Annotated in this window: 98 protein-coding genes and 4 tRNA genes (1 of these 102 running past the window's edge); 63 read left to right on the top strand and 39 right to left on the bottom strand. The window is 38.2% G+C overall.

The features are described from left to right. Both WBF63_RS02700 and WBF63_RS02695 read left to right on the top strand, forming a co-directional pair. Positions 1-124, top strand: partial view of an MBL fold metallo-hydrolase gene (locus WBF63_RS02700; RefSeq protein ID WP_424368156.1) — the end only. 647 nt of this gene lie to the left of the window's left edge; only the last 124 of its 771 coding nucleotides appear in the window; the start codon falls outside the window, past its left edge; the stop codon is at positions 122-124. A gap of 47 nt (positions 125-171) precedes the next feature. Beyond that, positions 172-255: transfer RNA gene (locus tag WBF63_RS02695), tRNA-Leu, on the top strand. Between the two features lie 38 nt (positions 256-293). On the opposite strand, the gene rimK is transcribed toward WBF63_RS02695, so the two are convergent. Next, positions 294-1,691: a 30S ribosomal protein S6--L-glutamate ligase gene (gene rimK / locus WBF63_RS02690; protein ID WP_424368155.1), complete on the bottom strand. Its 1,398-nt coding sequence runs from the start codon at positions 1,689-1,691 to the stop codon at positions 294-296. Positions 1,692-1,816: 125 nt separating this feature from the next. On the opposite strand from rimK, the gene WBF63_RS02685 reads away from it, so the two are divergent. The 4 genes from WBF63_RS02685 to WBF63_RS02670 are packed head-to-tail and all read left to right on the top strand — an operon-like array spanning position 1,817 to position 5,905. Further along, the gene (locus WBF63_RS02685) at positions 1,817-3,136 is read left to right on the top strand and encodes a TolC family protein (protein ID WP_424368154.1); all 1,320 of its coding nucleotides are present in this window, start codon (positions 1,817-1,819) and stop codon (positions 3,134-3,136) included. A gap of 43 nt (positions 3,137-3,179) precedes the next feature. Continuing rightward, positions 3,180-3,809 (top strand): hypothetical protein, encoded by a 630-nt coding sequence (locus WBF63_RS02680; RefSeq protein WP_424368153.1) that lies wholly within the window; start codon positions 3,180-3,182, stop codon positions 3,807-3,809. A gap of 5 nt (positions 3,810-3,814) precedes the next feature. Continuing rightward, positions 3,815-4,486, top strand: coding sequence for a tRNA (adenosine(37)-N6)-threonylcarbamoyltransferase complex dimerization subunit type 1 TsaB (gene tsaB / locus WBF63_RS02675; protein ID WP_424368152.1), 672 nt, complete (start codon positions 3,815-3,817; stop codon positions 4,484-4,486). Between the two features lie 42 nt (positions 4,487-4,528). Beyond that, positions 4,529-5,905: a tryptophanase gene (locus tag WBF63_RS02670; protein WP_424368151.1), complete on the top strand. Its 1,377-nt coding sequence runs from the start codon at positions 4,529-4,531 to the stop codon at positions 5,903-5,905. Between the two features lie 14 nt (positions 5,906-5,919). On the opposite strand, the gene ruvB is transcribed toward WBF63_RS02670, so the two are convergent. After that, positions 5,920-6,945, bottom strand: coding sequence for a Holliday junction branch migration DNA helicase RuvB (ruvB, locus tag WBF63_RS02665; RefSeq protein ID WP_424368150.1), 1,026 nt, complete (start codon positions 6,943-6,945; stop codon positions 5,920-5,922). An 84-nt stretch (positions 6,946-7,029) separates the two neighbouring features. Here ruvB and hemH point away from each other — a divergent pair, with 84 nt between their 5' ends. Together hemH and WBF63_RS02655 are read left to right on the top strand one after the other, a co-directional pair. Beyond that, a complete protein-coding gene (hemH, locus tag WBF63_RS02660) occupies positions 7,030-8,022 on the top strand; it encodes a ferrochelatase (RefSeq protein WP_424368149.1) in 993 nt (330 codons plus the stop codon). 3 nt (positions 8,023-8,025) lie between these two features. Then, a complete protein-coding gene (locus WBF63_RS02655) occupies positions 8,026-9,039 on the top strand; it encodes a glutaminyl-peptide cyclotransferase (RefSeq protein WP_424368148.1) in 1,014 nt (337 codons plus the stop codon). Between the two features lie 97 nt (positions 9,040-9,136). On the opposite strand, the gene WBF63_RS02650 is transcribed toward WBF63_RS02655, so the two are convergent. The 4 genes from WBF63_RS02650 to pgi form a co-directional block, all read right to left on the bottom strand. After that, positions 9,137-9,901 carry a hypothetical protein gene (locus WBF63_RS02650; RefSeq protein ID WP_424368147.1) on the bottom strand — a complete coding sequence of 255 codons (765 nt, stop codon included), beginning with the start codon at positions 9,899-9,901 and terminating at the stop codon, positions 9,137-9,139. 89 nt (positions 9,902-9,990) lie between these two features. Then, positions 9,991-10,932, bottom strand: coding sequence for a hypothetical protein (locus WBF63_RS02645; RefSeq protein ID WP_424368146.1), 942 nt, complete (start codon positions 10,930-10,932; stop codon positions 9,991-9,993). 12 nt (positions 10,933-10,944) lie between these two features. Beyond that, positions 10,945-11,871 carry a hypothetical protein gene (locus tag WBF63_RS02640; RefSeq protein WP_424368145.1) on the bottom strand — a complete coding sequence of 309 codons (927 nt, stop codon included), beginning with the start codon at positions 11,869-11,871 and terminating at the stop codon, positions 10,945-10,947. Beyond that, positions 11,840-13,498, bottom strand: coding sequence for a glucose-6-phosphate isomerase (gene pgi, locus WBF63_RS02635; protein WP_424368144.1), 1,659 nt, complete (start codon positions 13,496-13,498; stop codon positions 11,840-11,842). The genes WBF63_RS02640 and pgi overlap by 32 nt, the downstream gene beginning before the upstream one ends. A gap of 96 nt (positions 13,499-13,594) precedes the next feature. Between pgi and WBF63_RS02630 the strand changes: the two genes are divergently transcribed. Beyond that, positions 13,595-13,668 (top strand) — tRNA-Pro (locus tag WBF63_RS02630). 350 nt (positions 13,669-14,018) lie between these two features. On the opposite strand, the gene WBF63_RS02625 is transcribed toward WBF63_RS02630, so the two are convergent. Continuing rightward, positions 14,019-16,223 carry a bifunctional alpha,alpha-trehalose-phosphate synthase (UDP-forming)/trehalose-phosphatase gene (locus tag WBF63_RS02625; protein WP_424368143.1) on the bottom strand — a complete coding sequence of 735 codons (2,205 nt, stop codon included), beginning with the start codon at positions 16,221-16,223 and terminating at the stop codon, positions 14,019-14,021. A 76-nt stretch (positions 16,224-16,299) separates the two neighbouring features. Here WBF63_RS02625 and WBF63_RS02620 point away from each other — a divergent pair, with 76 nt between their 5' ends. From WBF63_RS02620 to WBF63_RS02605, 4 genes are all read left to right on the top strand, one after another. Continuing rightward, positions 16,300-18,096, top strand: a complete 1,797-nt coding sequence (locus WBF63_RS02620; RefSeq protein WP_424368142.1) for a glycoside hydrolase family 15 protein — start codon at positions 16,300-16,302, stop codon at positions 18,094-18,096. A gap of 35 nt (positions 18,097-18,131) precedes the next feature. Continuing rightward, positions 18,132-20,699 (top strand): T9SS type A sorting domain-containing protein, encoded by a 2,568-nt coding sequence (locus WBF63_RS02615; protein WP_424368141.1) that lies wholly within the window; start codon positions 18,132-18,134, stop codon positions 20,697-20,699. Positions 20,700-20,766: 67 nt separating this feature from the next. After that, positions 20,767-23,376, top strand: a complete 2,610-nt coding sequence (gene clpB / locus WBF63_RS02610; protein ID WP_424368140.1) for an ATP-dependent chaperone ClpB — start codon at positions 20,767-20,769, stop codon at positions 23,374-23,376. A 213-nt stretch (positions 23,377-23,589) separates the two neighbouring features. After that, a complete protein-coding gene (locus WBF63_RS02605) occupies positions 23,590-25,836 on the top strand; it encodes a T9SS type A sorting domain-containing protein (RefSeq protein ID WP_424368139.1) in 2,247 nt (748 codons plus the stop codon). A 336-nt stretch (positions 25,837-26,172) separates the two neighbouring features. On the opposite strand, the gene era is transcribed toward WBF63_RS02605, so the two are convergent. Beyond that, complete coding sequence (gene era, locus WBF63_RS02600; protein WP_424368138.1) at positions 26,173-27,060, bottom strand: GTPase Era; 888 nt, start codon at positions 27,058-27,060, stop codon at positions 26,173-26,175. Between the two features lie 64 nt (positions 27,061-27,124). Here era and WBF63_RS02595 point away from each other — a divergent pair, with 64 nt between their 5' ends. From WBF63_RS02595 to WBF63_RS02540, 12 genes are all read left to right on the top strand, one after another. Beyond that, the gene (locus WBF63_RS02595) at positions 27,125-27,379 is read left to right on the top strand and encodes a hypothetical protein (RefSeq protein ID WP_424368137.1); all 255 of its coding nucleotides are present in this window, start codon (positions 27,125-27,127) and stop codon (positions 27,377-27,379) included. Between the two features lie 81 nt (positions 27,380-27,460). Continuing rightward, complete coding sequence (locus WBF63_RS02590) at positions 27,461-27,691, top strand: hypothetical protein (protein WP_424368136.1); 231 nt, start codon at positions 27,461-27,463, stop codon at positions 27,689-27,691. A 116-nt stretch (positions 27,692-27,807) separates the two neighbouring features. Further along, entirely contained in the window at positions 27,808-29,934 is a 2,127-nt protein-coding gene (gene scpA / locus WBF63_RS02585; protein ID WP_424368135.1) for a methylmalonyl-CoA mutase, read from the top strand. A 6-nt stretch (positions 29,935-29,940) separates the two neighbouring features. Beyond that, entirely contained in the window at positions 29,941-30,462 is a 522-nt protein-coding gene (locus tag WBF63_RS02580) for a hypothetical protein (protein ID WP_424368134.1), read from the top strand. A 44-nt stretch (positions 30,463-30,506) separates the two neighbouring features. After that, complete coding sequence (locus tag WBF63_RS02575; RefSeq protein ID WP_424368133.1) at positions 30,507-30,752, top strand: hypothetical protein; 246 nt, start codon at positions 30,507-30,509, stop codon at positions 30,750-30,752. Next, positions 30,752-31,057: a type II toxin-antitoxin system RelE/ParE family toxin gene (locus tag WBF63_RS02570; RefSeq protein ID WP_424368132.1), complete on the top strand. Its 306-nt coding sequence runs from the start codon at positions 30,752-30,754 to the stop codon at positions 31,055-31,057. The genes WBF63_RS02575 and WBF63_RS02570 overlap by 1 nt, the downstream gene beginning before the upstream one ends. Before the next feature lie 42 nt (positions 31,058-31,099). Continuing rightward, positions 31,100-31,642: an RDD family protein gene (locus WBF63_RS02565; RefSeq protein ID WP_424368131.1), complete on the top strand. Its 543-nt coding sequence runs from the start codon at positions 31,100-31,102 to the stop codon at positions 31,640-31,642. A 55-nt stretch (positions 31,643-31,697) separates the two neighbouring features. Next, positions 31,698-32,939, top strand: coding sequence for a DUF445 domain-containing protein (locus WBF63_RS02560; RefSeq protein WP_424368130.1), 1,242 nt, complete (start codon positions 31,698-31,700; stop codon positions 32,937-32,939). A gap of 81 nt (positions 32,940-33,020) precedes the next feature. After that, positions 33,021-33,197 (top strand): histone H1, encoded by a 177-nt coding sequence (locus WBF63_RS02555; protein WP_424368129.1) that lies wholly within the window; start codon positions 33,021-33,023, stop codon positions 33,195-33,197. Between the two features lie 152 nt (positions 33,198-33,349). Continuing rightward, on the top strand, positions 33,350-34,996 hold the full coding sequence (locus WBF63_RS02550) for a tetratricopeptide repeat protein (RefSeq protein WP_424368128.1): 1,647 nt from the start codon (positions 33,350-33,352) through the stop codon (positions 34,994-34,996). Positions 34,997-35,106: 110 nt separating this feature from the next. Next, positions 35,107-37,425: a VPS10 domain-containing protein gene (locus tag WBF63_RS02545; protein WP_424368127.1), complete on the top strand. Its 2,319-nt coding sequence runs from the start codon at positions 35,107-35,109 to the stop codon at positions 37,423-37,425. 123 nt (positions 37,426-37,548) lie between these two features. Continuing rightward, complete coding sequence (locus WBF63_RS02540) at positions 37,549-39,027, top strand: T9SS type A sorting domain-containing protein (protein ID WP_424368126.1); 1,479 nt, start codon at positions 37,549-37,551, stop codon at positions 39,025-39,027. A 62-nt stretch (positions 39,028-39,089) separates the two neighbouring features. Here the strand turns inward: WBF63_RS02540 and WBF63_RS02535 are convergent, their stop codons facing one another. Further along, entirely contained in the window at positions 39,090-39,881 is a 792-nt protein-coding gene (locus tag WBF63_RS02535) for a DUF2797 domain-containing protein (protein ID WP_424368125.1), read from the bottom strand. A 36-nt stretch (positions 39,882-39,917) separates the two neighbouring features. Between WBF63_RS02535 and WBF63_RS02530 the strand changes: the two genes are divergently transcribed. After that, positions 39,918-41,432, top strand: a complete 1,515-nt coding sequence (locus tag WBF63_RS02530) for a GH3 auxin-responsive promoter family protein (RefSeq protein WP_424368124.1) — start codon at positions 39,918-39,920, stop codon at positions 41,430-41,432. Positions 41,433-41,488: 56 nt separating this feature from the next. Here WBF63_RS02530 and WBF63_RS02525 read toward each other — a convergent pair whose 3' ends face one another. Continuing rightward, complete coding sequence (locus WBF63_RS02525) at positions 41,489-42,052, bottom strand: hypothetical protein (RefSeq protein ID WP_424368123.1); 564 nt, start codon at positions 42,050-42,052, stop codon at positions 41,489-41,491. 136 nt (positions 42,053-42,188) lie between these two features. Between WBF63_RS02525 and bshC the strand changes: the two genes are divergently transcribed. Then, positions 42,189-43,793, top strand: coding sequence for a bacillithiol biosynthesis cysteine-adding enzyme BshC (bshC, locus tag WBF63_RS02520; protein WP_424368122.1), 1,605 nt, complete (start codon positions 42,189-42,191; stop codon positions 43,791-43,793). Between the two features lie 38 nt (positions 43,794-43,831). Beyond that, positions 43,832-45,790, top strand: a complete 1,959-nt coding sequence (locus WBF63_RS02515; RefSeq protein WP_424368121.1) for a LysM peptidoglycan-binding domain-containing protein — start codon at positions 43,832-43,834, stop codon at positions 45,788-45,790. A 433-nt stretch (positions 45,791-46,223) separates the two neighbouring features. Here the strand turns inward: WBF63_RS02515 and WBF63_RS02510 are convergent, their stop codons facing one another. Next, a complete protein-coding gene (locus tag WBF63_RS02510) occupies positions 46,224-49,670 on the bottom strand; it encodes a hypothetical protein (protein ID WP_424368120.1) in 3,447 nt (1,148 codons plus the stop codon). A 99-nt stretch (positions 49,671-49,769) separates the two neighbouring features. Here WBF63_RS02510 and WBF63_RS02505 point away from each other — a divergent pair, with 99 nt between their 5' ends. Further along, positions 49,770-50,126, top strand: coding sequence for a DUF4260 domain-containing protein (locus WBF63_RS02505; RefSeq protein ID WP_424368119.1), 357 nt, complete (start codon positions 49,770-49,772; stop codon positions 50,124-50,126). A 114-nt stretch (positions 50,127-50,240) separates the two neighbouring features. Continuing rightward, positions 50,241-51,383, top strand: coding sequence for an ATP-binding protein (locus WBF63_RS02500; protein WP_424368118.1), 1,143 nt, complete (start codon positions 50,241-50,243; stop codon positions 51,381-51,383). Between the two features lie 55 nt (positions 51,384-51,438). Here WBF63_RS02500 and glyA read toward each other — a convergent pair whose 3' ends face one another. Beyond that, complete coding sequence (gene glyA, locus WBF63_RS02495; protein ID WP_424368117.1) at positions 51,439-52,710, bottom strand: serine hydroxymethyltransferase; 1,272 nt, start codon at positions 52,708-52,710, stop codon at positions 51,439-51,441. Between the two features lie 47 nt (positions 52,711-52,757). Here glyA and WBF63_RS02490 point away from each other — a divergent pair, with 47 nt between their 5' ends. From WBF63_RS02490 to WBF63_RS02470, 5 genes are all read left to right on the top strand, one after another. Next, a complete protein-coding gene (locus tag WBF63_RS02490) occupies positions 52,758-53,813 on the top strand; it encodes an anhydro-N-acetylmuramic acid kinase (protein ID WP_424368116.1) in 1,056 nt (351 codons plus the stop codon). Positions 53,814-53,834: 21 nt separating this feature from the next. Then, positions 53,835-54,485: a response regulator gene (locus tag WBF63_RS02485; protein ID WP_424368115.1), complete on the top strand. Its 651-nt coding sequence runs from the start codon at positions 53,835-53,837 to the stop codon at positions 54,483-54,485. Between the two features lie 162 nt (positions 54,486-54,647). Then, complete coding sequence (locus tag WBF63_RS02480) at positions 54,648-55,175, top strand: DUF6252 family protein (protein ID WP_424368114.1); 528 nt, start codon at positions 54,648-54,650, stop codon at positions 55,173-55,175. 167 nt (positions 55,176-55,342) lie between these two features. After that, a complete protein-coding gene (locus WBF63_RS02475; protein WP_424368113.1) occupies positions 55,343-57,292 on the top strand; it encodes a tetratricopeptide repeat-containing sensor histidine kinase in 1,950 nt (649 codons plus the stop codon). A 90-nt stretch (positions 57,293-57,382) separates the two neighbouring features. After that, positions 57,383-58,552: a bifunctional folylpolyglutamate synthase/dihydrofolate synthase gene (locus tag WBF63_RS02470; RefSeq protein ID WP_424368112.1), complete on the top strand. Its 1,170-nt coding sequence runs from the start codon at positions 57,383-57,385 to the stop codon at positions 58,550-58,552. Positions 58,553-58,637: 85 nt separating this feature from the next. Here the strand turns inward: WBF63_RS02470 and WBF63_RS02465 are convergent, their stop codons facing one another. Then, complete coding sequence (locus WBF63_RS02465) at positions 58,638-58,778, bottom strand: DUF6341 family protein (RefSeq protein WP_424368111.1); 141 nt, start codon at positions 58,776-58,778, stop codon at positions 58,638-58,640. Positions 58,779-58,864: 86 nt separating this feature from the next. Here WBF63_RS02465 and WBF63_RS02460 point away from each other — a divergent pair, with 86 nt between their 5' ends. Continuing rightward, positions 58,865-59,800, top strand: coding sequence for a DUF6427 family protein (locus tag WBF63_RS02460; RefSeq protein ID WP_424368110.1), 936 nt, complete (start codon positions 58,865-58,867; stop codon positions 59,798-59,800). On the opposite strand, the gene WBF63_RS02455 is transcribed toward WBF63_RS02460, so the two are convergent. Then, entirely contained in the window at positions 59,777-60,565 is a 789-nt protein-coding gene (locus WBF63_RS02455; protein WP_424368109.1) for a UDP-2,3-diacylglucosamine diphosphatase, read from the bottom strand. The genes WBF63_RS02460 and WBF63_RS02455 overlap by 24 nt on opposite strands. Further along, positions 60,541-60,993 carry a 6-pyruvoyl trahydropterin synthase family protein gene (locus WBF63_RS02450; protein ID WP_424368108.1) on the bottom strand — a complete coding sequence of 151 codons (453 nt, stop codon included), beginning with the start codon at positions 60,991-60,993 and terminating at the stop codon, positions 60,541-60,543. The genes WBF63_RS02455 and WBF63_RS02450 overlap by 25 nt, the downstream gene beginning before the upstream one ends. A 33-nt stretch (positions 60,994-61,026) precedes the next feature. Here WBF63_RS02450 and WBF63_RS02445 point away from each other — a divergent pair, with 33 nt between their 5' ends. Then, on the top strand, positions 61,027-61,704 hold the full coding sequence (locus tag WBF63_RS02445) for a ComF family protein (protein WP_424368107.1): 678 nt from the start codon (positions 61,027-61,029) through the stop codon (positions 61,702-61,704). An 85-nt stretch (positions 61,705-61,789) separates the two neighbouring features. On the opposite strand, the gene WBF63_RS02440 is transcribed toward WBF63_RS02445, so the two are convergent. The 4 genes from WBF63_RS02440 to WBF63_RS02425 all read right to left on the bottom strand — a co-directional run bounded on the left by WBF63_RS02440 (position 61,790) and on the right by WBF63_RS02425 (position 63,542). After that, positions 61,790-61,861, bottom strand: a tRNA-Cys gene (locus WBF63_RS02440). Between the two features lie 52 nt (positions 61,862-61,913). After that, the gene (folB, locus tag WBF63_RS02435; RefSeq protein WP_424368106.1) at positions 61,914-62,270 is read right to left on the bottom strand and encodes a dihydroneopterin aldolase; all 357 of its coding nucleotides are present in this window, start codon (positions 62,268-62,270) and stop codon (positions 61,914-61,916) included. Next, positions 62,258-62,839: a murein hydrolase activator EnvC family protein gene (locus WBF63_RS02430; RefSeq protein ID WP_424368105.1), complete on the bottom strand. Its 582-nt coding sequence runs from the start codon at positions 62,837-62,839 to the stop codon at positions 62,258-62,260. The genes folB and WBF63_RS02430 overlap by 13 nt, the downstream gene beginning before the upstream one ends. A 106-nt stretch (positions 62,840-62,945) precedes the next feature. Then, positions 62,946-63,542: a superoxide dismutase gene (locus WBF63_RS02425; RefSeq protein WP_424368104.1), complete on the bottom strand. Its 597-nt coding sequence runs from the start codon at positions 63,540-63,542 to the stop codon at positions 62,946-62,948. Between the two features lie 133 nt (positions 63,543-63,675). Between WBF63_RS02425 and WBF63_RS02420 the strand changes: the two genes are divergently transcribed. Then, positions 63,676-64,926 carry a serine hydrolase domain-containing protein gene (locus tag WBF63_RS02420; protein ID WP_424368103.1) on the top strand — a complete coding sequence of 417 codons (1,251 nt, stop codon included), beginning with the start codon at positions 63,676-63,678 and terminating at the stop codon, positions 64,924-64,926. Next, entirely contained in the window at positions 64,880-65,575 is a 696-nt protein-coding gene (locus WBF63_RS02415; protein ID WP_424368102.1) for a ribonuclease H-like domain-containing protein, read from the top strand. Before WBF63_RS02420 ends, WBF63_RS02415 begins: the two co-directional genes overlap by 47 nt. A gap of 21 nt (positions 65,576-65,596) precedes the next feature. On the opposite strand, the gene WBF63_RS02410 is transcribed toward WBF63_RS02415, so the two are convergent. Both WBF63_RS02410 and WBF63_RS02405 read right to left on the bottom strand, forming a co-directional pair. Then, complete coding sequence (locus WBF63_RS02410) at positions 65,597-65,962, bottom strand: hypothetical protein (protein WP_424368101.1); 366 nt, start codon at positions 65,960-65,962, stop codon at positions 65,597-65,599. Further along, positions 65,955-67,358, bottom strand: coding sequence for a hemolysin family protein (locus tag WBF63_RS02405; protein ID WP_424368100.1), 1,404 nt, complete (start codon positions 67,356-67,358; stop codon positions 65,955-65,957). The genes WBF63_RS02410 and WBF63_RS02405 overlap by 8 nt, the downstream gene beginning before the upstream one ends. A 206-nt stretch (positions 67,359-67,564) precedes the next feature. Between WBF63_RS02405 and WBF63_RS02400 the strand changes: the two genes are divergently transcribed. The 4 genes from WBF63_RS02400 to WBF63_RS02385 all read left to right on the top strand — a co-directional run bounded on the left by WBF63_RS02400 (position 67,565) and on the right by WBF63_RS02385 (position 73,403). Further along, positions 67,565-69,256, top strand: a complete 1,692-nt coding sequence (locus tag WBF63_RS02400; protein ID WP_424368099.1) for an ABC transporter ATP-binding protein — start codon at positions 67,565-67,567, stop codon at positions 69,254-69,256. A gap of 162 nt (positions 69,257-69,418) precedes the next feature. Beyond that, positions 69,419-69,991: a nicotinate (nicotinamide) nucleotide adenylyltransferase gene (nadD, locus tag WBF63_RS02395; protein WP_424368098.1), complete on the top strand. Its 573-nt coding sequence runs from the start codon at positions 69,419-69,421 to the stop codon at positions 69,989-69,991. A 36-nt stretch (positions 69,992-70,027) separates the two neighbouring features. After that, positions 70,028-71,650, top strand: coding sequence for a tetratricopeptide repeat protein (locus WBF63_RS02390; protein WP_424368097.1), 1,623 nt, complete (start codon positions 70,028-70,030; stop codon positions 71,648-71,650). A gap of 139 nt (positions 71,651-71,789) precedes the next feature. Further along, entirely contained in the window at positions 71,790-73,403 is a 1,614-nt protein-coding gene (locus WBF63_RS02385; protein WP_424368096.1) for a T9SS type A sorting domain-containing protein, read from the top strand. Positions 73,404-73,454: 51 nt separating this feature from the next. On the opposite strand, the gene WBF63_RS02380 is transcribed toward WBF63_RS02385, so the two are convergent. The 4 genes from WBF63_RS02380 to pth form a co-directional block, all read right to left on the bottom strand. Further along, positions 73,455-74,618 carry a T9SS sorting signal type C domain-containing protein gene (locus tag WBF63_RS02380; RefSeq protein ID WP_424368095.1) on the bottom strand — a complete coding sequence of 388 codons (1,164 nt, stop codon included), beginning with the start codon at positions 74,616-74,618 and terminating at the stop codon, positions 73,455-73,457. 29 nt (positions 74,619-74,647) lie between these two features. Then, positions 74,648-74,869 (bottom strand): DUF3820 family protein, encoded by a 222-nt coding sequence (locus WBF63_RS02375; RefSeq protein ID WP_424368184.1) that lies wholly within the window; start codon positions 74,867-74,869, stop codon positions 74,648-74,650. Between the two features lie 18 nt (positions 74,870-74,887). Next, on the bottom strand, positions 74,888-75,253 hold the full coding sequence (locus WBF63_RS02370; protein WP_424368094.1) for a rhodanese-like domain-containing protein: 366 nt from the start codon (positions 75,251-75,253) through the stop codon (positions 74,888-74,890). Between the two features lie 143 nt (positions 75,254-75,396). Continuing rightward, complete coding sequence (gene pth, locus WBF63_RS02365; RefSeq protein WP_424368093.1) at positions 75,397-75,963, bottom strand: aminoacyl-tRNA hydrolase; 567 nt, start codon at positions 75,961-75,963, stop codon at positions 75,397-75,399. Positions 75,964-76,213: 250 nt separating this feature from the next. On the opposite strand from pth, the gene WBF63_RS02360 reads away from it, so the two are divergent. The 5 genes from WBF63_RS02360 (at position 76,214) to WBF63_RS02340 (ending at position 81,841) form a co-directional block, all read left to right on the top strand. Beyond that, the gene (locus WBF63_RS02360) at positions 76,214-76,588 is read left to right on the top strand and encodes a co-chaperone GroES (RefSeq protein ID WP_424368092.1); all 375 of its coding nucleotides are present in this window, start codon (positions 76,214-76,216) and stop codon (positions 76,586-76,588) included. Positions 76,589-76,600: 12 nt separating this feature from the next. Beyond that, positions 76,601-77,467: an MBL fold metallo-hydrolase gene (locus WBF63_RS02355; RefSeq protein WP_424368091.1), complete on the top strand. Its 867-nt coding sequence runs from the start codon at positions 76,601-76,603 to the stop codon at positions 77,465-77,467. A gap of 168 nt (positions 77,468-77,635) precedes the next feature. Further along, on the top strand, positions 77,636-79,045 hold the full coding sequence (locus WBF63_RS02350) for a PSP1 domain-containing protein (protein WP_424368090.1): 1,410 nt from the start codon (positions 77,636-77,638) through the stop codon (positions 79,043-79,045). Next, a complete protein-coding gene (locus WBF63_RS02345; RefSeq protein WP_424368089.1) occupies positions 79,029-79,496 on the top strand; it encodes a gliding motility lipoprotein GldH in 468 nt (155 codons plus the stop codon). Before WBF63_RS02350 ends, WBF63_RS02345 begins: the two co-directional genes overlap by 17 nt. Continuing rightward, entirely contained in the window at positions 79,493-81,841 is a 2,349-nt protein-coding gene (locus WBF63_RS02340) for a transglycosylase domain-containing protein (protein WP_424368088.1), read from the top strand. Before WBF63_RS02345 ends, WBF63_RS02340 begins: the two co-directional genes overlap by 4 nt. Before the next feature lie 37 nt (positions 81,842-81,878). Here the strand turns inward: WBF63_RS02340 and WBF63_RS02335 are convergent, their stop codons facing one another. Then, the gene (locus WBF63_RS02335) at positions 81,879-82,412 is read right to left on the bottom strand and encodes a TlpA family protein disulfide reductase (RefSeq protein WP_424368087.1); all 534 of its coding nucleotides are present in this window, start codon (positions 82,410-82,412) and stop codon (positions 81,879-81,881) included. Positions 82,413-82,518: 106 nt separating this feature from the next. On the opposite strand from WBF63_RS02335, the gene gltX reads away from it, so the two are divergent. The 3 genes from gltX to WBF63_RS02320 all read left to right on the top strand — a co-directional run bounded on the left by gltX (position 82,519) and on the right by WBF63_RS02320 (position 85,754). Then, a complete protein-coding gene (gltX, locus tag WBF63_RS02330; protein ID WP_424368086.1) occupies positions 82,519-84,027 on the top strand; it encodes a glutamate--tRNA ligase in 1,509 nt (502 codons plus the stop codon). Between the two features lie 71 nt (positions 84,028-84,098). Further along, positions 84,099-85,229, top strand: coding sequence for an AI-2E family transporter (locus tag WBF63_RS02325; protein WP_424368085.1), 1,131 nt, complete (start codon positions 84,099-84,101; stop codon positions 85,227-85,229). Between the two features lie 30 nt (positions 85,230-85,259). Further along, positions 85,260-85,754 (top strand): DUF6973 domain-containing protein, encoded by a 495-nt coding sequence (locus WBF63_RS02320; protein ID WP_424368084.1) that lies wholly within the window; start codon positions 85,260-85,262, stop codon positions 85,752-85,754. Between the two features lie 17 nt (positions 85,755-85,771). On the opposite strand, the gene WBF63_RS02315 is transcribed toward WBF63_RS02320, so the two are convergent. Beyond that, on the bottom strand, positions 85,772-87,673 hold the full coding sequence (locus tag WBF63_RS02315) for an ABC-F family ATP-binding cassette domain-containing protein (protein ID WP_424368083.1): 1,902 nt from the start codon (positions 87,671-87,673) through the stop codon (positions 85,772-85,774). Positions 87,674-88,180: 507 nt separating this feature from the next. Between WBF63_RS02315 and WBF63_RS02310 the strand changes: the two genes are divergently transcribed. Next, entirely contained in the window at positions 88,181-91,216 is a 3,036-nt protein-coding gene (locus tag WBF63_RS02310; RefSeq protein WP_424368082.1) for a SusC/RagA family TonB-linked outer membrane protein, read from the top strand. 18 nt (positions 91,217-91,234) lie between these two features. Next, positions 91,235-92,647 carry a RagB/SusD family nutrient uptake outer membrane protein gene (locus tag WBF63_RS02305; RefSeq protein ID WP_424368081.1) on the top strand — a complete coding sequence of 471 codons (1,413 nt, stop codon included), beginning with the start codon at positions 91,235-91,237 and terminating at the stop codon, positions 92,645-92,647. 57 nt (positions 92,648-92,704) lie between these two features. On the opposite strand, the gene WBF63_RS02300 is transcribed toward WBF63_RS02305, so the two are convergent. The 3 genes from WBF63_RS02300 to WBF63_RS02290 all read right to left on the bottom strand — a co-directional run bounded on the left by WBF63_RS02300 (position 92,705) and on the right by WBF63_RS02290 (position 95,819). Next, complete coding sequence (locus tag WBF63_RS02300; protein WP_424368080.1) at positions 92,705-94,165, bottom strand: tetratricopeptide repeat protein; 1,461 nt, start codon at positions 94,163-94,165, stop codon at positions 92,705-92,707. Positions 94,166-94,268: 103 nt separating this feature from the next. After that, complete coding sequence (locus WBF63_RS02295; protein WP_424368079.1) at positions 94,269-94,745, bottom strand: RDD family protein; 477 nt, start codon at positions 94,743-94,745, stop codon at positions 94,269-94,271. Between the two features lie 24 nt (positions 94,746-94,769). Then, complete coding sequence (locus tag WBF63_RS02290; protein ID WP_424368078.1) at positions 94,770-95,819, bottom strand: NAD(P)/FAD-dependent oxidoreductase; 1,050 nt, start codon at positions 95,817-95,819, stop codon at positions 94,770-94,772. Positions 95,820-95,897: 78 nt separating this feature from the next. Between WBF63_RS02290 and WBF63_RS02285 the strand changes: the two genes are divergently transcribed. The 4 genes from WBF63_RS02285 (at position 95,898) to WBF63_RS02270 (ending at position 100,483) form a co-directional block, all read left to right on the top strand. Beyond that, positions 95,898-98,060: a zinc-dependent metalloprotease gene (locus WBF63_RS02285; protein WP_424368077.1), complete on the top strand. Its 2,163-nt coding sequence runs from the start codon at positions 95,898-95,900 to the stop codon at positions 98,058-98,060. Between the two features lie 146 nt (positions 98,061-98,206). Next, positions 98,207-98,767 carry an RNA polymerase sigma factor gene (locus tag WBF63_RS02280; protein ID WP_424368076.1) on the top strand — a complete coding sequence of 187 codons (561 nt, stop codon included), beginning with the start codon at positions 98,207-98,209 and terminating at the stop codon, positions 98,765-98,767. Next, on the top strand, positions 98,757-99,392 hold the full coding sequence (locus tag WBF63_RS02275; RefSeq protein WP_424368075.1) for a hypothetical protein: 636 nt from the start codon (positions 98,757-98,759) through the stop codon (positions 99,390-99,392). The genes WBF63_RS02280 and WBF63_RS02275 overlap by 11 nt, the downstream gene beginning before the upstream one ends. A 38-nt stretch (positions 99,393-99,430) precedes the next feature. Then, a complete protein-coding gene (locus tag WBF63_RS02270; protein ID WP_424368074.1) occupies positions 99,431-100,483 on the top strand; it encodes a PorT family protein in 1,053 nt (350 codons plus the stop codon). Positions 100,484-100,567: 84 nt separating this feature from the next. On the opposite strand, the gene WBF63_RS02265 is transcribed toward WBF63_RS02270, so the two are convergent. The 4 genes from WBF63_RS02265 to WBF63_RS02250 are packed head-to-tail and all read right to left on the bottom strand — an operon-like array spanning position 100,568 to position 104,161. Further along, positions 100,568-101,818, bottom strand: a complete 1,251-nt coding sequence (locus WBF63_RS02265; RefSeq protein WP_424368073.1) for a YCF48-related protein — start codon at positions 101,816-101,818, stop codon at positions 100,568-100,570. Between the two features lie 43 nt (positions 101,819-101,861). After that, positions 101,862-102,356 carry a YkgJ family cysteine cluster protein gene (locus tag WBF63_RS02260; RefSeq protein WP_424368072.1) on the bottom strand — a complete coding sequence of 165 codons (495 nt, stop codon included), beginning with the start codon at positions 102,354-102,356 and terminating at the stop codon, positions 101,862-101,864. After that, positions 102,341-102,769 carry a pyrimidine dimer DNA glycosylase/endonuclease V gene (locus WBF63_RS02255; RefSeq protein ID WP_424368071.1) on the bottom strand — a complete coding sequence of 143 codons (429 nt, stop codon included), beginning with the start codon at positions 102,767-102,769 and terminating at the stop codon, positions 102,341-102,343. Before WBF63_RS02255 ends, WBF63_RS02260 begins: the two co-directional genes overlap by 16 nt. A 39-nt stretch (positions 102,770-102,808) precedes the next feature. Next, on the bottom strand, positions 102,809-104,161 hold the full coding sequence (locus tag WBF63_RS02250; protein ID WP_424368070.1) for a hydroxymethylglutaryl-CoA reductase: 1,353 nt from the start codon (positions 104,159-104,161) through the stop codon (positions 102,809-102,811). A gap of 181 nt (positions 104,162-104,342) precedes the next feature. Here WBF63_RS02250 and WBF63_RS02245 point away from each other — a divergent pair. Beyond that, a tRNA-Gly gene (locus WBF63_RS02245) sits at positions 104,343-104,415 on the top strand. 37 nt (positions 104,416-104,452) lie between these two features. Here WBF63_RS02245 and WBF63_RS02240 read toward each other — a convergent pair. Both WBF63_RS02240 and WBF63_RS02235 read right to left on the bottom strand, forming a co-directional pair. Then, positions 104,453-105,505, bottom strand: a complete 1,053-nt coding sequence (locus WBF63_RS02240) for a sensor histidine kinase (RefSeq protein ID WP_424368069.1) — start codon at positions 105,503-105,505, stop codon at positions 104,453-104,455. Between the two features lie 10 nt (positions 105,506-105,515). After that, the gene (locus WBF63_RS02235) at positions 105,516-106,190 is read right to left on the bottom strand and encodes a response regulator transcription factor (protein WP_424368068.1); all 675 of its coding nucleotides are present in this window, start codon (positions 106,188-106,190) and stop codon (positions 105,516-105,518) included. 185 nt (positions 106,191-106,375) lie between these two features. On the opposite strand from WBF63_RS02235, the gene WBF63_RS02230 reads away from it, so the two are divergent. The 4 genes from WBF63_RS02230 to WBF63_RS02215 all read left to right on the top strand — a co-directional run bounded on the left by WBF63_RS02230 (position 106,376) and on the right by WBF63_RS02215 (position 112,477). Continuing rightward, the gene (locus WBF63_RS02230; RefSeq protein WP_424368067.1) at positions 106,376-109,159 is read left to right on the top strand and encodes a TonB-dependent receptor domain-containing protein; all 2,784 of its coding nucleotides are present in this window, start codon (positions 106,376-106,378) and stop codon (positions 109,157-109,159) included. A gap of 30 nt (positions 109,160-109,189) precedes the next feature. Then, a complete protein-coding gene (locus WBF63_RS02225; protein WP_424368066.1) occupies positions 109,190-110,374 on the top strand; it encodes a hypothetical protein in 1,185 nt (394 codons plus the stop codon). 60 nt (positions 110,375-110,434) lie between these two features. Beyond that, positions 110,435-111,577: a hypothetical protein gene (locus WBF63_RS02220; RefSeq protein WP_424368065.1), complete on the top strand. Its 1,143-nt coding sequence runs from the start codon at positions 110,435-110,437 to the stop codon at positions 111,575-111,577. 126 nt (positions 111,578-111,703) lie between these two features. Then, positions 111,704-112,477 carry a T9SS type A sorting domain-containing protein gene (locus tag WBF63_RS02215; RefSeq protein WP_424368064.1) on the top strand — a complete coding sequence of 258 codons (774 nt, stop codon included), beginning with the start codon at positions 111,704-111,706 and terminating at the stop codon, positions 112,475-112,477. Between the two features lie 79 nt (positions 112,478-112,556). Here WBF63_RS02215 and WBF63_RS02210 read toward each other — a convergent pair whose 3' ends face one another. The 3 genes from WBF63_RS02210 to WBF63_RS02200 all read right to left on the bottom strand — a co-directional run bounded on the left by WBF63_RS02210 (position 112,557) and on the right by WBF63_RS02200 (position 114,364). After that, positions 112,557-112,988, bottom strand: a complete 432-nt coding sequence (locus WBF63_RS02210; RefSeq protein ID WP_424368063.1) for a DoxX family protein — start codon at positions 112,986-112,988, stop codon at positions 112,557-112,559. Positions 112,989-113,070: 82 nt separating this feature from the next. Beyond that, on the bottom strand, positions 113,071-113,841 hold the full coding sequence (locus WBF63_RS02205; protein ID WP_424368062.1) for an alpha/beta fold hydrolase: 771 nt from the start codon (positions 113,839-113,841) through the stop codon (positions 113,071-113,073). Positions 113,842-114,025: 184 nt separating this feature from the next. Then, complete coding sequence (locus WBF63_RS02200) at positions 114,026-114,364, bottom strand: helix-turn-helix domain-containing protein (RefSeq protein WP_424368061.1); 339 nt, start codon at positions 114,362-114,364, stop codon at positions 114,026-114,028. An 84-nt stretch (positions 114,365-114,448) separates the two neighbouring features. Here WBF63_RS02200 and WBF63_RS02195 point away from each other — a divergent pair, with 84 nt between their 5' ends. Beyond that, on the top strand, positions 114,449-115,267 hold the full coding sequence (locus WBF63_RS02195) for a hypothetical protein (protein WP_424368060.1): 819 nt from the start codon (positions 114,449-114,451) through the stop codon (positions 115,265-115,267). The last annotated feature ends 76 nt before the right edge of the window (positions 115,268-115,343 follow it).

Below are 115,343 nucleotides of genomic sequence, written 5' to 3'. Positions count from 1 at the left end.
AGTTGGAGCCGGAAAAGCTTATTTCACACACATTAGCCTGACTATGGGATTTCACAAAGAAGTACAGTCAGAACTTCCTCTCAACCGATTTTTGGCTTATGATGAATTAGAATTTGAAATTTAATTTGGAAATAAATATAAAAACATTCTATATTTGCCGTCCGATTACCAGCCCGAGTGGCGGAACTGGTAGACGCGCTGGATTCAAAATCCTGTGTCAGCAATGACGTGCCGGTTCGATTCCGGCCTCGGGTACAAAGGAACTTTCGACAGAAAGTTCCTTTTTTTATTTCCTAAACTTTATTGATTTTCCCTTTTTTGACAAATCTTTTGGCAATATTATTTTCAATTGCCTTTATAATTTCGAGTGCGATGTCTTTCCCGGTTGCGCCTTCAATTCCTTCCAGACCCGGAGAAGAATTCACTTCGAGAAGCAAAGGCCCTTTGGCTGAACGAATCAGATCCACACCTGCCACATCCAATCCCATTGCCTTGGCTGCTGCAATCGCTAATTTGCGTTCTTCTTTGGTTATTTTCACAATTGAACCGGTTCCGCCTAAGTGAATATTCGCCCGGAATTCGCCCGGAGGCGCTTCACGCTGCATTGCCGCCACTACTTTGCCGTTAATCACAAAACATCTCAGGTCTTTTCCATTGGCTTCTTTGATGAATTCCTGAACCAAAATATTGGCATTCAAACTCTTAAATGCATTGATTACCGATTCGGCTGCTTTTTTGGTTTCGGCCAAAACAACACCTTTCCCTTGTGTTCCTTCCAGAAGTTTGACAATCAAAGGTGAGCCGCCTACCATTTTGATCAAATCATTGGTATCAAGTGGCGAATTGGCAAATCCGGTAATCGGGATATCCAGTCCGCTGTTCAATAATAATTGAAGCGAATATAATTTGTCACGTGAATGCGTAATGGCCGATGCGTTGTTTAGTGCATAAGCACCCAATGACTCGAACTGACGAGTTAGGGCACAACCATAATAGGTCATACTCGGTCGGATTCTGGGAATAACGGCATCCAAATCATTGAGAATTCTTCCGCCCCGATAATGGACTTCGGGTGTTTTGGCATCTAACTTTATGTAACATTGGCTGATGTTAAAAAATTCAATATGATGACCTAACTGTTGTCCTGCTTCAATGATTCGCTGGTTGCTGTACAATTCAGGATTACTGGCAAGCAAACCTATTTTCAATCCCTGAATGTTTTCCACTCCTTTGGTATAGAAAGCTTCTGCTTCTTCTTTGGCAAGTTGTCCGAACAAAAAACGGCTTTCGGGATCGACAAGCATCTTTCCTCTCATCGCTTCGCGCCCGAGCAGCATTCTATAACCCATTGAATCACGGTCGGTAAGCGAAACTTCAATTTCCCAAACTTCTTCCTTGACTTTCAGGGTGGTTTTGATTACGTAACGTGACTCGCGGTTGCCGGTTGAACTTTTGATAATCCGCCTATCCACAACGGGCGCTTCGCAGTGCACAACGCGTTTTCCGTCGTATTGCAATGGATATACATCAAAAGAAACCCAGCTTTCGCCGTTTCTCTGAAAAGGCAAAATATTAACGGCGTGTAGTGCAGAAGTCTTGGCGCCGCTGTCCACACGTACTTTGATGGTTGGAACACCTAATTCGGGAAGAGAAACCCATTCCTCGCTTCCCGCTACCATTTTATCATTCATTCCGAATCTAAATTTTATACGAATATAATTGAACTAACTTAAATTTTAGATCAAGAATTCAAATCTTAGTAGTTTTGTGTAACATTTTTACAAAGCTGCGTACAAATAAAGTACTTGGAGAAATTATGAGAAAGCTTTTGATACTAACATTTTTGACGTTTCTGACCTCGGTTTCCGCCCAGAAAAAATGGACACTCGCAGAGTGTGTTGAGCATGCGGCCGATAAAAACCTGACGGTTCAGCAAAGCAGAATCAACGAAGAACTATCGGCAAATGACTTAGAATACGCCAACAACCAATGGCTTCCGACTTCAAGGGGTTATTTTGATAATTCCCTTACGATTGGAACGCATCATCCCACCATTGACAAAGGATATCAGCAGTACAGCAACAGTTTGGGCGTGAATTCTTCCATTACCATTTACAACGGCGGTTTACTAAATCTGAATAAAGAAAAAGCCGGTTTGGTAGTGAATTCGTATAAATTTCAGACCGAAAGCGTTATCAATGATGTTTCGCTTATGGTGATAAATTATTATCTGAATATCGTACTAAATCGAGAATTGCTGATGATTGCTGAAAGCAATCTGGCGGTAACCGAACAGCAACTGGATCGTTCTCAAAAATTATTTGATGCAGGAAGAATCGCCCGTGCCGATTTGGTTCAGGCAGAAGCCAATGTAGCGCAGGAAAAGAAAAATGTGGCCGATGCAAAAATTGAAGTAGATCGCGCATTGTTTAATTTATCGGTTTTACTTCAACTGCCCGATTATCGGGAATTTGATATTGCGACTGTAAAGCTTCCTGACGATATAAGTCTGGGTCTTTACGATATGAATCAGGTGTTGGAAACCGCTTATGCGCAACAACCTGCTGTAAAAAAGGCAGAAGTTGATGTGGAAGCAGCTGAAAAGGACATTGAAATCGCCCGAACCGGATTCAAGCCAAGTATTACAGGAAGTTATAATCTCGGTACAAATTATATCGACTATTTCAACAAAGGATTGATGACCGATGCCTGGCTGAGTCAATGGCACGAAAACATTACCAATGTTTTTGGTGTAAATGTCAGCATCCCTATTTTTGAAAAATTCAACAATAAACTCAATGTGCAGAAAGCGCAAATCAGTGAATCAATGGCACAAAACGCATTGGAGCAACAAAAACAAACCATTCGCGAAAATGTTCAAGAAGCTTATTTCAATGCCAATTCTTCTTTTCAGGCTTACGAAGCCGCCAAAGAAAGCGTTCGTTCCAGCGAATTATCGGCTGATTTTGCACAGCGAAGTTTCGAAGCGGGAATTTTAAATATTTACGATTTAAATATTGCCCGAAATAATTTGGTAGTCGCACAGTCTCAAATGGCTCAAGCAAAATACAACTTCATTTTCCGAATGAAAGTTCTGGATTTTTATGCCGGACGACCGTTGATGGAAGGATTGTAATAAAAAAGAATATAAAAAAATGCTGATAAAATTAAATTTATTCATGCTAATATTTTGGCTTTTCAGTTTTTCCATGGCACAAAAAAACGAAGTCTATCTGAATGATGATTTAGTTCAAATCTCAGAGTCTGAATTTAAAAAAATGAATGACCTTCATAAGTTTTATAATTTGCAGTATGAAACGGATAGTTCATTCATAAACATAAAAGTTCAGCGTGTCAGAAAGGGGAAATTATCAGGCGAAGTATGGAACGCCATCAAATCTGAGCTTTCTGCATTATCTAACCAAGAAATCCCCGAAAATGATTTAATCATCATTAATTATTATCATGGAATGGACGGATGTAATTCATCGGGAAATAAATCACACATGACCGCCAAATACAAAAGATTTCTGAAAGGCATAAACAAGATGCCTGACCTTAGCCAGTTTTTTGTTTTTAAATCAGCCGAAGGAACAACTAACTATGGGAAAAACATCAATTGGATTCATGACAAATCCCGGAGGATAGAAAAAACATTTTTTCCTCTTAAATATCCTTGTGGAAGTTATGTTCTAATTGATGAAAATGGTAATTATTATCTTCAAAAAGGCGAATATGACATCGAGCAAATCATTGATTTAGTCAAGAATAAAAAAACTACTTTTGCAACTATCAATTCTTCATATTAAAGTAAATGACGCTTCTTCACATAGAAACTTCCACCAAAAACTGTTCGGCTGCGATTTCCCGAAATGGCGAATTGCTTTGCCTCTGCGAAGAATACGATGAAAATTACGGGCACTCCGAAAAGTTGCATCAGTTTGTGAATTGGGCACTGGAAGGAGCTGAAATTTCTCTGAATGAAATCGATGCGGTCTGCGTTTCCAAAGGCCCGGGAAGTTACACGGGATTACGAATTGGCGTTTCGGCCGCCAAAGGTTTTTGTTTTGGACTAAATATCCCGATGCTCTCCCTGAATTCATTAGAAATTCTGGCACAAAGCCAAATTAATAAAGGTTTTGATTTGATTATTCCGATGATTGATGCGCGAAGAATGGAGGTTTACACCGCTATTTTTGATACTTCAGGCCAAATGATTTCGGAAATTGAAGCGAAAATTCTCGATGAAAGTTCTTTTCAGGAATTGGCCGATCAAAAAATTGTATTTGTAGGCGACGGAGTTGAAAAAAGCAAATCGATTTTGAATTTGCCAACTGTGGAGTTCATCGATAATTTACATCCTTCCGCCAAAAATATGATAGAACTGGCCGAAAAGAAATTCGAAGAAAAATTATTTGAAGATGTTGCCTACTTTGAACCTTTTTATTTGAAGGAATTTATGACCGGTGCGAAGAAAAAACCCTAGTCAGAAAAACTTTATAAATTTAGCAAGCAAAAAAATACAGAAATGGAATTACCCTGGGCGGAGCCTTATAAAATCAAAATGACGGAAGAAATCTTCACATCAAGCCGTGAAGAAAGAGAAAAATGGATCGAAGAAGCCGGATTTAACCTTTTCAATTTATCGAGCGACAAAGTTTACATTGACCTTTTGACCGATAGCGGAACCGGTTCGATGTCCGATCGGCAATGGGCAGAAATGATGCTGGGCGACGAAAGTTATGCGGGTTCACAATCCTATTTGAAACTTCAGAAAGTCATTAAGGACACGCTTGGTTTTCCTTATTTTTTACCGACTCATCAGGGACGTGCAGCGGAAAATATTTTGTTCAGTGCCTTGCTGAAAGAAGGAATGGTTGTGCCAGGAAATTCGCATTTCGATACGACCAAAGGACACATCGAATTCCGAAAAGCCCATGCAATTGATTGTACGATTGAGGAAGCTTTTGACATCGATGATTTGCATCCTTTCAAGGGAAATATTGATTTGAATAAATTAGAAGAAGTTTATAAAACACATTCCAAAGAGCAAATTCCACTTTGTCTGATTACGGTAACTTGTAATTCATCGGGCGGACAACCCGTTTCGATGGAAAATATAAAAGCGGTGAAGGAATTGTCCGACCAATATGGAATTCCTGTATTTTTTGATGCAGCGCGATTTGCCGAAAACGCTTATTTCATCAAAGAGCGTGAAGCGAATTATAAAGATAAATCCATCAAGGAAATTGTAAAAGAAATGTTTTCTTACGGTGCCGGATTTACGATGTCGGCCAAAAAAGACGGATTGGTAAACATCGGCGGACTTTTGGCGATGCGCGATGAAGAACTTTTTCGGACTTGCGGGAATTTTGGGATTATTTATGAAGGATACATTACCTATGGCGGTTTGGCCGGACGTGATTTGGGCGCGTTGGCGCAGGGATTGATGGAGTCCACCGAATATCCTTATCTGCAAGCGAGAATTCATCAGGTTGAATATTTGGGAAAGAAGTTGATGGAATACGGAATTCCGGTTCAGCAACCGATTGGCGGCCATGCGGTTTTCGTGGATGCCTTGAAATTTTTACCGAATGTTCCCCGTGCGGAATATCCGGCTCAGACTTTGGGAATTGAATTGTACAAAGAAGGCGGCGTTCGAGGCGTGGAAATCGGCACTTTGTTGGCCGACCGCGACCCTGAAACGAGAGAAGACCGTTTCCCGAAACTGGAATTATTGCGACTGGCTATTCCGAGAAAAGTTTATTCCTACAAACACATGGACTACATCGCAGCCGCACTGAAAAATGTTTACGATAGAAGAAATGAAATCAGATCAGGTTATGAAATTGTTTGGGAACCTGAGATTTTGAGACATTTCACGGTGAAGTTGAAGAAGAAGTAAATTTTAATTCAAATTCAGTCAAACAATCCTCCTTGTGAACTCGACTTGATTTTCCCCAAATGTTTATAAGCTTTTTCCGTGGCTTCGCGCCCGCGTGGCGTGCGCATCAGATAACCTTCCTGAATTAAATAAGGTTCATAAACTTCTTCCAGCGTTCCGATGTTTTCTCCTACTGCCGTGGCAATCGTTGAAATTCCCACCGGGCCGCCTTTGAATTTATCGATGATGGTCAGCAAGATTTTATTGTCCATTTCATCAAGTCCGTTTTGATCGACTTTCAAGGCCGACAAACTAAATTCCGCTATTTTTTTATCGATTTTCCCGGTTCCTTTGATTTGGGCAAAATCTCTTGTTCTTCGAAGTAAAGCATTGGCAATCCTCGGTGTCCCTCGGCTTCTACCGGCAATTTCAATGGCGGCTTCTTCTTGAATTTCGGTGCCGAGAATTCGGGAGCTTCGCTGAATGATGGTGCTCAGAAGTTCCTGATGGTAATATTCAAACCGAAAATTAATTCCAAATCTTGCACGCAAAGGAGCCGTCAAAAGTCCGGAGCGGGTAGTGGCACCAATCAGTGTAAAGGGATTTAAGCCAATCTGTACCGAACGTGCATTGGGTCCAGATTCAATCATGATATCGATTTTATAATCTTCCATTGCTGAATACAGGTATTCTTCAATCACGGGCGACATCCGGTGGATTTCATCGATGAAAAGGACGTCGTTTTCTTCCAAATTGGTAAGTAATCCTGCTAGATCGCCGGGTTTGTCTAAAACCGGTCCGGAAGTGATTTTGATTCCCACACCCAATTCATTGGCTATGATATGCGCCAAGGTGGTTTTTCCAAGTCCCGGAGGTCCGTGCAAAAGAACGTGATCCAACGCTTCGCCTCGCATTTTGGCGGCTTTTACAAAGATTTCCAGATTGTCGAGAATGTGCATTTGCCCCGTAAAGTCGTTGAAACTTTGCGGTCGGAATTGTTCTTCCAGTTTTAATTCATCATCTGAAAAATTATCAGGGTCGGGATTGAGTATGTCTGACATTCAATAATTCTTTATCCAACAGATATCATCTTTATTTCAAGATTAATCCTTTAATTTTGCAACAAAGTACGCAAAATCCATTGAATGAAAAAAGGAGTATTGTTAATCAATTTGGGGTCGCCTGATTCAACAGATGTTCAGGATGTAAAAAAATATTTACGAGAATTCCTGATGGATCCATTGGTTTTGGATTCGCCTTATTTAGTCAGAAAATTTGTGGTAGAAGGAGCCATTTTACCTAAGCGTCCTGCTGATTCGGCGGAAGCCTATAAAAAAATCTGGTGGGAAGAAGGTTCGCCTTTGATCGTATTATCCAAAAGACTTCAGAAAAAACTCCAAGAGAAGCTTGAAATTCCTGTTGCATTGGGAATGCGTTATCAGAATCCGTCCATCAAATCTGCTTTGCAGGAGTTGCACGACAAAGGGGTAACCGAGGTGTTGGCTATTCCGCTTTATCCGCAATATACCATGAGTTCAACCGAAACGGTTGTGGTTAAAACCAATGAAGTTCAGAAAAAATATTTCAAAAACATGAACCTGACTTTTCTGAATTCATTTTACAACCGTGCCGATTATATAAAAATTCTGGCAGAAGATATTCAACAAAAGCTTCCTAAGGAATTCGACGTCTTATTGTTTTCCTATCATGGAATTCCGGAAAGACATGATGCAAAAGCTGTCAAAAAATCTAAAAAACACCCCGAAATGAACATTAAAACCTATCGGGATCAATGTTTTGAAACAACTGAATTGGTGCGTGAAGCGCTGGATTTGCCCAAGGACAAAGTCAAAGTTTCGTTCCAATCCAGGTTGGGAAAAGATCCTTGGATCAAGCCTTATACCGATTACGTTTTGAACGATTTTCCAAAACAAGGCGTTAAAAACATCGCCGTTGTCGCACCGGCTTTTGTGTCGGATTGTTTAGAAACGCTGGAAGAAATCGCCATGGGTTATGAAGAGCTTTTCATGGAAAATGGTGGCGAAAAATATACGTATATTTCCTGTTTGAATGATTCCAATGCCTGGGTGGATGTGTTGGTAAAATGGTCTGAAGGCTGGGCGAAACAAGAAAATTAGAAAATGAAAAATTTTATTCGAATTTGTGCGGTTTTACTGTTGGTGGTTTCCTGTCAGAATGATGTAAAGAGTTTATCTGACTTAAAATCAAACTTTTACGAACTACCGCATAATGGACTTAGATTGGGCGATAGTTTGAACATTTATTTCTTCAAAAATCAGGACAAAGTTGATTCGGTAGAATTAACAATGAACGGTCAAGCTTTCCACAATCATAGCGTAATGGACAACTCCAATACTCGTCTCGGAGTAAATGATTTGAAAATTAAAGTACATACCGGCGATACTTTTATAACCGGTGAAGTTCAGGTTCCGATATTGAATTCAGATAAAGAAACACCAATTGAATTTGAAGTGATCAGCCAATATCCGCATCCAAAAGAACTTTTCACACAAGGATTTTTCTTCGCAAACGGAAAGCTTTATGAAAGTTCGGGGCAATATGGAAAATCCAAACTCGTGACTTATCAACCGGGCACAACGAATTACCTAGAAGAAGTTAAACAAGATGCAAAAATCTTTTCCGAAGGGATTGCTTTGCTGAACAATAAAATTTATCAGCTTACTTATCGGGAGAGAAAAGCCTTGGTTTACGATGCCCAGAGTTTGAAATTGGAAAAAGAAATTCCGCTTCCTTCGATGCTGAAAGAAGGCTGGGGGATGACCACGAACGGCAAAGAACTCATAGTTTCAGATGGAACACAAAATGTTTATTTTTTTGATGAAGAATTTAACCTGAAGCGGAAAATTCAAGTAGCAGGTTATCAGTCGGTTTATACGCACATAAACGAGATGGAATTCATCAACGGAAAAATTTTCGCCAACGTTTGGACGACTAATTTTATTCTAGTCATTAATCCTGAAACCGGAGCTGTTGAACAATATTACGATTTGACGCAACTTTCCGAAACCAAAGGTTCTGATGATGTTTTGAACGGAATTGCGTTTTTCAATGAAAGTATCCTGGTTACAGGAAAAAATTGGGAAAAGATATATCAACTACCTCTTCCCAATTAGATTTTTTATAATATTTTGAGATTTTCTTAAATCAACTTGTTGAACTTAATAAATCTTAATTAAAACCCTGTAAGTAATTTATACTTAATGTTTTAATTTACATATCCTCACGCTCTTTTTGTTCGCCGTCATTCCATTTTTCCAACATAATTCGCTCTGAAGGCGAAGGGTGTACGCCACCGGCCAAAAGTTCCATCACCGAATCCCAAAGATTGGTTCTGGGTTCAAATTCCTCCTGAAACTCTTTGATAGCCTTCATCAAATGCGCTTCATATTCTTTTGGATCTTCCCAATTTACTTCGTGCGGTGATGTTTCTTTGAGAATTCCCAGAAATTTGGCACGTTCGTCTTTGGTATATTTTCCCGCGAAATCCAATATGAAATGGGCCGTATTCAATTCATTTTCAATTTGAGGGCGAATTGAATTTTCCAAAACCACATAGTCAGTTTCCCAGTGTCTAAGTCGATCGTCGGTAAAAGCTTTTTTGCCCAATCGTTCAAATTTCAGCGCCGATTCGTATAAATAGCTTTTGTGCGTTTCAAATTCTTTCCAAGATTCAGTATTCACTTTTCCTGTTTCAAAAAGATTTTCTGTCACCAAACTTAGATGCTGGATTACCTGATTACCATACACGTGAATTTCATTCAGAAGCGTTTCTCGTTCAGCTTCTAATTCATTTCCGGCATTTTGAACGAGATAATCAGAGGCGCGTTCGTAATTGCGAATCAATTCTTTCACATAACCCTGAATATAATCTGAATGTCTGACAAATCCTTCTTCAAAATTACGAATGGACATCAGCATTTTTATTCTGCTTTCCAAAAGTTCACTTGAAACTTGATGCTTTTTATTTGTTTCCATAATCTTAATTTTTATTAAATTCTTAAAAACAAAAACTATGCGATAAACTAAATTTTTAGTTTATTTTAACAATTCGAAAAAAACATACATTATCTCAGACTTAAGGATTTCTGACCAATTTTCAGTCCGTTTTGATACAGATCGATTTTGTAAGTTCCCTTTGGAAAATCATATTCTTCCCAGTCAAAAGTTACGTTTTGCTTGGTCCCTTTCGTATAATCAAAAGCGACTTTGTCCGAATATTCAACACTGCCCAATGACCAAGTTTCCAGTTGTCCCGGCGAAGCATCAGTAAACTTCCCAAGCGTTCCGTCTGGTTTGTAGATAGCGATGTAGATTTCCTGTTCGCCGCTTTCAGCAAATTCATTCGGATCCAAATCAAAACTTACGCGTAATTTGTCAATTCTTTTCGCTTTGTCGGTTTCAACCTCTTTTCCACTGTTTCGTACGCGCAGACCGGTAATCTGATAATTGGAAACTGAGAAAGTCGAACGCATTTTCTTTTCAGTGGCTTCCGCTTTTTGTTTTTGAATATTGGCTTTTTCGCCCAATTTGAAAGAATTATAACGAAGTGTATCGTTGACTACGATGAGTGAATCATTTTTTTGCTGTAATACAGCGATTTCCTGCTTAAACCGGGCAATGTCAGCATTCAGCGCATTGATCATACGTCGCGCTTGTTTGAGTTCTGATTCTGAAACATTTGATTTATTCAAAATATTCTGAATTTCCTTTTGCTTGTCAAATATTTCCGCATCACGCTTGGACAATAAAGAATCCTTTACCTCCAAATCAACACGTGATAATTCAAATTGCTCGGTAAGTGAATCCAACTGATTCTGTAAGATAATTTTGGCTTGTTCAGTGTCTTTCAGATCGATTTCCATCAAGTCCATCTCAGATTTATTGTTCTGATGCTGATAAAAATTATAACCAATGCTCCCAAGCAAAAGCGCTGCCAACACGCCAATGATTATGTATTCTTTTGTTTTTTTAGGTTGGTCGTAAGTTTGGTTTTCATTTGTTTCCATAAACTTTACTTATTAAAAATATTTAATTGTTCTTTTGATGACATAAATGGGGGTTCTATTCCGTGAAATTTCACATTTGATCCAATTGTTTTCCCTGTCTAATTCAAATTTAAAACTATATTTATCAATCAGTTGCGTTTTATGGTTGAACTTTTGAAGTTCAGAGAGAAGGCCGTTTTTGTCATAAGTTTCAGTTCGCAAAACTCTTCCCGAATTATCCATTAATTCATACTTCGACAAAAATTCACTATCGTATATAAACGTTTCGGTTGTCTTTTCATTGCCCGAAATTGTAATTTTTTTTGAAATAAATCCATCAACGTATTTATAATCAATGTTTTTACCAACAATTCCGTTGTTGTGAAAGTTTTTTTCTTCGGTTAATTCTCCTTTAAAATTATAGTTGAATTTATCCCTGGAAAAAATCTCATCTTCCATCCAGAAAACCTTTTCAGCAATTTCTCCTTTTTCGTAAATATAATTTGTAACCCAATACTGATCAGAAGTCCGACCCGAATTAAATTCATCTTGTCTGACCAATTGATTTTGCAAATAATAAAACCTTTTGCGCTGCGAAATTTTTCTCGGTTCTTCACCATTCTGAATTAAAGTTGTTTCCAGTTTTTCCAGTTGATTGGAAGGATTGATTTGAAGAATTGTCCGGTCAAACAAACCCAATTTTCCCCGATAATCAAGAAAATTCTCTCTTAAAATCAAGTTTCTCCTCCGGTCAAATTTCAGATAAACCGAATCAAATTGCTCACTGTCCAGAAAACCGGAAACTTCTGTTTTTGAAGGATTTCCATAAGCATAAGTAACCGATTGAACGCTTTCCACTTTGCCCAAAAGTCGGAAATCCGTCGTACGGAATTGTGCCTGTAAAATTCCTGTCAAAAGCAGAATGAAACTACTTAGAATCGCGCATTTCTTTGTAAACATTGATAAGTCCGTTTGTTGATGAATCGTGTGAATGAATAGTTTCCTTGTTTTCTAATTCAGGTAAAATCTTGTTGGCCAATTGCTTGCCCAGCTCTACGCCCCATTGGTCATAACTGTAAATATTCCAAATAACACCCTGAACAAAAATTTTATGTTCGTACATCGCTAACAAATTCCCTAAAACATTAGGAGTCAGAATCTTATATAAAATGGAATTGGTCGGTCGGTTTCCTTCAAATATTTTATAGGGTTTCAAAAATTCGATTTCGGAATCCGATTTTCCTTGTTTTTTTAATTCTTCCACAACTTCTGCTTCGGTCTTGCCAAATGCCAATGCTTCGGTCTGAGCAAAAAAGTTCGACAATAATTTGGCGTGGTGATCACCAACCGGATTCAAAGAATTCGCTCCGGCAATGAAATCACAGGGAATCATTTTCGTTCCTTGATGAATCAATTGATAAAAAGCGTGCTGGCCGTTGGTTCCGGGCTCGCCCCAGATAATCGGTCCGGTCTGATAGTCCACCGGCACTCCGTTTCGATCCACATATTTTCCGTTGCTCTCCATATCGCCTTGCTGAAAATAAGCCGCAAAACGCGATAAATATTGTTCATAAGGCAGAATGGCGATGCTTTCAGCACCGAAAAAATTATTGTACCAAATGCCCAACAAAGCCAGAATTACCGGAATGTTTTCTTCAAAATCAGTTGTTTTAAAATGATTGTCCATTTCAAAAGCTCCTTGCAATAATTCTTCAAAATTTTCAAATCCGACCGCCAGACAAATGCTCAATCCAATCGCGCTCCAAAGCGAATATCTTCCGCCAACCCAATCCCAAAACTGAAACATATTTTCAGAATCAATGCCGAATTTTTCCACTTCCGATTGATTGGTTGAAAGTGCCACGAAATGTTTGGCTACATCCTTTTCAGCGGCTTCGGAATTTAAAAACCAATTACGTGCAGTATGTGCATTGGTCATCGTTTCCTGTGTGGTAAAGGTTTTGGAAGCGATGATGAATAAAGTCGTTTCCGGATTCAAATTTTTCAGGGTTTCGGCGATATGTGTTCCATCCACATTGGAAACAAAGTGGAGGTTCAACCTCGTTTTATAGAATTTCAGCGCTTCGGTTACCATCACAGGCCCTAAATCCGATCCACCAATTCCGATGTTCACCACATCTGTAATTTCCTTTCCGCTAAAGCCTTTCCATTCGCCTGAAATTACTTTTTCTGAGAATGCTTTCATCTGATCTAAAACAGCATTCACTGCCGGCATTACATCTTTTCCATCTACCAAAACCGGTTGATTATTGCGGTTTCGCAAAGCGGTATGAAGGACAGCGCGATTTTCGGTTACATTAATTAAATCACCTGAAAACTGTTTTTTGATGGCGTTTTTTAGTCCGCATTCTTCTGCTAGTTCGACCAATAATTTCATCGTTTCGGAATTGATTCTATTTTTTGAATAATCAAAAAGAATATCCTGAAAACGAATGTGAAATTGCTCAAAACGATTGGGGGCATTTTCAAATAATTCACGTAGGGATTTCGGTTCCATTTCCACGAAATGATTATCGAGTCGAGACCAAGCAGTTGTATGAGTAGGATTTATTTTTTCTAAAGACATATTTCAAATTTATAAACAAAAATACAGAATTAGTCCGGTCGCATTGTACATTATACTTTGTACAATCTTACAAATATGCTAAATTTGCCCGGAATTCGGGATGTAGCGCAGTCTGGTAGCGTATCGGCATGGGGTGCCGGGGGTCGCTGGTTCGAATCCAGTCATCCCGACAAAAGAAAAGTCCATTCGAAAGAATGGATTTTTTTATTGAGGTCAATTGGAAGAAAATTTATTTTCGAACGATTGACACAATAAAATAAATTGCGCAGCGAACTTTTCTTTTGTCAATTCTCATTGTGGATCAGCGCAGCTAATCCATTCAATAAAGATGCAAAATTCATTATCGAACCAAACTTGTTTGAGTTCGAATAGAAAAAGAAAAGCAGAAGTACTAAGATTTTGTTGAGTATCTCCCAAACTCTGGATCAGCGTAGCTAATCCATTCTTAAAATTGCGCAGCGAAACTTTTCTTTTGTCAATGCTCCATGTGGATTAGCGGAGCTAATCGCCTCTCTTTTTATTATTCTACAAGAAATCCTTTGAGTAAACTTATAACGCTCGTTTGGTTTTCTACAAAATACTTCGCATCGGTTTCAGTGGTTCCCACTTTCACGCTGACCGCATGTTCAGGCACTTGTTGGAACATAAATTCGTCGGTCCAGTCATCACCAATTGTAAAAATAAAATCATAGGGTTTGCTGAGAAAAGTATTTGCTGCATTTCCTTTGTTGATGCTTCCACTCTTGACTTCGAGGACTTTGTTTCCTTGCATCACGGCGATATTTGAATTTGCGAGCAATCCCCGCAAGACGTTGCTTAGCTCATTGGACCGAATGTCTCTCAGTCCAGGCGCTACTTTTCTGTAATGCCAGACGAGCGAATACTCCTTTTCTTCCAAAAAGGAACCTGGCGTTCGATCCACAAAATTTTCAATAATCGGTCGAATGGACTCCATCCAATCTTTTTGAAGGTTTTGACTCATTTTCCATTTGGAACCCGAATTTTTAATCCAAACCCCATGTTCAGCTACTAATTGAATGGGCAAATGACCAAAATGACGATCCAAAAACGCCCGGTCTCGCCCGCTGATAATGATAATTTCAACTTGATTTTGAATGAGTTGATTCAAAACATTGTAAAGTTCATAAGAAGGAACTGCTTTCTCTGGATTTTTGTGATAAGCCGTCAAAGTTCCGTCGTAATCCAATAAGAAAATTCGACTTTGGGACGCCTTAAATTTTGAAATAATTTTCTCAAAATTTGACTTTCCCAGAAACCTTGTAAGCTTTTCTTCTTTTAATTGGGTTGTGGAATTCAAAGCTTCCATAAAGGCTGATGCCCATTTTTCTACATTGTATCTTTTAATTCGTTTTTGGAGAATTTGATTTCTTGAAATTTGTTCTTCCAAAGGCATTTCCAGAGCGGTTTTTAAAGCTTCGGCCATTTGGTTGTAATCATTGGGATTGATGAGAAGCGCATCATTCATCTCTTGTGCAACGCCCGCCATTTCGCTCAGAATCAAAACCCCGGTTTGATCAGTTCGCGAAGCGATGTATTCTTTTGCCACCAGATTCATTCCGTCGCGAATCGGGGTTAAAAAAGCAATTTCACATGATGTGTACAATTCAACCAATTCCTCAAAAGGCAATGAGCGGTAAAAATACCAAACCGGAACCCAAGTCGCTGTGGAGAACTTTCCATTGATTTTCCCTACTAATTCATCCACTTCTTTTTTGAGCTGTTGATATTGTGGAACGTTTTCGCGGGAAGGAACGGCCAACATAATCAAACGGACTTTTTCGTTGTATTCGGGATATTTTTCCAGAAAATATTCCAAAGCTTCCAGCCTTTTTGCAATTCCTTTGGTATAATCCAAGCGGTCGATGGAAAGAATGAATTTCGCATCGGGCGCCAAGGCGCGGTTTTGTTCCAAACGGGTTTTGAGTAAAGTTTTTTCATTTTTATTCTTTTGTTTTTCAGCTTCCTGATGAAATTTCTCATAATCAATTCCCATGGGAAAAGAATCCACTTTTATAATCCGGCTTCCGGCATGAATCGAATTGATATTGGTATCATAATGCAAAACACGACTTACCGAACTAATGAAATGTCGCTCGTAATCATAGGTGTGAAATCCGATGAGGTCGGCGCCGAGTATCCCTTCCAAAATTTCTTCCCGCCAGGGAAGCGTCCTGAAAATTTCATACGAAGGAAAGGGAATATGAAGAAAGAACCCTACAGAAACATCGGGTCGTTTTTCTTTGATTAATTGAGGAACCAATAATAATTGATAATCATGCACCCAGACTTTGTCTCCCTCATCCAAATGTTCGAGAATGGTTTCTGCAAATTTTTCATTTACTTTTTTATAGGTTTTCCAATGGTCTTCGTCATAATCCACATATTCCATAAAGTAGTGAAACAGAGGCCACAACACGCGATTGCTAAATCCGAAATAATATTCTTCAATTTCTTCTTCCGACAAAGGAACGCTGATGCAATTTTCATTGTAGGCAAGATTTTTGATTTCTTTTGTGGTGGATTCGTCAATTTCATCCGAAGGAATTCCTGCCCAACCAATCCATAAACTCTCGGAATTCTGATGGATGGACTTCATCCCGGTGGCCAATCCACCGACGCTGGGAGAAACTTTGACTTCTCCCGTGTCCTCTAAAAAAACATTGAGCGGCAGTCGGTTTGAAACGATAATAGTTTTGTTTTTCATTGCTTAAATCTTTTAATCAGTGAAATTATTTTTTATAAATCCGGTCTAATTGGTTAAAAGCTTTAAACTATAGGATATGAAAAATTTAGATTATGGAATCATAGGGAATTGTTTGACTGCTGCTTTAGTGTCCAAAAATGGTTCCATAGATTGGTGTTGCCTCCCTAAATTTGACTCGCCTTCCGTCTTCGCAAAACTGCTCGACAAAGAAAAAGGTGGTAGTTTTGGTTTCGAAGTAGATGAATCCTATACCATTTCTCAAAATTATTTACCCAAAACAAATATCCTTGTGACTCATTTCGAATCACAAGACGCGGCTTTTGAAGTACGTGATTTTATGCCCAGATATTACGAAGACAACGGGAAACTTCATACGCCGCTGGTCATCATTCGGTACCTGAAATTGTTGAAAGGTGAACCGAAATTCAAAGTAGTTTATGATCCCAAAATCGGATATGCCCAAGAAGAAACCATCAGCCGAATTAAAGATAATTACATCAAAAGTCATAAGGTGGAAGGCAGTTATGATTCGGTTTATTTCTATTCTGATTTTGATTATGAGTCGATTTTAAACGGTGAAGAATTGACTTTGAAGAAAGATTCGTTTTTCATGTTGAGTTATTATGAAAAAATTCTGGATCAAACCATTGACCGATGTTTTTTGCAATACCAAAGAACCTATGCGTATTGGTTGAATTGGTCTGAAAAAACCACGAATTATAATGCTTACAACAAGCAAATTAGACGTAGTGCGCTGGTTTTAAAATTATTAACTTATGAAAAATCGGGTGCGGTTCTGGCTGCGGCAACCACTTCTCTACCCGAAACCATCGGCGAAGTCCGAAACTGGGATTATCGGTTTTGCTGGATTCGCGATGCTTCCATGGTTTTAAGGGTTTTATTTGAAATTGGACACGTGGATTCTGCTCAGCGATTTATGAATTTTATCGTGCATACGGTTCCCAACAAAGGCGATAAAATGCAGATTATGTATGGAATAAACGGCGAATCGATCCTGACCGAATATTCACTTGATTATTTGTCCGGATATGAAAATTCTAAACCGGTTCGGGTCGGAAATGCGGCTTATATTCAAAAACAAAACGATATTTTCGGCATTTTAACCGAAATCATCTATCAACAGTTTTTATATTTCAAAACCTCCTTGGAACACAGCGAAGAACTTTGGACGATTGTCACCCAAATTGTTCATACCGTGAGTGAAAACTGGATGAAACCTGACAAAGGAATTTGGGAACATCGTGCCGAAGACCAGCATTTTACGTTTTCGAAATTATTGTGCTGGGTAGCCGTGGACAGAGCCATAAAAATCGCAAAACTTATCCATAAAACTTCAGTATTGGAAGAGTGGGAAGCATTGGTTTCTGAAATTTCTTTTGATATTTACAAAAACGGATGGAACGAAGAAGTAGGCGCCTACACACAGTCTTATGGATCGGTGGCTTTGGATGCTTCGATTTTGTTGATGGAAGATTATGGTTATTTGGAGCCGCACGATCCGCGTTATGTTTCGACTGTGAAAGCCATCGAAAAAGAACTTTGCCGTGATGGTTTGATGTATCGCTACAAAAATCGTGATGACTTTGGTTTACCGAGTTCCTCATTTACGATTTGTAGTTTTTGGTTCATCAACAGTTTGTATAAGATAGGAGAAAAGAAAAAAGCCAAAGAATATTTCGATCAGATTCTTTCGTATGGAAATCATTTAGGACTTTTCAGTGAAGATTTGGATTTCGAAACCAAACGATTATTGGGGAATTTCCCACAAGCTTATTCGCATTTAGGATTGATACAAACTGCCATTAATTTCTCCGGAGGAATTAGTGATCAGGAAGAATTGAAGAATTTGTAGATATAAATTATTAATTTTACCGCAAAGAAACGATAATGAAAAAAGCTCTTTACTTATTTTTATTAATAAACTCATCCTTTGCAATTTCTCAGATTTCTTTTAATGAAATGGAAGTGCTGAACGACAGATCATATCAAGTTCTTGATTTTATGACCTATGGAGACATTAATAATGATGGGTTCCCTGAGATGTTTTTTTCTGGTCAATCGTCTAATTCTTTAGGCTTTTTTTGGTTACTAAACGATTCAGGTGATTATAAATCCAGATCAAGAATGAGCCAAGATGCTTTCAAGAATAAAAAGATGAAGTATTTATTTGATGTAGATAAAGATGGTTTATTGGACATCATCGGAATTGCATATAACAACAAATACTATTGGTTAAAAAATTTAGGAAATAACACCTTTGTAAATAATTGGCAATTCTTGGTTTCTTACCCAATTGATTATTACAGTTCGGATTTGTTTTATGACTATAACAAAGATGGTTATTTTGATTTCTTTGTGACTACAAGCCAAGGCGAAGTTTACCGATACACAAATCAACAAGGGAATGGTTTTTCTTCACCAGAACTTGTTTTCTATACTGATAATACTTTTTTGGGAAACATTCGCGATATTAAGTTTTTAGATTTTAACCAAGATGGTCATGAAGATTTATTGGTTCGTACATTTTCAACAGATTTTGATCTTTATCTAAACAATGGAAACGATTATTATCAATATCATATACCTATCGAAAATCAGGCAAACGAATATGACTTAGATTCTTTTGACTTTGACGGTAATTCCTTAAATGATTTTGTGATTTACGACGAAAATAATTTGAGGATTAGAACCTTTTTTTATGATGAGGACGAGAACGAGTATTTTTCACAAGACGTTTTCATTGACAATCCATTTACGCACAATTCATTTGGAGGAACTGTAAAGTCTCATGTAATAGACTTCAACCAAGACGGCTTAGAAGATATTCTTGTAACAACGGGACCTGGAGATAATGAATATTCAAATCTTTATTATTACGAAAATATTGGAAATCAAGAATTTGCAGAAAAAGTTTTAATAGTAAGTAGTATTCAACGATTAGAAAACGTATATATTGACGATTATAATGTAGATGGACTAAACGATGTTTTTTTAGTTAATAACACCAATTATTTTCCAAATTTTAAGCTTTTGATTAATGAAGGAAATAATGATTTTAAAGAAGTTATAGTTGAAAGTTTTTTTAAAAGCTCTGACAAATCTTTTTTATTGGACTTCAATAATGATGGGAATATAGATATTTTTAACGGTAAAAGTGGTTTGCTGTGGTATGAAAATTATGGGAATGATGAATGGTCGGGAAGAAGATTTATATCTTCTTTAGACATAGATTTTAAGAGAAAAATTAATTATGAGTTGATTGACATAAACAATGATGGTTTGTTTGATATTATTTCAAATGAAACAGATGGCGATTTTTCTATTGAGTTAGAAGGTAACTTTTTTTCTGTATATCAAAATTTGGGAAATCAAGAATTTGAGAAAATATATAGTTTGGATTATGATTATCTAGATCATTGGGAGCATTATGAAGTATTCAAAAATAATGACGAACTATTTCCAGATGTATATTTTACAAAGCCACTATTTGACTCAGAGTTTTCCCATGAACTTTTCTATATTAAAAACAATGGAGGCAATTTTGAACTGCCTGCGCAATCCACAATTCTTCCTATAGGTACGATTATCAAACCTTTAAGCGATTTTAAAATGACTGATTTAAATAATGACGGTCTTCCGGAGGTTGTTTATTTGGACAACGATTTTGATAATCAATTATATAGACTAAACTATCTCGAAAATTTAGGAAACAATATTTTTAGAAGAGAAGTGCTAGGTACATCCTCAAACTATATTGGTCACCAAATGTTCCCCGTTGATTACGACTCAGATGGTGATCAAGATATTATTATAGGAAATTACAAGTATGGAACGAGAGAGTTTTCAGTTTATGAAAACGATAATATGCTTTTCACTAAAAAATTAATAGATGAGAATGCGATAGTCGACGATGTTTTAGTTCACGATATAAACAACGATGGTTTATTGGACATCTTAACAATTGCTTACTATGGATGGCATGAACCAGAATACGAATATCAATATGTTATTTTTTATTATGAAAATCAAGGAAACGGCCAGTATGAGAAACATTTAATCTATCAATTTGATTCTTATTTTAATAATGATAATACTCCTGACAGAGGAAATATTTATCTATACGATAAAAACCTTGATGGAGAATTGGATCTATTAGTTTCTTGCTCTGATGATTATAGCACTATTCTCTTCTTGCTAAATACGTCAAACCTTGAAGTTGAAGATTTAGATGGTTCTATAAACCTCACTCAAGTTTATCCCAATCCATTTTCAGAGGTCATTAATTGGAAATCTGTGTCACCAAAAAATAATTATAATGTCTTGATTTTTGATTTGGCTGGAAAAAAAGTATTTAGCAATAATTTAAAACAAAACCATCTTGATTTAAATTTTCTTGAAAAAGGGATATATATATTGAAAATAGACAACGAATCATTCAAAGTCATTAAAAAATAACCTGCCAAATTGTCGCAATAGTCCTTTGGATTTAATTTTGCAATAAGCTTAGAAAATTAAACAGTAAATGGACTTTAATCAATATACAATCAAATCAAGAGAAGCGATACAAAAAGCACAGCAAATTGCTTTTGGTAACGGACATCAGGCGATTGAGCCTGCGCATATTCTCAAAGGAATGATGGAGTCTGATCAAGAGGTTTTGGACTTCATAATCGAAAAACAAGGCGGAAATCCCGAACATATCAAAAACGAATTAACTGACATAATTTCACGTTTCCCCAAAGTTTCGGGAGGTTCTGGAAATCATCTTTCCAACGGGGCCAACAAGATTTTGCTTGCCGCAATGGACGAAGCCAAAAAGATGAAAGATGAATTTGTAACGATGGAACATTTGATTTTGGGAATTTTGAAAAACAATTCCAATGTTTCCCAAATCCTCAAAGACCACGGACTGACTTATGACGGTTCAATTCAAGTCATTAACGAACTTCGAAAAGGACAAAGAGTAACTTCTGAAAACGCAGAAGAAACCTATAATTCACTCAATAAATACGCGAAAAATTTAACGGAACTGGCCTACGATGGAAAATTAGATCCCGTAATTGGGCGCGATGATGAAATCCGTCGGGTTTTGCAAATCCTTTCCCGAAGAACCAAAAACAACCCGATTTTAATCGGGGAACCGGGTGTGGGAAAAACCGCAATTGCAGAAGGAATCGCTCATCGAATCATCAGCGGCGATATTCCCGAAAACCTTTTGAACAAAAAAGTCTTTTCACTTGATATGGGTGCTTTGGTTGCCGGAGCGAAATACAAAGGTGAATTTGAAGAGCGTTTAAAAGCCGTGGTAAAAGAAGTCACGGAATCTAACGGTGACATCATTTTGTTCATCGACGAAATTCATACGTTGGTTGGAGCCGGTGGTGGCGGAGAAGGCGCTATGGACGCAGCCAACATCTTGAAACCGGCATTGGCTCGAGGTGAATTACGTGCCATAGGTGCTACAACTTTGAACGAATACCAGAAATACTTTGAAAAAGACAAAGCACTGGAACGTCGTTTCCAACAGGTTTTGGTGGAAGAACCAGACGAAGAATCAGCGATTTCGATTTTGAGAGGAATCAAGGAAAAGTACGAAGTTCACCACAAAATTCGCATCAAAGACGAAGCAATCATCGCAGCAGTTCAGCTTTCAACTCGTTATATTTCAGACCGTTTCTTGCCCGACAAGGCGATTGACCTGATGGACGAAGCGGCTTCCAAATTGCGAATGGAAATGAATTCCAAACCGGAAGAATTAGACATCATCGATCGAAAAATCATTCAGTTGGAAATTGAAATTCAGGCGATTAAGAAAGAAAACGATGAAAAGAAATTAAATCTTCTAAAAGAAGAATTAGCCAATTTACAAGAAGAAAGAAACGAATTGAACGCCAAATGGCTAGAAGAAAAAGGAAAGGCCGATCAGGTGCAGGAAGCCAAAAAGAAAATCGATGAATTAAGAATTCAGGCCGAACAAGCTGAACGTGCCGGTGATTATGAAACCGTTGCAAGAATCCGTTATGAATCCATCAAACAAGAAGAAGAAAAACTTCAGAATCTGGAGAAGCAAATGGCGGAAGAAGGTCAGAACAAATTGGTAAAAGAAGCCGTGGATTCGGAGGATATCGCAGAAGTTGTTTCCAAATGGACGGGTATTCCGGTCAACAAAATGTTGCAAAGCGAAAGAGAAAAACTCCTGCATCTGGAAGATGAATTGCACAAAAGAGTCATCGGTCAGGAAGAAGCCATTCAGGCGGTGGCCGATGCGATTCGTAGAAGCCGTGCGGGATTGAGCGATGAAGGCAAACCGATTGGTTCCTTTATGTTTCTTGGCCCGACGGGAGTTGGGAAAACAGAATTGGCAAAAGCACTTGCAGAATTCCTGTTTGATGATGAAAATGCAATGACCCGAATTGACATGAGCGAATACCAAGAACGCCATTCGGTAAGCCGTTTGGTCGGTGCGCCTCCTGGTTATGTAGGTTATGACGAAGGCGGTCAACTGACAGAAGCCGTGCGTAGAAGACCTTATTCGGTCGTTTTGTTGGACGAAGTCGAAAAAGCACATCCAGATGTTTTCAATATTTTATTGCAAGTTTTGGATGACGGACGATTGACGGACAACAAAGGTCGTGTGGTGAATTTCAAAAACACGATTATCATCATGACTTCGAATTTTGGTTCGCCAATTATTCTAGAGAATTTTGAAAAAGTAACGACTGAAACGGTTTGGGAGATTTATGACAAAACAAAAATTGAAGTTTTTGAGGAATTGAAACGTCATTTCAGACCGGAATTTCTGAATCGAATTGATGAAACCATATTGTTTAAACCTTTGAGTACACAACAGATTTCAGGAATTGTTAAAATTCAGATTGATGAATTGGCCAAAAAATTGGCCAAAAGAGACATTACTTTGGATATAACCGATGAAGCTTTGGGCTATATTTCCAACAAAGGTTACGATCCGCAGTTTGGAGCGAGACCATTGAAAAGAGTGGTTCAGCAGGATGTTTTGAATGAATTATCAAAGGAAATTCTAAAAGGAAATGTGCATGATAACAGCGTGGTGCTGATTGATTATTTCCCTGAAAAAGAAGGTGAAAACAAGTTGGTATTTAATGTGAAATAATTAAATACCACCCTTTATAAAGAAAATGTCACGGTAATTCCTGTGACATTTTTTATTTCTATTATATCTTAAATTTTTGCACATATAAATATCACACTTTGTACCCTTAAATGTCACACTTTGTACCCTTGATTTATAGAAGTTTTTTGCATTGATTGGTTAGATTTGATTCTTCTAAAAGTCATTTCGCTTTAAATTAAAACAAATCATATTATGAGAAAAATCTATTTTTTATTTTTGATCCTGGGTCTATTTTGGGCAAGTCCAAATGGTTTGTCGGCCCAAGAAATCATTACCGAAGTAATTCACTCTGCCGGATCGGCAAAAGCTAAACACCATCAAGCCCAACAGCTGAAAACGGATTACGAATTAAAGTTAAGTCAAGAAGAAGTTCAATATTACCAAAAATCGGAACCCAATGAATCAACACAATCAACAGAAGGAATTGATGAAACCGTATCTTTACAGGTCAATTTAATTTACCCTTCGGGTACCTATTCCCCTAGTTTTGTAGTGGTTTTCAAAGAAGAGGAAAATTCTCAAAGCGAAATGATGGGAGATACCAATACGGTAACCTTTCAGGTGACTCCCGGAGTTTACGATGTCTTGGTTCAATCTATGAAAATGTCGGATAGGAAGTTCGCTTTTAGTTTCAAGGAATTAATTAACGTAACAGAAGATACCATTGTAAATATTGACTTAACAGAAGCCGACAATCTGATTACCACCCAATTTTTGGATCAAGACGGAAACGATTTGAAACCCGGAATTGTGGATCCTAACACAGGAGAAGTTACAGGTGGAACCGCAAATGTTTATGCTACCACCTATATTTATTATAAATCAAAAAAATGGACACCGTTTGTCTGTTACTATTTATGGGAAAACAGTGATGGAATTGAAAACGAAGTTTGGAATTATTATGTTTCCGATGTGAGTGATCGCTATGCATTCATCCATACCAATTTAGGGTTGGGATACAATGGAGAGGGATATGTGTCAAAATATGAAACCTTGGACGATGGTGTAACAACCCCTTTCAATCTTCAAAACAACCCGGAGGAATGGGTAACGCATGAACAAGCTTTCCAACCAAGTATTTTAGGCGAGGGCCAAGGTGAATTTTATTATGGATTTTCTAATTGGGATGTTTACAATGGTTACGGACTTTCAGGATGGATCGGAAGACTTTTTCCAGATGCTGCTAATCTCAATGAAAAGTTGCGCTTTCACCTGAACAATGCCGATGATGAGAATCCTACCGATATTATTTTAAATCCGGTATTAAAAGATTATTATGGAACAGTAGACCCTTGGATGGGCGATGAAAGTTTTCATATCACTGGAAATTCAATTATGCTTGACGCAGACCGAAACGTTACGTATGGTTCTTCTACTTTTCTTTCGGGGTATTATTTTACAGGATATATCTACCATGTAAATGAAGAAGGTGTAGGACTTTTGCCCTTCCATCCAAAGTTTTCATTTCAGTACACTCCTGAAAATCAGGTAAATTTTGGAAACAATGTGCCGATTAGCATCACCAGTTATGACGGATTATTCGTAAAGGCTAGTTATATCGGCAGAAACGGTGAAGGTCGCGAATCTGATATCCTGAACACAGAAGTCTTAGCCAAAAGAGACGGAATTACAATTTTTGAAGGAACATATCCAGATTTCTTATGGACCGATCCTATCGAAAGCGGGAATATTGAAATAAGTTTTTCCAATTCAAATACAATGATTGGTGAAATGCAAGGCGTTACGGAAACCATTCTTAGTTTCAATGCCGGAAATTCAGACAATATTCCGCCTACACTTCAAATGCTTCAGTTCAGAAATGGATCTGGTGAGGTGACCGACAGATTTGCTGAAGGCGAAGAAGGTTTTGTACGTTTGGCAGCAGGAGATTTTGAATATATGCCCGAAACCCGTTCTTTGAGCTATATTCCCGGAAATACAGTAGAGTTTTTGTACAGCCCGCACGGAGAAAATGATTGGACGGAACTGGCCTTGACCCACTATCCGGAACACTTAGTCCCATTAGCTTTTGGTGATTATTACGAAGCTTCTTTGGCCACAATAAACACTCCAAATAACGACGCATGGTATGATGTCAAAATTATTTGTACAGACGAAGCTGGAAATAAACAAGAACAAACAATTTCACCCGCCTTTAAATTAAATTCAACCCTAGAATTAGATGAAGTTTCGGATTCCGATTTTATAGTTTATCCAAATCCTTTCACAGGAGATTTAAATATCCTACTGCCCGAAACATTGAAGGGTAATTATATTTTCCGTATTAGTGATTTAACAGGAAAAACGATTTATCAAAATCAACAATCAAGCGACATAAAAAACTTTAGTTGGAACGGGAAATCCCTTCCAAAAGGAGTTTACATTTTATCTGTCGAAAACAATGGAAAAATCATTGCAAAAAGATTGATAAGAAAATAATTTGTGTAAATGTTAATGAGTCCCGTTGGAGCAATCCGGCGGGATTTTTAATTATTTCTCTTTTTTAAAAGATTAATTAAGTTTAGAGTAATTAATATAAAAAAGGCAGGAATTAAAAAGAAAATGAGTGAATAACTCACCCATCCAACTTTTAAATAATGCCCCAATTCCAATAAATAAATAATTCCGGCATAAATCGATATAAGAAAAAATGATTGCGAATATAATCGCACAAAAAAACGATAGGAAATCGATTTGTTACCTATTAAAAAATAATTAAGGATAATAATTAATACGGGAACACCAATTGTTAAGAAATAAAACATCTATCAAAAATCAATAACCAAACCTTCGCAAATCCCCGTCTTTTTTACGCCAATCTTTCTTGACCTTCACAAAGAGTTTCAGGAAAATCTTTTTATTGAAGAATTTTTCCAGATCCTCACGGGCTTCTTTACCGACTTTCGTAAGGGATTCGCCTTTGTGACCGATGATAATTCCTTTTTGTGTATCGCGTTCTACATAGATTTCTGTTTCGATCTGAATCATTTCCAAACCTTCTTTAAAGATTTGCGTCACGACTTCCACCGAATAAGGAATTTCTTTTTTATAGTTCAACAAGATTTTCTCGCGGATGATTTCGTCCACAATAAATCGTTCCGATTTATCGGTCAACTGATCTTCCGGAAAATACATCGGACCCTCCGGCAAAAGCTGTATGATTTTGCTTTTCAGCAAATCGACATTGACATTTTCCAAAGCAGAAATAGGAAGAATTTCGGCTTCCGGCAATAATTGATGCCAATGTTCCACCGATTGTTCAAGTCTTTCCTGAGTCGTTGTATCAATTTTATTGAGAAGAATGATAACCGGAGTTTTTGTTTTTTGCAGTTTCTCAAAAAATTCTATGTTTTTGGGTTGTTTTTCACCCACTTCCACCACATATAAAATCAGGTCGGCATCGACCAAAGCTTCCTTTACATACTCCATCATTTTAGTCTGGAGTTCGTAAGCAGGTTCCAGAATTCCGGGCGTATCGGAAAACACGATCTGATAATCATCGCCAGTCAGAATTCCCTTGATTCTGTGACGTGTGGTTTGGGCTTTGTGCGTGGCGATTACGAGCTTTTCGTCCATCAACAAATTAAGCAAAGTGGACTTTCCCACATTCGGATTTCCGATGATGTTCACAAACCCTGATTTGAATTTTTTTTCTTCCGGCATTTTGCAAAGTTAAATAAAAGCTGTCTAAACTGTTTTTTGTAAATTTACCTGAAATAATTCTGTGATGAAAACTGTTTCGCTGGAGTCAAAAAGAAAAAAAATTACGGACTGGGTCAATAAAATTGAGGACAAAGAAGTGCTTGATCAAATGATTGATTTCATAAATAATTCGGAAAAACCCATTTACGATCCCGCTTACGAAGCAAGCCTTTCGGGTAAGGAGAAAATTGAATATTGGAAAAAAGTTGGGATCAGTGGGGATGAATTAAGAAAAAATCTACACGAATACATCGATAGTTTGCCGTGGAAAGAAAAGTAATATATTCATCGGGAACCAGAAAGTTTTTGAGAAATCTAATCTATATCCTTTTTGAGAACGACTATTTTGGATTTCAGGAGGATGCTAAAAAATTACGTAGATAGAATTACAATCTTTATTGAAGAAAAAATCGCCGAATTTCCATCGAAAGAAACTCCGGAAGTTTTGAAAAAATTTGGTGAGAGATACGTTACCTACAAAGCCAATAACCGCACTACTTGGTATATTTTCTTTTCACAAGAAGAAGACTTCTACTTCATAAAATTCATCACCAATAACCACACGGACTTTATTCAAAATTTCAATTTATAATTCTTTTTTCAAATTATATTTTGTCAGGCTGAGCTTGTCGAAGCCAATTTCCTTCAAAAATTCTGTATTTTAGCGCAATGAATTTACTTACTTCATCGTAAGACAAGAATGCTTTCATGAAAACAAGAAAAGATTTTTCCAATTTAACATACAAACCAAGCGGTAAGACAGAGGTTTCATCGCAACAGGAAACGGAACTCGACAGTCTGAACGTCAAAGATATTTACACTTCAGAAGACGCGGAAATCAATCCTTATCGGAATAATTTACCCGGAATTGCGCCCTTTTTGCGCGGACCTTATACGACCATGTACGTCCGCAAGCCTTGGACCATCCGCCAATACGCCGGATTTTCCACTGCCGAAGAATCCAATGCTTTTTACAAACGAAATCTCGCAGCCGGACAAAAAGGTCTTTCCGTTGCTTTTGATTTGGCGACACACCGAGGATATGATTCTGACCACGAAAGAGTTGTAGGTGACGTGGGGAAAGCCGGTGTAGCCATCGATTCGGTGGAAGATATGAAAATTCTTTTTGACGAAATTCCATTGGATCAAATTTCGGTTTCCATGACTATGAACGGTGCGGTTTTGCCGATTCTGGCTTTTTACATCGTGGCAGCCGAAGAACAAGGCGTAAGTCAAAATCAGCTTAGCGGAACCATTCAAAACGATATTTTGAAGGAATTCATGGTGCGGAATACGTACATCTATCCGCCTACGCCTTCCATGAAAATCATTGCCGATATTTTTGAATATACCTCCAAAAACATCCCGAGATTCAATTCGATTTCGATTTCGGGTTACCATATGCAGGAAGCCGGCGCAACGCCCGTTTTGGAAATGGCTTATACGCTCGCAGATGGATACGAATACGTAAAAACCGGATTGGCAGCCGGATTGAACATTGATGATTTCGCACCGAGATTGTCTTTTTTCTGGGCAATCGGGATGAATTATTTCCAGGAAATCGCCAAAATGCGTGCAGCTCGTGTCATTTGGGCTGAAATGATGAAAGAATTCAATCCGAAATCACCCAAATCATTGATGTTGCGTACACATTGCCAAACATCGGGTTGGAGTTTGACCGAACAAGAACCTTACAATAATATTACCCGGACTGCCATTGAAGCGATGGCAGCTGCTTTGGGCGGAACCCAATCTTTGCATACCAACGCCTTGGATGAAGCCATCGCTTTGCCCACTGATTTTTCTGCAAGAATTGCCCGAAATACCCAATTGATCATTCAGGAAGAAACCCAAATTTGCCGAACGGCTGATCCGATGGCGGGAAGTTTTATGATTGAAGCCCTGACCGGACAAATGATGGAAAAAGCTTGGGAATACATCAAAGAAGTAAAAGAATTGGGCGGAATGACCAAGGCCATTGAAGCCGGAATTCCCAAAATGAGGATCGAAGAAGCAGCCGCGAAAAAACAAGCCAAAATCGACATTGGCGAAGATGCAATCATCGGTGTGAATTCTTATAAATCCAAATTGGAACAAGAAGAATTGGAAATTCTGGAAATCGACAATACAGCAGTTCGACAAAGTCAGATTGCGCGGTTGAATAAAATGAAAGTCGAAAGAGATTCGGAAAAAGTAAAAGAAATTCTGGATCAACTGACCGAAGCTGCAAAATCCGGAAACGGAAATTTGTTGGAATTGTCGATTGAAGCCGCAAGAAGACGTGTAACTTTGGGTGAGATTTCCGATGCTTTGGAAAGCGTTTTCGGTCGTCACAAAGCCCAAACCAAATCCATTCAGGGAGTTTATGCTATGGAAGCCAATCAAAATACATCATTTGCGGAAGCAAGAAATTTAGCCAATCAGTTCGCAGAAAAATTCGGTCGAAGACCAAGGATTATGGTGGCGAAAATGGGACAAGACGGACACGACCGCGGCGCCAAAGTCGTGGCAACGAGTTATGCCGATATGGGATTTGATGTGGACATCGCGCCACTTTTCCAGACGCCAGCCGAAGTCGCCAAACAAGCCGTGGAAAACGACGTACACATTTTGGGAATTTCTTCATTGGCAGCCGGACACAAAACTTTGGTTCCAGAAGTGGTAGAAGAATTGAAAAAATACGGACGCGAAGATATGTTCATCGTGGTGGGCGGTGTGATTCCGCGACAGGATTATGATTTCCTTTACGAGCACGGTGCTCATGCGATTTTTGGACCGGGAACCAATTTGGCAGATTCGGCGATTGAAGTTTTGAATAAATTTTTAAAAGATTAGGCTCCTATGGGAAAGTTTTACCGGATTTTAATCATTACCCTAAAATTTCTCTGCCTGGTTTTTATTGCTTGGTTTGCGGTCTATTTCCTTTTGGGAGACCGGTTTTCCATCTATTTTACCGATCGGGTTTTCGCTTCATGGTTTCCGCAGATTTTGGTTTTTCTAACTGCGGCATCCATCTACGCGCTTTTCATTTTAGCCATTAAATCATCCCGAAAAAAATGGCAAAACATCCTGCTTTTCATCGGAGGTTTTTTCTTTGCACTGATTCCTTTTGTAACGTATCACGGTTATTTTCAATACCAATGTGAATTTTGGAATGATGAAATAAAATCAGAAAAAACATTGTATATCAATAGTTTGAATCAAAATGAAACGGTGAAAGTTGTGAACTCATTTTGTACAAACGAGGAGTCAGAAATTAAAACCGATACTGTTTTTTCCAAAAAATTTACGCCTTATTTCGAATTAAATGATGAGGTGAAAATTAAGAAAGCCGAGAAGTCGGATTGGACGGTTTTCAGATAAATACTCTTTCTTCCATTTTTGTATCTTAGCATAAAGTTTTGGTTATGGATATTCAGGCAACAAAATTGGAGTTAATTCAATATTTATTAAACACAAAAAAAGAGTCTTTGCTATTGAAAATAAAGGAATTAATTCTTCAGGAAAAAGAAGAAATCATTGGATATTCCGGAAATGGAGAGCCACTTACAATCGAAATACTGAATGCTAAATTAGAAAGAGCCGAGAAAGACTATCAAGCAGGAAGAATTACTACTGATGAAGATTTGGAAAGAGAAATTGAGAATTGGTAATGACCGAGAAGAATTATAAAGTAGTTTGGTCTGATGAAGCGAAATCAGATTTGAAGGACATCTATAATTATATCAAAAATAAATCTCCACAAGGAGCAAAAAGTGTTATTTCAGATATTCGCAATGCTCCAAAAAAGATTCATTTTTCCCAACAAAATGAACTTGAGCATTATAATAATGCCTATTACAGGATTATCGTTCGAAATTATAAACTGCTTTATCGAGTATATGAAGATAAAAGGGAATTAGTCGTCTATGTGGTTTTCGACGCACGTCAGTCCCCTGAAAAATTAATCGGTAAATAATTTTTCCAAAACTCATTACCTTCAAAAATCAAACCCCAAGCCTTGAAAATATCTGAATTAAAAGAAATAAAAACCATTCGTCGGCCTACAAAAGAATTTGATGAAAAGGGCAACAGAGTTTTTGAAGAAGTGCAAGTGGAAGTCAATATTGCTGCAACTTTTAAAGAAAAGAACTGGCAAAGATATTTTGCGAAACTCATTGATCTTTTTCCATTGATAATCGTCTTGTATTTATTTTTTGAAATTCACTTTTTTCTGATTTTTTGCAGTGCAATTATTCTAAATATTATTTTAGGAGCGATTTCGGAGAGCATTTGGGGACGGACGATTGGTAAAAAGATTTTTAATTTAAGAGTTGTAAATGATTTTGGAAAAAATCCGGCACTTCATCAATCCTTAATTCGAAACTTTCTTTTTATATTAACTTTTGATGGTTCAACTTCGATATTATTCCGAAAACTACTGGACAAATATGGGATTTTCAGTTTCGTTGCTTCTCCAAACAATTCCAAAGCAAGAATTTTTGTAGTGGATAAGGAAGAATACGAGAAAATTAAAAAATTGCTGGTAACTAGGACAGATTAATAATCAGACTCCTATTTCCCTAAAACTCATTACCTTTAAATTTCAAACGAAATCCATGCGCACTGAAAAAGAAAAACAGCTCCGAAAACACAAACGAATTGCAACGGGATTGTTCTTTCTGATGGCGGTTGTGTATGGGTTGATGGTTTACCTTCGACATATTTCACCACAGACCTGGATGGGCTACGTCGAAGCTTTTTCTGAAGCCGGAATGGTTGGAGCCTTGGCCGATTGGTTTGCGGTTACGGCGCTTTTTCGACATCCGCTGGGAATTCCGATTCCGCATACCAATTTGATTGAACGAAAGAAAAACGACTTGGGCAGAAACCTCGGTTCCTTTGTGAAAACCAATTTCTTGAGTCCGAAGAACATTCGGCCTTACATTGAAAAATTAGATGTGATAAAATTCGTATCGGATTGGCTCAATAAACCGAGTAGTCGAGAAGTTTTGGGAGCCGAAATTCTGAATCTGATGAAGAAAATCATCCATGATTTGGACGATGAGGAAGTCCGGGGATTTTTGGCCCGAAAAGGTTCCGAAATATTAAAAACCATTGATTACCAAAAAATTACTTCGTCGGGCATACATTATTTGGTCGAAAAAGGCGAACACATCAAACTTTTGGAAACGATTTTACCCCAACTTCGAGAATATGTAGAAGAAAGTGAGCAAATGATTCGCGAGCGGATTTCGGAAAATAAACCTTTCATTGCCTTTCTGGCGGGGAAAAGAATTTCGCGTGAAATGACCGATGGGATTGCAAAGTTCATCGAAGAAATCGAACAAGATAAAAATCATTTCGTTCGACAAAAACTGACGGAAAATCTGGAAAATTTTGCAAAGGATTTATTGATTTCAACCAATTGGGAAGAAAAATTTATGCAGTTAAAAACAGATTTGATTTCGCCTGAAAATTTGAGCGAATATGCCGATGATGCCTGGGAGTCGGTGAAGAAAATGCTGGAAGAAAATCTGGAAAACCCCAATTCCGGACTGCATCATTACCTGAACAAAAACATTCAAAAGCTGTCGGAATCTTTAGAAAACGATGAAGAATTGAAATTAAGGCTGAACAAATGGATCCGTCATTTTCTATACCGAATGATTTTGAAAAATAGCGAAGAAGTTCAGACTTTAATAAGTAAAACCGTTGCCGGCTGGGAGGGTAAAGAGTTGAGTAACAAGCTGGAACTGGAAGTAGGGAAGGATTTGCAATTCATTCGTATCAACGGAACTTTGGTCGGCGGATTGGTGGGATTGGTGATCCATACGGTGACACAGCTGTTTATTTCTTAAAAACTATTTTGCACAAAAGCTTGGATTTATGCTTGTAAATGCTATTTTTGTATGCCTTATAAATTAAATAAAGAAAAAATTATGAAAGATTTAGTAGACAAAATCAATGCAGAATTCGCTTCATTTCAATCAGAAGCAGCAGCTCAAGTAGAAAAAGGAAACAAAGCAGCCGGAACAAGAGCTCGTAAATCAGCTTTGGAATTGAGCAAAATGTTCAAAGAATTCAGAAAAGCATCTGTAGAAGCTTCTAAAAAGTAAGAATTTACTGAAAATGCTTCGGCATTTATCAAGAATCTAAAAACCGTACTGCAAAGGCGGTTTTTTTGTTTTTTTATTTCAACGGGACATCTTTCCTGAAAAAAAATCTTTTCTGTTTTGTCGTATATTTATCGCTTCATTTCAGATAATGAATGAATTATAAAGTTTTTTTCTTTCTGATTTTATCTTTTACTGCCTTTACGCTTAAAGCGCAAACGGCAGAGGAATGCCATAAAATGATCATTGAAGGAATTGAGGAAATGAACAATAAAAACCATGCGCGCTCACTCGAAATCCTTACAAAAGCCAGAAATTTAGCCGAAGAAAACAACTGGTCACGACATCTTTTTTTGGCAACCAATAACATCGGAGCCAATTATTATCTGATGCTTGACTACGGTGAAGCGCTTGATAATTACCTGGAAGCCTACAAAATTGCACTTAAAGAGCTTGAGCCCAATTATGAGATGATTGTGCTGAATAATATTGCGATTTTGTATTCAAAAGAAAAGCGTTTTGACAAAGCGGAAGAGTACTTTCTAAAAGCCTATGACATAGCCCGTGAAAACAATGATTCATTGAAAATAGGTTTGTATAGTGTGAATCTGGCGACCGTTGCAAACGAACAAAACGAAATCAAAAAGGCCGATAAATATCTGGATATTTCATTTAATTATCTTAAAAAAGCTCCTCCTGTTTTATTACAGGCTTCGATTACAAAAGCACAAAATCTTGTACTTAAAAAGCAATATGAAACCGCAAAAAACATTGCCGATTCTATTTTGCCACAGCTACAGACGCCCGAAATGAGCGAACAAAGGATTTCTACTTATATGCTTTTGGCTTCGGTTTATGAAAAGCAAAACAATCCAAACAGATCGATTGAATACGTGAATCTCGCAATCCAAGATTCACAATCCAGTATAGAAACCCGAATTGATGCTTTTGAGAAATTAAGCCGGCTCTACCGTAGTACAGGAAATATCGACATGGCATTTTCATACAAGGATTCGGTGGTTATGGCAAAAGATTCACTGAATCAAGTTAAAAATGGAAAACTTTTTGAAAACAGCCGGATTAAATTTGAACTTCAGAATTACCAGAATGAATTGACCCAAAGTCAGGAAAAGCTGAAAGCTGAACGGAAAATGTTTTATATGATAATTGGCGGAATTATTTTATTGATAATCATAACTTTATGGGCGATAAGAAATTATTACGTCAAATTAAAGCAAAGAAAAATAATCGCCGAAAACAACCAGAAAATAGCCGAATTGGAACTTGAAAAGCAGAAAAATGACAAATTGATCCTCGAACAGGAACTTAACGAACAAAGTGCTTCTGCATTACAAGAAAAAGAACGATTTGATATTGAAATCGAGGCCAAAAACCGTCAGCTTGCCTCCAAAGCCTTATCCATTTCCACACGTAATGAATTGATTGAAAATATAATTGAATCGCTCTCGCTTGAATCAGAAATCAGGGCGAATGAAAACCTGAAAAGGAAAATACTGGATCTGAAAAATCAATTGAAAAAGGAATCGGAATGGGATGATTTCTTTACCCATTTTGAAGAAGTAAACCATGGATTTCTGAAATCATTAAAAGAAAATCACCCGGAACTAACCGCCAACGATGTTCGTTACCTTTCCTATGTTTACATGAATCTGACTTCCAAGGAAATTTCATCGCTTCTCAACATCACCGTGGAAGCTTGCAGAAAACGAAAAGAACGTATCATTAAGAAAATGAATTTGCCGGAAGAAGTGGATTTATATAGTTATCTTTCAGGTATTTAGAAAAAATGTCACGGTTTTTCCGTGGCTTTGTCCTACTTATTCCGCTATTATTTTTTTTGTTTGACAATCTGAATTTGAAATTGCAGAAAATTAACAGAAAAAATCAACACATGAAAAACATTACACTTTTCTTCATCATTTTTCTGAGTTCATTTGGCTTTTCGCAATCACCATTTCAGGTGATCGGATCTGAGGAATTCGGAAGAATTTTTGATCTTACTTATGATAAAAGTATAGAGAATAAAGTTTATGCACTGACACTAGGCAATCATATCATTTCGTCAGATGATAATGGCCAGACTTGGGAAATTTTTTATTCTCATCCACAAGGAGATCTTGATGGTCTTAAGTTCATTGAGTCCGAAAACGCACTTAGTTTTTATTCGAAAAACACATCGAATTATTCACTGATGATTTATGACTTGACATCTCAAACCATCACAAAGGAATTTCAATTGCCATTTCAAAGTGCTGATGGTGAATGGATCAACAGTTATTCGATTTGGGAAAATGACACAGATGTAGCACTTGTAGGACAAGGATTCAAAATCGGAATTGCCAATTATGAAAAAGCGCAATACACCACTGATGGTGGCGAAACTTGGACAGAAGTTTATTATACAGTAGATAATTTCAATATTTTCCTAAACAATGTGGCCATCGATCCAGACGATTCCTCGAAACTATTTTTGATGCGAGGAAACGGTAATACAGATATTGACGGCGGACTTTTGATTTCTGAAGATGGCGGTCAAACTTGGACAGAAAAATTAGCTGGAATTGGATTCAAACCCATAGCTTTTCATCCTGAAAATTCAGGTGAAATCTGGGTGGGTTCAAGCCTTTTCGCTGGGACAAATCATTCACAAGGATTGTACAAATCCACTGACGGTGGAGAAACCTGGGATTTAATTCCAATTGCTTGGACTGATTATATTCTGGATTGCATCAACATAATCGAATTCAACCCTTCCAATCCCGATAATATCATTGTTTTAGAAGAAAATGAAGTAGCCATTTCAAATGACGGTGGTGCTACTTGGGATGTTAATGTTTATCCAAATGCTTATGACAATATTGAAGACTATTGTTACGGTCTGAAAGCTTCTTTCAATCCTTTTAATGAGGATGAACTGCTTATCAGTTCCAATTATTATCCGTTTTTCTCGACAGATAAAGGCGAAACCATGGAACGCGTGAAAACACCTTATTTTGTATCGGATGGGAACATAAAATTTTTCTCAAACGGCGAAGAAGCACATCTTTATTACGGTGCTCAGTTCGGATTTGTGCATAGAAATCTGCAAACCATGGAAGACAATGCCTATAACATAATGGCTTTGAATATGGTATCCAACTCGCCGGGAACAACGCTTCACATCGATCCAAAAATGGCAGGAAGAACTTTTTCTTTCAGCGGAGGTTTCATGGGAAGTTCTCTGAAAGTAAGCGATGACCACGGCGCTACGCAAAATCAGATTTTTATGATTTTTTCTAATGAATCCAATGTAGTGGCTTCTTTGCCGAATGAAACCAATATCGTTTGGGCAGCATTTTCTTCATTTGGAGAAAACGTTGAAATTCAGAGAATTGATTTCACGGACATGGACAACGTACAGACAGAAATGATCAATACACCACAAGCAGAAGGACGTGTCATGAATATCTTATTTGATGAAACCAATCCGGACAATGTAACCATTTCGCAAGGCGGTAGAATTTACAAATCCACCAACGGCGGAACAAGCTGGAGTGACAGCAGTGCTGGTCTGGAATCTTTGCACAACGTAAACGATTTGATTATGAAAATGGTAAAAAATCCATTGAATCCAAATCAATTAACTATTTCAAGTTCCGGCGGAATTTTCACTTCCCTTGACAATGGTGCAAATTGGGAAGCCATCAATTCCAGTTTTGCACACAATATTGCCCATTCACCTTATACAGACGGATACATAGTAGCAATGATTCATAATTCAAACGCTTCAGGTTTTGGATTGCGATTTACCAAAGATGGTGGTGAAACTTGGGAAACAGTTGATCCTGCTGATTTGTATTTCCTGAATTCAACGCAGGTTTTTACATCAACAGCCATCAATTTTGGAGAAGAATCTGCCGATATTTATATCGCAACTTCAGATTTGGGATTGGTAAAATTTGAACTGAATCTAGAAACGCTTTCAGTGAGCGATCCCGAATTTATTTCGGCTGATTTAACCACGATTTATCCAAATCCGGCAAAAGATTTTCTAAACATTGCATGCAAAGAAGAAGTCAAATCGGTTGAAATTTTCAATATGGCCGGACAAAAAATTCTGGTTGATAACCATACCGAAATAAATATTTCGCACTTGAACAAAGGAATTTATTTGGTCAGAATAAGTTTGGAGAGCGGGAAAACCGAAACCAAAAAACTGATTAAAAACTAAACTCAAATCACTCCCGGCACGTCCGGGAGTTTTTTTTGAGTTTTTTATGCAATGTCACAAAATGTCTTCGAAGAAATCATGTTTCAACAGAGGCGTCTGATTAATTTCACAAAAAAATAAATTATGATGAGATTAATACTTCATTTATCCATTTTGCTTGTAGGTTTTATAATTGCTTTGATGCCTATCAAAGGAAATGCACAATTCGAAGAAACCATAAAACTTACAGGTGATCGTGAGGAGCGAGCTGAATTCGGAACCTCAGTAGCATTGAATGATGAATTTGCGGTGGTAGGCGCTTCGCGTGAAAGTATTGCAGCAGGAGCAGCTTATGTTTTCATGAAGTCAGATTCCGGATGGGAGTTCGCACAGAAAATTACGGCGAATGATGCGGCGGAAATGGCAGAATTCGGTGGTGGAATGAAACTCGGTGAGAATTTTCTTGCCATCGCTTCGGGGAGAGCCGATATCGGAACTGCTTTACGAGCCGGAGCCATTTATATTTATGACCTGGCAGAAAATAATTTCGAATTCAATTCAAAACTAATTGCTTCTGATTATAGCGATGGTGCATTACTTGCAGTAAATCCGACTTCCATGGATGTTTTTGAAAATACAATCCTTGCCGGTGCACCGGGAACTGACAACTGGTCTGGAGCAGTTTATATATTTGAGCGCGAAGGAAATAATTGGTCAGAAACTCATAAAATTACTGCCCCTGAAGAAATTCCTTACATCAACTTCGGAATAGGGGTGAGTATTTCGGGTAATTATATGGTTGCAGGTGCAAGCGGTGAAAACAACGGTGCCGGAACGGCTTATATTTATGAAAAATCCGATGCAGGAAACTGGGAATTTGTCCAGAAAATCCAGGCGTCAGATGCGCAGTCCAATACTTATTTCGGGAATTCCATCAGTCTTTCAGGAAATCAAATGGTAATTGGGGCTTACGCCGAAGGACACCCGGGAACAAATTTGGCTGCAGCCTATGTTTTTGAAAGAAATGAGGAGGGAAACTGGATTGAAATCCAGAAAATTTCCGGTCCGGATGCAAATGAAGATACTTATTTTGCATGGATGGTGGAGATGAATGAAAACCGTATGGCGATTACCGCTCCGCATGTTTACGGACTTGAAACCGGAAAGGTTTTCATTTACGAAAAAACAGATGATGGAACCTGGGAAGAAGTTCAGATGATTGTTCCGGAAGAAGATATAATCGAAGATTTCTTTGGTTGGAGTGTGGCGATGAACTCTGACGAAATTATCATTGGTGCACCACGTGATCACTTTGATGCAAACGGTGAAAACGATATGATGGATGCCGGTTCGGCTTTTATTTTTACGGATAACAATTTGGGGATTTCAGAAGAAAATTTCTTAATTTCGGCAACGGTTTATCCGAATCCTGCTAAGAATTTAATTCATATTGAATCTTCTGAACGGGTTCAGCTGGTAGAGGTTTATTCGGTTACAGGTCAGAAAATTATAACCGAAAAAGATGTATCGGTTGATATTTCGGCTTTGCCAAAAGGAAATTATTTCATTAAAATAAAAATGAGTTCAGGAAATACAAAAACCCTGAAATTCATTAAAAATTAACCTTATCATTCATTTGATAAGACAGTTGGTTAGGGAAGACCCGGATGCTATGTCCGGGTTTTTTATATTTCCAATTGTACATAGAAACCTTCGTGACCACGAACATTCCAGGCAGTGCCATCTTCAAAAATCCAATACTGACCCTTGATTCCTACCAATGTCCCTTCAAATTCGCGTTGCTTCAAAAGGTTGAGTGTTTTGATTTTTTCGGGATAATGCAGCACCGGATATTCAAATGTGTAAATCGAATTATCGGCCGAATAAAACCTTAATTCTTCTTTGGGAATATAAACTTTAAACAAATCTTTTTGCTGAATCAAATCTACTTCCAATACTTCATTCCTGAGCATTCGTAAATAATTAATCTTATCAGAAACATGGTTTTTCAAAGCGACTTCAATCACGCCGGCTTCGTATCGGTTGTCAGTTTTGGCCAGAATCGTGGAATAGGAAGCGCCTTGGTCAATCCATCTCGTCGGAATTTGGGTTGCTCGCGTTACTCCGACTTTCATTTCGGAAGCAACCGCCAGATACACGATGTGCGGCTGAAGTTCAAATTTCTTTTCCCATTCCAAATCCCGTTTAGCAATGCCCAGATGCGCCGTGGAAAGTTCGGGGCGCAAGATGTTTTCATTGGCTTCCGGAACCGTAAAAAAACAATTTTTGCAATATCCCATACGGTAAATCTGATAATCAAGACCACAGTTAAGACACTGATTGTGTAGATGGGTGATCTTGATTTTTTTGCCCAATTGCTGGTTAACATCTAGAAAATCATCTTTCAGATTTAAATAATAACGAATCGGATTTCCGTTTTCGGTAATCATCTTGCGAATCTGCCCTTCAAAAGTCATTGTTTTCTTTTAAATTTGCTATAAAAGTAAGAAAATATGCCGGCACAGGGATTGGTCAATAAAGTAATGGAACTTCTGATGAGCAAAAGGATGCGTCAGATTGAGAATTTTATTAAAAATCCGATTGAAACCCAGGAAAATATTTTATTCAACAACCTTTCCATCGCCCGAAATACCGAATACGGCAAGCTTTACGGTTTCAATGAAATTGACTCGACAAATGAGTTTCAATCAAGAGTTCCGCTTGTCAAATATGAAGATTTCGAACCTTTTATCGAAAAGGCGCGGAAAGGCGTTCCCGATGTTTCCTGGAAAGGAAAAATCAAGTGGTTTGCCAAATCTTCGGGCACCACAAATGCCAAAAGCAAATTCATTCCCATTAGTGAAGAATCTTTGGACGACTGTCATTATGCCGCCGGCAAAATGATGTTTGCCATTTATCTGCACAACCATCCCGACACCGAAATTTTCAAAAATAAAAATTTGCGATTGGGGGGGAGTAGCGAAATTTATCAGAAATACGACACGCTTTTCGGGGATTTATCCGCGATTTTGATTGATAATCTTCCTTTTTATGCCGAATTACGGAATACGCCCAACAAACAGATTTCCCTCATGACTGAGTGGGAAACCAAAATGAAAGCGATTTCCCAAGCGGTAATTCAGGAAGACATTGGTTGCCTCACGGGCGTTCCCTCATGGATGCTTGTTTTGCTGAACAATATCTTGCAGGAAACTGGAAAAGCGAAACTGGATGAAGTCTGGCCAATGCTCGAAGTCTTTTTCCACGGCGGAATCAGCTTTAAACCTTATGAAGAAAACTACCGGAATCTGACCCATAAAAAACTGAATTTCTACGAAATTTACAATGCTTCTGAAGGGTTTTTCGGGATCCAGGATCAAAGCGACTCCAAAGATTTGTTGCTGCTTTTGGACAATGGAATATTCTACGAATTCATCCCGATGGAAGAATTCGAATCTGATAATCCCAGAATTGTTCAGTTACAGGATGTGGAAATCGGGAAAAATTATGCCATTGTGATTACTACAAATGGCGGTTTGTGGCGTTATATAATTGGTGATACCGTGAAATTTACTTCCAAAGATCCGTTCCGGATTTTGGTGTCGGGGCGAACCAAACATTTCATTAATGCATTTGGCGAAGAGCTCATCATCGAAAATGCAGAAGAAGGACTGAAACGTGCTTGTCGCGCGACAGGAGCCATTGTAAAAGAGTTTACGGCCGCACCTATTTATATGGAAGGAAATGAAAAAGGTGCTCACGAATGGTTGATTGAGTTTGAAAAAATACCGGAAGACATTGAGAAATTCACTGAATTATTGGATAATTCCCTGCAGGAATTAAATTCGGATTATGAAGCCAAACGATATAAAAACATCACACTCAATCAATTAAAGCTAAACATTGCACGTGAGAATTTATTCTTTGAATGGCTGAAATCCCGCGGTAAGCTGGGGGGACAAAACAAAGTACCCCGATTAGCCAATTCCAGAGAGTTTTTAGATCCTTTACTGGAGATGAACAGATAAAAAAACAGCACAAAATCTTTGTGCTGTACTATTTAATTAATTTAAAATGCTGATGATCAGTCATTCAAATCCTCTTCTATATCTTTCATTCGGTCTTCGGCTTTTTGGGTAATTTCGTCAACTTCTTCATCAAGCTTGGCAATATTTTCAGAAACTTTTTCCTCGATTTCGGTGGTTTTTTCTTTCAGCTCCTGAACAACTTCCTCAGTTTTTACTTCGGTTTCCGCAGCCAGATTTTGTGCTGAATCTTTCACATCTTCCGCTACATCTTTGGTTTTGTCTTCCGCTTTGTCAGCTGCACCTGAAACTGCTTCTTTTGCATCTTCAAAAGTATCTTTGGCTTTCTCAGAGAGATTTTCCGCCGCATCTTTGGTGTCTTCCCAAACATCTTCTGCTTTATCTTTTACATTTTCCCAGGTTTCGGAAGCCTTCTCTTTTGCTTCACTTGCGGCTTCTTTGGTATCTTCCCAGACATCGGCCGCTTTTTCCTTTAAAGTGGAAGCCGCTTCCTTGGCTTCTTCTGCAATTTTTCGTCCGGTTTCTTTAATTTCAGATTTTGCATCGGCCGTTTTATCACCAGATCCGCCAAATAAATTTTTAAAAAATGAACCTAATCCCATTTCACGATTTTTTTAAGTTAATAATTAACTAATTTAATCAGAATGAATCAATTATACAAACTAATTAATTTAGCAGGCAAAATGGTTTCATCTTTGTAGATTTGTATGATTCAATTTTAAAAATTAAACAAAGGATTTGGAACTGCTTAAAAAAGTTTCTTGGGATGCAAAAAAGTATGGAAAATTTTCTCCGCTGATTCGGGATTACCTGAACGGTGCGGAAGAAACTTTTTCACTCTACGCAGAATTCCCTTCCGAATCCGGTTTGATTTCACAGGCAAAAGAAAAATTACAGAACTATCAGCATCGGGAAGTTACGTACCAGGCTTTAAAAAATCAGTTATCAAATCTGGGTTTAAGTCTGAAACAAACAGAAAATCTCGAGAAATTCAGACTTTCAAATTCAGTGACGATTACTACGGGACATCAGCTAAATCTGCTGACCGGACCTTTGTATTTTTTTCATAAAATCCTTCAGGTTTTGAAATCCTGTGAAGTAATGAACCAAAATCATCCCGAATTTAATTTCATTCCGGTTTTTTGGATGGCGACGGAAGATCATGATTTTGAGGAAATCAATCATTTTTATTTCAAAAATCAAAAGTTTGTTTGGCAGAAAGAAGCTGTCGGCGCAGTCGGAAGATTGAATTTGGATGGTATCGAAACGGTTTTCCAAAATTTCTTTCAATATCTTCCTGAATCTTTAAATGCGAAGTCTTTACGCGAACTGATTGAAAGTTCTTATCTCAGTTCCAAAACCCTGACCGAAGCCACGAAAAAATTGGTTCATCAGCTTTTTGGCGAAAGGGGACTTTTGCTGATTGACGGGGACGACAAGGAACTTAAGAAGTTAATGATTCCGGCATTTGAAGAGGATTTGCTGGAAAATACGGCTTTCCAAATCATTGAAAAAACAAATCAAATTCTATCAAAAAATAATTATTCGATTCAGGTAAATCCACGTGAAATCAATTTGTTTTATTTGGGCGAAGGAAACATACGCGAGCGAATTGTTTTGGAGAATGGAAGTTATCAAATTTTGAATTCAGCTTTCAGCTTTTCTAAAGAAGAAATTCTGCAAGAATTAAATTCAAATCCCGAAAAATTCAGTCCGAATGTGATTTTGCGTCCGCTTTATCAGGAAACGATTCTGCCCAATATTTGTTACATCGGTGGAAGCGGCGAAATCGCCTATTGGCTTCAGTTGAAGGCGTTTTTTGATTCGCAAAATGTATTATTTCCGATGATTTCGGTTCGGAATTCTTTATTGTTATTGAGCGAAAAACAGCATTCGAAACTTGAAAAATTAAATCTAGGTTACGAAGATTTATTTTTGCCTTTGTATGAATTGGTCAATCAAAACGTTCGCGAAAATTCTGATTCCGATATTGATTTTGAGGTTTATGAATCACAGTTGCAAAAAATCTTTGACGAACTGGACACGAAAGCTACCCAAACTGACGTTAGTTTCTCTAAGATGGTCAACGCACAGCGTACCAAACAACTGAAAGGACTTGAAAAAATGAAAAAACGGCTTTTGAGAGCCGAAAAAATAAAACATTCCGAGCGTGTGGAACGCATCGAAACACTCTACTCAGAACTCTTTCCCAACGGTAATCTGCAGGAAAGAATCACAAATTTCTCAGAATTCTGGCTGGAATATGGTCTGGATTTAATTGAAATGATTTACTATGAAATTCAACCGGTTGAGTTCCGTTTCACGATAAAAACATTACCTTAACAGAAAGAATTGTATTTTTGTTTTCTAAATTTGGACAGATGAGAAAAGCGTTTTGGGCATTTCTGTTTTTTATGATGGCGGGAGTTTTATTCGCACAGGAAAAAACACATACAGTACAAGCAAAAGAAACCGTTTACGGTATTTCAAAACAATACGGCGTTTCACAGGACGCTTTGAAAAAGGCGAATCCTTTTTTAAATGAAAGATCACTTCAAATAGGCGATGTGCTGGTAATTCCGGGAAAATCAGATGGATCTATTAAGCCTGTCGTTACAAAAGTGGAGCCAGAAACACCTTCACAACCATCTAAACAAACCACTGAAGTCATCATTCCCAAAGAGGATGCAAATTATATTTACCACGAAGTTAAACCCAAACAAACCCTTTATACACTTACCCGCGAATACGGAATCAGTGAAGAGGCGTTGAAAAGCCTGAATCCCCAATTAGAACAAGGATTAAAAGCCGGTGATATCATCAGATTTCCAAAGAAAAAATCAACCAACGGACAGGAAGAAATCGTTCCCGCAGGAATGCACAAAGTTCAGCGTGGAGAAACGGTTTTCTCGCTTACCAATATGTTTGGGGTTTCTGAAGATGAATTCTATATCGCAAATCCTTCTGTGCAAAGCGAAGGATTGAAAGTTGGTTCCTATATCCATATTCCGAAAAAAGGAAAAACCACGGCTGTAATTCAGGATGGATTTATCGAACACAAAGTAAAACAGGGCGAAACGGTTTATTCGCTTACGCGGCTTTACAAAGTTTCTTTTGCTGACTTGATGAAGCATAATCCTGAGCTCCGTGACGGACTGAAAGTTGGAATGGTGCTGAAAATTCCTTTGCAGGACGGAGCCAACATCATCAAAGCGCCGGGAGAAATCAAAAGAATTAACGACAACGAAATCAACATAGCGCTGGTTTTACCTTTCCATCTGAATAATCCACAGGCAAGTTCGCAGGAAAAGAATATTTCCACCGATATTTTAATCGGAGCCAAAATGGCGCTGGATTCACTTGCCCGAAAAGGAAAACAAATCAATCTGAAAGTTCTGGATTCAGAAAATCAGTCGGCATCACTTGAAAATCTGATTGTGAACACCGATTTCTCAAAATTTGACGTAGTAGTTGGACCTTTGTTTGCTTCGAATTTTAAATCGATGGCCAATATGCTGGCTGGTTCGGGAATTGCACTGGTTTCGCCTTTGAGCAATTCAGATGATCTGAAAGAATTGGAAAATGTAATCATCGCCACACCGAGTGATGAAGCCATTGCAGATGCTATCATTGACGAAATCAAAGCCAATTACAAAGGTCAGCAAATCCAGATTCTGACCGATGACAGACATTCTGGACTTGCAGATTATGTATCTGCTAATCTGAAAAAGAAGATTTCCGGAGCGGAAATAAGCATTACAAAAGATGCCAACAAACTCGTGCAGAAATCTGAAACCGTTGATGAGAAACTAAGCGACGGAACCCTTGTGAAAAAAGAATATTTCACACCGATTATTACAGTTTTGGTCTCGGACAATAATAATTTAGGAACTTCTTATGTAAACAAAATCAAAACGATGGATGCCGAAAATCTACAAGCGTATGGTATCAAATTCGTTTCGGCTTATGATATTTACAACGATAAAAATTCGGCCAACATCGCGGCATTGAAAAACATAGGATTTGCGTTCAGTACTGTAAATCTGGTTAATATTTATGGTGCGGGCGAACGTGCTGCACTACAGAAATTCCTGGATGTTTATTGTGTAACACCCAATGAATACCAGCAAATCGGATTTGATGTTTTCTATGATTTGGTAGAAAGAATGAACAACCGCGGTGATGTTTTGAATTCACTCGGGACTGAACAAACCCGTTTGGCTACGAAATTCAAATATGAAAAAGAAGGAAAAGCGTATGTGAACAAAGCGGTGCGTGTTGTGCGTTTGTTTGTCAAAGCTGATGAATCTCCAGATGATGTGGGTGATATTAAAGATTAGTAAATGAAAGGGATTTTAAAGCTTTTAGGTTTTATTCTTTTATTTTTTTTCTTTAAAGAAGTCACTTATTTAATTATCGAGGTAAATTTAAATAAGAACGCATCGTTTCTGAAAGTTTTATCAGCATTTCATTTGCAATTATTAATTTTTATTTACACCATTATTTTGTGTGTGATTTTTTATATGCTGGAGCATCTTTTAAATGATTTAAAGCCCTACTTAAGTTATATTTTTAGTTTTATAATTGTGAGTTTAAGTCATGTTATCAGCATGTTTGCTATAGGCTGTTTTTTTCTAAAAAATCTTATTTATCTGGAACTTAATGACTTCTATAAGATTTTTGGAATCTCATTTATATTATTTCTTTTAATATGCCTTCTCTTTTATAAGATTTTAAATGGAGTACTTTTAGATAAGCTTAGGAAATTATAATTTAAAACCTCGCCTGAATCTGAACATTTCCGGTATGAATGGTTTTGTTTTCTTCGGTTTTTCTACCATCATAACTGATATTTACGCTTAAAAATGAATTGAGTTGTCTTTGCAACATGAGTTGCCAAACGAAGTTATTTCCGGGTTTGAGTCCTTCCATCATTTGGTTTCCTACCACGGATTGTGCATTTCCGATGAAGCGGTTGTTGATGTAATTAAAACTTCCAAGCAATGAGGATTTGGAGCCGTCATTCCATTGAATTTCTGCCCCCAGATTAGATTGATTGAGGCTTTCTTCGCCCGTTCGATTGGATTTATTTTGATAAGTATAATTGAGCGCTGCGCTGAATTTGCTTTCGACCTGATAAGAAATCTGGGGTTTCAGTCGCCAGGATTCAATGATGAAACGGCGGCTTTCAAACAAATCGGAACGGCTTTGGGTACGGATGTTCTCGCCTTCCGCGAGGAAATAAAAATTGTCCCAGGGTCTGTATTTGGCGTTTAATAAATGACTTTTTGAATCTCTGGATTCGGTTCCGGTAAAAACAAAACTTTTGGTTTCCTGCTGGGAATAAGTGTAGCTGGAAGACCATTTGTATTGTCCGCCCTGATTGAAATTAAGACTGCTTCGCATACTCTGCATTTTGCTCAGCATATTATCTGAATCAACAAAAGGATTCCATTCCAGCGTTTTTCCTTCTTTTAGTAATGAATTACTTGATTGAAGTGAACTTTGGAGCATCCATCTTCCTAGAAATTTATTTTCTGAATTAAGTAATTCCTTGGGTTTCAGGCGGAGTGAAAAATTGAAATTGTTTTTGTTGGTTTTGACATATTCAAGTGTGTTGGTATAAACCCTGATGTAATTGGCTTCGTCCTGATATTCAGCAACTTCAAATTCGTCAAGTTGTTCAAGTCCGTCGCCGTTGTAGTCTGTCCATTTGTAAATTCCGGTTCCGTCGGTGACTTTCACATATTCAAATTCACGTTGAGGTTCTACACCGCTCCCCAATTCATAAAAAGCATTGACCACCATTCCGCCACGCAGAAAACTTCTGTACCAACGGATGTTTCCGGTGATGTAATTTTCGTGCGGATGGTCTTCAAAAATATAATCCACCGAACGGTAATGCGCCATCATTTCCAAACGTTGTTCCTGTTTGTTGATAAGTTTTGACTGCAAAATCAGTCCGTTTGATTTGGTCAGTCGTTGCATAATTCCCAAACGCATAGAGTCGTCACGACGGTTATAAAAAGTCAGTTGGGCGTGGATTTTTGCAGTATCGCCAATTCCCGCCATCGCCTGAATTTCGTCCCAGCGGAAGGAAAGATTGGAAAGGTTGTTTCCTTCGGAAAAGTTGAGGTGGTCTTCAATTTCGTTGACTTCGCCGGCATATTGAGCGCCCACCCAAATCGATTTCCAAAGTTTTCTTTTGGCCAGCGCCTGATAACGTAAAAACTGTGATTTATCGGGTTCCAAATCAGGATTAATCAGGCTTTTATTTTCCGCATTCAACAAAGAGAAACTGGCTTGTGCATAATTTTTCCCGGACTGATAATTCAGATTCAAATCGTTTTTCACGCCATTGTACTGCGCCTGGTTTTGCAGATAATGCAAATTATAATTCATCTTCAATGAATCCTGATAACTGCTCACCAAACCGACTCTTAAATACGTCTGATTGGCTTCTGAAAGTTCGTCTTTCAGGTTAAAATCACGGGTAAACTCTACCGATCTTAAACGCTGAATGGAATTAAAGTTTTTCTGAATATAAGAGAATTCAAGTTGTGGCTGAAGTTTCCACGTATTGAACTCAAAATTCTGATTTCCGTAAATTCTTCCGGCCAGCCCTACATTTTCGCCATCATCTTTGTCTGAAAATAGATTCAGGTCTTCATTACTCATTCCCAGATCAATGCCGATGATTCCATTTTTTAATTTATACTGCGAATTTAGTGTGTAAAGTTGTAGTCTTTTGGGCGGAATCAATTGGCGGATCGGTTCATAATTCCCTTGTGGAATTCCGTCAACCGGCGGCACATATTGAAAGATTTTTCCGTTGATTTCTACATTGGACTGAATATAATTTCCATTATTGTTTCCGGTGTAGGTAAAGGTTACCTGATAGAGTTCTTCTTCGGGATTATCAGAGAATTCAAAAATTTCGATGCCGTCAATGATAATTTTCCGATATAAATTTTTGTCGGGATCGTATTCAGTCAGAACAGCCGTTGTATTGTACATTTCATCGGGATTATTTCCGGCATCGGCAAGAATTTGTTTATCAGCATCGCTGAGGTTTTCATTTAGCGGATTATTTTTGGAGTCACCATTTGAATAAAAATGTCCGGCAATTCTGAATTTTTCCGATTCGTGTTCTACGCCGGCATACATCAGAAACTGCGAATAGCTTCGGTTGGCATAAAGATATTCGACTGTAATTCGTGAATTATCGGTAATCAGTCGGTTGCTGGTAAAGGTAAGTTCGCCGGTATTGTAATTGATGACATAATCCTGATTTTCGCCGCGGGTCATTAGTACGCCATCCAGATAAACCCTCTCACTCCCCGAAACGATGATGATATACAATTCGTTATTGTTTCCTGAAAGCCTATACGGTCCCTGATTCCCATTCTGACCCACAATTTTTTTGGTGGCGAATTCTCCGCGCGTGACGCTTCCAGCGACCTGAACTCTTGTTTTGGAGTCATTGTTGTGCGTCAGTTCAGTGCCGACCTGTAAACCTGTTACCTTTTGATTGAAATTTCCAAAAAAGTCGTTTTCCTGAATCAGATCAATGTGCCCTGCGCGGATTTTCGAATTTTTATTGAATAATTCGACATAAACTTTATCAAATTCCTGTAATTGTTGCGTATAACCGTCCGCCTGAATCGGGACATTATTGTCTGAAATCACAGCATTAATCCCGATTTCTTCGGTCAAATTTCCGGTGAGCTGTAAATCCAAAGAGGATTGAACCGAAGCGCTTTGATTGTTCCCAAAACGAATTCCCCGAACCAATGAACCCCGGCTGTTGAGTCCGTCAAAAGGTTTTCGAATCTCTCTCAAATCTTCGCCATAAGCATAATATTTATGTTCCTGAGTAGGCTCAATGATAAGCGCTGTATCTTTGGAAAATACCGAAGTGCGTTGCAAATCAGGATGAATGTAATAAGAGACAAATAGTTTTTGTCCTTTTAAACTTTCATCAAAAATAATTTCGCCTTTGGCAAAATCAATTTGATAAAACAATTCGGAAATGGGATTTCCGGCTTCGTCCCTAATCATGAATTTATCGGGCAAAATCACTCCGGCATTGAGCTGAACCGTATCGGAAACGCTGATAGAATCCTTTCTGAAGTTATCATTCTCCCAATCCGGCACCTGAGCCGAAACACTCAGGAAAAAGATAAACAGAAAAAGAGATATGTAAATTTTTGACGACAACTTCTGGATTTATAGTACAAATAACGGAAATTTGACGTTTGTCGTACACCTTATCTGTAACAAAGCCGAATTATTGCAACTTATAAAAAAACTCTGTTTATGAAAACACTGCTTCGACTGGAAAATCTGGGACTTTTTATTTTATCGATTTATTTGTTTTCGCTTTTGGATTTTCCTTGGTGGGCATTTCCCGCCTGTCTTTTGTTGCCCGATTTAAGTATGATCGGATATGCCTTTGGAAATAAATTTGGGGCAATGCTTTATAATTTTTTCCATCATCAATTATTGGCGGTTGTGGTTTATCTGATTGGGATTTATTTTCATTCGGAATGGATACAGTTTGTGGGAATAATTTTATTGGCCCATTCGGTAATGGATCGGATTTTCGGATACGGACTTAAATATTTTTCCAGCTTCAAAGACACACATTTGGGTAAAATCGGCCCTTCTAACTGACGGAATTAATGTAAATTCAGTCAGTCAACTGACGGAATTAACGTAAAATCAGTCAGTTGATTGACTGAATTAACAAAATTTACGTAATTTTGTAGTGAAATAGAACGTCAGAAAATGGCCTATCGCTACAAAAGAGCATTATTAAATGAGTTTGAAAAGAAAGTCAGACCCAATAAAGTATTGATTTTATTAGGCGCACGTCGTGTGGGAAAAACCAAGCTCATTCAGGATTATCTGGAAACCATTCCCAAAGAAAAATACTTATCACTGAACGGTGAGGACGTAAACGATGCAGAATTATTGCGCGAACGTTCGGTTGCTAATTACAAACGTCTTTTGGACGGAATTGAAATTCTGGCGATTGATGAAGCTCAGCACATTCCCGAAATCGGATGGATTTTGAAATTAATCGTGGACTCTATTGATGGCATCAAGATTATCGCCACAGGATCATCTATGTTTGATATGGCCAATAATCTGGGTGAACCTTTGGTCGGAAGAAAAAATACACTTTACCTTTTTCCGTTGTCGCAAATTGAATTTTCTCAATTCGAAAATCACAAAGAAACCACCGAAAATCTGGAACAAAGACTTTTATTTGGCGGCTATCCCGAACTGGAACAATATCCGGACTGGGAAGAAAAACAAGAATACCTGAACGAAATCATCAGTTCGTATTTGCTGAAAGATATTTTAATCTACGACGGAATTAAAAATTCAGCCAAAATTTACGATTTGCTCAAAATGATTGCTTTTCAAGTTGGGAAAGAAGTTTCCTTGCAGGAATTGGGCAATCAGTTACAGATTTCAAAAAACACCGTAGAACGCTATCTGGATTTGCTTTCCAAAGTTTTTGTTTTGTACAAAATAAATGGTTTCAGCCGAAATTTACGCAAGGAAATCACCAAATCGAGCCGATGGTATTTTTACGATAACGGCATTCGGAATGCATTAATCAATAATTTTAACCGACTGGATATGCGCAATGATGCGGGCGAATTATGGGAAAATTATATTGCTTACGAACGAATTAAAAAGCAAAATTATCAGAAACTTAAAAAAGAAAATTATTTCTGGCGAACTTACGATCAGCAAGAACTGGACTGGGTAGAAACCGAAAACGAGTCCATCGCCGGATTTGAATTCAAATGGAATGAAAACCGAAAACCGAAAATTCCAACCGCTTTTGCAAAGGCTTATCCCGATGCTTCTTATGAATTAATTCATCCCAAAAACTATCTCGATTTTATTACATAAAAAAACCTACAGGAGAACTGCAGGTTTTCATTATCCGAAATTTCGGGTTTATTTTTTACCATTGAAACAATGGACGAGAAGACATCATTTCAGTAACTTTATCGCCCACCGCTTCCAAAACGGTATCATTGTCTCTGTTCATCAAAGCTTCATCGATCAGATCTGCAACGGTTTGCATATCATTTTCCTTCAAGCCACGCGTTGTAATCGCAGCAGTTCCCAAACGAATTCCCGAAGTCGTAAACGGAGATTTATCGTCAAAAGGAACCATGTTTTTGTTACAAGTGATTTCGGCTTTAACCAATGTGTTTTCTGCCTGACGACCTGTGATATCTTTGTTTCGTAGGTCAATCAACATCAAATGATTGTCAGTTCCGCCCGAAACGATTTCGTACCCGTGCCCCACCATTGCTTTGGCCAAAGCCTGTGCGTTTTTGGTCAGTTGAACTGCGTATTCCATATATCCATCCGACAGCGCTTCTTCAAAAGCAACTGCTTTCGCAGCGATGACATGTTCCAAAGGACCACCCTGAGTTCCCGGGAAAACCGCCATATTCAGCAGCTGAGACATCATTTTGATTTCTCCTTTTGGCGTTGTTTCGCCCCATGGGTTTTCAAAATCTTTACCCATCATGATGATACCTCCACGTGGCCCACGAAGGGTTTTATGCGTAGTAGAAGTTACAAAATGACAATGCGGAATCGGGTCATTTAGAATTCCTCTGGCAATTAAACCTGCCGGGTGCGCAATATCGGCCAACAACAATGCGCCTACTTCGTCTGCTACTTCACGGAATTTCGCAAAATCCATATCGCGCGAATAAGCCGAAGCACCGCAGATAATCATTTTGGGTTTTTCTTTCAGTGCAGTTTGGCGCATCGCTTCATAATCAATCCTTCCAGATTCTTTATCTACACCATAGAAACAAGTTTGATAAAGCATTCCGGAAGAACTCACCGGTGAACCATGCGTCAAATGTCCGCCGTGTGAAAGATCCAATCCCATTATTTTATCGCCCGGTTTCAAACAAGCCAAGTAAACAGAAGCATTTGCTTGTGAACCACTGTGGGGTTGAACGTTTGCATACTCCGCATTGAATAAATGCTTCAGCCTTTCGATGGCCAAAGTTTCGATTTGATCTACTACTTCGCATCCGCCATAGTATCTTTTGCCAGGATAACCCTCTGCATACTTATTGGTCAAAATTGACCCCATTGCTCTCATGACGTTGTCACTCACGTAGTTCTCAGATGCAATTAGCTCCAAACCAACGGTTTGTCTTTCTCTTTCATCTTCAATCAAATCGAAAATAATATCTTGTGCCATTATAAAAATTTTAATTAACAAAAATACTGAATTTATCTTAGTTTTATATGATGAAAACGCTTTTTGCAATAGGACTTATGTCAGGTACTTCGCTCGACGGATTGGATATTTGTTACGTTCGATTTGATCTTCCGGATTACCAATTCGAAATTCTAAAAGCGGAAACGATTTCTTATCCATCGGAATGGGAAGAAAAACTAAAAAACGCCATTCATCTTTCTGCAGAAGAAATCACCAAACTTGATTTTGATTACGGGATTTATTTAGGTCAAATCACCAAAGAATTCATTCAAAATCATCAAATTCAAAGCCTTGATTTTATTGCTTCACATGGCCATACGGTTTTTCACAATCCGACGAAAAACTATACACTTCAAATCGGAAAAGGACAAGGGATTTTCGTCAAAACAGGCATCAAAACTATTTTTGATTTTCGCTCGCAAGATGTTCTGATGGGCGGTCAAGGAGCGCCATTGGTACCGATCGGAGATCGATTTCTTTTCAAAGAATTTGATGCTTGTTTAAACCTCGGCGGTTTTTCAAATATTTCTTTTGAGCGAAATTCAACTCGGATTGCCTTTGATATTTGTCCGGTGAATATTGTTTTGAACAAATTGACAGAACAAATTGGGAAACCTTACGATAAAAATGGTGAAATAGCAGGTTCTGGAAAAATTGATTTGAACTTATTAGAAGAGTTAAATCAATTGGATTATTACAAGAAAACCCATCCCAAATCATTGGGAATCGAATGGTGCAATGAGAAAATTTATCCAATAATTGAAAAATATCCACTAAAAACGGAGAATATAATTTCCACATTTACGGAACATATCGCCGAACAAATTGCTGTGGTTTTGAATCAAAATTCGATTCGAAATGTATTCATTACGGGTGGTGGCGCATACAATGTTTTTCTAATTGAACGAATTCAAACCAAAACGGATTGCCAAATTATTTTACCCGAAAAACAAATCATCGAATACAAAGAAGCCTTGATATTTGCTTTTATGGGATTGTTGCGACTGGAGAAAAAAATAAATGTACTGGCTTCGGTTACAGGAGCAAGAAAAGACCATAGTTCTGGAACGGTCATTTCCTAAATTTTTTGTTATTTTTATCAGATGAACAAACGAATTGTCCTGGTTGACGATAATCATTTCCTTACGAAAGTAATCGGAGAAAAATTATCTTTTTTTGAGGATTTAAAACTCAAATTTACTTCAGTGAATGGAAAAGATTTGTTAGAAAAACTGGAAAATGATTCGGTTGTAGATTTGATTTTGATGGACATCGAAATGCCGGAAATGAACGGAATCGAGGCGACAGCAGAAGTCAAAAAACGCTATCCTCAGATCAAAATCGTGATGCTGACCGTGTTTGACAACGATGAAAACATCTTCAACTCCATCAAAGCCGGAGCTGACGGATATTTATTAAAAGAAGTCGACCCAAAAACCTTGTATAACGGTATCAACGAAACGCTCAACGGCGGCGCTGCCATGACACCGTCCATCGCTTTAAAAACTTTAAAGCTTTTACGAAATCCGTTTGAATTTAAAAGTCCGGAAAAAGAAGAAGAAATAAAACTTTCTTCTCGGGAAATAGATGTTTTGGAACAATTGAGCAAAGGATTGAGTTATACAGTCATTGCTGAAAATCTATTTTTATCGCCCAGCACTGTCCGCAAACACATCGAGAACATCTACAAAAAACTACAAGTTCACAACAAACTCGAAGCCATCCAAAAAGCCGAACGAAATAATTTGATTTGAACCCTTCGACTCAGCTCAGGGTGACAAATGTTGGGTGTAAAAACATCATAGTTCGTAAATCGTAAATCGTACTTCGTAAATCAAAATACGTCAATTGCCTTATTGAACCGCAAAGGTCATCCTACTAAATTTGTCTTCATAAACATCAAAAAAACTACAACTATGAAAACAATGAAACAATCTTACCTATTTATTCTTACGCTTTTTATAGCTTCTGTATTTACCTTTTCATGTAAAAGCGATGACGATGGCGGCGGCGGTGGAAGTGCTGCTGAAGGAACAATCACTGCAAAAATAGATGGCGATGGATTTACATCTGTAGAAATGGCAACGTTTGCTACGATTAGTGGAGGTTCCATTCAGATCCAAGGTAATACAGGTGGAACTTCAAGTAAAGCAATTGTCATGACCATTACCAGTTATGATGGTGTAGGAACATATCCAATTGGAGGTGGAGCAAATGTTTTTAATGTCGCTTCTTATGTCGAAACAGAAGTAGATTTATCCGATCCTACCAATCCAAACGTAGTTACTTGGGCTGCACCCTATGATGACACCCAGGTAGGAGAAATCAACATTTCTGAAGTGAACGACACTAATATTAAGGGAACTTTCTCTTTTAAAGCAAAAAACGAAGCACAAAACATCAAAAATATCACAGAGGGTTCTTTTAATATCGCCCTGAACTAAGCCTGAAATTCAATTGAGTTTTTCTAAAAGCCCTAACTCTACCTAAAAATTAGAGAACTCAAATGGTAGTATGCAAGAAATTCAAATTTAGACCAAATTGTTTAAATTTGGATTTCGGCTGCCATTTTTGATCGCTGAATCTCTACAACTCACAAAAACTAACGTACATGAACCGGTCGCTGTCCTTTTTCATTTTGATTTTCTGGATATTTCATTCCGGTGCATTTGGACAAAACCTCCAAAAAAAAGACAGTTTGGTCAAAGTTCTTCAGTCAAACAAAGACATTGATCAAAGAACCGCAACCCTCCTCCAATTGTCCATTTTCTATGATGCGACCGATTTGGAGAAATCCCTAGACTACGCAAAAAAAGCCTTAAAAGAAGCTAAAAAAAAGAAAACACCAACGGTTCTTTCTGAAACTTATAATAATTTGGCAAATGTTTACGAATACAAAAGCCAAACCGATTCTTCGTTGATTTATCACGAAAAAGCACTTGATTTAAGATTGAAATCAGATGATTTTACTAAAATCGGTGATTCTTATAATAACATCGGTATCGCTTATGATAAATTGGGCAATTTCCCGAAATCACTAGAGCATTATTTCCTTGCTTTGCGCAATTATGAAAAAGAAAAAGATTTGGAAAAACAAGCCATGGTTTTGTCCAACATCGGGATCGTTTATAAAGCACAAAAAGAATACGAGAAAACCCTTGATTATTATCAAAAAGCACATAGAATTTACCAAGATTTGAATTTAGACTTTGGAATTGCGGTATCAGAAGGAAATATGGGCGGGGTTTTACTACTCATGAAAAAATATGATGAGTCCATTGATTACTCAATTAGAGCAAAAAGTCTTTATGAAAAAATTGGCTATGAACGGTATACTGCCTATCCATTGATCAACATTGCTGTGGCGTATGATAGTTTGAAGAATTACCCTAAAGCTGAGAAATACTACCGAGAAGCAATTGATTTGAATAAAAAATATCAAAACACCTACGAAATTGCCAATTCCCTAAAGGCCTATGGATCAATGCTGTTGAAGCAAAACAAAAACCAATCCAGCATCCATCAACTACAGGAAGCGCTTGGTTATACCAAAAATTCAAATGCCGTATTACTTGAAGTTGAAATCAGAAGAATTTTGGCCAAGGCTTATGCCCAAACCCAGAATTTCGGAGAAGCTTATACGCAAATGGAAACCTATGCGCTAGGACGAGATTCTTTATTTGAGCTTGAAAAAACCAAAACCGTTTTTGAGTTAGAGAAACAATATGAAACGGAAAAAAAAGAAAAACAAATTCTGGTTCAAAGAGCGGAATTAGCAGAGAACAAATTGAGTTTAGAAAGAAAAAACACTTGGATCGTTTTGATAATTGGTTTGGTGCTTTTAACTGGATTGATTGGTTATTTCGTCTATCGAAACCAAAGGTTGAAAAACCTCCAACTTCAAAAAGAAAACGAACTCAAAGATGCTCTAATCAAAATTGAGACTCAAAATAAAGTGCAAGAAGAACGGCTTCGGATTTCGAGAGACTTGCATGACAACATCGGTTCCCAATTGACTTTCATCATTTCTTCATTGGACAATTTGAAATTTCAATTGGACAATGAAAATCACGCAGCCGGAAAAAGAATTGAAACCATCAATCATTTCACCCGAAATACCATCACCGAATTAAGGGATACAATTTGGGCAATGAACAAAGAAAACATCCGATTTTCCGATTTAAAAGTACGCATCAGCAACTTTCTTGAAAATGCCAAATCTCATGTCCAATACATTGATTTTGAAGTGAAAATGAATGAATCGATCGATGAAAATCATTCGTTTACAGCTTTTGAAGGCATAAATTTATACCGAGTCATTCAGGAAGCGGTCAATAATGCCATTAAACATGCCGAAGCTTCCAAAATCAAAGTTGTATTTGAAAAAGTAGAAAATCATTTTGAAGTTCAGGTTTCTGACAATGGAAAGGGAATGGAAAATCTGTCCAAAGATTCCGGAAATGGTTTGAACAATATGTACAAGCGCGTCGCTGATTTAGGAGGTGAATTGATTGTAAAATCGGAACCGGGAATTGGAACCGAATTGAAAATTGTTTTTTAGAAAAATCAGAATATTTTTACATTTGGGTTGTTTAAATTGAAGTAGATGACCTATAGCCAAAGCGTTTCCTGGCTTTTTCAAAAGCTCCCTATGTTTCAACGATCGGGCGCTTCTGCCTACAAAAAAGATTTGGGAAACATAACCACATTGATGGGACATTTGGGAAATCCGCATAAAAAATTCAAATCAGTACACGTTGCCGGAACCAACGGAAAAGGGAGTACTTCACATATGTTAGCCTCTGTATTTCAGGAATCTGGATACAAAACCGGTTTGACGACTTCACCCCATTTAAAGGATTTCAGGGAGAGAATCAGGGTCAATGGAAAAGTTTGTTCGGAAGAATTTGTTGTTGAATTCGTAGAAAAAAACGCTGCTTTTATCGAGACTATTAATGCTTCATTTTTTGAGGTTTCCATCGCCATGGCATTTGCCTATTTCGCAGAAATGAACTTAGATATTGCGATAATCGAAACCGGTTTAGGAGGACGACTGGATTCGACCAATATCATTACGCCGGAATTGTCTATCATCACAAATATAGGACTAGACCACACTGGAATTCTCGGTGAAACGCTATCAGAGATCGCATCTGAAAAAGCTGGAATCATCAAACCGAGTATTCCGGTCATAATTGGAGAGTCTTCAACTGAAACTCAAGATGTATTCACACAAAAAGCAGTGGAAAATAATTCAGAAATTTATTTTGCTGAAAATTTTATTTTCCCAAATTATAATTCTGATTTAAAAGGCATTTACCAAGAAAAAAACAAAAGAACGGTTTTGACCGCTATTGAAATGCTCAATAAACAAGGATTTGAAATTTCGCAAAATGCAATCCAATCAGGTTTGAAAAACGTCATTTCCAATACCGGCTTACGCGGCAGATGGGAAATTTTGCAAGAAAATCCGACCATCATTGCAGACACCGCTCATAATCCGCATGGTTTGGCTGAAATCCAAAAACAATTGTCCCAAACAAATTATGAAAACCTCCATTTGGTTTTGGGATTTGTAAATGATAAAGATGTCCGCTCAATATTGTCTTTTTTTCCTGACGATGCCATTTACTATTTCTGTGAGCCCGATGTGCCACGAAAGCTTGAATTAAACCAACTAAAGCAAATAATTCCCGAAAATCTAAATGCTGAATTCATCCCGGATGTGAAAAAAGCCTTGAAAAGAGCTGTTTCAGTTGCTGAAAATGAAGATTTGGTTTATGTGGGAGGAAGTACTTTCGTGGTGGCGGAAGTGATTTAAATTTAGTTCACAAAAAATCCTGCAAAAAGAAAATTCGATTTGCAGGAGTGTTTCAAAAAGGAATTAAATTATAATTAAAGGCAAATTACCAGCCTTCGTAATCTTTCTCGTTGTCGTTTCCGAACTGTTTCAGTTTAACTAACCACCAACCCATCATCACCATTCCGACTATAAATAAAATCCAGTCAAATGAATGACCGATCGGAACAAGCAGATTTTCAAACATCCATTTACATAAATTTGAAAAAGCGAATAATATATCTGTAATTAAACCCATATCTTTGTTCTGTTTTAAGGGACAAAGTTATAAAAATGTTGGCAAAATTACTCTCCGGAAAGTCTTTTTTAGCACAAATTATTCTCGGAATCGTCTTTTTAGTTCTGTTCTATTTTAAAAACCAGTCTCTTATTGTCGATTGGGAAAGTGTTTTCGGTGTTTTTTTCTTTTTGCTGAGTATCATTTTGAGCTTTGTATTTTTTAGAATTTCATCTCTGATTAAACTTCATGGTGTTGGGTTTTGGTATTTTTCCATCTGGATTTTATGTTTTTCAGGCATTGCAGTAGATTTTAAAATTGCTGCGTCTATTTTTACCTGCACACTGATTTTCTGGCGTCTACTTGAAGCCGAACAAAGCCCTGAAAATATTAGATTTCTGTTTGATGTAGGAATTTTGCTTAGTATAACCGGCTTTTTTTATCCGCCCGGATTCTTTTTGTGTGGATTTTTACTGTTTGTCTTTATCTATATGCGTTCTGTCAATCTGAAAGGATTTATCCTTTTTCTTATTGGTTTTACACTTCCGCTGGTGGTTGGAGTCCAGATTCTCTATCTGATCGGGCAAATTGACTGGCTGAACTCTTATCAATATGCTTTTTGTCTGGATTTCTGGAGCTATCCGCTTTGGGGATTGATTCCGTTGGCAATCTTAGTTTTGGTTGGCTGGGCCGACCATTTATCACAATCCACTGCACAGGATATTCACAAACGAAGAAAATATTTTCTGAGTTTTCTTTATTTCATAAACTGGATTGTGATTCTGGTTTTGTATGGCGGAGAGAATTTAAATCTGCTTGCCTTTCTGGCGCTTCCGCTCAGCATTTTCCTGGTTCGGTTTACCCAATATCAAAAATCTGAAAAGACAAAAGAAATATTACTTTGGCTTTATCTGGCTATCATGGCCGGATTTTATTTCCGCTACGAAATCATAGAAATCTACAATGACCTACTTGGAAACGTCGCTTTTTAAATCCAGAATTTTGCCGTCAAAAACTGCATACGTAAAGTGGTTGACCCAGTCACCGAGGTTCATGTAAACTGAATTTTCCCCGACTTTTATTTCCATCGGCATGTGCCTGTGGCCAAATATAAAATAATCAAAATGTTCCTTTTCAAGCTTTCTTTTGGCGTAAAGCGCAAGCCATTCCTTTTCTTCACCCAAAAATTTCACATCTTCATCACCCGAAATCAACTTGTTTTTGCGCGACATATAAATCCCCAGCCAAACCGCAAAATCAGGATGCAAAAGTGAAAAGAAAAACCGAGCTACCTTATTGCGGAACAACTTTTTCATGCGTTTGTACCCCTTGTCACCGGGACCCAAACCATCGCCATGCGCAATGAAAAATTTAGTTTGATTGATCTGAAAATATTTACGGTCATGAAATATTTCCGCACCGATTTCTTTTTCAAGATAATCCTGCATCCACAAATCATGGTTTCCGGTAAAAAAATAAATTTTGATACCCGAATCAGAAAGTTCAGCCAATTTTCCTAAAACGCGAACAAATCCACGCGGAACTACTTGCTTGTATTCATACCAGAAATCAAACAAATCCCCCAAAAGAAATAAAACCTGACAATCTGATTTGATTTCATCCAGCCATTTGACAAAACGAATTTCACGGATTCGGCTTTCTTCATCATTGGGCGCGCCCAAATGCTGATCAGAAGCAAAATAAACTTTTTTTCCTTCCTGAAGTTGAAGATTTATTTGTTGTCCTCCGCCAGCCATTCCGCATAAGATGTTTCGGTTTCATGTAGTCTGATGGATTGCAATTCTACTGTAGGATCAAGATGCGGACGAATCAGACCTACCATATCGATCAACATATTTTCACAAGAAGGCTGATATTCGGTAAAAATCACTTTGTGTCCTTCTTTGATAAGGTTTTCTCCCAATTCTTTGTGCGGAGAATTTACATTCAGTAAAATGGCATGGTCAAACCGATCGACAACCTCTGCGCGCACAATTTTTTTGATGTCGCCGAAATCAATCACCATCCCGAATTTCGGATTGGAATTATCCTGAATCGGGACACCTTTTACCGTCACAAAAAGCTTATAGGAATGGCCGTGGATATTTTTGCACTTCCCGTCATAACCATAAAGCGCGTGTGCAGTTTCGAAATTAAAAGACTTTGTTACGCGAATTTTATTCATTATCTTAAGGGTCTGAACCAACAAGCAAAGTTAATGGAAATACTCACAATCGGACGCTCAATTTTCGATTTATTTTTCCCCAAGCGCTGCCTGAACTGTGATTCCGTCATTTCGCAGGACAATCCGCTCTGTGTTTCATGTGCTTCCCATCTGCCTTTTACCCATTGGCATCTGGACAAAAACAATTTTGCATATAATAAGCTTAAGGTTCTCTGCAAACTAAACGCTGCGCACAGTCTTTTGTTTTTCCGCCATGAAAATGTAACCCAGAAACTCCTGCACAGCCTGAAGTATGAAAATCATCCGGAAATCGGAATTTTATTGGCCGAAAGATGCTATTCTGAATTGAAACTTGAAAATTTTACCGGTATCATTCCGGTTCCGATTCATCCGAAAAAATTGAAAAAACGTGGCTACAATCAAGTATTGCCTTACGCCCAGACTTTATCGGAAAAATTTGAAATCTCACTCATCGAAGATGTTTTGATCCGAATTGAAAACAATCCTTCCCAAGTTTTCAAAAACCGTGAAAAACGATTGAATTCCATTCAGAATGCTTTTGCACTGACCGAAACTCCCCTCGATGGACATTATATTTTAATCGATGATGTACTCACTACCGGCGCCACAATTTCAACTTGCGTGAATTTAATTCATTCGAAATTTCCCAAAGTGAAAATATCTGTGATGACGATGGCTTGTGCGATATGAAATCAGATTTGGTCGGATTTGGGTCGAACTTTCCTATAACAAAAAAAGCAACTAACTAAGATCAGTTAATTGCATTTTAATTAAGAGGTTCCGAGCGGATTCGAACCGCTGTAGCAGGTTTTGCAGACCTGTGCCTAAGCCCCTCGGCCACGGAACCAATTCCTTATTCAGGATTGCAAAGATATAAAATTCGGACAAATTCCGAAGCTTTAAAAATTCTTTTCCAAAATGATGCTTACTTTTTCTACATTTCCTCCAATCGGAGGATTCATTTTAGATAATTTGATTTTGGCATAACTCACCATAGGAATTTCATTTCCAACTCTTTGCAAAACACGATCGGCTACTTTTTCCAATAATTTGGAACGAATGGAAACTTCTTCCTTCACGATTTTATTCAAATGAACATAATCGACCGTGTCCTCTAATTCATCGGTCTGAGCCGATTTCGACAAATCAGCATCGATTTCCAAATCCACCACATAATCGGATCCGATTAGTGCTTCTTCGTCCAGACATCCGTGATTGGAATAAATCCGAATGTTTTCCAATATTATTTTTCCCATACTGTTGTTCGGTTTCTGTATATAAATTTCGACGGATTGACATATCCGTTCTTGTTTTCTGAATATCCATTGCCCAAAGGCATTCCGACGACTTCGCGAATTTCAAAATGCAGATGCGCCAGGTATTTACCATCTGCCGTTCCAATCGTCCCGATGGGTTGACCGCGCTTTACAAATTGATTCTTTTCCACAAAGATTTCATCGCAATGCGCATAGAGCGATTCTACTTTTTTTCCGCTTGGAAATTCGTGAACAATCCGGATTACATTTCCCCAACCGCCTTTGAAATCCTTTGCTACACTGACTTTTCCGTTGGCAATCGAAAAAATCGTATCGCCCAAATCGGTATTTCCGCCACCTGTTCCGTTCCAGTCTTCACCCAAATGATGATTGTCTCCAAAATGCTGTGCATCATAATATCCTTCACCATCGGGCTTCCCAACCGGAAAATCAAATCCATCGGCAAGTTCAGCCGGATTTCGGTTTTCTGAAATGGCATTTTGGACATTTTCTTCACCCGACTGACAAGAAAGCAGAAAGAGAGAAAGCAGAATAATCAATTGTTTCATTCGATAAAAATAAAAAAAGCAGAGAGAATTTCCCTGCTTATTTTTTACACAAAGCTCCCTCCTTAGGAGAGCCTGTCCCGAACTTGATTCGGGAGGTTGAGGAGGCTTATTTCTTAAACAATTCTGCTACTTTGTCCCAATTTACCACGTTGAAAAACGCAGAAATATAATCAGGACGACGGTTCTGATAGTTCAGATAATATGCATGTTCCCAAACGTCAAGACCCAAAAGCGGCGTTCCCTGAACTTCTGCAACCGGCATCAAAGGATTGTCCTGATTAGGCGTAGAAGTCACTTCCAATTTTCCGTCTTTTTTGATCAACCAAGCCCATCCCGATCCGAAACGAGTTGCAGCTGCTTGAGCGAATTTTTCTTTGAAAGCATCAAATGAACCAAAAGCTTGGTCAATGGCCTCAGCCAATTCTCCCGTCGGCTGTCCGCCCCCGTTCGGGCTCATCGTTTCCCAGAAAAGATTGTGGTTGTAATAGCCACCTCCGTTGTTACGAACTGCAGGATTTCCCACGCCGGTTTTCAATATTTCTTCAATCGAAGCATTCGCTAATTCGCCACCTTCAATTGCTTTGTTAAGATTGTCCGTGTATGCTTTGTGGTGTTTTCCATGGTGAATTTCCATGGTTTTTGCATCGATATGTGGTTCCAATGCGTTAAATGCATACGGTAAATTCGGTAATTCAAATGCCATAATATATGATTTTTAAATGTTAATACTTATCTAAACCCAAATATAAGACTGATTTTCTCAATTTATGTGAAGATTAAATTAAAACTTCTAATTCCCTCATAAATTTTCTAAATTGCGTAGAATAAGAAAGTCTATGTCGAAACTCAGAAAAATCATGCTCCGCACCGTTCAGGGGATAATTCTTTTCATCCTATTGATCATTGGATTGCTTTATCTAACCGGAAATCAATACATCATCCGCGGTGTTCAGTTGACTTATTTAAAAGGACATAAAACCGCCAACATCGACGACTACAAAGATTTTGACAACAACATCATACTTTCCAAAACCCCGCAACCTTGGTTCGAACATGAGCTTTACAATCAAATTCCGCTAAGCGATACACTTCGAAACGAACTCGAACGCTATAAATCCATCGGATTTTTTGTAGCCAAAGACGGAGAAGCACTTTGGGAACATTATTGGGACGATTATTCGGCCGAAAGCCACACCAATTCCTTTTCCATGTCCAAATCTGTGGTAACCATGCTACTGGGAAAAGCCATCGAACAAGGCTATGTGAAATCACTCGACCAACCCATCACCGATTTTCTACCCGAGTTCAAAGACGATGAATTCGCGCAAAAATGTACGGTCGGTGATTTATCGGCGATGACTTCAGGGTATGACTGGAGCGAAGATTATTATTTGCCTCTAAATCCCACCGCCAAAGCTTATTACGGAAGTAATATCGAAAAACAAATGCTCAATCGGGATTTCATCGAAGAACCCGGAAAGCGTTTTAATTATTTGTCGGGAACTACTCAACTTCTGGCTATTTTGCTCCAAAGAGCTGTTGGAATCAGTATTTCCCAATATCTGCAAGAAGAGTTCTGGCAACCGATGGGAATGGAAAACGATGCTTATTGGTCAAAAGACCGAAAAGACGGAATGGAAAAAGCCTATTGTTGTCTGAATTCTAATGTGCGGGATTTTGCGAAATTAGGTCAATTATTGCTTCAGGACGGAAAATGGAACGGAAGACAAATCCTCGACTCGGCTTTTGTTCAGAAAATGGTCACGCCAAATTATGAAGCTTTTAGTAAAAATGAACCTGCCCGATACGGCTATTCCATCTGGACGGATTACGAACACGAACCGAATTTTTACGGATTGATGGGTCACCTCGGACAGCGCATCATTGTCATTCCATCTGAAAACCTGGTCATCGTAAGATTGGGTCACGAAAAAGACGACCGCAATATGGGCAAAGGGTTTTTGGACAATGACACTTATTATTTCGTGGATGAAGTCATGAAAATGCTCAAAGAAAATAAGCTCTTAAAATCTCAAAGCCATGTTGAAAAAAATCCCGCAGCAGAAAGTCCTCTTCCTGGACATTGAAACCGTTCCGGAAGTTTCCAATTGGAATGAACTCCCCGATGACTGGAAAAGTCTATGGACCAAAAAAATAGAAAGACAATTGGGAGAAGAGGAAACACCCGAAGAATTCTATGGCAAACGTGCCGGAATTTTGGCCGAATTTGGGAAAATCATCTGTATTTCCTGCGGAATTATTTCGGAGGAAAATAAAATCCGAATCAAAAGTTTTTACGGCGATAACGAAAGCCAGATTTTGAAAGAATTCAATGAAATGCTGTCCGGAAAATATTTCGGACCCGATTTCCTTTTATGTGCGCACAACGGCAAAGAATTTGATTTTCCGTTTATGGCAAGACGAATGATCATCAACGGAATTGAATTACCGACCGCACTAAATATTCAGGGAAAAAAGCCTTGGGAAATTCCGCATTTAGATACGATGGAACTTTGGAAATTCGGGGATTATAAACATTATACTTCATTGAATTTATTAGCGGCAGTCCTCGATATTCCCACGCCAAAAGACGATATCGATGGCTCACAAGTTGCTTCGGTTTATTACAACGACAAAGATTTGGAACGAATTAAAACCTATTGCGAAAAAGATGTGCTGACCGTGGCGCAGATTTTTCGGAAATTCCGAAATGAAACTTTGCTGGAAAGGGAATAAAAGTTATTAAAAGAAAATATTTTATTTGAAAGGAGATTTAAGCCCTCCTTCTTTAAGAGTTTTATTCAAACTATCAAAATCTGTTTGGTAATAAACAACCGTTTCAACGATTTCAAAAGACTTAAAATTATGGAAGATCCGCTCTCTTAATTGTTGTTCTAAATGATTAATGTTGCAGAATCCTTTCCTATTATCACTAAATTGTTTAGAAATATAACCTTCAATTACTCCACTATATCTACCATCAATTGCAATTACTTGAAAAACTTCTTTTGTATCATAACATTCAGCCAAAATACATTTTTCTTCAACAAGAATATCACCATCAATTTCATAGGAAACTTTTAAGATAGTCCCTCTGCCATAATATTTTTCATCCTTATTCATTATCCGCTTCTTCCTCCGTTAAATGCGTCAGCGTCAATTCCGCTCTTTCCACTGAATTTCGGTACATTTTGATGATTTTCACTTGATAATCTTTCAGATCCAAAATATCACCGGCCTTCAATTCACGATCTGGAAAGGTTTCAGCCAATAAGCCCGACAAGGTGTCGTAATGCTCACTTTCTTCAAATCGATAAGGCAAATGACGATTGATGTCGGACAAATTACTGTGGGCATCTACCGAATAAATTCCTTCGGAAATATTGATCACAATCGGATCTTCATTGTCGTATTCATCCTGAATTTCACCCACTAATTCTTCCAAAATATCCTCCATACTTACAATTCCGGTCAGTTCTCCAATTTCATTGGTCACAACCGCCATCTGAATACGTTTTTTCTGAAATTGTTTCAATAAATTTTTAATTTTTGAACTCTCGGAAATAAATAAAGGTTTACGTAAAATATTAACGAAACTTGTGTTTTCTGGTTCATCCAACATCAGCCTCATCAAATCTTTAGTATAAAGAATCCCTTTGATATTGTCCAGTGTTTCTTCATAAACTGGATAACGCGAATAACCTTCGTTAACAGCATAATCAATCGCTTCCTTTACCGGCGTATTGATTTCTACTGCCGAAACATTTTTACGAAGTGTCTGAATATTATTTACCCGTCGATCGTCAAATTCAAACACATTTTGAATCAAATCGCGCTCGGTTTGTTCGATTGCGCCACCTTCCTGACTTTCGGTAATGATCATTTTCAATTCTTCTTCCGAATGGATTTCTGAACCATGAATCGGTTTGATTCCGATGATTCGCAAAATAAAATTCGCAAAACCATTCATCAACCAAATCAACGGTTTGAAAATCACGTAGAAAATCCGCAAAGGCCAAGCAACGGTAAAAGTCGTATTGGTCGGAAAACGAATCGCAAGTGACTTAGGCGCCAATTCCCCAAATACAATGTGCAAAACGGTAATCACCGCAAATGCACCCCAAATAGCTGTGTTAACTGCTACTTTTTCCCATTCAGGTCCGGTCAGCCCAAAACTGTCAAAAATATTGATGATAATTGGCGAAATTGCAGATTCACCAATGAAACCAAGTCCCAGTGAAGCCAATGTAATTCCCAACTGAGTGGCTGCCAAATAAGAATCGAGACTGTTCACGATTCGTTTTGCCATTTTGGCAACTCCAGGGTTCAAGTCTGTGCGTACATCAATTTGAGAAGAACGAATTTTCACGATTGCGAACTCTGCGGCAACGAAAAAACCGTTCAAAAGCACCAAAAAGATTGTAAGAAATATTTTCCAAACGGAAACGTCATGCGAGATGACTCCACCCCCGGGAGCGCCGGCGGCAAAAATAAAGGATAGTAACGGGTCTGCGTCCATTTATAGTGTTTTACAAGGCGAGTTTCATTTGATTTTTTACGAAACCCATAAACTAAAGTTTACTTTTGATATGAAATTTTAAATTTCAGTTTATATCAAAAACCTTTAACGCAAAAATAGAATTTTTTCCCTGATTTACAAATAGGTAAATTTTGTTTTAATTTGTAATTAATTAATCTCTAATTCCAAACGATAATTTCACATAAATGAACTCCAATATCCTCGATATTCAGAATCTTTCACTGCGGTTTGGTGAGAATCAAATCTTGAAAAAGGTTTCGTTTTCAGTTCCGAAAAGGAAAATTGTAGGGGTTGTAGGCGAATCAGGTTCAGGAAAATCCATTACTTCGCTCGCTGTGATGGGGCTTTTGCCGAAATCTGCACAAATTCCGTCCGAAAGTGAAATTGTATTTCATTCCAAATCGAAACCCATTGATTTACTGAAATTATCGCCTGAACAAAAAAGAAAATACCGTGGAAATGAAATTGGGATGATTTTTCAAGAACCCATGACTTCTCTGAATCCCAGCATTCGATGCGGCGAACAGGTGGAAGAAGCCATTCGACTGCATCTGAAATTGGAAAAAACTGCGGCAAAAAAACGAGTAATTGAATTATTCGAAAAAGTACTTTTACCCAATCCCGAACGAATTTACAAAGCTTATCCGCACGAACTTTCCGGTGGACAACGACAAAGAGTGATGATCGCCATAGCCATCAGTTGCAATCCCAAAATCCTGATTGCCGATGAACCCACCACCGCACTCGATGTGACCGTTCAACGTACCATCCTCGATTTGATTAAACATTTACAAAAGGAAATCGGTTTGAGCTGCATTTTTATTTCCCACGATTTGGGTGTGATTGCAGAAGTTTGCGACGAAGTGGTAGTGATGTACAAAGGCGAAATTGTCGAAAAAGGAAGTGTGCAAGAAATTTTTGAAAACCCGAAAGAAAACTATACCAAAGGTTTAATTGCCTGTCGTCCAAGACTCGACATCCGACAAAAAGATTTACCCACAATCGCCGATTATTTGAAGAACGAAAATTATCAGTCGGAAATTTATACTTCCGAAGAACGGCAATCTTTTCACCAAGAAATTTACAGTCAGACACCCATTCTGGAAGTGAAAAATCTATCGAAATATTTCTATTCGAAACCAAGTCTTTTTGGGAAGGACGAAATTTCGGTCAAAGCGGTAGACGATGTGAGTTTTAAGGTGTATCCGGGCGAAACCATGGGTCTTGTGGGCGAATCTGGAAGCGGAAAAACCACCTTGAGCCGAACCGTTTTATTGCTGGAAAAACCCACCGAAGGCGAAATTTTTTACCACGGAAAAGACATTGTAAAATTATCCAAAGGAGAAGTCCGAAAGTTGAGAAAGGAAATTCAGATTATCTTTCAGGATCCTTATTCGAGTTTGAATCCGCGAATGAATATCAGCGAAATTCTGACTTCGCCTATGAAAGTGCATTCGATTGGAAAGAATCAAAAAGAGAGAATCGAAAGGGCAGGGGACTTGCTGGAAAAAGTCGGACTGAGTCGTTCGGATTTAAAGAAATATCCGCATGAGTTTTCGGGTGGGCAACGCCAAAGAATCGGGATTGCAAGGGCACTTGCACTCAATCCGAAATTCATCATTTGCGATGAAAGCGTTTCGGCTTTGGATGTTTCAGTTCAGGCGCAGGTTTTGAATTTACTGAACGATCTCAAAGAAGAATTTGGACTGACTTATATTTTTATTTCACACGATTTGGCGGTTGTAAAATACATGAGCGATCAACTTTTGGTGATGCAGCACGGACAACAAAAAGAATTGGGCGATGCCGATGAAATTTACGCAAATCCGACCACGCAATACACCAAAGATTTAATCGAAGCAATTCCGAAGTTGTAATGAGTTGCGGGTTGTGAGTTGTGAGTTGGGACAGGTTTAATTTCTAACTGCTATATTTTTACCTTTGTCTTATGAAAATCTTAAAAATCCTAGTGATATTTAGAGACAATTTAAAAAAATCTGAAAAGCGAACTTCGCATTTCTAACTTCAAATTTCGCAACATGAAAATCGGTTTATATTTCGGGTCGTTCAATCCCATTCACATCGGACATTTGGTCATTGCCAATCACATTCACCAATATTCAGATTTGGATCAGGTTTGGTTTGTGGTTTCACCGCATAACCCGTTCAAGGAAAAATCTACGTTGGCAAACGATTATGACCGATTGCACTTGGTCAATTTGGCGATTGAAGATTATCCGCACCTTCGTGCTTCAAACATTGAATTTAGTTTGTCGCAGCCTTCTTATACCATCGATACGTTAACGGTTTTAAAAGAAAAATATCCCGAACATGAATTTTGTCTGATTATGGGAATGGACAATCTGAAAGGGTTTCACAAATGGAAAAATCACGAACAGATTTTGAAAAATTACTCAGTGTATGTATATCCGCGTATAGGTTCAGATTCTGGCGAATGGAGTAATCATCCAAAATTTCAATTTATAGATGCGCCGATTATGGAAATTTCCTCAACATTCATCCGAAATGCCATCAAAGAAAAGAAAAATGTTCATCCGATGCTGCCCGATAAAGTTTGGGAATATATGGACGGGAGTTCGATGTATAAATAAATCCTATATTTAGGATTCAAAAATTAATTTTTTGATTTGAAAACTCTTTATCTGCGCATTTTATTTTTTCTCGTTTTTGTGCTGACCTTGAGCTCACAAGTGAATGCACAAGACAATGTAAACTCACTTCTGGACAGCCTTGCCGGCGAAACTAATCGGGATAGAATCATGGATTTGAATCTGAAAATTGCTTCGGAATTAAGGTTCCAGGATAAATCCCGTACAACTTATTACGTCAATCTTGCTTTGACAGAAGCTCAAAAAATCAATTCGGAAAAATCTTGGAAAGAATTTTACGAAAGGGCTGTAGAAATCTATATCGATATGGATGCGCTGGACACTGCGCTAGATTATCTGCTCAAGGAATATGATTTATATAAGCATTCAAATGATCTGAAGAGATTCGAATTGGAAAATCAACTGGGAATCATCAATGCGAGGCTGAATAATCCTCAAAAGGCGCTTGTTTATTTCAAAGGAATCCTGCCGCATTACAAAAAAGAAGAAAAATTTGATTTGGTAGGTAAAACGTACAACAACATCGGGCTTGCTTACCTTTCGATTGAAAAGCCGGATTCTTCCCTGTATTTTCTTCAGCAAGGATTAAAATTTATAGAGAAAGATCCGGATCTGAATATTAAAATTCATTTAAAAACAAATATGGCGCGCTGTTATTCGGCACTTGGTCAGGATGAACTTGCAGAAAGAAAATTTGTGGAAGCTTCTGAAATTTTAAATGACTCGATAAATCCCGGAATTATTACCTGGGTTCATACTGAAAGGGCAAAATTTTACCTTGTTACAGAAAATTATGATAAAGCAATTGAGTTTGCAGAAATGGCTGAACGCATATCGCTTTCCAAAAATAATTTCATTTATGCACAAATTCTCAGAGTGCTCTCCAAAGCTTATTTTCATAAGCAAGACTTTAAAAAATCAGCTGAATATTTCAATTTGTATGACGAAGTAAGAGAAAACCTGAACATAGAAGAGAAAGCTGTAAATGTTGAAAAGCTGAAAATCGAATATGATTACAAAATCAGGGAACAGCAACTGGAAATTGATGAAAGCCGTAAACGAATGAATTTACTTCTGGCTATCGGCGGACTGACTATTCTCTTGCTCGCACTTTCACTGTTCATGATTCGTTATCGAAACCGTTTGGAAAAGGAAAAACTCGCCAATCAACTCAAAGAATCAAGAGAAAAAGAATTAAAGCTAGAACTCGAATTGAAAAATAAAGAACTCGCGTCCAAAACAATTCGTCAAACAGAACATGATGAACTCATCAATCTCGTACAGAAAGATTTAAAAGAAATCCAGTCCAAAACCACTCAATCAGAAACCAAACACTCACTAAATCAGTTAGTTAATAAAATAAAGTCCAATACTTTGCAAAATAATTGGGAAGAATTTGAACTGAGGTTTTCCAATGTTCACGAATCTTTTTATGAAAAACTCGATGAACTTCACCCCAATTTAAACTCTCACGACAAACGCATTTGTGCGCTTATTAAACTTAATCTTTCAACCAAGGAAATTGCAAACCTCACCAAAACCTCCGTTAAATCTGTGGAAAACATTCGAACGAGATTGAGAAAAAAGCTTGGATTAACCAATCTCAAAATCGATTTAAATAAATACTTGTCAGAATTATAACTTACTGAAATTTAATTTTTTATAATTAAGTGAGTGGTAAATGAGTGGTATAAATGAAGGGTAAGAGTGGTGGAATAACATATTAAAATTTTGAAGGCTAGTATTCTAATCAGACATTTGAGGAAAGCTTTTAAAACACATGAAAAAATTTACACTCTTATTTGGAATAATGATTTCCGGTATAAATTTCGGTCAATGGACCGATGATTATAATATCAATACAAGCGTTGCAGAAGGTACTACTTCAGACATTCAGTCCATTGGCACAAACGATGGAAATACTTACGTTATTTTCTGGGACGAAACCGATGGATATGAATTGAGAGTTCAGCTTCTAGATGCAGAAGGAGTTCAGCAATGGGGGCCAAACGGAATCTTCGCCAATGATGTGGCAGACAACGGAACCTGGACCGCAGTTCGTTCAGAAGCAGTTGATAACGAAGGAAATCTTTATATCGCATTTACGGCAACCAATGACAGCAAAGGATACATCAATAAAATCTCACCGGCGGGCGAACAATTATTTGGTACTGGTGGAATCGCTATCAATGAAGGCTGGGACATGAAAATTCTTCCCCTTGAAGACGGAGGTGCGATTGCATCTTGGGTAGGAACAGGAGTGGGAATGCTCATGCGCTATGATGCTTCAGGAAATGAAGTTTGGGATGCGCCACTCGAGGTAGCATCGCCCGATACAGCCAATCCCTTTGCTTCAATCGGAGAATTGTCACTACTTCCCGACGGATCTTTCATTGCATTGGTTCATACAAAAGGCACAAGCTGGAGCGTGAATTCTTTTTTATGGGCGCAAAGATTTGATGGAAATGGTAACGCGGTTTGGGCAAATCCAATTCAGATTTCAAGCCAAACTACCATGAGCAACCGTCGCTATCCTGTTTTACAAGATGGTGATGTGACATATTTGGGTTATCATGGTTCCACCGGAAACCGTTTTGATTCGTTTTTACAGCGAATCAATCCTGACGGTACTTTGCCATGGGGAATCGATGGCGCAGCTTTCAGCACCGACGATAATTTCTATGAAATGACAACCTCAATTGCAATGGAAGAAGGCAGCGGGCATATTTGGGCAGCAGCCAATTTGACCAATAGCAATCAATCCCTTTACGGACAATCCATTCAGAGGTTCAATAAAGAAACCGGTGAGCCGATGCTGGGCGACGCAGGAAAAAATATTTTTCCGGTCAATGCAGACAATTGGGTAGCGGTGGGAGAACTTCAGCTGGTAAACGACAAACCATTGTTTTTGTTCTCAAACGGCATCAGTGATGGTGTGAATTCCATCCAGTTGGGAGTGGTTCTTCTGGACGAAAACGGGGAATTTGTATGGGATGAAGAATATAAAATGATCGCCACAAGTCCGGGCAACAAAGGGCGTTATGATTTCACCCGAAATATTGACGGACAAAGCATTGCAGTATGGACAGAACCACGCGAAGGAACCTCAAGAGCCTATGCACAAAATATCATTGTCGAGGACGAAACAGTAGGTGTAAATGATTTAAATGCAAATGAAGTTTCTATTTATCCGAATCCCACAACCGGAATTTTGAATATAGAATCTACCCAGAAAATTCATAAAATTGAAATATACAATTTAGCAGGAAAATTACTGCGACAAGAACAATCAACCAGAAAACTCAATCTTTCTGACCTGAACCAAGGAGTTTACCTCATCAGAATTTCCCCGGAAAAGGGAGCCTCTCTCACAAAAAAAATAATTCTCAAGTAAATTCGATTTGTTCAGAAACTTGTACCGGAAGTTAAGCTTCCGGTGCTTTTTTTATTTCATCAAAACTTTCTTGGCCAATACTTTTCCTTCCTTTGATTTGACTTTTATTATCAATACATTTTCAGGAGTGAAAACCCTCAATTCCTCTTGGTTTGAATTAAGATTTTGAACGCTTTTAATTAATTTTCCGGTCAAATCATACACTTCTATTTCAGCTAATTGAAATCCGTTCGATTGAATTAAAAAAGACCCTTTGTTTTTCTGATAAGCAACATTCCAGTTTGTCGTATTATTTTCTACATCTGATATACCTAAACCACAAGCTGCCAAAACGGCTTGCTCATCTGTACAATTTCCGGTGTTTCCTGAAATTTCACGTGGGTATTCTGTAGAATTCCAGCTTAAATATTCACAAATATTTGGGAAGTTGCAAGTTGATAAATTAGGATTATCATTGAATATTAATCCGATAGTTTCTCCTTCAGTAGAAATTACCATGTTCTGGATTCCTTCCAATGAGGTTAGTTGAGGGTTTTCGCTAATATATACATTGCCGCCTACATAATTTACGGAATTTAGTGAAGTAATATTTTCAAGGTTTTGGTTGTCTCCAATGATTATTCGAGAACCTATGTATTGCAGATTTTCCAATCCTCCTAATGTGGTCACATTAGTGCCTGCAATAAAGACTAATTCTCCAACCGAATTTAAACTACTTAAATTTGAGAATGAATACAAACTATCATTTTTACCAAAGTACAATCTTCCACTAATGGATTGTATATTGTCCAAGCCTTCCAAAGACTGTAAATTGTAATTGAAAGCAATTTGTAATTGTCCATTATTTAATTCTGAAATGTTCCCCAATTCACTTAAAGCTATTAATTGATTGTTATCTAATATGTTTAACCCACCAATTTCGATTAAATTATTTAAACCATTTAGGTTAGTTAATTGGGTTCCAAATATTCTAAGTTCCCCATCTACTGTAGTCATATTATTTAATCCGGAGATATCAGATATGTCATTGAAACCAGAATTAAATTCTCCAAATGTTAGAATTCCTGATATATTGGTACAATTGGGGTATGTGGAAACAAAATTATCTACATCAGCTTGAGACAGTAGCTGAACGTCTCCTTCAGGACATTGCGCATTTGATTTAGAAAATGTAAAAGAAAATAAAAGGGTTAAAAAGAATAAATTAAGTCTCATAGGGATAATTTTCGGCTAAAATATAAAAATTACTTCAATCGCTTCAATCCCTCCAAAATCTCTTCCAATCCATTGGTTTTGATTTCATAAACAGTGGCCAATTGCATTCCCAATTTCCCTTGCGGAAAACCTTTCGAAGCAAACCATTCCAAATAAAAAACCGGTAAATCACAAAGCTTTCGACCTTTGTATTTCCCAAATGGCATTTCCTGCGTAACCAGTTCTTTCAGTATTTGCGGATTGGCTTCCATATACTTTGCTCTGCCCAATTACTTTTTATAACCCGAATAACCGTCCTTTAAATTCACCACATTTTTAAATCCGGCTTCCTGAAGTTTAGTACAGGCTTTAGCACTTCTGCCGCCCGAATGACAATACACATAATAAGTCTTGTCCCGATCCAAATCCTGAATCAAAGAATCAAATTCCTCCGAATTGAAATCAATATTCACCGCATTCGGAATGTTCCCTTCCTGGAATTCTTCCGGCGTCCTCACATCCAGTAAAACAACGTTTTCATCCGTAAAATCGATTTTCGAAACATCATTTACCGAACTGATTTCGCTCGTTTCATTTTTCGGCTGACAAGAAGCCAAAACCAAAAAAGAAGCTATCATTAAAAAAAGAGATTTCATAAACTTTTAATTTTTGTATAGTTATTTGATTGTATAATCTAAAAAGTATTAAGACAGAAGTGTTATCCGCCCCGGCGGACTACTGATGCAGAGTATTAAGACTTTTTTCTGTCCTACATCTTCTATTTTCTTTTCTCTAAGAATTATTTCCCATTAAAATTATTCATCGTATTATTCAATCCACTAAAGATAAAACTTAAAACCGCATCGGCCACAAAATTTAACCTTTCCGGCAGCTTTTCCACTTCTTCTTCACTCCATATGCCCAATACATAATCTACCTGCCGACCCTGCTCAAATTCATTACCCACCCCAAAACGCAATCTCGCATAATTCTGATTCTGCAATTTATTCTGTATGTCTTTTAGTCCGTTATGTCCGCCGTCACTACCTTTCCCGCGAATCCGAATCGTCCCGAACGGCAGATTCAAATCATCGGTAATCACAAAAACATTCTCAATCGGAATATTTTCTTTCAGCATCCAGAATCGTACCGCATCCCCACTCAGATTCATATAAGTATTCGGCTTCAAAACCGTCACCGGTCGGGCTTTGTATTTGAACTGCGCAACTTCCCCGAAATTCGATGAAGAAAATTGTGTTTCCATCTTGCGCACCAACTCTTCCACCGCCAAAAAACCCACATTGTGACGCGTATAGCGATATTTCTCCCCGATGTTTCCCAGCCCTACGATTAAATATTTCTGCATTCTGCAAATTTAAGTTTTTTTCTTTTGGGCGTGCCCCCATTGCTCCGCAAGCTACGCAATGGGGTCGGGTCTTTCGTTCCTATCTTTTCCTCTCTTTTGACTTCGAGAGCCTCAGTCAACGTTCAGAAAAGGATATCCACTGCACCCCCTCACGCAAACCTCTGCGAATTACAATCTCTTCCTAACATCAAATCTCACGCAAACTCGCCTTATCCTTTTTTCTATTCTCCCAAATTCCTAATTTTGAACCATGGAAACAACAGAAAATCTGATCATCATTGGCGACCGCGTACTCATCAAACCCAAAACCGAAACAAACCAAACCAAATCAGGTCTTTACCTGCCACCGGGCGTGAAAGAGAAAGAAGAAATCCAGTCCGGATATGTCGTAAAAACCGGTCCGGGCTATGCCGTTTCTTATGACGATCTGGACGAACCTTGGAAAATGAACGAAGAAAAAGCCAAATACATTCCCCTTCAGGTACGCGAAGGTGACTTGGCGATTTTTCTGCTGAAAGCCGCCTTCGAAATCGTTTATCAGGAAGAAAAATATTATATTGTTCCCCAGTCGGGTATTTTGATGCTCGAACGCGATGAGAATTTATTGAATGATTTATTGTCCTAATTAAATTTATAGATGAAACTTTACCCAATCGAAACCGGGAACTTCAAATTAGACGGCGGTGCTATGTTTGGAACCATTCCCAAAAGCATTTGGCAAAAAACCAATCCGGCCGACGGCCAAAATAAAATCGAACTCGCCATGCGAGCGTTGCTCATCGAGGACGGCGAGCGACTGATTTTAATTGACTGCGGAATTGGAAACAAACAATCCCAAAAGTTTTTTGGCTACTACGACCTTTGGGGCGATTATGATTTGGAAACTTCATTGGCACAATATGGATTTACAAAAGAAGATGTGACCGATGTTTTTCTGACGCATCTTCATTTTGACCATTGCGGTGGAGCCGTGCAAATGGACGCTACCCATGGTGGATACGAACTGACGTTTAAAAATGCCAAATATTGGAGCAATTCCGCACATTGGGACTGGGCAACAAAACCCAACCCTCGCGAAAAAGCTTCTTTCCTCCCCGAAAATTTCTTACCCATCAAAGAATCAGGAAATTTGAATTTTATCGATCTGCCTTCCGAAGGAAATTATTTGCATGATTCACCTCTGGGGTTTGACATTATTTTCGTCGATGGACATACCGATAAACAAATGCTTCCGGTCATTCGATACAAAGGAAAAACCATAGTTTATGTGGCCGATTTGGTAGCAACCGTCGGACATATTCCTTTGGTTTACGTCATGGGTTACGACACACGTCCATTGCTCACAATGCAGGAAAAAGGCGACTTTTTGGAAAAAGCCGTTCAGGAGGATTATTTATTTTTCTTCGAACACGATCCTTACCGCGAGCTGGCTACGGTTTCCCGCACAGAAAAGGGAATTCTTCTGGACGCAACCTTCTCATTTACTGAAGTTTTCGGACTCTGATATTTTCCAATCTCGTCGGATAAAATTTTTTATCTTTGTACGTTGGAAAAGAACCCTAATTGCGAATTGGAAACTCGCCTGAAATTAGAATTGGGTAGATTCTCTGGCTGCATTTAAAGGCAGCTGAGCGATTATTAGATAGAACATCAAGACGAAATAATGTAGAATATGGGATGTGGAAGTTGTGGAACAACTACGAACGGACTGCCGAAAGGCTGTAAAAATAACGGAGCTTGTGGAATAGATTCAGGATGCGGAAAATTACCAGTATTTGACTGGCTTTCAAACATGCGCCTGCCAAACGGTCAGCTGGCTTTTAACTGTGTTGAGGTCCGATTCAAAAACGATAGAAAACAATATTATAAGAACTCAAATAATCTTTCGCTGAGCATTGGCGATGTAGTTGCAACAGAAGCTCAGACGGGACATGACATTGGTGTGGTAACACTTACAGGAGAACTGGTAAGAATTCAGATGAGAAAGAAAAATCTGACGGAAGATTCTGAAGAAGTAAGAAAAATTTACCGCAAAGCGAATGAAAAAGACATCGAAACCTGGCAGTCTTTTCGTGAAAAAGAACAGGAAACCAAGATGCGTGCACGCAGAATTGCTGTAAACCTGGGGCTGGAAATGAAAATCACCGATGTGGAATACCAGGGTGACGGCGTAAAAGCTATTTTTTATTATACTGCCGAAGGACGCGTCGATTTCCGTGAATTGATTAAACAATATGCTTCAAACTTTGGTGTTCGGATTGAAATGAAACAAATCGGATACCGTCAGGAAGCTGCCAAAGTCGGCGGAATCGGTTCCTGTGGTCGTGAGCTTTGTTGTTCGACTTGGCTCACTGATTTCCGTTCGGTAAATACTGCCGCTGCTCGTTATCAGCAGTTGTCCATTAATCCACAAAAACTTGCAGGTCAATGTGGTAAGCTGAAATGTTGTCTGAATTACGAACTCGATTCCTATCTGGATGCATTAGATGAGTTTCCGTCAATGGAAAGCACTTTCGAAACAGAAAAAGGAACCGCTGGTTGCATGAAAATTGATGTTTTCAAAAAAGAAATGTGGTTTACTTACCTGAACGGTGGTATTAGCTGGCATAAATTTACTGTGGAACAAGCAAAAGATTTCATTTCTGTCAGTAAAAAAGGAGGGAAAACAGCTGCGCTTGAAGATTTGGCGAACGAAGTAAGCGTTGAAACCGAAAAAGAATTCAAAGATGTAATTCAGGAGAATTCATTGGAAAGATTTGAACGAAAAAACAGAAACCGAAACCGTAAGAATCGTCCGCGCGGGGAGAATGACAAAAAGCAAACGCGTTCTGATAAGTCACAGCGTCAGGAAAAGCCACAACGTCCCCCTAAATCGCAACAGTCCAATAAGCCTGAACGTGGCGAGGGGAAAAAGTTTGATAATAAAAAACAAGGACCAAAACCAAAAGGTCAAAATCCTTCTGCAGGAAATAAGCCGGAACAAGGATCGGGCAAGAAACCCAATCCGAATAAACAAAATAAGAATCAGAACAGAAAAAGAAACAATCGTAACAACCCGAATAAAAATGATGAAAACTCTTAATTGGATAATGATTTTGGGAATCTCATTTGTTTTTGTTCAATGTGATTCTCCGCATTTTTACCAACAACAGGCTTCTGCTCAGAATAACTGGGACAAGGATACTGCCCTTCAGTTCGATTTAGAAGTAACTGATTCAGGAAAATACGATTTTTACCTGCTGACTCGTAACAACAACGAATATCCGTACAGCAATCTATATCTTTTCACCCAAATGACTACGCCCAAAGGCGAAATTTTCACAGATACGCTTCAGTATTATCTGGCTTTTCAGGATGGCGAATGGGTAGGAACCGGAAATAGTTTGAAGGAATTATACCTTTTGTACAGAGAAAACGTTTCGTTAAAAGATACCGGTGTTTACAAGCTTTCAGTTTGGCACGGAATGCGTGAAGACAAATTAATCGGAATTGAAGATATTAGTTTAATTGTGGACAAAAAAGATGTAAAATGAGTACACAAAACAAATCAACATCAAAACAAAAAAAGCCTTCGAAACCCTTTTCCATAAAACGAATGTTAATCCTTTTGTGGGGAGTCTTTTTGGTAGGATTACTCGGAATCTTTTTGCTGTTCTGGGGAACTTCCCATGGATTACTGGGTGAGATGCCCGATGTTCAGGAACTTGAAAATCCGGATATCTATGTTTCTTCTGAAATCTATTCCTCAGACGGTGTCTTGCTCGACCGCTTTGAAACCGAAAAACGAATTCCGATTACGTATGATGATTTACCCAAACATTTAGTTGATGCGCTTTTGGCGCGAGAAGACATACGTTTTGAAGAACATTCAGGAATTGACCCAAGAAGTACATTGCGAGCGATTACTTCAGGTGGAGGTTCGGGTGGAGCGAGTACAATCACACAACAACTTGCCAAACAACTATTTACCGTTAATCGTTCTACCAATACACTGGGTCGCGCCATTCAGAAACTCAAAGAATGGGTGGTGGCTGTTGAACTTGAAAAACGTTATACAAAAGAGGAAATCATTGCGATGTATCTGAATAAATTCGATTTCGTTTACAATGCCAACGGAATTGAACTGGCTTCAAAAGTTTATTTCAATACTACAACCCAAGACTTGACATTGGAAGAATCGGCTATGCTAATTGCCATGCTAAAAAATCCGGTGGCTTTTAATCCGGTGAGAAACCCAAATGATGCCAAACACGAAAGAAATGTAGTGTTAAACCAAATGGTGAAATATAATTCTCTGACAAAAGAAGCTGCAGAAGCTGCAAAAGCTCAACCTGTTAAACTTGATAAACAGGAAATCAATACCATCAGTGAATCCTATTCGGCTTATTATAAACATGAATTGAGAAGAGAAATTCAAGCTTACCTTAAAAATTTAGAGGAGGAAACGGGTAAAAAATACAATCTCTACAAAGACGGATTGAAAATTTACGTTACCCTCGATTCACGAATGCAGAAAATGGCTGAAGATGCTGTTGCCAAACATTTGTCCACGATTCAGAAAACATTTTTCGCCGAACAGAAAAATAATCCGAAAGCTCCTTTTTACGGGCTTTCTGAAGATAAAAGGCAAAGAATCTTCCAACGTGCCATGAGAAATACCAATATGTACCGACACTTAAAAGAGGTAGGAAAAAGCGATGAAGAAATTCTGGCTGAGTTTAGCCGCAAACGTGATTCAGTTAAAGTTTTCACATGGGATGGTGTAATTTATAAGAAAGATATGTCACTGATGGATTCCATCAAATACCACAAACATATTTTGCAATCCGGAATGATGTCAATGGACCCGACCGACGGAACCATTAAAGCATGGGTGGGCGGAATTAATTGGGATTATTTCAAATATGACCACGTAAAACAAGCAAGACGCCAAGTGGGATCAACATTCAAGCCTTTTGTTTATGTAACGGCTATCAACCAGATGAATTATACGCCTTGTAACACCGTCTCCAATGCTCCTTTCCAAATCGGAAACTGGAAACCTAGAAATTCAAACGGTAAATATGGTGGAAGCCAGGATTTACGTACGGCACTTGCTTTTTCAACCAACGTAATTACCGCAAGACTAATTGCCCAAACAGGCGTTGAGCCTGTCATTCAGCTGGCACGCGAATTGGGTGTTGAAAGCGATATCCCGAAGGATTATACCATTGCATTGGGTTCTGCAGATTTAACGGTTTACGAAATGGTGGGTGCAATGAGTACATTTGCCAACGGCGGAATTTATATCAAACCCGAATTAATCGTTAGAATTGAAGACAAAACCGGTCGTGTCATCAAAGATTATCGCCCCGAAGCACGCGAAGTTGTAAACGAATATGTAGCCTACGCCATGATTGATTTGATGAAAGGCGTAACGGATAGGGGAACCGGTAAATGGGTCCGCACCAAATACGGAATCAACAGTGAAGTTGCGTCCAAAACCGGAACGACCAACGACCAGTCAGACGGGTGGTTCATCGGAATTACACCGAATCTTGTTACAGGTGTTTGGGTAGGCTGTGAAGACCGTTTTGCGCATTTCCAGGGAATCGCACGCGGACAAGGAGCTGCCACCGCATTACCCATCTGGTCATATTATATGCAGTCGGTTTATAAAAACGGTAAAGAATTAGGAGTAACCACCGCAGATAAATTCGAAAAACCAAAAGATATTGATGAGAAATGGGATTGTTCCTCACTCACCGGATTCCACAGTTATGGAAGTATGGGCGGAACATTTGACTATGATTATTCAGGAGTTACTGAATACCAAGATCCTATGCAATCTGTGAACAGTTCTCATACCAATAAAGATACTATTGATTTCAACCAATAGAAAAGAAAAAACCACTCAGTCAGAGTGGTTTTTTAAATTAATTTTCCGGTGTCTGAAATAATTCGACCAAGACCTCCATCATCTGTTGATCATCTGCATGAATCGCATAATAATGTGCAATATTTCCGCTTGGGTCAATCAGCATATAACGTGGAATCCAGTTCAGACCGATGTAATTTGTAAAATCATTTTTCCAGTCAGAATTGAACCAATAATGTTCACCCTGAATATCATACTTCTCGATTCCGTTTTTCCAGGTATCTTCTTTACCGATTCTGTCCAGTGAGAAAAACAGATAGACAACATCTGGAAACTGTTTCTGAACTTCTTTCAGTTTTGGCAACCCTTTGATACAATCCGGACACCAGGATGCCCAAACATCCAGCAAAATCACTTTGCCTTCGTACTTTTTAAATACATCCCCTACGGTCAGTTTATCTCCTTCCAAATCCTGAATTTCCTGATTCAAAGCAGTTTCGTCAAATTCGGTTTTAACTTCAGTCGGAACTTCCTGTGCAGATAAAAAAGCAGAAAAAGACAAAAACAAGAAACCAAAAAATATTTTTTTCATTATCATTTTAATTAAATTCGAGATGAATTTACAAAAACTTGGCCAATTTGGTGTTTAAGGTTTCAGGTTTGAAGTTTCAAGTTAGTATCTTCGCAAAAAATTAAGAATGTCAGAAGTTAGAGTCCGATTTGCCCCAAGTCCGACCGGTCCTTTGCATATAGGCGGCGTGCGTACGGCTTTGTACAATTACCTTTTTGCCAAACACCATGGCGGTAAATTCCTGTTGAGAATTGAAGACACAGACCAGAACCGATATGTGCCCGGAGCGGAAGAATACATCATCGAATCTTTGAAATGGCTCGGTCTGGAACCCGATGAAGGCGTGGGTTACGATGGCCCGCATGCGCCTTATCGCCAGTCGGAACGAAAAGAGATTTATGCAAAATATGCAGCGGAACTCATCAGTTCCGGCAATGGATATTATGCTTTTGATACGCCTGAAGAACTGGACAAATTACGCGCTGAAGCAGAATCCAAAGGTGAAACTTTTATTTACAATTCGCATAACCGCAATAATTTAAATAATTCACTGAATCTGAGTGCTGAAGAAGTACAGGCAAAGATCGATTCGGGAGTTCCTTATGTAATCCGTTTCAAAATACCGGAAAATCAAACCGTATTATTAGATGACTTGATTCGCGGAAAAATTTCAATCGATTCCAATACGCTGGATGATAAAGTCTTATACAAATCAGACGGAATGCCCACCTATCATTTGGCTAACATTGTGGATGACCATTTGATGGAAATCACACACGTAATCCGTGGAGAAGAATGGCTTCCATCGATGGCTTTGCACGAACTTTTGTACAAATCATTTGGTTGGACAGCACCGAGATTTGCTCATTTGCCTTTGATTTTGAAACCCGAAGGAAAAGGAAAACTGAGCAAAAGAGATGGTGACAAACATGGTTTCCCTGTTTTTCCGCTTGAGTGGACAACTGACGAAGGAATTTCAAAAGGTTACAGAGAAGAAGGCTATCTGCCAGACGCGGTGGTCAATATGTTGGCACTTCTGGGTTGGAATCCGGGAACCGAACAGGAAATATTCACAATTCAAGAATTGATTTCCCAGTTCAGTCTGGAAAAAGTTAGCAAATCCGGAGCGAGATTCAATCCCGAAAAAACAATTTGGTTCAACCATCAGTACATTCAACAAAAAACAGGAGAAGAAATCTTACCCGAATTTGAAAAAGAACTTCAGAAGCAGGGTATTACAGCCGATTCTTCGTTTAATTTAAGTGTAATCGGATTGCTAAAGGAACGTGCGAATTTCCTCCGTGACATTTTTGAACAAGGAAAATTCTTTTATATAGCGCCAGATTCCTATGATGAAAAAGCGGTTTCAAAAGCCTGGAAAGAAGATACAGCCGGACTGATTCAGGAATTTTCATCAGAATTAAAAAATATTTCGGAATTCAACCATAATACTATTTATGAAGTAATTCAGAATTTTGTTCAATCAAAATCCATCGGATTTGGGAAGCTGATGATGCCCGTACGTCTTGCGATGGTCGGAAGTCTTCAGGGGCCCGATGTTCCTTTGATTATGGAATTATTGGGTAGGGATGAAGTTATAAAAAGATTAGCAGCAGCATCGACAGAACTTTCTTAAATATATCCAATTGTTTCTCTCAGTTGCATTTTGAAACGGAAAAGAATTATATTTAAGGAGAATTTGCCAAAATGCAGGAACAAATAAAAGACAGAAGCATCCGAAACGCAGCCAGATTACTGACACTGGCGTTAATTGTCACAATTTGTTATGTGTTGCAGAGCATTTTGGTCCCGATTTTATTTGCCGTTATCCTATCGGTGTTATTGTTACCCTTGTGTGAAAGATTTGAAAAATGGGGCTTTAACCGTGCTTTTGCATCCCTTACGGCGCTGATTCTTGCGATTCTGGTTTTGGTGGGAATCGGTTACCTCATCGTTTCTCAAACACTCAATATCACCGAGGATGCGTCTGACATCGCCAATAAAATCAAGTCTTTGATCATGCGGATTCTGGAATGGACTTCAGATAAATTCAATATGTCCACCAACGAACTGATCCAGCGGGCAGAAAGTGAAATGGGCAACAGTGCTTCCACGATCGGCGGATTTGCCACTTCGGTTTTGAATTCCATCGGAAATTCCCTTGCATACGGACTTTTGGTTCCTATAATGATCTTTTTCTTTTTGTATTACCGTGAATTTTTCAAGGAATTTTTCTTCCGTGTTTTTTCGGCTACACCCCAGGGAAAAATTGAAGAAGTGCTGAGTAAAATTTATGATGTATTGCAAAATTACCTCGTCGGACTGATTTCCGTAATGGGAATTGTAGCGGTTTTGAACACCATCGGACTGATGATACTGGGAATCGAATATGCCTGGTTTTTCGGGATTTTGGCAGCTATGCTTACGATTTTTCCCTATGTCGGAATTTTCATCGGATCATTGATTCCGGCCCTTTTTGCACTGGCGACCAAAGACAGCGCCTGGTACGCATTGGGCGTGGTTTTGTGGTTCCAACTGGTTCAGACTTTGGAAGGAAACTTCATCACTCCCAAAATAGTGGGCGGAAAAGCCAGTTTAAATCCGCTCGTTTCGCTTTTGTCCTTTTTCCTAGGCGGAATGTTGTTCGGGATTTCGGGAATGATCCTCGCCCTTCCTTTGCTGGCGATGCTCAAAGTGATTTTTGACGCCATGCCTTCCACCGCACCTTATGGATTCCTTTTGAGTGAACCCGATGATTCCTACATAGTTACCCAACAACAAATCCGCAAAAGGAAAGAAAAGGAAAATAAAAAGAAGCAAAAGAGAAAGCAGGAATAGCCAAGCCGCCGGAATTGATTAAATTTGGGCGTGAAAAAAATCTTCAATACCCTCCGGAATCTTACGTTCAGCTTTACATGGAAAATGTTCAGCGGACTGATTTCCAGACCCTTGCTTTTAATTCCGACTATTTGGGGAACGGTAGAGTCGATTTTGTTTTCCGAAGTTAATTTCCATGAATCTCACGGCGGTAGAGGTGTCGCAAACGCATTTCGTCACGCAGCCTGGAATTTATTGATTGCAAAAAACTCTTCGCTATTTACTTCCAGAGAAAAAGCTGTAGAATGGGCAAAATATATTACCGATTTGCACGAAGAATGTTTCCCGAACGAATCTTTTGACCATGAAATGGATTTACACAACAACCGCATCGGGCGTGAAATTTTTGAAGAATTAGCACCGCAAAAATTATCCAAAAAAGAAATGATTGCAGAGCTGATTTACAAGTCTGAATCGGCAGTTGGCCTGACCGACGAAAAGGAATTTACAAAGTACCTAAATGAGCTGGTTTATTTTGCTGAATGAATTAATTCAAAGAAATTTTAAATTTTTTCCATCCATTCTTCCCATTCCTGCATTTTGTCTTCGAGCGAAAGCTTTAATTCGTCATATTTTTTTAAATCTTCATCAGAATGTGAAGATTCAAATTTCTTTTCTAGCACAGCGATTTCAGATTCAAATCCTGCAATTTCTTCTTCCAGCTTCGTAATCTTATTTTTGATGCGCTTTTGCTCTTTTATTTCTTCCTGAGACAATTCCTTTTCTTTTTTAACCTCAACATCAGAGTGTTCTCCTCCTTTGGAGGGGCTGGGGGAGGCCTCAATTTCTCTAAATCCTTCGGCTTTTCTTTCAACTAGATATTCGTTGATTCCGCCGAGGAATTCTTTGACTCTTCCATCCCTGAATTCAAATACTTTATTGGCAAGCCCGTCGAGAAATTCACGGTCGTGTGAAACCAAAATCAAAGTTCCGTCAAAGTTTTGCAAAGCACGTTTGAGGATTTCCTTGGATTGAATATCAAGGTGGTTGGTGGGTTCGTCCATAACCAAAACGTTGAATGGTTTCAATAATAATTTGGCAAGCGCCAGACGATTTCTTTCTCCACCCGACAATACTGAAACTTTCTTTTCCACCGCTTCGCCACTGAACAAGAATGCACCCAAAACATCCCGAACCTGTTTGCGGGTTTCTTCCGTGGAAGCGTATTCAGCTTCTTCCAGAACCGTCCATTTTTCATTTAAAACTTCTGCCTGATTTTGTGCAAAATATCCGACTTCCACATTGTGTCCGAGTTTGATGCTTCCGCTATGATCCAAACCGTCCACCATCACGCGCGCCAAAGTGGTTTTTCCCTGACCGTTTTGTCCGACAAAAGCGATTTTTTCACCACGGTTTACAAAGAAACTTACATTGTCAAAGATTTGTTTTTCGCCATAGGCTTTTCCTACATTTTCCAGTTCGAAAATGATTTTCCCGGGCGTTACGGCCGAAGCAAAACGGATATTCATTTTGTGAACGTCTTCGTTTTCCACTTCAATCCGGTCGATTTTATCAAGCTTTTTAATCAAAGATTGAGCGGTAGCCGCTTTGGAGGCTTTCGCACGGAATTTTTCGATTAATTGTTGGGTATGTTTGATGTATTGTTCCTGATTTTTCTGCGCTTGTTCCATTTTTTCACGTCTTTCTTGACGCAATTCGATGTATTTGGAATAATTGGCTTTGTAATCATGCACCTGTTTATTGGCAATTTCCAAAGTACGATTGGTCACATTGTCCAGAAATTGTTTGTCGTGTGAAACCAATACGACTGCGCCCGGGTAATCCTGCAGGAATTCTTCCAGCCATAAAATCGAGTCGATGTCCAGGTGGTTGGTCGGCTCGTCGAGCAGGAGAACATCGTGTTTTTGAAGTAATAATTTGGCAAGTTCAATCCGCATACGCCATCCGCCTGAGAATTCATCAGTTTGCCGATGAAAATCTTCGGCTTTAAATCCAAGTCCGAAAAGGATTTTTTCCATTTCAGCATCTTTGGTGTATCCGCCCAAAATGGAAAACCGATCGGTCAGATGGGTGATGTCATCAATTAATTTGGCGTATTCCTCGCTTTCATAATCGGTGCGGGTGGTTAACTGATCATTTGTATAATCAATTTTTTTCTGGATTTCATTGAGTTGTTCAAAGGCTTGTCCGGCCTCTTCCCAAACGGTTCTTCCGCGTTCGAAATCGATATCCTGTGTCAGAAAGCCCACGCTGACTTCGCCTTCGTGTACGACATCTCCTTCGTCGGAATCTTGTTGTTTGGCAAGGATTTTCAAAAGCGTTGATTTTCCTGCACCGTTTTTTCCGGCGAGTCCTACCCGATTTCCTTTGTTGATACGAAATGAAACGTTGTCAAATAAATAATTTCCTGCGAAATGAACGCCTAAATTCTGAACTAATAACATTTTGCAAAAATAAGGGATTTGAAAGAGATAATTATAAACCTGAGTTCGGTTATAAATGAAAAAAGGAAGAAATTGCTTTCTCCCTTTTAACAGATTATAATGTTATAAAAAAATCAGTTTGTTTATTTATGAGGAACTATTTATTAATTAACATTTGGCTTACTGATTTTTCCGGTAACAAAGGAATTCCAATTCTCATAATTAAAATAATTTTGGGTTACTTATTAAATACTCAATCCTTGATTCTCCAAAAAAATTCACTCAAACTCATAAGTTATTGTTTAGGATAATTTAAGAATGGATTTAACACAATTTAATATCCATTGATAGGTATGTGATTTATTACTTATTGAATTGCAATTAATTATGCGATAAAAGAGTATAAACAGAGTAGTTGTTTATTCAGGACTTACCTATTACTCAATTTACATTTCCTTGACAGTTATACAATGGATTCCGCAAATTGTTTTATTGATTTGTGTCCTAAAAATTTAAAAAATTAAAGAAATGAGGAGAAATGTGTTATTAAGTTTTCTCTTTTTATTTGCAGTGTTCCAGTTTGTGGATGCGCAAGTGAGAGGGACTGTCAATGACCAGGATGGATTTGGCGTTTCAGATGCTGAAGTAACGGTAATGGGAACCGATGTTTCGACTTTTACCGATTTGAACGGGGACTTTGAAATAGAAGCCCAGGTGGGAGATGTTTTAACGGTGACCGATGTGTTTGGCGCCACTAAAGACTTTAATGTTACAAGTGAAAACATGGGAATTCTGACTGTCGGAGCAGAAATTCTGACTGAAGCTGTGATTTTGGGTTATGGTATTTCTGAGACTGACGAACAAAAAACAGGAGCTTATGTTACCGTAAAATCAGATGATATTGAAAAAGTAGGATCTGTTTCCTTTGACCAGGCATTGCAGGGTCAGGTTGCCGGTGTGAGCATCGGAGCAGGAAGCGGACAGCCGGGAGCACATACCCCGATTTATGTTCGTGGTATTACTTCCCTTACCGGAAACGCAATGCCGCTTGTAGTGGTAAATGGTGTTCCGGTTACAACAGATGATATGTCATCGATTGCTGCAACTTCAAACCCGCTGGCAAACATTGACCCGTCAACTATTGAGTCGGTAACGGTATTGAAAGATGCGGTAGGAACTTCACTTTATGGTTCCAGAGGTGCAAACGGAGTTATCTTGGTAACTTTGAAAAAAGGAACATTTAGCAAAGGAAAATTCTCATTCAACAGTGAATTTGGAATTGGGGATACGGCTTTTGAGAAAAACGATTGGTTGGATGCGCAAGGACATGCCAATTTCTTTACAACTGCTTATGCCAATGCTACAGGAAACACGTTTGAAGATATGTATCCGGTAGTTGTTGATGCTTTGGGATGGGACGGAACTTCCAATTACAATTGGAGAGATGCGGTTCGTCATAATGCAATTAGTTCACAGAAATATGTGTTGAACTATTCGGGAGGTTCTGACAAAATGAGATTGTTTACTTCCTTGAGCTACAATGATCAGGATGGGATTTCCAGAGATGCTAATTATAACAGAATTTCAGGATATTTAGGAGCTGACTGGATGGTGAGCGACCGAATGAACCTAAACTTTGACGTAAGTGTGAGCAAAGCAAAACAAACAGGTCCGACTGATGGTTCTGCATTCTCAAATCCAGTTTTTGGTGGAAACATCCTGTCTCCGACACAGCCATTCTACGCTGCTGACGGAGCTTACAACTTTGATTTGTATTATTTGAATTCTGAATTTAACCCATTGGCCATTCAGGACAGAAACGTTACACTTTCTGAATTCTACAAAGCGATTGTGAATTTGGGAGGTGATTATGACATCACAAAAGATTTGAATTTCGAAACCAAATTCGGAGTTGATTATAACTTCTACGACGAATTATTGTATTGGAATCCTGATTTCGGTGACGGAAACAGCGGACACCCGCTTGGAAACGGATACGGATATGCAGCTCAGAAAAACTTCAACACTTGGAACTGGAGTAACGCTTTGAAATATCAGAAATCTTTTGATTTGCACAACTTGACTTTGACAGCAGGTACAGAAGCTATCAAATATGATTACAGCTATGTATTTGCAGAAAAGAGAGGATATGCGGCAGGAAACACCAAGCCGACGCTTGACAATGCAGTAAACCCTTCAGACGCTTCATCGGGAGGAACTGACTATTCATTTATGAGTTATTTCGGACGTTTGGCGTATGACTTTGACGGAAAATTCTCGGTTACGGGTAACATCCGTAGAGATGCTTCTTCACGTTTTGGTAAAGACAACAAATGGGGAACTTTCTGGGGAGTTGGTGCTGCTGTGAATTTTGAAAGATTCATTAATGCCGACGCATTGAATATGTTGAAATTAAGAGGTTCTTATGGTACAGTTGGTAATGCAGAAATCGGTAACTATGCTTCTATGTCATTATACCGCGCAACCAACGGAGCTTATCTTGGAGCGCCTGCTGGAGCGATTGTACAATTGGGTGATTCCAACTTGAAATGGGAAACTACCAATCAGTTGAACGTTGGGGTTGATTTCGGATTGTTCCAAAACCGTTTGAGAGGTACCGTTGATTACTACGTTAAAAACGTTGACGATTTATTGTACACAGTTCCGACGAATGCTTCTGCTTCAGGATTTACCAGCTATTGGACAAATGACGGTGAAATGAGAAGTTCAGGTATTGAAGCTTCCTTGACGGTTGTTCCGGTAAGAACAGATGATTTCGAATGGTCAATTTCAGGTAACTATGCTTACAACGATTCTGAAATTACCAATATCAACGAAGGTAACATCGCAGTGAGAAATGGTGTGAAAGCTTGGCAAAACGGTCACAACCCAACTGAATTCTACACAAGACTTTGGTCAGGTGTTGACCAATCAAACGGACTTCCATTGTGGTACACAGACGAAACCAGAACGACCACCACAAGTGTTGCAGCTGAAGCAGCTATGTCTTTCACAGGAAAACAAGCTTTGCCGGTTCATACAGCAGGACTTGCAACTTCTTTGAGCTATAAAGGATTTGTATTGAGTTCTCAATTCTCTTATGCGGGAGGACATTCAGTTTATGACCGTTGGGGATTTGTTTACAACAGTGACGGTGGATATGCTTACCTGAATACAAGACAAGATTGGGTAGAAGGTGCTTGGACACCAGAAAATGCAGGGAATGCAACTTCTCCGCAAATTATCTATGGAGGAAATGCTTCAAGTAGTACTAACTCAACAAGGTATTTGTATGACGCTGACAACATCCGTTGGAGATCTGCCGAATTGGGATACCGTTTTGGAAAAGATATTTTGGGTGAAAAAGTCGGATTGGATAATATCTACGTTTACGTAAAAGGTTACAACCTGATTGTATGGACATTTGACAAAGACCTTTGGTTTGACCCTGAAACGGCTTCAAACGATACTGATTTGTCGTATGGAATCGAAAGAATGGGATTGTATGATTTGACTCAGCCCAATTTAAGACAATTCGTCTTTGGTGTAAGACTGGATTTCTAATTATTAAAAAGAATTAAAATGAAAAAAATATTATTTAGCTTAAGTCTAATCGGTTTTCTGGGACTCACTTCATGTAGTGAAGAAGACTTTTTGGATTACGAACCGAGTAACTCGGTCGAAGTTGACGATAACACCATCCTAAATGACGGACAGCTGCAAACTGCAGTATTCGGAATTTACGATGCGATTTCAAGCAATTACGCTTACGGAAACTATTATGTTTCTGCACAAGAATTGCTGACCGATAATGGATTTGTTTTGTTTGATAATTCAAACCGTTTTACAGATTTCTACCGCTATCAGCACGCGATTTCTTCGGGTGGATCTATTTCCAATATGTGGACCATCGGGTACCGCGCCATTGCAAGAGCCAACTTTGTTTTGTCTTTTGAAGAAAAAACAGATGCAACCGGGAACTTGATGTTTACAAGTGATGCTGCAAAAGTTAGTTTTGCCGAAGCAAGAACTTTGAGAGCACTTGAACTTTTCAACCTTGTAAATTATTATGCACGACCTTATGGGACCATTGACCAGGACATGGGAATTCCGGTTCCGACAGTGTTTGAGAGAGATACGCCACTTCCACGTAAATCTGTAGAAGAAGTTTACAACGAGATTACTTCTCAGTTGGAACTGGCTGCTCAAAACTTGCCTTCAAATGCGGAAGCAAACACCGCACAGGTAACAAAAGAAGCGGTTTACGGACTTTTGTCAAGAGTTTATTTGTACAAAAAAGACTATCAGAAAGCTGTTGAATTTGCTGATTTGGCTTTGGCCGAATCCGGTCTGATGACACAAGGAGATTTGTTGAATTATTACCAGAATCCTTTGTCTTACACAGAAACTTTATTTGCAATTGACTTTACAGAAATCGACAACCCGAATACAAACGATGCTTTGTATGCCACCTGGACGCCCGGCGGAACTTACGAAGACACGGCAGCAACAACAGATTTCTATAATCTGATTCCTGACTCTGATGCAAGAAAAGATTTGTATGTTCAGTGGAGTTCTACAGACAATCCACTTCCATACGGTGTTTTGAAATTCGGAGGCGTGGACAATGATGTAGTCGTAATTCGTGCAACTGAAGTTTTGTTGAACAAAATCGAAGCTTTGTATTACATCAATCCAACTCAGGCTCAAACCGAATTGGTAAACTGGGTACAGTCTTACAGAAATGCAGCATATTCTTTCTCTGGAACAGGTCAGGCTTTGCTTGAAGAAATCCTTTTGCAAAGAAGAATTGAGTTGGCATTTGAAGGTCACCGATATTTTGATATGAACAGATATCAGATGGATCTTCAGAGAAATGCTAACTGTACTGTGAACTGTGAAGTTCCGTTTGCGGATTATAAGAGAGTTTTCCCTATTCCGTTGAACGAAATGAACACGAATCCGGAAATGATTCAGAATCCAAACTATCAATAAAATATATAGAGGATTTAATGTTTTATAGTAGAGAGCCGTTGAGAAACGGCTCTTTTTTTATACCATGGTGAGTGATTCAACATGAAGATTCTGAATCCATTGGTTCAGGTTTTCTTCGCTAGAAAGATTGAATTTTTTACGGAGTTTGTACTTTCTGTTCTGAACCGTACGAAGTGAACTAAAGGTCATTTCTGCAATCTCTTTTGTTGAGAAATCAAGCTTCATCAGCGCACATAATTTCAAATCGGCAGTGGTCAGATCCGGATAATCATTTACAAGCTGACTGTAAAATTCGGGATAAACTTCAATGAATCTCGACAGGAAATTTGGCGAATTGGAAGTCGCCAGTTCTACTACTTCTTCAAAAGCATTGTTCAGTTTTTTCTTCAGTTGAAGGTTTTCTTTTTTCCCTTTCAGGTTCTTTCTTTTTTGTTTTTTACTGTAAACGAAAACTCCGCTGAGAATAACTGCAATTAACACTCCGGAAATTACAAAAATCAATACCACATTGGCATTTGCCTTTTCCACTTTGATTTCTCCGTCAGTTTGGGCAAGCATAGCCGGTACTTTGATATTTCGCTTTCTGGCTTCGTCCACACTGTCTTTTACTGCCACATATTGTTTCAGATAAGAATTTGACAATTCTGAATCGCCTTTTTTATGATAGGTTTCTGAAAGTAATTTATAGAGAACCACTCGCGGACGATTAATTTCTTCATTGAGCTGAATGGCATTTTCAAAGGAACTGATGGCGTTTTGTAAATCTCCCGAAGCTTCATAATATTTACCTGAAATCTCCTTTAAAAGTGCCTTTGAATAATTGGTCCCTAGTGATTTAGAATAATTTTCAGCGTAATTCAAATAAATTTTTCCCGAATCCAATTCATTGTTTTCAATGTAAACTTCAGAAATACTGACCGAACTAGTAAATTTATTGTTGACATTGGTAGAGGGCGAATGATAAGCAGATTTGTAATAATAAAGCGCCGAATCATTTTGTTTTTTGAGCTGATAAACATCGCCGATATTGATATAAATGCCAATCAGTTTATTAACTCTATCTTCCTGATTTTTGACCCTGTTTGAAATTGCGATGGCCTCTTTGTATTTTTTTACGGCATCATCATACAAACCCAACATGTGAAGATTCAAACCTTCACGGAACGCAATCGAATAGGAAATATCATCATTTTGAGAAGTGTAAGACTGATTTTTGGCTTTGAGAATGTAGGAGGTTGAAACATCCAGTTTTCCTTTGACAAAATAAACGCCGGACATGCCCAAATAGGCTTGCGCAAGTCCTTTTGAATATTTTTCAGATTTTGAAAGTTCTTCTGCAGACTTGTAAATCTCAAGTGCTTCATCAAACTTTTCGTCCTGATAAAGATCGGAAGCTTCCTTTAAAAGCTGATCAATTCTATGATTTTCAACTTGTTGTGGAAATATAAATCCCAATCCCGCCTTGAGCGGAAACGATAAAATTACAATGAAAATAAACGACAATGCTCCTCTCCTCATACATCAATTCTTGGTTAGTTAATAGTTCAGGAAAAAGTGTTTTCCATAAAACAATCGAACCGACATTCCAATCAATCACCGTACCAATCAAGAAAATAAAATGTTAAGACTGTTCACCAATTTGGTCAATTGCATTGAATTTTTGCTTATTCAATTCAAATTCTTTCTTGTTTACAACTCTGGTTTTTGACCATGCGTCATGCCAACCGGTTGTTCCAAAAAATGAGAAGGCTTCAAAAGGCACACATCTGGAAATACTTCTGATAAAGATTGCATTGAGTGTCGGCTCGCTCCCGTCCAACATTACAGCTTGTGTTCCGGTAATGAATTTACCTATGCTTCTTCCTTTAAAAGCTGCTTCCTGAACGAAAATAAAAGTAAAATAAATAAGTATTCCAATCAAATTACCTACAATTGGAACATCTAAAACTGCTAATGAGGATTCCATGCCAAACAAAACAAGTGAAGCACCCAGTATAAACATAAAAACCAGCAGAATTATATAATCAATTATAAAATTTGCAAATCGAATTCCTTTTGAAGCGAGAGAATGCTCAACAGGGTCAAGAAAGTTACTCATGATAATTTTTTTGCAAGTATAAGATTATTTCAAAAACTTATCAAATCGTCTGATGTCGGCTTCCCTATCGATTGGTTTTTCTTTTTCAATGAAATTATATAGAAATTCCGTCATCTGTGGTCCCAGAAGTGTTCCGCGCGTTCCCATTCCGTTGAGGATGTAAAGGTTTTGATAATTGGGATGGTTTCCCAAAATCGGACGTCGGTCCACGATGGTTGGGCGGATTCCCGCTTTTTGTCCGGTTATTTTATAATTTCCAGTATAAATTTCTTCTAGGTGTTGTTTCATTTCAACTCTTCCTTTTTCGGTAGGTTCATAAGTGAGGTCCTCGCGGTCGTAAGTGGAAGCTGTGAGGCAGGTTTTTCCCGATTCGGGCATCAGGAAATTATGGGCTTTCCAAATGGCTTTGGGAATTTCTGATTCTGTTTCTATTTCCAGAACTTCACCTTTCACTCCGATTACTGGTAAATAGTTGAAATAAGGATTGTTAAGCACATTAAATCCTTCACAAAAAACGATTTTCTGTGCTTGAATGTCTTTGTAAATAACTTTATCTTCTTGAATGTTTAATTCGGAATAATCAAAGCTTTCGTTTCTGTATATTTTTTTTTTGATTAAATATTCTGCGAATTTTGAAATACACTTTCCCAATTCAACTCTACCGGTTTGCCTGACTTCTGCATACCCAAATGGCGAATTAATTTTTTGATTTTCCGTATTTTGAATTTCATCTGAAAGAAAAGGCATGAGTTGGGGCATTGCCGATTTTTTGTTCCAGGTTTTGATTTCATCTTCATTTTTCAAAATTCGGTAAGTCGGAATTTTTTCAATGAATTTTTCGCCCAGTAAATCTTCAAATTCCGAAAAATATTTGTGCATCAGTCTTAATTGTTCTTCCGCATTCCAGATCAAAGAGAAACGCTTTAAAACCACAGGATTGTAGATTCCGACCGCAACCGAAGATGCTTTGTTTTGATTTGCGTCCAATAGCAAAAATGTTTTTCCTTCTTTCAGTAACTTCAAAGCAAAACAACTTCCTGCCACACCCTGTCCTACGATAATATATTCAAGCATCGTTAATTTAATATTAAATTCTTTAGATTATCACAAAATTTCTATATTTGGAATCTGTCTAAAATAATTAACACAAAAATGAGAAATTTTTATTTAATTCTATTGCTGCTATGCTGTGGATTGGCTTTTGGCCAGTCGAGGGTGGTGGCCAAAAAAATTGAAAGTTTGAATGCAAAAAGTCAGCCTTTTACCGGTTATGATCTTTTTTCAAAAAATAACGACACACAAAAAGCTTCGCGGTATCTTACTTCAGCTACTGATGTGACTGTTCTGAACATTAACCAACAGGAACTTCAACGAGTTGTAGAGGAAGCTCCTGAATTTATTTCGATTGCAGTTCCTTATCAGGACGAGATGATTGAAGTACAAATGTACAAGCAAAACATTCTTACTGATGAATTCAAAGTGAAAGACGAAAGCGGAAATTATTATGATTATACGCCGGGTCAGTACTATCGGGGTGTGGTAGCCGGCGATTACACTTCTTTGGCGGCGATCAGCTTCTTTGAAGATAATGTGATGGGAGTTGTATCAACAAACGAAATCGGAAATCTTGTATTGGGAAAATCCACTGACAAAGTGGATTATATAACTTATTCAGATCGTAATATTCTGGGAGAGAATCCTTATGAATGCGGTTTTGATGAGTTGGAATATAATCAGCAGATGGAAGGTCAGATTTCTTTTGATCCGGAAATGATGAATTCTCCCAATACCACCAACTGTGTAAAGATTTATTATGAAGTAGCATATCGTCCTTATTTAAATAATGGTTCAAGCGTGACTACTACAGTTAACTGGCTTACAGGAATCCAAAATAATATAGCAACTTTGTATAACAATGACGACATAGACGTTGCCTTGAACATGATCAAAGTTTGGACTTATGATGATCCTTATGATGGTTCCTATGGAGAAAACCTTGAAGAGTTTGCCATGACAGTTCATGATTTTGAAGGAGATATTGCACACCTTGTAAATACACCAACTACTACCAGTGTTGCTTACTTAAACTCTTTATGTACAAATTATAATTATGCCTATTCGGGAATCAGCCTTGCCTATTCCCAGGTTCCGACTTATTCCTGGACTATTATGGCGATGACCCACGAAATGGGACATAGTTTTGGTTCACCGCACACTCATTCTTGTTCTTGGAACGGAAATAATACTGCTATTGATGGTTGTTACACTACAGAAGGAAGCTGTCCTAACCCTGGAATTCCGAGTGGAGGTGGAACAATTATGAGCTATTGCCACCTTCAGAATGTGGGAATCAACTTCAATCTTGGATTTGGTCCTCAGCCTGCTGCCCTGATAAGAAGTACGATTGATTCAAAAACATGTTTGCAGACGAATTGTATTGATACAGGTGACTCTTGTACAATTTCAATTGAAGAACTGACTGTCGTACCCAACACAAACGGTAGCTTCAGTGTAAGTTTCGTGGACAATACTTCCGAATCCTGGAAATACCGCGTTTATCCGTTCGGAACAACACCACCTGATAGCTGGACACCAATTAATTCAACTTCTTTTACAGTAGATGGATTGGAAGACCACCAGTATTATGAAGTTGAAGTGATAAATGTTTGTGATGTGGTATTGGTAGGTCGCGGCCGAACTGGCTTGATGCTTCCCGGAGATTTCTGTGATGGCACATTATTTACAGATACCGGAGGAACTACAGCTTCTTATTCCTCAAATCAACATCTGATTAAAACTTTTTATCCATCGAGTCCGGATGAAAAAGTGAATCTGAACTTCATAAAGATTGGCGTTCAGACCAATGTGGACTTTATGTACGTTTACAATGGTGACAGCACAGATGCTCCATTGTTTGCAGGCGGAACAATCACAGGTAATAATAATCCCGGACCATCGTTCACTTCTACTGACGAATCCGGTGCCATCACAATTAAGTTTATTTCCAGCCCGGAAATCAATAATTACGGATGGGAAGCAGTTGTAAACTGTTCTGCGCTTGGAATTGAAGAAATGAGTGATTCATTTGGAGTTTTGGTTTATCCAAATCCAACTTCAGATGTATTAAACATCAGTTCCCAAAAAGCAAAAATTGATTCTGTTTCCATTGTGGATGCAGCAGGAAGAACCGTTCTCTCCAATAAATTGTCAAATAACAGTGGAAGTATTAAAATAGGGCATTTGCCAAAAGGCGTTTATATACTGACGCTGAAACTAGACGGACAAACCGTTACCAAAAAGATTATCAAGAAATAATTCTTTTTTAAATACATCAGAAAGCCACTCAGTTTTGAGTGGTTTTTTTATTTGAATTAATAAAGAAGAAATATTTTTCAAAAAATTATGTTGAGCTGTCACTTTTTTGAAAATTCATTCGTCTATACAAACAGAAGCCTATAATTTTGAAGATTATTTCAATCCATAGAAAACAAGAAGTGGAATTATTACTACCACAACTAAAAAAGCAGGACAGACTGGCTCAAAAGGAATTATTTGACCGCTCTTCTCGCAAAATGCTCAGCGTTTGCAGAACCTATATTTCCGATTTGCATTTCGCCGAAGACTGTATGCTCAAAGGTTTTCTAAAGGTTTTCAAAAATATTGATTCCTATAAATCCCAAGGAAGTTTCGAAGGATGGATGCGACGGGTCATGGTCAATGAATGCCTGGATTTCATCAGAATGAACAAAAGCATGATTTATCTGGATGAAGTTATTTTAAAAGATGAATCGGTTGATTTTGAAGAAGATATGTCAGGGATCAATGCGCAGGATTTGCTAGATCAGCTTCCCGAAACTTATCGCACAGTTTTCAACCTTTTTGTTTTGGAAGATTATTCACATAAAGAAATTTCCGCTTTGTTATCTATTTCAGAAGCGACTTCCAAAACCCAATTATTGAGAGCAAAAAATAAACTCAGAGAACTTGTTCTCCAACAAAAAACCAAGGCAAATGAACAATAAATTAGAAAATAACATCAAAAATAAACTGGAAAACAGAGAGATTCCGGTTTCGGAAAATGCCTGGGAAAAACTCAGCGAAATGTTGGAGGAAAAACCTCAGGAACGTAAAATAATACCTTGGTTTTGGATGGGAATTGCGGCTTCGGTAGCAGTGATTCTCGGTTTGTTTTTCGGATTGAATTATCTGAACCCAGAACCCGAAGCCAAAACCGGAAATCCGACTGAAATGGTGATTCAGAATGCAGATAATCAGCCGGAAGAAATCATTTCAAGCGAAAGAGAAATCGTTCAGAATGAAGCAGAAATCGCAATTCAGACCAAAGAAAATCATTATGCCGATAATCTCAATCCAACGGAAATTCTAAAAACACCTAAAAAGGAAATTTGGATTGAAAATTCAAACGAAAATCGGGTTGTGGAAGAAATAATTAAAGAATATACAGAACCAAAAGTGGGGCAGAATGAAGAACCGGTAATGGTGCTAAATACCGATTCGATTTCAAAACCTGTAAAGAAAGCCAATTATGTTGATCCGGAAATGCTGTTGTATTCCATTGAAAACAATCAGGCGGTTCAGCAGAAAAATTCGGGTTCGCGTATGGTTATCATAGACTTTAATAAATAGGTAAAATTCATTAAATCAGTAATTTAAATAATATCAAGATGAAAAAATATATCGTCTCAGGACTTCTGTGCCTTGTCGGAATGACTTTGAATGCACAAAAAATTAAATTCGACTTCAACGATAACACGCAGACTGACGAAAGGGTGAGTCCGGCGGCACGTGAAAAAATGGAGCAATACGCCATCGAAATCAGAGAAATCGTAATTCGTGAAAAACTCGCTATGGAAGCCGAAGTTTCCAAAGTGGATGAAGATTTGTCGCAAGGAAACATTTCCGATTCCCTGGCCGGAAATCTGAAGGCCGATATTGCGCTTCGTTTTTCGGAAAGAATTAATTCAGGAATTGAAAACCTGAAATTCGATCTGGATGAGGTGGTGAAACAACAGGTTCAATATTCGATTATGAATACCGATGTGGAAAAACTCAAAGAAGAGCAAAATTCAAAAGTGGAGGAGTGGTATTACAAACCGCAAAATGAAATTACCGGTTATCTTTCCTATGGGATGATTACGCTCGCAGACGGCGAAAATCAAAAACTGAACGACCATCTGGCTTATTCAAGCGGCATCGATTTCGGGTTTTTGTACCATCGGCAGTTCAGCAAAACAAGTCCTTTTGTGTTTTTGACCGGAGCGTATTTGTCCTGGCGAACTTTAAGGTTTGATGATAATTATTTCGCAACCCGAAATCTGGATGGTCATGTAGATATAAATCAGTACGAACATAATCTCGACAAAAGCAAACTGAGAGCGACTTACATTATGATTCCGCTCGGGATTAAATTCAGTACGGCCGGGTTAAAGACCAAAAACGATGAAACTTATCGCGTACCTGACAAAGGAATCGGTTTTACAGCCAATGTTTATGGGGGTTTTCGGATTTCTACCAATCATATAGTTGATGGAGTGGATGTAGATTACCGCGACAAAAAAACCAATTATGAATTAAATAATTTCGCCTATGGTGGACAGTTCACGCTAAGCATTCACAACTGGAATTTCTTTGTACGTCAGGAATTCAGTCCTTATTTCAACAAAGGAACTTTTGACGACCGCAAAATGCTTCAATTCGGATTGAACCTTGGATTTTAAACAGATTATCCTCATATAAATTATCAAATGGAAAAACCTCAGACTTTCAAGATTCTGAGGTTTTTTTTAATTATTCAATATAATTTATTTCTTGATAATCTTCTTCGACTGATAACCCAAATCATAATGGAAAAGCAGATAATAAATACCGGGTTTTTGCGGGAAAGCAAACTGATAAGTTCTTTTTCCTTTGGAATCAATGGTTTCACGAAGTAATTGTTGGATGAGTTTTCCGCTTTCATCAAACAAAGTAATGACCATGTGGTCTGAACGCTGATAATCCACCGAAATATTCAAAACATCTTCAACCGGATTGGGCGCAACTATGATGGCCATATCTTCGGGACGTTGGGTGTCTATATCGCTTACGGAAAGATTGTCTGTATATTTGTAAATGCTGTGACCGGAACAATAAACCAGATTTTGGTTAAAAATCTGAAAACGATTCAAGCTCCAGCCAAATCCGGTGTCGTTCCAGGTTTGTCCGCCATCTGTGGTTTCAAGAAATCCGCTGTTGTGGCCGCCCATCCAGCCATGATTTTCGGTAATAAAGCCAACACCTTGAATAAAGGGATCGGGTACTTCAAACTCTTGCCAGTTTTGTCCGTTATTGACAGATTTAATGAGCTTTCCGTTGAATGGATCGAATGACTGAACCGCGCCAAACATTACATTGGGGTTGGAATAAAGAATCTGCATTTTCCAAACTTGTTCGCCCGGTCTTCCCGAATTGTAAATTTCAGTCCAGCTTTGTCCGCCATCAGTAGTTTTCAAAATAACGCCACCACTGTTGCTTCCTCCCGAAACATATCCAAGTTGTTCATCCACAAATAATATTTCCACCAATGAATTCGCATAAGCACTCATATCAATAACTTCCCAAGTTTCACCACTATCAGTGGACTTAATGACATAGGCGGGTTCAAAATAAGCACCACAACCATACACCGTGGAATCGCCAACTGTGTCCAACCCACAAATTGCCGGAATAGCTCCCTGTAAATCCCAAACTATTTCCCAGGTTTCACCACCGTCTGTGGTACGGTATAAGGTTTCGGAAAGGGCTCCTAAAAATCCGATGTCTTCGTTCAGGAATTCAATGTTCCGGAGATATTCACCATTATTATAGGATTGTTGCGTCCAAGTATTACCACCATCTGTGGTTTTGTAAACGGCAGATCCAGCTCCGTCAGCTGCCCAGCCAAGATTCTCATTTAAGAAAAACACATCATCATAACGAGATGGAGATTCAGGAATGTTCAATTGTTCCCAGTTTTGAGCCAAACCCGGAAACAAGCCTGTAATGGCTGCAAGCAGAATTAATTTTGATTTCATGTGATAACTTAAGATGGAATCAAATGTAAAAATTAATTTGACTTTATTTAAAAGTCTTCATCATTTCTTCCACGACTTTGTTGGCCGCCGGACAAATCAAAGTGTTTTTCAGCGTAAGATGATTGATTTGGTAGAATTTTTTTCGGTCGGTATGCGGATATTCCCGACAAGCTTTGGGACGATGTTCATAAACCGAACAATAATTATCAGAACCCAAAAAAGGACAAGGAACCGATTGTAAAACATAATCCTTTTCTTCGTCCAATCTTAAATATTTTTCGATGAACTGAGAAGGTTTCATCCGAAATAAACCCGCCAATCGTTCGATGTCTTTTTGGGTAAAAAGCGGACCGGTGGTTTTACAACAATTCGCACAAGAAAGACAATCGATTTCCTCAAAAACTTCCTCGTGAATTTCCAGCATTTTCCGGTCAAAATCTTTGGGCGGTTTCTGTTTGATTTTGCCTAAAAACTTTTTATGTTCGGAATGCCTTTGCTGGGCTTTCTGTTGGTTTTCAATGATTAAACGATCTCCCATTTTTCGATTTCTCCCGGAATGACAGTAAATATTTCCGCCGGATCTATACTTTCCAAATCTTTTAATTTATAAAATTGACTAGTATCGCGGATTTCCAATTTGCGAAGCAAATGTTTGAATTCATACGCCATTTGTCCGTCGTTTACTTTTATATTTTGCGGAACAAATTCCCAATTGATTTTGGATTTGTCAAATTTATAACCGCGTTTGTCGGCTTCTAACCATATTTCCGCCAAATATTGATGAATGGCTTCCACCGGATTTTCCATTTCCTTGAAACGAATCAATTGCGGATGATTTTGATAACCTTTGGTTTTTCCTTCCAATACATTTTTGGCCAAAAGGGTTTCCCGCCAAAGAGCAACCAAACCTTTTGCATCTAAATATTTTGGATGAAGGGACCAGAGACGCATTTATTTTTTTAGTAAATTGAATATTATCTTTTTGACCAATCAATTCTTCTTCAATTCCTCCACTGATTTCACTCCGCGAAGTTTCAGAAATTCAGAAATCACAGCATGATGCGAAACGGTTTTATCCTTGAAATAATTCACGAAATAATTCTTTTCTTCTTCGGTGGCTTCCAATTGATTGAGAATGTTTAGCAAATGCATTTTCATATGCCCTTGCTGAATTCCGGTGGTCACCAACGAACGCAAAGCTGCGAAGTTTTGTGCCAATCCGGCAACGGCGACAAATCCCATCAGTTTTTCTGCATTTGGATTGCCCAATACTTGCAAAGCCAGTTTCACAAGCGGATGCAAAGATGTCAATCCACCAACAGTTCCAAGCGAAATCGGCAAATCGAGCCAGAAACGGAAAACGCCGTCTTTGACTTCGCAATGCGTCAAACTGCTGTACTTTCCGTTTCGGGAAGCGTAGGTATGCGCACAGGCTTCCACCGCACGGAAATCGTTTCCGGTTGCGATGACCACAGCGTCAATTCCGTTCATAATTCCTTTGTTATGCGTGGTAGCCCGATAAGGTTCCACTTCGGCAATTCTCACGGCACGGCTGAATTTCTCCACAAATTCTTCTGAAGTCACATCGCCTTCAGCCAAGTCTTCCACCGGACAACTTACTTCGGCTCTTACGATGCAATCCGGTGTATAATTCGACAAAATACACATCACGATTTGCAAGGAATCTTTTTCTTCCGAAGTGAAATTTTCGCTGTCGTAAATTTCTCTTTTCAAAGTTTGGGCAAATTGTTCCAAACAGGAATTGATAAAATTCGCACCCATGGAATCCACGGTGTCAAATTCTGCATGAATCTGGAAATAATCTTCGATTTCAGCCGTTTTATCGACGAGTTTCAAGTTCAGAATTCCACCGCCACGGGCCTGCATATTTTTGGTAATCGCTTCGGTGTCCTTGAAAAGTTTGGCCAAAACGGTTTCGATGAAAAAACGTTCCAATTTTTCTTTGTTGCCACGGAACATAAAATGCACATGACCGAGTTTGACTTTGGATAAAACTTCGGTTTTGAAACCACCTCGTGAAATCCAGAATTTGGCGGCTTTGGAAGCTGCGGCGACCACCGAACTTTCTTCAATCGCCATTGGGATGCAATGCAATTCTCCATCGATCAAAAAGTTAGGCGCAAAGCCAAACGGCATATAAAAATTGGAAAGTGTGTTTTCTGAAAATTCATCGTGAAGTTGCTGTAATGCAGGATCTTCGTTCCAGTATTGTTTCAGGATTTGGATGGCATTTTCCGAACCGTCAAGGTATTCGTTTACCAACCACTCGATTTTTCCTTCTTTTGACATTTTGGAAAAACCTTCCACGGGCGTGTGATTCATAGTTTGAAATTCTGAAATACAAAAGTAACTATTCTGTTTTTGATTGATTTGACTTCTAAAGTTAATTATTGTTAAAAAGGCAAAAGAAAATTTTTTAGAAATTTTAAGGAAGAACTTGGAAAAAAAATAAATTCAACCGTATATTCGCGGAATAATTGTTCAAGGCAATTAGTAAAAAAATGCGGGAGTAGCTCAATTGGTAGAGCTTCAGCCTTCCAAGCTGAATGTTGCGGGTTCGAGTCCCGTCTCCCGCTCTGGAGCTCGTGACATTCACGGGCTTTTTTGTTTACTTTAATTGGATTTATTTAAAAAGAAATAAAATTCCGTTCCTTCTTTGTAGGTGCTTTTCACAAAGATTTTTTCACCGTGTGCTTCGAGGATGTGTTTCACGATGGAAAGTCCAAGTCCCGAGCCTCCGTGGGTTCTGCTTCGGCTTTTGTCAATCCGATAAAATCTTTCGAAAATCCGTTCCAGATGATCGGGTTTGATTCCGATTCCATTGTCTTTTACGATGGTTTTGATTTTTCCGCTTTGGGTCTGGAAAGAAACGATGACTTCAGCGCCGTCTTTTGCAGAATGATTAATTGCATTGACAATGAGATTGGTCAGAACTTGTTCTATTTTCTCAATGTCTCCCAAAACCCGAATCGGTACGTCTAAGGGATTTTCGATTTTCAGAATGACGTTATTATTCTGGGCTTTGATTTCGAGTAAATCAAAAATTTCGCGCGTAAGGGCAAGAATATTGAAAGGTTTTTGTTCGAGTTTTACGCTTCCCGATTCGAGTTCGGTAATCATATCGAGGTCTTTGACAATGTAAGTCAGGCGCTCGACCGATTTATTAATTCGGTTTAAATATTTATCGCGAATGGATTCATCGTCAATTCCGCCTTCAATTAATGTCAGTAAATATCCCTGAATGGAAAAAAGTGGGGTTTTAAGCTCGTGCGAAACATTTCCGAGGAATTCTCTTCGGTAATTCTCCCTTTCGGTCAGCAAATCGATTTCCTTGGTTTTGACATCGGTCAGCGATGAAATCTGTTCGGACAATCCTTCAAAATCTTTTGCTGCATTTTGCGGATTTAAATCTGGAACCAGATTATACAAATGGGAAATATTCAGTTTTGAAAAGGATTTAAATGCGATACCAAGCAGGGCAAAAATGACGAGCGAAGGAATCAGGAAAGCCACCAGAATTCCGGTCCAAATAAATCCCGGAGAAATCCAATAATCAAAAGGTCTGTTGAGTAAAACGGCTGTAAAAAGCCAACTCAGCAGCCAGATGATAACACCGCCGATGAGTGCGTACAAAAAGGAGTTGAACCAACGGTGGGGCGTAGCCATTCAGGAAATTCTAAGCATTTAGTTTATATCCTACACCTTTGATGGTGGAAAGCCGATCATTTCCAAACTTTTCGCGTAGTTTCCGGATGTGAACGTCGATGGTCCTTCCGCCTACAACCACCTCATTTCCCCAAACTTTTTCAAGAATTTCATCACGTTTAAAAACCCGTTTCGGGTTGGAAGCCAGAAGTGCTATGAGTTCGAATTCTTTTCGCGGAAGCATAAATTCTTCGTCACGGAAAGTTACTTTATAAGTTTCTCTGTCGATGGTAAATTCTTCCAGTTCAATTAATTGCTGTTGTTCGTCGGTTGATTTCAAACGAAGCAAAGCTTTGATTTTACTCATCAGAACCTTGGGTTTTACCGGTTTGGTGATGTAGTCATCGGCACCGGCTTCGTATCCAGCCAGTTGAGAGAATTCTTCCGTTCGTGCGGTAAGGAAGACAATCAATGTTTTTTTCAGCGATTCGATTTTCCGGATTTCAGCACAAGCTTCGATTCCGTCCATTTCGGGCATCATCACATCGAGTAAAATCAGGTCGGGCTTTTCGATTTTTGCTTTTTTAATTCCTTCTGCGCCGTCAGAAGCCGTAAATACTTCGTATCCTTCTTTGACAAGATTGTAGGATAAGAATTCTAAGATATCGGGCTCATCGTCAACTAAAAGTATTTTTATTTTTTTCATAATCGCGTCTCAATCCGGTGTGCAAAGTTAAGCTAAAATTCTCAAAATTAGGCTCAAACATAAGGCTTAACAAAGATTTAAAGATAAATTAACCTGGTAACGTTAAGTTAAACAAAACTTAAAGATGAGGCAAATTTAAACTTCTCAAAGCTTCTGTTCTTTGCAAAGAATTTTGAAGAGAAAAAATGTACAAACTAATTTTTGCACTATTGCTTTTGGCAGGAAGTATTCTGAAAGCACAATCTACCGGAGTGATCTATGGAAATGTAAAGGACGAATCCGGGCTAGGAATCAGTACAGCTGATGTATTTATAGAGGGAACTATTTTTTCGGTTTTCACAAATACTGACGGAAGTTATGAAATGGAGGTCGATGCAGGAACTTATGAGGTAATTATTACAGCGATTGGTTACGATGAAACAATCCAGATATTGACGGTAAATGACGGGGAACGCGTTGAGTTTTCAACTGTACTTACTACCTCAATAGATTCTGCAACGCAGCTTAGCGAAGCAGTTGTAGTGGGAGAGGTTAATAAATCGACGGAATCTTCGCTTCTAAATGAGCAGAGAAAATCGATTGAAATGAAGCAAGCAATTGGTGCCCAAGAATTATCCAGAAAAGGAGTGAGCGATGTTGCTACAGCAGTTACAAAAACAACGGGAGTTTCAAAACAAGAAGGGGTAAAGAACGTATTTGTAAGAGGTCTGGGAGATCGGTATAATTCTACTTCCTTAAATGGATTGCCGTTACCATCGGAAGATCCCGAATATAAAAATATTTCATTGGAATTTTTCACGACAGACATTATTCATAATATTAATATCAATAAAACTTTTGGTTCGGATTTATATGGTGATGTAGCCGGAGCGAATATCGACATCGTTTCTAAAGAATTAGATAGAAAAGGCGTGTTTTCTGTTTTTACTGGGAACGGATATAATACAAATTTATCCGGAAATACTTTGTTAGTTGCTGATGGCAATAATTATTTCGGATATCCGGAAAACGGTATTGATATTCCGATTTCTAAATTGCAGACATACGGATTTGAAACGGATTTTAAACCCAGACAAAGACGCCATCCTTTCAATACTAATTTTGGGCTTTATGGAGGCGGAAGATTTAAGTTTGGAGAGAAAAGTTCATTGTCTTTGTTTGGTGTAGCATTAAATAACAGTGATTTCTATTTTCAGGAAGGAATTGTTAGACAAGTTAATTCTGAAGGAGGAATCAGACAAGATATGAAAGTGCAGAAATCGGAATATTCTGTCACACAAACCCTTATGGGGAATATCAAATATAAGTTCGGAAACGGAAGAAGCATAGCCGTTAATTCATTGTATATTCATGATAATCAACAGTCAGTTGGGGATTATAACGGATATACCACCAGGGTTAATGATAACGATTTTGCAACCAATTCTTTTATCAGAAGACAACAAATGAATAGTAATAATTTGTTTGTAAATCAATTATTGGTCGAATATAAATTCTCAAATAAACTTGATGCTAATTTAGGAGTTGGATATAATATGGTGAGAGGTTCAGAGCCTGACAGAAAAACCAATTCGTATGATTATGATTATAATGGCACGAACGGATATGTTATCGGAACCAATTCTGCGGCATTAAACAACCGCTTCTTTTCGACATTGGAAGAAGATGATATCACAGGAAAATTAGAGTTTAATTATAAATTCAATCCGGAAAGTGAACTGGTAAAAGTGTTGACCTTAGGGGGTGATTTCAGAAATACAGAAAGAACATTTGAGTACACACAATTTAATTTCCATTTCAATACACCCATTCCGGTGGATATAAATTATCCGGATTTGTTGTTTAATCAAACATATTTGACCTTAGGAAGACAAAACGGAGGTTTTGACTTGGTTACAGGTAGAGGAAGAGGAGATAATGCACTTGATCCATTCTACTATTTGGGAGAAAGAAATATTTACGCAGGATACGCTCAATTGATTTTTCCATTCACTTCTAAATTTACGGCATTACTCGGAGCTCGATTTGAGGCAGTAGAGCAAACCGTAAATTGGGATACCAACTTATCGAGTAGCGTAAATGATTTGACAGTACCTGAAGGGAAAATAGAAGATTCATATTTTTTACCAAGCTTAAACCTAAAATATTCTTTTAACGATGACAACGTTTTGAGATTGGCAGCAAGTCAAACTTACACATTGCCTCAGTTCAAAGAAGTGGCTCTGTTTCTTTATGAAGATGTAAACTTTTCCAGCTTTGGAAATCCATATTTGGAGGCAGCAACCAGTTTAAATTTTGATTTGAAGTATGATTGGTATTTATCCAGAAAAGGTGAAATTTTATCAGTAGGAGGGTTTTATAAATTAATTCAAAATCCAATCAACCGAATTCGTGTTGCTTCTGCGGCAAATGAACTTTCATATGTTAATACAGGGGATGCGTTTGCTACCGGAGTCGAAATCGAAGTCAGAAAAAACATTTTTCAAAGAGATGGCGAAATGGACAAACAGAGCCTTTCATTTGGGCTAAATTTATCGTATTTATATACGGAACAGAAACTGGAAGACACGGATAAGGATAGACTTACGGTGTTGTTTACCAATGAGAAAGACCAATTAGAAGGAGCTTCGCCACTATTAATTAATTCAGATTTGAGCTATAATCTATCTGGAGATAGAGTTGATTTTACAACTACAGCTGTATTTAATTATTTCTATGATAAGATTTTTTCCATCGGGACTTCAGAAAATGAAAACATTGTGGAAAAAAGCATTCCAACATTGGATTTTGTAAATAGAATTCAATTTAAGAAAAGCGGAATAGGATTGAGTTTATCCGTAAGAAACATTTTAGACCCTGACTTTGAACTTACACAGGAGACAAATGTTAATGGAAAAAAAACCGATACTTTACTGGGCAGTTATAAAAAAGGAATGACGTTTAGTTTCGGAATAAGTTGGTCAATGTAAACATTTTAAAAACAATAAATATTTGAGATTATGAACACAGGAAAAAGAATTTTAATGCTAACAGTTATCGCAGCTTTATTTATAGCATGTAGCGGTGACGATGATTCTACATCGCCAATAGATAATGGTGATGGGGCTGCAAACGGGATTATTACTTCATTGAATGACCCTGATTTTAATGCATCTGCTTTAAAAGGAAAAATTGGAGCAAACATTGAATTGCCGGCTGGAGACTATGTGTTATCAGGTGATTTGGTAGTACAAGCTCCTTACACATTGAAAATAAATCCGGGGACTACGTTCAAAGCAGTTGCAGGAGGATCCAATGTATATTTGGCAGTTGAACAAGGGGCAAAAATTGATGCTCAAGGAACGGCTTCAGCACCGATTAGATTTACATCAAATGCTTCATCTCCAGCTGCAGGTGACTGGGGTGGAATTATGATTATGGGATATGCACCATTAAGTGGAGGTGGATCAGCTGTAACAGAGGTTGTTGACTTCTTTTATGGAGGAGATAACACAAATGATAATTCAGGAGTTCTTTCTCACGTTATTATTGAGTATTCAGGAGCAAGAATCAATGATGAAAAAGAATTTAACGGTCTTACACTCTATGGAGTAGGAAAAGGAACTACAATTAATAATATTGCAGTTTTTAATAACGATGATGATACAATTGAATTCTTTGGAGGATCAGTGGACGTTACCAATTTATTGGTTGTAAACTCTACGGATGACTTGATTGACTGGACACAAGGATATAACGGAACCATCACAAATGCTTACGCAATTAGAGAAGAAGGATATAATTCAGTTTCTTCCGATCCTCGTGGAATCGAAGCAGACGGAAACCTTGACGGTTTAGCACCGGGACAAACAGGTCAGTCTAATCCTACAGTAAACGGTCTTACAATTGTTAACAATGCAGCAGTTGAATTTTCTGATATTTTTAAAATCAGAAGAGGTAGCGGGGCAACAATTACAAATGCTTTGGTAATTTGGGGAGCAAGCTCTACGATTGCCGGAGACTTCGTTGATTGTACAGACTCTTTAGGAGATGCTATGGGAAGTACAAACATTTCTGTATCTGTTTCAGGAAACGTTGATGCTGCAGATATTAAAGTGGGAGCAAATAATGCTACTGTAAATGTAGTATCAGGAAACACAGGAGCCGATACTTCTGCATTTAGTTGGACAGGATACCAATTCTAAAAATTTTTAATAATAGCCCTTTTATAATAAATTCTATAGGAGGGCTTTAATAATTTAATTATGAAGATTTATATTTTTACATTATTTACTATATTCTCTACTTTAATCTATTCACAAAGTTTTAGCACAAATCCAAGCATTCCTTTTAACACTACCACTATTGATATTAAAAACTTGGAAATAACTAATAATCCTACAAAATTATACCATTCAAATTCAACAAATGATAAAAATAAAATATATTTTAACTTTGACATTAAAGGTAAATATAAGTCACTAGAGTTATATTTATACTACGAATCAGTTTCTGAAAGTAACCGAATATGTTTTATACAATGGGATAACGACTTTGAGTTTCCCATAGAATATCCTTTTTGGGGAAATAAAGAGATGTGGTCAATTATAAACTCTAATTTCACCAATAACCGTCCCATACGAATTCCGGGTAGAAAGTTTGTTTTAGTCGCAAAATATCAAAGAGTAGGCTATTCTCAGGTAACCAAAGTAATTGAATATACAGCACCAATAACTGATGCTGATGGGGATGGAGTAATAGACGATGTAGATCAGTGCCCTTATGAACCGGGATCTTCTTCAAATTTTGGTTGTCCTTTCACGGGTAACTTAAAAATAGAAAGAGTGGTAATAAGACAAAATGGAGGTTCATACCCTATTGTATATGACTCCTCAAACGAGTCTAGTATACCAACGTTAGGGGATGTTCAATATCAAGTTGAAGTATATGCTAAAAATCAAGGAACAGAGGGGAAATCTTATGTGAGTTGGCAAGCTAGCTATTATAAAAGTACAAATTGTACATATCCAAATTGTCCTAAAATTAAATTTGCTGCTTTTAATTTCTATTATATGCCACCGAATGGAGCTCTTTCATCATCCGGCCATTTTGGTAAAATTTTACCTTACTCCACCCAGCCTGGCTATCATGAAATGGCAATTGAAATAGATTATTTGCAAGCATATGATGAAGAAAATGAAGTAGACAATATATTAAAATTTCCATTCTTCTATCAACCTGGGCATACTCATAAATACAGTTTGGAAATATATGATTCAAATACAAATTTGGTTGAGTCACATATTATAAAGGATGAATATCAACTAAATGACATCAAGCGAAATCTTCCAAAAGGAATCTATATTTTCAAAACGGAAAATGATTCAAGGAAAATAAGTATCAAATAAACATTATCAAAAAACAATAACCCTTTCAGTAATGGACTGGAAGGGTTTTTTAAAATTAACTATTTATTAATTAAGCAATTCTTAGGAAATGCGTACATTTGCAGTCCTATAACAAATAAGAGAGAAATGAAAAAAATTTTTACAACTTTGACTGTTTTGGCAGTAGTTAGCTTATCTGCACAAAATTTATTGACGAATCCAAGCTTTGAAAGTGATTTAGAGGGTTGGGCAGCAGGTCCTACATCATCTTACACAGCTCCTGAAGTCGTTTCAGGTAATTCTCAAGACGGAGACAAGCATGTAGCTTACATAGCTGCAACAGCAACAACTGGATTCTTTCAAAATGTTCCTGTGACTGAAGGTGAATCATACACGATTTCTTTCTGGTACAAAGCTTCAGGTGATGACACTGATGCAAGAATCTGGAGTATCTTCAGAGATGCTGAAGGAGCTGGTGTTTACACAACAGACGCAACTGAAGAAGATCCATTCAGAACAAATAACGGATATCTTCCAACTGCTACAGAATGGACATTCCATACAGCTACTATGCCTGCAGGTACAGGTGCTGTAAGTTTGGATGTTGCTTTCAGAGCTTATACAGGAGGAAATGCTGCTTTTGACAACATCAAAGCTGGTGTAGAAGGTTCTATGGGTGTTACTGACATGAACAATTTCGCTGACCAAGTGAAAATGAATACTGTTGTAACAAACAAATTAACCCTTGTATTGCCTGAGCGTGCAACCGTAAACATCTATACTATGGAAGGAAGATTGGTTTCTTCAAACCGTGTTGATAACGGAGGAAGCATCGATACTTCTGCTATGGCAAAAGGAGTTTACGTAGTAAAAGTAACAAACGGATACGCTACAACTACTCAGAAAATCGTGAAAAAATAATTTCCGATTCTGATTAAAATATTAATCCCGGTTGCTGAGGTTCTCGAAGCACCGGGATTTTTTATTTCTATATGTTAATTTAAATTGTTTCTCTTCTTCTTCTAAGCATTCTGTCAAGCGAATATTTTCCCGGACCCAGCAACATTAGTGCAACAAAAATGAAGAAGTAAAGCAAGCTCATTTCTTTTAGACGAAACGGATCCTCGCCATGCACAATGAAAGCTGCATAAAGCATCGTCAGTATCAACGGAATCAAAGCCCAGCGGGTCATCAATCCAAAAATCACAAGCACTGCGCAGATCACTTCGGCGAAAATCACCAGTCCGAGCGTCGCCGTAGCACTGATGCCAAAGGGATCGATGAATTCAATGGCATCATCAGAAAAAAACTTGGAAAATTTTGAGGCACCATGTCCGTAAATCATAAAACTTCCCGCTGCCACACGAAGTATCAGGCTTGTAAAATCTACGTTGGAAACACTAGTGCCCGATGAGAATAATCTTACTTTCATAAAAGTGAAATTTTTTAAAAGTAAAGGTAAAAATTAAAATCAAAACGATTTTCAATTTCAAAAATTGCAGACTTTGTCTTTTTTAACCTAAAAACTCAACCACAAAATCAAAAAAAGCTTTGGGATTTTCTGCATGAACCCAATGTCCCGAGTTGGGAATGGTTTTGATTTCCGAATTTGGGAAATGCGATTTGATCAATTCAAAATCAGCATCCTGAATGTAATCCGATTTTTCACCGCGTAAAAACAGCGTGGGTTTGTCAAAAACCCCATTGGTCAAATTCCCGCCCACCATATCATTGTAAGCATCGGTAAGCGTTTTCAGATTGAATCGGAAGGCATATTTTCCGTCTTCTACGTGGTAAACATTTTTCAGTAAAAACTGACGGGTTCCCATTTCCGGAATGTATTGTTTCAGCACTTCTTCGACGTCTGAACGCTTTTCTACTTTATCAAAATCTACGGAATTCAAAGCTTTTATAATTCCCTGATGATGCGGCGGATAAGCCTTTGGCGCCATGTCGGCCACGATGAGTTTTTCTATTTTTTCGGGATGTTTGTATGAGAATTCTATCACCGAACGTCCACCTAACGAATGTCCCAGCAAATAACAAGTTTCAATCTGATGATGATTCAAATAGTTCAGAATATCCTCAGACATCGCTTCAAAACTCATATCGTCTGAATGAAAACTTCTTCCGTGATTACGCAAATCAATCGCATGAACGTTGTAATGTTCCGCAAACTGTTTGGCGAGCGTTGCAAAATTATCGGATTGACCAAATAATCCGTGTAATATCAAAAGATGTTGGGGTTTGTCGCCAACGATTTTACTGTGAAGGATTTGTGTCATAGTGAACTTTGTAAAAAAATTCTTTGTGTGCATTGTGGTTTCAAAAACGGTCTTTACCACAAAGAACACGAAGGAGGCACAAAGTTACACAAAAGAAAAGGATTTTGAATTGGGTAGCTAATCCGGTTTTTCTCCTAAACGTCTTTTCAGCTCGTGGATCTCTAAATCTTTGGATTTATTTGTTTCAATAAGATTTTTGAAGATTTATGGTTCCGTGGTTTACGCCAACCGTGCCAACATTTCCGTTGTTTTCTTTAATTGTATTCTTAATAGTTTCATCTACAAAATAGCTGAAATCTTTGTCAAATACCTTGCAAACTTTTTCCATCAAATGGAAATCTATTTTTTGAGAACTTTCGCTTTCTATGTTGCTCAGTGTGCTTTGCGAAATGCCCAAAAGATCTGCTAGCTCCGGTTGCGAAATCTTTCTTTCCTCTCTTAGACGTTTTATTTTGATGCCTACTCCCATAACAATATCGGGTTTCCGGTTAGAATTATCAATTTTCCGATTGGTAAACTCCATTTTTTCTTAAAAATTTGTGAAAACCAATATTTTCATTATAATCCTACACCCGAATGGCAAGCTGCCCACGAAAGCGGAGAGTATTTGCCGTATGAAGGAGAATTGTCAATGGTAAGCATAGAGGGAGATACAGTTACAGAACAAAGGTCATCACTTATGATTTGTTCTTTCAGTGTTGAGCCGATTTATGATTGTAATACATGTATGGGGAGGCAAATTATTGGTTATGATATAACTATACATTGTTACACAGTACCAGGCTCTGGTGGTGGTGGCGGAGAAGGCACAGGGCCAGGTCCTGGTGGTCCAGGTCCCGGTCCCGGAGAAGGGGGAGGCAGTGGTAATGGTGGTGACTGGGACGGCGAAGGCCCTATTCACGGTCCGGGTCTCCCTACAGATCCTAATTATGGTGGAGGTAGCGAATTTGAAGAATATATCAATGGATTTTTTGGCGAAGGAAATTGGGTTGAAATTGAAAATCCACCTAGTGATTTGCCTAGTTTTGATAACTTACTGGATGCCTATGATTATATCTACGGAAATGTGAATTATGGAAATTCGGGTCAACTTGTAAATGTTCAAGACACAAATGGAGATAAGAGAGTGACTCATTACAAAATAAAATTTTGGACGACATTAGGAGAAAGGGGAGTCAGAATGTATGTTTCACAAACTAGAAATGATAGTCAACCAAGACCAAGTATTGTAGATATTACTTCTGAGTGGTATGGAGGTTCTTTTTACAATTCTTGGGAACAACATGAAAACTATGACGTTGAAAGTATATCGACGTGTTCAGATTGCAAAAAGATTGTGTTATACGGTACCAAAATCACTGGATTTGAATGGGACTGTAAATCCCCCAAAAACTCCGACAGTTTAAAATATTATAAAAATTTATAAATTTAAACTGTTATTAGAGATGAAAAAGTCAAGATTTACAGAAACACAAATCAGCCAAGTACTCAAGGAGCATGAA

Origin of the sequence: Moheibacter sp. (genome assembly GCF_049672845.1) — a bacterium.
Taxonomy (GTDB): Bacteria; Bacteroidota; Bacteroidia; order Flavobacteriales; family Weeksellaceae; genus Moheibacter.
Note: the sequence above shows the minus strand (reverse complement) of the source record. Positions and strands in the feature narration are given on the sequence as shown.

What these genes read in the sequence shown, in the direction of transcription:
- WBF63_RS02685 (WP_424368154.1), top strand. Translation starts at nt 1,817, where the DNA reads ATGAGAAAGCTTTTGATACTAACATTTTTGACGTTTCTGACCTCGGTT.
- WBF63_RS02670 (WP_424368151.1), top strand. Translation starts at nt 4,529, where the DNA reads ATGGAATTACCCTGGGCGGAGCCTTATAAAATCAAAATGACGGAAGAA.
- WBF63_RS02560 (WP_424368130.1), top strand. Translation starts at nt 31,698, where the DNA reads ATGCGCACTGAAAAAGAAAAACAGCTCCGAAAACACAAACGAATTGCA.
- WBF63_RS02575 (WP_424368133.1), top strand. Translation starts at nt 30,507, where the DNA reads ATGGATATTCAGGCAACAAAATTGGAGTTAATTCAATATTTATTAAAC.
- WBF63_RS02450 (WP_424368108.1), bottom strand. Translation starts at nt 60,993, where the DNA reads ATGAATAAAATTCGCGTAACAAAGTCTTTTAATTTCGAAACTGCACAC.
- nadD (WP_424368098.1), top strand. Translation starts at nt 69,419, where the DNA reads ATGAAAATCGGTTTATATTTCGGGTCGTTCAATCCCATTCACATCGGA.
- WBF63_RS02355 (WP_424368091.1), top strand. Translation starts at nt 76,601, where the DNA reads ATGAAACTTTACCCAATCGAAACCGGGAACTTCAAATTAGACGGCGGT.
- WBF63_RS02445 (WP_424368107.1), top strand. Translation starts at nt 61,027, where the DNA reads ATGGAAATACTCACAATCGGACGCTCAATTTTCGATTTATTTTTCCCC.
- WBF63_RS02430 (WP_424368105.1), bottom strand. Translation starts at nt 62,839, where the DNA reads ATGAAACAATTGATTATTCTGCTTTCTCTCTTTCTGCTTTCTTGTCAG.
- WBF63_RS02360 (WP_424368092.1), top strand. Translation starts at nt 76,214, where the DNA reads ATGGAAACAACAGAAAATCTGATCATCATTGGCGACCGCGTACTCATC.
- WBF63_RS02540 (WP_424368126.1), top strand. Translation starts at nt 37,549, where the DNA reads ATGATGAGATTAATACTTCATTTATCCATTTTGCTTGTAGGTTTTATA.
- WBF63_RS02615 (WP_424368141.1), top strand. Translation starts at nt 18,132, where the DNA reads ATGAAAAAAGCTCTTTACTTATTTTTATTAATAAACTCATCCTTTGCA.
- WBF63_RS02210 (WP_424368063.1), bottom strand. Translation starts at nt 112,988, where the DNA reads ATGAAAGTAAGATTATTCTCATCGGGCACTAGTGTTTCCAACGTAGAT.
- rimK (WP_424368155.1), bottom strand. Translation starts at nt 1,691, where the DNA reads ATGAATGATAAAATGGTAGCGGGAAGCGAGGAATGGGTTTCTCTTCCC.
- WBF63_RS02410 (WP_424368101.1), bottom strand. Translation starts at nt 65,962, where the DNA reads ATGAATAAGGATGAAAAATATTATGGCAGAGGGACTATCTTAAAAGTT.
- WBF63_RS02480 (WP_424368114.1), top strand. Translation starts at nt 54,648, where the DNA reads ATGAAAACAATGAAACAATCTTACCTATTTATTCTTACGCTTTTTATA.
- WBF63_RS02485 (WP_424368115.1), top strand. Translation starts at nt 53,835, where the DNA reads ATGAACAAACGAATTGTCCTGGTTGACGATAATCATTTCCTTACGAAA.
- WBF63_RS02570 (WP_424368132.1), top strand. Translation starts at nt 30,752, where the DNA reads ATGACCGAGAAGAATTATAAAGTAGTTTGGTCTGATGAAGCGAAATCA.
- WBF63_RS02295 (WP_424368079.1), bottom strand. Translation starts at nt 94,745, where the DNA reads ATGAGTAACTTTCTTGACCCTGTTGAGCATTCTCTCGCTTCAAAAGGA.
- WBF63_RS02415 (WP_424368102.1), top strand. Translation starts at nt 64,880, where the DNA reads ATGTTGAAAAAAATCCCGCAGCAGAAAGTCCTCTTCCTGGACATTGAA.
- WBF63_RS02370 (WP_424368094.1), bottom strand. Translation starts at nt 75,253, where the DNA reads ATGAAATCTCTTTTTTTAATGATAGCTTCTTTTTTGGTTTTGGCTTCT.
- WBF63_RS02200 (WP_424368061.1), bottom strand. Translation starts at nt 114,364, where the DNA reads ATGGAGTTTACCAATCGGAAAATTGATAATTCTAACCGGAAACCCGAT.
- WBF63_RS02555 (WP_424368129.1), top strand. Translation starts at nt 33,021, where the DNA reads ATGAAAGATTTAGTAGACAAAATCAATGCAGAATTCGCTTCATTTCAA.
- WBF63_RS02625 (WP_424368143.1), bottom strand. Translation starts at nt 16,223, where the DNA reads ATGAAAAACAAAACTATTATCGTTTCAAACCGACTGCCGCTCAATGTT.
- WBF63_RS02310 (WP_424368082.1), top strand. Translation starts at nt 88,181, where the DNA reads ATGAGGAGAAATGTGTTATTAAGTTTTCTCTTTTTATTTGCAGTGTTC.
- WBF63_RS02375 (WP_424368184.1), bottom strand. Translation starts at nt 74,869, where the DNA reads ATGGAAGCCAATCCGCAAATACTGAAAGAACTGGTTACGCAGGAAATG.
- hemH (WP_424368149.1), top strand. Translation starts at nt 7,030, where the DNA reads ATGAAAAAAGGAGTATTGTTAATCAATTTGGGGTCGCCTGATTCAACA.
- WBF63_RS02215 (WP_424368064.1), top strand. Translation starts at nt 111,704, where the DNA reads ATGAAAAAAATTTTTACAACTTTGACTGTTTTGGCAGTAGTTAGCTTA.
- WBF63_RS02230 (WP_424368067.1), top strand. Translation starts at nt 106,376, where the DNA reads ATGTACAAACTAATTTTTGCACTATTGCTTTTGGCAGGAAGTATTCTG.
- WBF63_RS02620 (WP_424368142.1), top strand. Translation starts at nt 16,300, where the DNA reads ATGAAAAATTTAGATTATGGAATCATAGGGAATTGTTTGACTGCTGCT.
- WBF63_RS02405 (WP_424368100.1), bottom strand. Translation starts at nt 67,358, where the DNA reads ATGGACGCAGACCCGTTACTATCCTTTATTTTTGCCGCCGGCGCTCCC.
- WBF63_RS02400 (WP_424368099.1), top strand. Translation starts at nt 67,565, where the DNA reads ATGAACTCCAATATCCTCGATATTCAGAATCTTTCACTGCGGTTTGGT.
- WBF63_RS02490 (WP_424368116.1), top strand. Translation starts at nt 52,758, where the DNA reads ATGATGAAAACGCTTTTTGCAATAGGACTTATGTCAGGTACTTCGCTC.
- WBF63_RS02290 (WP_424368078.1), bottom strand. Translation starts at nt 95,819, where the DNA reads ATGCTTGAATATATTATCGTAGGACAGGGTGTGGCAGGAAGTTGTTTT.
- WBF63_RS02235 (WP_424368068.1), bottom strand. Translation starts at nt 106,190, where the DNA reads ATGAAAAAAATAAAAATACTTTTAGTTGACGATGAGCCCGATATCTTA.
- WBF63_RS02515 (WP_424368121.1), top strand. Translation starts at nt 43,832, where the DNA reads ATGAGAAAAGCGTTTTGGGCATTTCTGTTTTTTATGATGGCGGGAGTT.
- WBF63_RS02205 (WP_424368062.1), bottom strand. Translation starts at nt 113,841, where the DNA reads ATGACACAAATCCTTCACAGTAAAATCGTTGGCGACAAACCCCAACAT.
- pgi (WP_424368144.1), bottom strand. Translation starts at nt 13,498, where the DNA reads ATGTCTTTAGAAAAAATAAATCCTACTCATACAACTGCTTGGTCTCGA.
- WBF63_RS02380 (WP_424368095.1), bottom strand. Translation starts at nt 74,618, where the DNA reads ATGAGACTTAATTTATTCTTTTTAACCCTTTTATTTTCTTTTACATTT.
- WBF63_RS02350 (WP_424368090.1), top strand. Translation starts at nt 77,636, where the DNA reads ATGGGATGTGGAAGTTGTGGAACAACTACGAACGGACTGCCGAAAGGC.
- WBF63_RS02300 (WP_424368080.1), bottom strand. Translation starts at nt 94,165, where the DNA reads ATGAGGAGAGGAGCATTGTCGTTTATTTTCATTGTAATTTTATCGTTT.
- WBF63_RS02460 (WP_424368110.1), top strand. Translation starts at nt 58,865, where the DNA reads ATGTTGGCAAAATTACTCTCCGGAAAGTCTTTTTTAGCACAAATTATT.
- WBF63_RS02225 (WP_424368066.1), top strand. Translation starts at nt 109,190, where the DNA reads ATGAACACAGGAAAAAGAATTTTAATGCTAACAGTTATCGCAGCTTTA.
- WBF63_RS02455 (WP_424368109.1), bottom strand. Translation starts at nt 60,565, where the DNA reads ATGGCTGGCGGAGGACAACAAATAAATCTTCAACTTCAGGAAGGAAAA.
- era (WP_424368138.1), bottom strand. Translation starts at nt 27,060, where the DNA reads ATGCCGGAAGAAAAAAAATTCAAATCAGGGTTTGTGAACATCATCGGA.
- WBF63_RS02500 (WP_424368118.1), top strand. Translation starts at nt 50,241, where the DNA reads ATGGCCTATCGCTACAAAAGAGCATTATTAAATGAGTTTGAAAAGAAA.
- ruvB (WP_424368150.1), bottom strand. Translation starts at nt 6,945, where the DNA reads ATGTCAGACATACTCAATCCCGACCCTGATAATTTTTCAGATGATGAA.
- WBF63_RS02385 (WP_424368096.1), top strand. Translation starts at nt 71,790, where the DNA reads ATGAAAAAATTTACACTCTTATTTGGAATAATGATTTCCGGTATAAAT.
- WBF63_RS02425 (WP_424368104.1), bottom strand. Translation starts at nt 63,542, where the DNA reads ATGGCATTTGAATTACCGAATTTACCGTATGCATTTAACGCATTGGAA.
- WBF63_RS02530 (WP_424368124.1), top strand. Translation starts at nt 39,918, where the DNA reads ATGCCGGCACAGGGATTGGTCAATAAAGTAATGGAACTTCTGATGAGC.
- pth (WP_424368093.1), bottom strand. Translation starts at nt 75,963, where the DNA reads ATGCAGAAATATTTAATCGTAGGGCTGGGAAACATCGGGGAGAAATAT.
- WBF63_RS02535 (WP_424368125.1), bottom strand. Translation starts at nt 39,881, where the DNA reads ATGACTTTTGAAGGGCAGATTCGCAAGATGATTACCGAAAACGGAAAT.
- WBF63_RS02650 (WP_424368147.1), bottom strand. Translation starts at nt 9,901, where the DNA reads ATGGAAACAAATAAAAAGCATCAAGTTTCAAGTGAACTTTTGGAAAGC.
- WBF63_RS02265 (WP_424368073.1), bottom strand. Translation starts at nt 101,818, where the DNA reads ATGAAATCAAAATTAATTCTGCTTGCAGCCATTACAGGCTTGTTTCCG.
- WBF63_RS02640 (WP_424368145.1), bottom strand. Translation starts at nt 11,871, where the DNA reads ATGTTTACAAAGAAATGCGCGATTCTAAGTAGTTTCATTCTGCTTTTG.
- WBF63_RS02465 (WP_424368111.1), bottom strand. Translation starts at nt 58,778, where the DNA reads ATGTTTGAAAATCTGCTTGTTCCGATCGGTCATTCATTTGACTGGATT.
- WBF63_RS02645 (WP_424368146.1), bottom strand. Translation starts at nt 10,932, where the DNA reads ATGGAAACAAATGAAAACCAAACTTACGACCAACCTAAAAAAACAAAA.
- WBF63_RS02325 (WP_424368085.1), top strand. Translation starts at nt 84,099, where the DNA reads ATGCAGGAACAAATAAAAGACAGAAGCATCCGAAACGCAGCCAGATTA.
- WBF63_RS02340 (WP_424368088.1), top strand. Translation starts at nt 79,493, where the DNA reads ATGAGTACACAAAACAAATCAACATCAAAACAAAAAAAGCCTTCGAAA.
- WBF63_RS02595 (WP_424368137.1), top strand. Translation starts at nt 27,125, where the DNA reads ATGAAAACTGTTTCGCTGGAGTCAAAAAGAAAAAAAATTACGGACTGG.
- WBF63_RS02680 (WP_424368153.1), top strand. Translation starts at nt 3,180, where the DNA reads ATGCTAATATTTTGGCTTTTCAGTTTTTCCATGGCACAAAAAAACGAA.
- folB (WP_424368106.1), bottom strand. Translation starts at nt 62,270, where the DNA reads ATGGGAAAAATAATATTGGAAAACATTCGGATTTATTCCAATCACGGA.
- WBF63_RS02525 (WP_424368123.1), bottom strand. Translation starts at nt 42,052, where the DNA reads ATGGGATTAGGTTCATTTTTTAAAAATTTATTTGGCGGATCTGGTGAT.
- scpA (WP_424368135.1), top strand. Translation starts at nt 27,808, where the DNA reads ATGAAAACAAGAAAAGATTTTTCCAATTTAACATACAAACCAAGCGGT.
- WBF63_RS02550 (WP_424368128.1), top strand. Translation starts at nt 33,350, where the DNA reads ATGAATTATAAAGTTTTTTTCTTTCTGATTTTATCTTTTACTGCCTTT.
- WBF63_RS02420 (WP_424368103.1), top strand. Translation starts at nt 63,676, where the DNA reads ATGTCGAAACTCAGAAAAATCATGCTCCGCACCGTTCAGGGGATAATT.
- WBF63_RS02475 (WP_424368113.1), top strand. Translation starts at nt 55,343, where the DNA reads ATGAACCGGTCGCTGTCCTTTTTCATTTTGATTTTCTGGATATTTCAT.
- WBF63_RS02505 (WP_424368119.1), top strand. Translation starts at nt 49,770, where the DNA reads ATGAAAACACTGCTTCGACTGGAAAATCTGGGACTTTTTATTTTATCG.
- WBF63_RS02345 (WP_424368089.1), top strand. Translation starts at nt 79,029, where the DNA reads ATGATGAAAACTCTTAATTGGATAATGATTTTGGGAATCTCATTTGTT.
- WBF63_RS02605 (WP_424368139.1), top strand. Translation starts at nt 23,590, where the DNA reads ATGAGAAAAATCTATTTTTTATTTTTGATCCTGGGTCTATTTTGGGCA.
- WBF63_RS02275 (WP_424368075.1), top strand. Translation starts at nt 98,757, where the DNA reads ATGAACAATAAATTAGAAAATAACATCAAAAATAAACTGGAAAACAGA.
- WBF63_RS02285 (WP_424368077.1), top strand. Translation starts at nt 95,898, where the DNA reads ATGAGAAATTTTTATTTAATTCTATTGCTGCTATGCTGTGGATTGGCT.
- WBF63_RS02545 (WP_424368127.1), top strand. Translation starts at nt 35,107, where the DNA reads ATGAAAAACATTACACTTTTCTTCATCATTTTTCTGAGTTCATTTGGC.
- WBF63_RS02580 (WP_424368134.1), top strand. Translation starts at nt 29,941, where the DNA reads ATGGGAAAGTTTTACCGGATTTTAATCATTACCCTAAAATTTCTCTGC.
- clpB (WP_424368140.1), top strand. Translation starts at nt 20,767, where the DNA reads ATGGACTTTAATCAATATACAATCAAATCAAGAGAAGCGATACAAAAA.
- gltX (WP_424368086.1), top strand. Translation starts at nt 82,519, where the DNA reads ATGTCAGAAGTTAGAGTCCGATTTGCCCCAAGTCCGACCGGTCCTTTG.
- WBF63_RS02270 (WP_424368074.1), top strand. Translation starts at nt 99,431, where the DNA reads ATGAAAAAATATATCGTCTCAGGACTTCTGTGCCTTGTCGGAATGACT.
- glyA (WP_424368117.1), bottom strand. Translation starts at nt 52,710, where the DNA reads ATGGCACAAGATATTATTTTCGATTTGATTGAAGATGAAAGAGAAAGA.
- WBF63_RS02470 (WP_424368112.1), top strand. Translation starts at nt 57,383, where the DNA reads ATGTTTCAACGATCGGGCGCTTCTGCCTACAAAAAAGATTTGGGAAAC.
- WBF63_RS02260 (WP_424368072.1), bottom strand. Translation starts at nt 102,356, where the DNA reads ATGGGAGATCGTTTAATCATTGAAAACCAACAGAAAGCCCAGCAAAGG.
- WBF63_RS02255 (WP_424368071.1), bottom strand. Translation starts at nt 102,769, where the DNA reads ATGCGTCTCTGGTCCCTTCATCCAAAATATTTAGATGCAAAAGGTTTG.
- WBF63_RS02240 (WP_424368069.1), bottom strand. Translation starts at nt 105,505, where the DNA reads ATGGCTACGCCCCACCGTTGGTTCAACTCCTTTTTGTACGCACTCATC.
- WBF63_RS02335 (WP_424368087.1), bottom strand. Translation starts at nt 82,412, where the DNA reads ATGAAAAAAATATTTTTTGGTTTCTTGTTTTTGTCTTTTTCTGCTTTT.
- WBF63_RS02590 (WP_424368136.1), top strand. Translation starts at nt 27,461, where the DNA reads ATGCTAAAAAATTACGTAGATAGAATTACAATCTTTATTGAAGAAAAA.
- WBF63_RS02250 (WP_424368070.1), bottom strand. Translation starts at nt 104,161, where the DNA reads ATGAATCACACGCCCGTGGAAGGTTTTTCCAAAATGTCAAAAGAAGGA.
- WBF63_RS02655 (WP_424368148.1), top strand. Translation starts at nt 8,026, where the DNA reads ATGAAAAATTTTATTCGAATTTGTGCGGTTTTACTGTTGGTGGTTTCC.
- WBF63_RS02305 (WP_424368081.1), top strand. Translation starts at nt 91,235, where the DNA reads ATGAAAAAAATATTATTTAGCTTAAGTCTAATCGGTTTTCTGGGACTC.
- WBF63_RS02220 (WP_424368065.1), top strand. Translation starts at nt 110,435, where the DNA reads ATGAAGATTTATATTTTTACATTATTTACTATATTCTCTACTTTAATC.
- tsaB (WP_424368152.1), top strand. Translation starts at nt 3,815, where the DNA reads ATGACGCTTCTTCACATAGAAACTTCCACCAAAAACTGTTCGGCTGCG.
- WBF63_RS02315 (WP_424368083.1), bottom strand. Translation starts at nt 87,673, where the DNA reads ATGTTATTAGTTCAGAATTTAGGCGTTCATTTCGCAGGAAATTATTTA.